At 71.8% G+C, this 115343-nt stretch carries 92 protein-coding genes and 2 pseudogenes (1 of these 94 running past the window's edge); 37 read left to right on the plus strand and 57 right to left on the minus strand.

Going from position 1 to position 115343, the window contains the following annotated elements; genetic code table 11:
• Positions 1 to 231 precede the first annotated feature (231 nt).
• Both ACF088_RS33215 and ACF088_RS33220 read right to left on the minus strand, forming a co-directional pair.
• Positions 232 to 1389: an NAD(P)/FAD-dependent oxidoreductase gene (locus tag ACF088_RS33215; RefSeq protein ID WP_392379594.1), complete on the minus strand. Its 1158-nt coding sequence runs from the start codon at positions 1387 to 1389 to the stop codon at positions 232 to 234.
• Entirely contained in the window at positions 1386 to 1706 is a 321-nt protein-coding gene (locus tag ACF088_RS33220) for a bifunctional 3-phenylpropionate/cinnamic acid dioxygenase ferredoxin subunit (protein WP_392379595.1), read from the minus strand. Before ACF088_RS33220 ends, ACF088_RS33215 begins: the two co-directional genes overlap by 4 nt.
• Positions 1707 to 2071: 365 nt before the next feature.
• Between ACF088_RS33220 and ACF088_RS33225 the strand changes: the two genes are divergently transcribed.
• The 4 genes from ACF088_RS33225 (at position 2072) to ACF088_RS33240 (ending at position 8162) form a co-directional block, all read left to right on the plus strand.
• Entirely contained in the window at positions 2072 to 3157 is a 1086-nt protein-coding gene (locus ACF088_RS33225) for an S-(hydroxymethyl)mycothiol dehydrogenase (RefSeq protein WP_392379596.1), read from the plus strand.
• A 47-nt stretch (positions 3158 to 3204) separates the two neighbouring features.
• Positions 3205 to 5742 (plus strand): FAD-dependent oxidoreductase, encoded by a 2538-nt coding sequence (locus tag ACF088_RS33230; RefSeq protein WP_392379597.1) that lies wholly within the window; start codon positions 3205 to 3207, stop codon positions 5740 to 5742.
• A gap of 61 nt (positions 5743 to 5803) precedes the next feature.
• Positions 5804 to 6964, plus strand: coding sequence for an N-methyl-L-tryptophan oxidase (gene solA / locus ACF088_RS33235; protein ID WP_392379598.1), 1161 nt, complete (start codon positions 5804 to 5806; stop codon positions 6962 to 6964).
• 10 nt (positions 6965 to 6974) lie between these two features.
• Positions 6975 to 8162 (plus strand): aromatic ring-hydroxylating dioxygenase subunit alpha, encoded by a 1188-nt coding sequence (locus ACF088_RS33240; protein ID WP_392379599.1) that lies wholly within the window; start codon positions 6975 to 6977, stop codon positions 8160 to 8162.
• 127 nt (positions 8163 to 8289) lie between these two features.
• Here the strand turns inward: ACF088_RS33240 and ACF088_RS33245 are convergent, their stop codons facing one another.
• Both ACF088_RS33245 and ACF088_RS33250 read right to left on the minus strand, forming a co-directional pair.
• Positions 8290 to 9273 (minus strand): sterol desaturase family protein, encoded by a 984-nt coding sequence (locus ACF088_RS33245; RefSeq protein WP_392379600.1) that lies wholly within the window; start codon positions 9271 to 9273, stop codon positions 8290 to 8292.
• A gap of 232 nt (positions 9274 to 9505) precedes the next feature.
• On the minus strand, positions 9506 to 10024 hold the full coding sequence (locus ACF088_RS33250) for a MarR family winged helix-turn-helix transcriptional regulator (RefSeq protein WP_392379601.1): 519 nt from the start codon (positions 10022 to 10024) through the stop codon (positions 9506 to 9508).
• 239 nt (positions 10025 to 10263) lie between these two features.
• Between ACF088_RS33250 and ACF088_RS33255 the strand changes: the two genes are divergently transcribed.
• A complete protein-coding gene (locus tag ACF088_RS33255; RefSeq protein WP_392379602.1) occupies positions 10264 to 11061 on the plus strand; it encodes a FadR/GntR family transcriptional regulator in 798 nt (265 codons plus the stop codon).
• A gap of 117 nt (positions 11062 to 11178) precedes the next feature.
• On the opposite strand, the gene ACF088_RS33260 is transcribed toward ACF088_RS33255, so the two are convergent.
• Complete coding sequence (locus tag ACF088_RS33260) at positions 11179 to 12852, minus strand: L-lactate permease (protein ID WP_392379603.1); 1674 nt, start codon at positions 12850 to 12852, stop codon at positions 11179 to 11181.
• 213 nt (positions 12853 to 13065) lie between these two features.
• On the opposite strand from ACF088_RS33260, the gene ACF088_RS33265 reads away from it, so the two are divergent.
• The 4 genes from ACF088_RS33265 to ACF088_RS33280 all read left to right on the plus strand — a co-directional run bounded on the left by ACF088_RS33265 (position 13066) and on the right by ACF088_RS33280 (position 16839).
• Positions 13066 to 13833, plus strand: a complete 768-nt coding sequence (locus ACF088_RS33265; RefSeq protein ID WP_392379604.1) for a (Fe-S)-binding protein — start codon at positions 13066 to 13068, stop codon at positions 13831 to 13833.
• Entirely contained in the window at positions 13830 to 15413 is a 1584-nt protein-coding gene (locus ACF088_RS33270) for a lactate utilization protein B (RefSeq protein ID WP_392379605.1), read from the plus strand. The genes ACF088_RS33265 and ACF088_RS33270 overlap by 4 nt, the downstream gene beginning before the upstream one ends.
• Positions 15410 to 16048 (plus strand): lactate utilization protein C, encoded by a 639-nt coding sequence (locus ACF088_RS33275; RefSeq protein WP_392379606.1) that lies wholly within the window; start codon positions 15410 to 15412, stop codon positions 16046 to 16048. Before ACF088_RS33270 ends, ACF088_RS33275 begins: the two co-directional genes overlap by 4 nt.
• A gap of 164 nt (positions 16049 to 16212) precedes the next feature.
• Positions 16213 to 16839 carry a GntR family transcriptional regulator gene (locus ACF088_RS33280; protein ID WP_392379607.1) on the plus strand — a complete coding sequence of 209 codons (627 nt, stop codon included), beginning with the start codon at positions 16213 to 16215 and terminating at the stop codon, positions 16837 to 16839.
• 16 nt (positions 16840 to 16855) lie between these two features.
• Here the strand turns inward: ACF088_RS33280 and ACF088_RS33285 are convergent, their stop codons facing one another.
• Together ACF088_RS33285 and ACF088_RS33290 are read right to left on the minus strand one after the other, a co-directional pair.
• On the minus strand, positions 16856 to 17650 hold the full coding sequence (locus tag ACF088_RS33285) for a carbon-nitrogen hydrolase family protein (protein ID WP_392379608.1): 795 nt from the start codon (positions 17648 to 17650) through the stop codon (positions 16856 to 16858).
• 80 nt (positions 17651 to 17730) lie between these two features.
• A complete protein-coding gene (locus ACF088_RS33290) occupies positions 17731 to 19119 on the minus strand; it encodes an MFS transporter (RefSeq protein WP_392379609.1) in 1389 nt (462 codons plus the stop codon).
• A gap of 125 nt (positions 19120 to 19244) precedes the next feature.
• On the opposite strand from ACF088_RS33290, the gene ACF088_RS33295 reads away from it, so the two are divergent.
• Entirely contained in the window at positions 19245 to 19937 is a 693-nt protein-coding gene (locus tag ACF088_RS33295; RefSeq protein WP_392379610.1) for a DUF2848 domain-containing protein, read from the plus strand.
• 209 nt (positions 19938 to 20146) lie between these two features.
• Here ACF088_RS33295 and aspA read toward each other — a convergent pair whose 3' ends face one another.
• The 5 genes from aspA to ACF088_RS33320 all read right to left on the minus strand — a co-directional run bounded on the left by aspA (position 20147) and on the right by ACF088_RS33320 (position 25739).
• Complete coding sequence (gene aspA, locus ACF088_RS33300) at positions 20147 to 21568, minus strand: aspartate ammonia-lyase (protein WP_392379611.1); 1422 nt, start codon at positions 21566 to 21568, stop codon at positions 20147 to 20149.
• Positions 21569 to 21631: 63 nt separating this feature from the next.
• Positions 21632 to 22663: an asparaginase gene (locus ACF088_RS33305; RefSeq protein ID WP_392379612.1), complete on the minus strand. Its 1032-nt coding sequence runs from the start codon at positions 22661 to 22663 to the stop codon at positions 21632 to 21634.
• Between the two features lie 2 nt (positions 22664 to 22665).
• Complete coding sequence (locus ACF088_RS33310) at positions 22666 to 24303, minus strand: amino acid permease (RefSeq protein WP_392379613.1); 1638 nt, start codon at positions 24301 to 24303, stop codon at positions 22666 to 22668.
• Positions 24300 to 25037: a FadR/GntR family transcriptional regulator gene (locus ACF088_RS33315; protein ID WP_392379614.1), complete on the minus strand. Its 738-nt coding sequence runs from the start codon at positions 25035 to 25037 to the stop codon at positions 24300 to 24302. Before ACF088_RS33315 ends, ACF088_RS33310 begins: the two co-directional genes overlap by 4 nt.
• Before the next feature lie 96 nt (positions 25038 to 25133).
• A complete protein-coding gene (locus ACF088_RS33320; RefSeq protein ID WP_392379615.1) occupies positions 25134 to 25739 on the minus strand; it encodes a GNAT family N-acetyltransferase in 606 nt (201 codons plus the stop codon).
• Positions 25740 to 25790: 51 nt separating this feature from the next.
• Here ACF088_RS33320 and ACF088_RS33325 point away from each other — a divergent pair.
• Positions 25791 to 25901: pseudogene (locus ACF088_RS33325) on the plus strand (IS5/IS1182 family transposase); the annotation flags it as partial.
• 21 nt (positions 25902 to 25922) lie between these two features.
• Here ACF088_RS33325 and ACF088_RS33330 read toward each other — a convergent pair.
• Positions 25923 to 26636 carry an SDR family oxidoreductase gene (locus tag ACF088_RS33330; protein WP_392379616.1) on the minus strand — a complete coding sequence of 238 codons (714 nt, stop codon included), beginning with the start codon at positions 26634 to 26636 and terminating at the stop codon, positions 25923 to 25925.
• 71 nt (positions 26637 to 26707) lie between these two features.
• Here ACF088_RS33330 and ACF088_RS33335 point away from each other — a divergent pair, with 71 nt between their 5' ends.
• The gene (locus tag ACF088_RS33335; RefSeq protein ID WP_392379617.1) at positions 26708 to 27523 is read left to right on the plus strand and encodes a helix-turn-helix transcriptional regulator; all 816 of its coding nucleotides are present in this window, start codon (positions 26708 to 26710) and stop codon (positions 27521 to 27523) included.
• Positions 27524 to 27594: 71 nt separating this feature from the next.
• On the opposite strand, the gene ACF088_RS33340 is transcribed toward ACF088_RS33335, so the two are convergent.
• Both ACF088_RS33340 and ACF088_RS33345 read right to left on the minus strand, forming a co-directional pair.
• Complete coding sequence (locus ACF088_RS33340) at positions 27595 to 28287, minus strand: response regulator (protein WP_392379618.1); 693 nt, start codon at positions 28285 to 28287, stop codon at positions 27595 to 27597.
• Positions 28288 to 28418: 131 nt separating this feature from the next.
• Complete coding sequence (locus ACF088_RS33345; protein WP_392379619.1) at positions 28419 to 30095, minus strand: ATP-binding protein; 1677 nt, start codon at positions 30093 to 30095, stop codon at positions 28419 to 28421.
• Between the two features lie 229 nt (positions 30096 to 30324).
• Here ACF088_RS33345 and ACF088_RS33350 point away from each other — a divergent pair, with 229 nt between their 5' ends.
• The 3 genes from ACF088_RS33350 to ACF088_RS33360 all read left to right on the plus strand — a co-directional run bounded on the left by ACF088_RS33350 (position 30325) and on the right by ACF088_RS33360 (position 33099).
• Positions 30325 to 31140: an ABC transporter ATP-binding protein gene (locus ACF088_RS33350; RefSeq protein WP_392379620.1), complete on the plus strand. Its 816-nt coding sequence runs from the start codon at positions 30325 to 30327 to the stop codon at positions 31138 to 31140.
• A complete protein-coding gene (locus tag ACF088_RS33355; RefSeq protein WP_392379621.1) occupies positions 31130 to 32002 on the plus strand; it encodes an ABC transporter permease in 873 nt (290 codons plus the stop codon). Before ACF088_RS33350 ends, ACF088_RS33355 begins: the two co-directional genes overlap by 11 nt.
• Positions 32003 to 32073: 71 nt before the next feature.
• Positions 32074 to 33099 carry an ABC transporter substrate-binding protein gene (locus ACF088_RS33360; RefSeq protein ID WP_392379622.1) on the plus strand — a complete coding sequence of 342 codons (1026 nt, stop codon included), beginning with the start codon at positions 32074 to 32076 and terminating at the stop codon, positions 33097 to 33099.
• An 88-nt stretch (positions 33100 to 33187) separates the two neighbouring features.
• Here the strand turns inward: ACF088_RS33360 and ACF088_RS33365 are convergent, their stop codons facing one another.
• A complete protein-coding gene (locus tag ACF088_RS33365) occupies positions 33188 to 34084 on the minus strand; it encodes a DNA/RNA non-specific endonuclease (protein ID WP_392379623.1) in 897 nt (298 codons plus the stop codon).
• 179 nt (positions 34085 to 34263) lie between these two features.
• Entirely contained in the window at positions 34264 to 34455 is a 192-nt protein-coding gene (locus tag ACF088_RS33370; RefSeq protein WP_350249301.1) for a DUF6381 family protein, read from the minus strand.
• 388 nt (positions 34456 to 34843) lie between these two features.
• Between ACF088_RS33370 and ACF088_RS33375 the strand changes: the two genes are divergently transcribed.
• Positions 34844 to 35872: a hypothetical protein gene (locus tag ACF088_RS33375; protein WP_392379624.1), complete on the plus strand. Its 1029-nt coding sequence runs from the start codon at positions 34844 to 34846 to the stop codon at positions 35870 to 35872.
• Between the two features lie 169 nt (positions 35873 to 36041).
• Here the strand turns inward: ACF088_RS33375 and ACF088_RS33380 are convergent, their stop codons facing one another.
• On the minus strand, positions 36042 to 36539 hold the full coding sequence (locus ACF088_RS33380; RefSeq protein WP_392379625.1) for a DUF6328 family protein: 498 nt from the start codon (positions 36537 to 36539) through the stop codon (positions 36042 to 36044).
• Positions 36517 to 39096: an ATP-dependent Clp protease ATP-binding subunit gene (locus tag ACF088_RS33385; RefSeq protein WP_392379626.1), complete on the minus strand. Its 2580-nt coding sequence runs from the start codon at positions 39094 to 39096 to the stop codon at positions 36517 to 36519. Before ACF088_RS33385 ends, ACF088_RS33380 begins: the two co-directional genes overlap by 23 nt.
• A gap of 318 nt (positions 39097 to 39414) precedes the next feature.
• Here ACF088_RS33385 and ACF088_RS33390 point away from each other — a divergent pair, with 318 nt between their 5' ends.
• On the plus strand, positions 39415 to 40608 hold the full coding sequence (locus ACF088_RS33390; RefSeq protein WP_392379627.1) for a PP2C family protein-serine/threonine phosphatase: 1194 nt from the start codon (positions 39415 to 39417) through the stop codon (positions 40606 to 40608).
• Positions 40609 to 40638: 30 nt separating this feature from the next.
• On the opposite strand, the gene ACF088_RS33395 is transcribed toward ACF088_RS33390, so the two are convergent.
• A complete protein-coding gene (locus ACF088_RS33395; protein WP_392379628.1) occupies positions 40639 to 42873 on the minus strand; it encodes an FUSC family protein in 2235 nt (744 codons plus the stop codon).
• Between the two features lie 275 nt (positions 42874 to 43148).
• On the opposite strand from ACF088_RS33395, the gene ACF088_RS33400 reads away from it, so the two are divergent.
• Positions 43149 to 43754: a PadR family transcriptional regulator gene (locus ACF088_RS33400; RefSeq protein WP_392379629.1), complete on the plus strand. Its 606-nt coding sequence runs from the start codon at positions 43149 to 43151 to the stop codon at positions 43752 to 43754.
• A 28-nt stretch (positions 43755 to 43782) separates the two neighbouring features.
• Here ACF088_RS33400 and ACF088_RS33405 read toward each other — a convergent pair whose 3' ends face one another.
• Both ACF088_RS33405 and ACF088_RS33410 read right to left on the minus strand, forming a co-directional pair.
• Entirely contained in the window at positions 43783 to 44778 is a 996-nt protein-coding gene (locus ACF088_RS33405) for an acyl-CoA dehydrogenase family protein (RefSeq protein WP_392379630.1), read from the minus strand.
• Positions 44778 to 45947 carry an acyl-CoA dehydrogenase family protein gene (locus tag ACF088_RS33410; protein WP_392379631.1) on the minus strand — a complete coding sequence of 390 codons (1170 nt, stop codon included), beginning with the start codon at positions 45945 to 45947 and terminating at the stop codon, positions 44778 to 44780. Before ACF088_RS33410 ends, ACF088_RS33405 begins: the two co-directional genes overlap by 1 nt.
• 226 nt (positions 45948 to 46173) lie before the next feature.
• Between ACF088_RS33410 and ACF088_RS33415 the strand changes: the two genes are divergently transcribed.
• Together ACF088_RS33415 and ACF088_RS33420 are read left to right on the plus strand one after the other, a co-directional pair.
• Positions 46174 to 46956 (plus strand): SDR family oxidoreductase, encoded by a 783-nt coding sequence (locus ACF088_RS33415; protein WP_392379632.1) that lies wholly within the window; start codon positions 46174 to 46176, stop codon positions 46954 to 46956.
• Positions 46957 to 47081: 125 nt separating this feature from the next.
• Positions 47082 to 48239: an acetyl-CoA C-acetyltransferase gene (locus ACF088_RS33420; protein WP_392379633.1), complete on the plus strand. Its 1158-nt coding sequence runs from the start codon at positions 47082 to 47084 to the stop codon at positions 48237 to 48239.
• A 113-nt stretch (positions 48240 to 48352) separates the two neighbouring features.
• On the opposite strand, the gene ACF088_RS33425 is transcribed toward ACF088_RS33420, so the two are convergent.
• From ACF088_RS33425 to ACF088_RS33440, 4 genes are read right to left on the minus strand one after another with little or no spacing between them, the layout of a single operon-like run.
• The gene (locus ACF088_RS33425; RefSeq protein ID WP_392379713.1) at positions 48353 to 49396 is read right to left on the minus strand and encodes an NAD(P)H-dependent flavin oxidoreductase; all 1044 of its coding nucleotides are present in this window, start codon (positions 49394 to 49396) and stop codon (positions 48353 to 48355) included.
• 11 nt (positions 49397 to 49407) lie between these two features.
• The gene (locus tag ACF088_RS33430; protein ID WP_392379634.1) at positions 49408 to 50154 is read right to left on the minus strand and encodes a CoA-transferase subunit beta; all 747 of its coding nucleotides are present in this window, start codon (positions 50152 to 50154) and stop codon (positions 49408 to 49410) included.
• Positions 50151 to 50990 (minus strand): CoA transferase subunit A, encoded by an 840-nt coding sequence (locus tag ACF088_RS33435; RefSeq protein WP_392379635.1) that lies wholly within the window; start codon positions 50988 to 50990, stop codon positions 50151 to 50153. The genes ACF088_RS33430 and ACF088_RS33435 overlap by 4 nt, the downstream gene beginning before the upstream one ends.
• Complete coding sequence (locus tag ACF088_RS33440; protein ID WP_392379636.1) at positions 50987 to 51766, minus strand: enoyl-CoA hydratase family protein; 780 nt, start codon at positions 51764 to 51766, stop codon at positions 50987 to 50989. The genes ACF088_RS33435 and ACF088_RS33440 overlap by 4 nt, the downstream gene beginning before the upstream one ends.
• A gap of 82 nt (positions 51767 to 51848) precedes the next feature.
• On the opposite strand from ACF088_RS33440, the gene ACF088_RS33445 reads away from it, so the two are divergent.
• Positions 51849 to 52688, plus strand: a complete 840-nt coding sequence (locus ACF088_RS33445) for an SDR family oxidoreductase (RefSeq protein WP_392379637.1) — start codon at positions 51849 to 51851, stop codon at positions 52686 to 52688.
• Positions 52689 to 52712: 24 nt separating this feature from the next.
• Positions 52713 to 53630, plus strand: coding sequence for an SDR family oxidoreductase (locus ACF088_RS33450; protein WP_392379638.1), 918 nt, complete (start codon positions 52713 to 52715; stop codon positions 53628 to 53630).
• A 46-nt stretch (positions 53631 to 53676) separates the two neighbouring features.
• On the opposite strand, the gene ACF088_RS33455 is transcribed toward ACF088_RS33450, so the two are convergent.
• Positions 53677 to 55116, minus strand: coding sequence for an MFS transporter (locus tag ACF088_RS33455; RefSeq protein WP_392379639.1), 1440 nt, complete (start codon positions 55114 to 55116; stop codon positions 53677 to 53679).
• Between the two features lie 207 nt (positions 55117 to 55323).
• A complete protein-coding gene (locus ACF088_RS33460) occupies positions 55324 to 56115 on the minus strand; it encodes a uracil-DNA glycosylase (protein WP_392379640.1) in 792 nt (263 codons plus the stop codon).
• A 207-nt stretch (positions 56116 to 56322) separates the two neighbouring features.
• On the opposite strand from ACF088_RS33460, the pseudogene ACF088_RS33465 reads away from it, so the two are divergent.
• From ACF088_RS33465 to ACF088_RS33495, 7 genes and pseudogenes are all read left to right on the plus strand, one after another.
• A pseudogene (locus ACF088_RS33465) lies at positions 56323 to 56873 on the plus strand (amidohydrolase); the annotation flags it as partial.
• A 152-nt stretch (positions 56874 to 57025) separates the two neighbouring features.
• Positions 57026 to 58204: an NAD(P)/FAD-dependent oxidoreductase gene (locus tag ACF088_RS33470; protein ID WP_392379641.1), complete on the plus strand. Its 1179-nt coding sequence runs from the start codon at positions 57026 to 57028 to the stop codon at positions 58202 to 58204.
• A 154-nt stretch (positions 58205 to 58358) separates the two neighbouring features.
• Entirely contained in the window at positions 58359 to 58679 is a 321-nt protein-coding gene (locus ACF088_RS33475) for a (2Fe-2S)-binding protein (RefSeq protein WP_392379642.1), read from the plus strand.
• Positions 58660 to 60054 carry an NAD(P)/FAD-dependent oxidoreductase gene (locus ACF088_RS33480; RefSeq protein ID WP_392379643.1) on the plus strand — a complete coding sequence of 465 codons (1395 nt, stop codon included), beginning with the start codon at positions 58660 to 58662 and terminating at the stop codon, positions 60052 to 60054. Before ACF088_RS33475 ends, ACF088_RS33480 begins: the two co-directional genes overlap by 20 nt.
• Before the next feature lie 74 nt (positions 60055 to 60128).
• Positions 60129 to 61025: a dihydrodipicolinate synthase family protein gene (locus tag ACF088_RS33485; RefSeq protein WP_392379644.1), complete on the plus strand. Its 897-nt coding sequence runs from the start codon at positions 60129 to 60131 to the stop codon at positions 61023 to 61025.
• A gap of 12 nt (positions 61026 to 61037) precedes the next feature.
• Positions 61038 to 62039, plus strand: a complete 1002-nt coding sequence (locus ACF088_RS33490) for a proline racemase family protein (RefSeq protein WP_392379645.1) — start codon at positions 61038 to 61040, stop codon at positions 62037 to 62039.
• 95 nt (positions 62040 to 62134) lie between these two features.
• Positions 62135 to 62851, plus strand: coding sequence for a GntR family transcriptional regulator (locus ACF088_RS33495; protein WP_392379646.1), 717 nt, complete (start codon positions 62135 to 62137; stop codon positions 62849 to 62851).
• A gap of 33 nt (positions 62852 to 62884) precedes the next feature.
• On the opposite strand, the gene ACF088_RS33500 is transcribed toward ACF088_RS33495, so the two are convergent.
• Positions 62885 to 64270, minus strand: coding sequence for an aminopeptidase P family protein (locus tag ACF088_RS33500; RefSeq protein ID WP_392379647.1), 1386 nt, complete (start codon positions 64268 to 64270; stop codon positions 62885 to 62887).
• 138 nt (positions 64271 to 64408) lie between these two features.
• On the opposite strand from ACF088_RS33500, the gene ACF088_RS33505 reads away from it, so the two are divergent.
• Positions 64409 to 66760 carry a collagenase gene (locus tag ACF088_RS33505; RefSeq protein ID WP_392379648.1) on the plus strand — a complete coding sequence of 784 codons (2352 nt, stop codon included), beginning with the start codon at positions 64409 to 64411 and terminating at the stop codon, positions 66758 to 66760.
• Between the two features lie 114 nt (positions 66761 to 66874).
• Here ACF088_RS33505 and ACF088_RS33510 read toward each other — a convergent pair whose 3' ends face one another.
• On the minus strand, positions 66875 to 69277 hold the full coding sequence (locus tag ACF088_RS33510) for a glycoside hydrolase family 65 protein (protein WP_392379714.1): 2403 nt from the start codon (positions 69275 to 69277) through the stop codon (positions 66875 to 66877).
• Positions 69278 to 69318: 41 nt separating this feature from the next.
• Positions 69319 to 70080 (minus strand): HAD family hydrolase, encoded by a 762-nt coding sequence (locus ACF088_RS33515; RefSeq protein WP_392379649.1) that lies wholly within the window; start codon positions 70078 to 70080, stop codon positions 69319 to 69321.
• Positions 70081 to 70364: 284 nt separating this feature from the next.
• Here ACF088_RS33515 and ACF088_RS33520 point away from each other — a divergent pair, with 284 nt between their 5' ends.
• Entirely contained in the window at positions 70365 to 71240 is an 876-nt protein-coding gene (locus ACF088_RS33520; protein ID WP_392379650.1) for a universal stress protein, read from the plus strand.
• 20 nt (positions 71241 to 71260) lie between these two features.
• Here ACF088_RS33520 and ppk2 read toward each other — a convergent pair whose 3' ends face one another.
• The 11 genes from ppk2 to ACF088_RS33575 all read right to left on the minus strand — a co-directional run bounded on the left by ppk2 (position 71261) and on the right by ACF088_RS33575 (position 85204).
• On the minus strand, positions 71261 to 72082 hold the full coding sequence (gene ppk2 / locus ACF088_RS33525; RefSeq protein WP_392379651.1) for a polyphosphate kinase 2: 822 nt from the start codon (positions 72080 to 72082) through the stop codon (positions 71261 to 71263).
• Positions 72083 to 72115: 33 nt separating this feature from the next.
• On the minus strand, positions 72116 to 73462 hold the full coding sequence (locus ACF088_RS33530; protein ID WP_392379652.1) for a nicotinate phosphoribosyltransferase: 1347 nt from the start codon (positions 73460 to 73462) through the stop codon (positions 72116 to 72118).
• A gap of 62 nt (positions 73463 to 73524) precedes the next feature.
• Positions 73525 to 73824 carry a dsRBD fold-containing protein gene (locus ACF088_RS33535; RefSeq protein ID WP_392379653.1) on the minus strand — a complete coding sequence of 100 codons (300 nt, stop codon included), beginning with the start codon at positions 73822 to 73824 and terminating at the stop codon, positions 73525 to 73527.
• 200 nt (positions 73825 to 74024) lie between these two features.
• Positions 74025 to 74903, minus strand: coding sequence for a universal stress protein (locus ACF088_RS33540; protein WP_392379654.1), 879 nt, complete (start codon positions 74901 to 74903; stop codon positions 74025 to 74027).
• A gap of 128 nt (positions 74904 to 75031) precedes the next feature.
• On the minus strand, positions 75032 to 76261 hold the full coding sequence (locus ACF088_RS33545) for a permease (RefSeq protein ID WP_392379655.1): 1230 nt from the start codon (positions 76259 to 76261) through the stop codon (positions 75032 to 75034).
• An 85-nt stretch (positions 76262 to 76346) separates the two neighbouring features.
• On the minus strand, positions 76347 to 77633 hold the full coding sequence (locus ACF088_RS33550) for a sugar ABC transporter permease (RefSeq protein WP_392379656.1): 1287 nt from the start codon (positions 77631 to 77633) through the stop codon (positions 76347 to 76349).
• A complete protein-coding gene (locus ACF088_RS33555; RefSeq protein WP_392379657.1) occupies positions 77630 to 78439 on the minus strand; it encodes an ATP-binding cassette domain-containing protein in 810 nt (269 codons plus the stop codon). The genes ACF088_RS33550 and ACF088_RS33555 overlap by 4 nt, the downstream gene beginning before the upstream one ends.
• An 11-nt stretch (positions 78440 to 78450) precedes the next feature.
• Positions 78451 to 79551, minus strand: a complete 1101-nt coding sequence (locus ACF088_RS33560; RefSeq protein WP_392379658.1) for a sugar ABC transporter substrate-binding protein — start codon at positions 79549 to 79551, stop codon at positions 78451 to 78453.
• A 1-nt stretch (position 79552) separates the two neighbouring features.
• The gene (locus tag ACF088_RS33565; RefSeq protein ID WP_392379715.1) at positions 79553 to 81958 is read right to left on the minus strand and encodes a SpoIIE family protein phosphatase; all 2406 of its coding nucleotides are present in this window, start codon (positions 81956 to 81958) and stop codon (positions 79553 to 79555) included.
• 337 nt (positions 81959 to 82295) lie between these two features.
• Positions 82296 to 83960 (minus strand): FAD-dependent oxidoreductase, encoded by a 1665-nt coding sequence (locus tag ACF088_RS33570; protein WP_392379659.1) that lies wholly within the window; start codon positions 83958 to 83960, stop codon positions 82296 to 82298.
• A gap of 218 nt (positions 83961 to 84178) precedes the next feature.
• Positions 84179 to 85204 carry a zinc-dependent alcohol dehydrogenase family protein gene (locus ACF088_RS33575; RefSeq protein WP_392379660.1) on the minus strand — a complete coding sequence of 342 codons (1026 nt, stop codon included), beginning with the start codon at positions 85202 to 85204 and terminating at the stop codon, positions 84179 to 84181.
• Positions 85205 to 85475: 271 nt separating this feature from the next.
• Between ACF088_RS33575 and ACF088_RS33580 the strand changes: the two genes are divergently transcribed.
• Positions 85476 to 85913, plus strand: coding sequence for a hypothetical protein (locus ACF088_RS33580; protein ID WP_392379661.1), 438 nt, complete (start codon positions 85476 to 85478; stop codon positions 85911 to 85913).
• A 460-nt stretch (positions 85914 to 86373) separates the two neighbouring features.
• Here ACF088_RS33580 and ACF088_RS33585 read toward each other — a convergent pair whose 3' ends face one another.
• Complete coding sequence (locus ACF088_RS33585) at positions 86374 to 87366, minus strand: hypothetical protein (protein WP_392379662.1); 993 nt, start codon at positions 87364 to 87366, stop codon at positions 86374 to 86376.
• 150 nt (positions 87367 to 87516) lie between these two features.
• On the minus strand, positions 87517 to 88977 hold the full coding sequence (locus ACF088_RS33590) for an amino acid permease (protein WP_392379663.1): 1461 nt from the start codon (positions 88975 to 88977) through the stop codon (positions 87517 to 87519).
• Between the two features lie 748 nt (positions 88978 to 89725).
• Between ACF088_RS33590 and ACF088_RS33595 the strand changes: the two genes are divergently transcribed.
• On the plus strand, positions 89726 to 91129 hold the full coding sequence (locus tag ACF088_RS33595; RefSeq protein WP_392379664.1) for an NAD-binding protein: 1404 nt from the start codon (positions 89726 to 89728) through the stop codon (positions 91127 to 91129).
• Between the two features lie 153 nt (positions 91130 to 91282).
• Here ACF088_RS33595 and ACF088_RS33600 read toward each other — a convergent pair whose 3' ends face one another.
• The 3 genes from ACF088_RS33600 to ACF088_RS33610 form a co-directional block, all read right to left on the minus strand.
• Entirely contained in the window at positions 91283 to 93760 is a 2478-nt protein-coding gene (locus tag ACF088_RS33600) for a SpoIIE family protein phosphatase (protein ID WP_392379665.1), read from the minus strand.
• Positions 93761 to 94099: 339 nt separating this feature from the next.
• On the minus strand, positions 94100 to 95731 hold the full coding sequence (locus tag ACF088_RS33605) for a helix-turn-helix domain-containing protein (protein WP_392379666.1): 1632 nt from the start codon (positions 95729 to 95731) through the stop codon (positions 94100 to 94102).
• A gap of 375 nt (positions 95732 to 96106) precedes the next feature.
• Positions 96107 to 97258, minus strand: a complete 1152-nt coding sequence (locus ACF088_RS33610) for an acyltransferase family protein (RefSeq protein ID WP_392379716.1) — start codon at positions 97256 to 97258, stop codon at positions 96107 to 96109.
• A gap of 1000 nt (positions 97259 to 98258) precedes the next feature.
• Between ACF088_RS33610 and ACF088_RS33615 the strand changes: the two genes are divergently transcribed.
• From ACF088_RS33615 to ACF088_RS33625, 3 genes are all read left to right on the plus strand, one after another.
• Entirely contained in the window at positions 98259 to 99092 is an 834-nt protein-coding gene (locus tag ACF088_RS33615; RefSeq protein ID WP_392379667.1) for an undecaprenyl-diphosphate phosphatase, read from the plus strand.
• A gap of 276 nt (positions 99093 to 99368) precedes the next feature.
• Positions 99369 to 100583 carry a PP2C family protein-serine/threonine phosphatase gene (locus tag ACF088_RS33620; protein ID WP_392379668.1) on the plus strand — a complete coding sequence of 405 codons (1215 nt, stop codon included), beginning with the start codon at positions 99369 to 99371 and terminating at the stop codon, positions 100581 to 100583.
• Positions 100584 to 100994: 411 nt separating this feature from the next.
• Positions 100995 to 102371 (plus strand): DUF5685 family protein, encoded by a 1377-nt coding sequence (locus ACF088_RS33625; RefSeq protein ID WP_392379717.1) that lies wholly within the window; start codon positions 100995 to 100997, stop codon positions 102369 to 102371.
• A 515-nt stretch (positions 102372 to 102886) separates the two neighbouring features.
• Here the strand turns inward: ACF088_RS33625 and ACF088_RS33630 are convergent.
• The 5 genes from ACF088_RS33630 to ACF088_RS33650 form a co-directional block, all read right to left on the minus strand.
• Entirely contained in the window at positions 102887 to 103864 is a 978-nt protein-coding gene (locus ACF088_RS33630; RefSeq protein ID WP_392379669.1) for a zinc-binding alcohol dehydrogenase family protein, read from the minus strand.
• Between the two features lie 771 nt (positions 103865 to 104635).
• Positions 104636 to 105895, minus strand: a complete 1260-nt coding sequence (locus ACF088_RS33635) for an MFS transporter (protein WP_392379670.1) — start codon at positions 105893 to 105895, stop codon at positions 104636 to 104638.
• Positions 105892 to 107034 (minus strand): PLP-dependent cysteine synthase family protein, encoded by a 1143-nt coding sequence (locus ACF088_RS33640; protein ID WP_392379671.1) that lies wholly within the window; start codon positions 107032 to 107034, stop codon positions 105892 to 105894. The genes ACF088_RS33635 and ACF088_RS33640 overlap by 4 nt, the downstream gene beginning before the upstream one ends.
• A 1268-nt stretch (positions 107035 to 108302) precedes the next feature.
• Positions 108303 to 108653 (minus strand): antibiotic biosynthesis monooxygenase family protein, encoded by a 351-nt coding sequence (locus ACF088_RS33645; RefSeq protein ID WP_328389203.1) that lies wholly within the window; start codon positions 108651 to 108653, stop codon positions 108303 to 108305.
• A gap of 115 nt (positions 108654 to 108768) precedes the next feature.
• A complete protein-coding gene (locus tag ACF088_RS33650; RefSeq protein ID WP_392379672.1) occupies positions 108769 to 109215 on the minus strand; it encodes an anthrone oxygenase family protein in 447 nt (148 codons plus the stop codon).
• Positions 109216 to 109305: 90 nt separating this feature from the next.
• Between ACF088_RS33650 and ACF088_RS33655 the strand changes: the two genes are divergently transcribed.
• The gene (locus tag ACF088_RS33655) at positions 109306 to 109884 is read left to right on the plus strand and encodes a TetR/AcrR family transcriptional regulator (RefSeq protein ID WP_392379673.1); all 579 of its coding nucleotides are present in this window, start codon (positions 109306 to 109308) and stop codon (positions 109882 to 109884) included.
• Between the two features lie 1025 nt (positions 109885 to 110909).
• Here the strand turns inward: ACF088_RS33655 and ACF088_RS33660 are convergent.
• The 5 genes from ACF088_RS33660 to ACF088_RS33680 all read right to left on the minus strand — a co-directional run.
• Positions 110910 to 111248 carry a membrane dipeptidase gene (locus tag ACF088_RS33660; RefSeq protein ID WP_392379718.1) on the minus strand — a complete coding sequence of 113 codons (339 nt, stop codon included), beginning with the start codon at positions 111246 to 111248 and terminating at the stop codon, positions 110910 to 110912.
• A gap of 81 nt (positions 111249 to 111329) precedes the next feature.
• The gene (locus ACF088_RS33665) at positions 111330 to 112157 is read right to left on the minus strand and encodes a hypothetical protein (protein WP_392379674.1); all 828 of its coding nucleotides are present in this window, start codon (positions 112155 to 112157) and stop codon (positions 111330 to 111332) included.
• Positions 112157 to 113425 carry a VWA domain-containing protein gene (locus ACF088_RS33670; protein ID WP_392379675.1) on the minus strand — a complete coding sequence of 423 codons (1269 nt, stop codon included), beginning with the start codon at positions 113423 to 113425 and terminating at the stop codon, positions 112157 to 112159. Before ACF088_RS33670 ends, ACF088_RS33665 begins: the two co-directional genes overlap by 1 nt.
• A 157-nt stretch (positions 113426 to 113582) precedes the next feature.
• Positions 113583 to 114770, minus strand: coding sequence for a MalY/PatB family protein (locus ACF088_RS33675; RefSeq protein WP_392379676.1), 1188 nt, complete (start codon positions 114768 to 114770; stop codon positions 113583 to 113585).
• Between the two features lie 119 nt (positions 114771 to 114889).
• Positions 114890 to 115343, minus strand: the final stretch of a protein-coding gene (locus ACF088_RS33680) for a SpoIIE family protein phosphatase (protein ID WP_392379677.1). Its footprint extends 1730 nt past the window's final position; 454 of the gene's 2184 nt are visible here — the last part of the coding sequence; its start codon lies beyond the right edge, outside the window — the gene reads right to left on this strand; the stop codon is at positions 114890 to 114892.

Here is a 115343-nt window from a genome sequence, read left to right on the forward strand (position 1 = left end):
GGGACGTAAAGCGAAGCAGTCCCACACCCCTGCCCCGGAGGTCCGTCACCGCACCCACAGCCCCGCGCAGCGGACCCGCCCGCCGCCAGGCGCAATGGCGGGAAAGCCAAGAACGGGCCGAGGCAAAGCGCAGCGGACCGGCCCGCCGCCAGGCGCAATGGCGGGAAAGCCAAAAACGTGCCGAGGCAAAGCGCAGCGGACCGGCGGGACAGCCAAAAACGTGGGCGGAAGTCAGGCGGTGAACGCCAGTTCGCGGCGCAGGCGCATGAAGGGGCGCGGACGGTTGAGGGCGAGCACCGCGGTGGTGCGCCCGTCCCGTTCGTAACAGGCGAGAAAGCTGCGGTCGTCGGGGGAGCCCTCGACGATGCGCGGGGTGTCGGTGGGCAGCCGGCGGCCGGCGAACTGGAGGCGTACGCCGTACTGGTCGGACCAGAAGTACGGCAGGCTGTGGTGGGTGGCGACGGTGCTGCCGGCCAGCAGGTTCTGCGCGGCGACGGCGGCCTGTTCGGTGGCGCTGGTCCAGTGCTCGGCGCGGACGCCGTTCACCCGGGCGACGTCGCCGACCGCCACGACGGCGGGCAGCGGGGTGACACAGCCCGCGTCGCACAGCACACCGTCGTCGAGCGGCAGCGGGGAGTCCGCCAGCCAGTCGGTGCGGGGGCGAACCCCGATGCCGATGACGACCACCTCGGCGGGGAGCAGCCGGCCGTCGCTCAGCTCGACCCCGGTGACGCGGTTCCCGGTGCCGCCGCTGTGCAGCCGGGCGACGCCGGTTCCGGTGAGCAGGGTGACGCCGTGGTCCGCATGGAGGGCGGAGCAGATCTCGGCCATGGCGTGGCCGAGTTGGGGGACGAGGGGGAGCGGGGCGGCCTCGACCACGGTGACGTCATGGCCGAGGGCGGCGCAGGACGAGGCGACCTCGGCGCCGATGAAACCGCCGCCGATCACCACGACCCGGACCGGCGGCGAGGACAGCTCCGCACGGAGCGCCTGGGCGTCGTCGAGGGTGCGCAGGGTGTGGGCTCCGGCAGGTGCCGGGCCGGGCAGGAGGCGCGGGGTGGCGCCGGTGGCGAGGACCACGCCGTCGGTGGTCAGGGACCGGCCGCCGTCGAGCAGCACCGTGCGCCCGCCGGTGTCGAGCCCGGTGGCTCGGGTGCCCAGCAGCCATTCGGCGTCCAGCTCGGCGATCTCCTCGGCGTCGGCCAGGGCCAGTTGCCCCTGGTCGGTGGTGGTTCCGGTGAGGAAGTCCTTGGACAGCGGGGGCCTGTCGTAGGGGCGGTGGCACTCGTCCCCGACGATCACCAGGCGGCCGTCGAACCCCTGGGAACGCAGGGCCCGCGCGGCGTACAGGCCTGCCAGCGAGGCCCCGATGACAGCGACCGACTTCATGCGGCGGTGCCCTCCTCGGCGGCGTGGTGGACGTAGATCATGCCGTCCTGGACGGTCACGGGGTGGGTGCGCACCGCTCGGCGGGCGGGCAGACAGGTCGCCGCTCCGGTGCGCAGGTCGAAGGAGGCGGCGTGCAGCGGGCATTCGACCAGGCAGCCTTCCAGCCAGCCGTCCGACAGCGAGGCGTCCTGGTGGGTGCAGGTGTCGTCGATGGCGTAGAGCTGCCCGTCGGCGTGGAAGACGGCGATCGGCGGTGCGGTGTCGATGCGTACGGACTCGCCTGTCGGCAGGTCGGCGAGAGGGCAGACAGGAATCACAGGACCCCCCTATTACTGTTCGGTATCATCGAGTTTCGCGGTGCGCACGATGAAGCGCTATGCGCAACAGAATCCAGATGCTGGGCAGGCGCGTCAAGCGATACCCGGAATTCCCGGTCCGTCGAGCCCCGAGCCGCGGCCGAGGAGCTGTCGCGGCGGCTGGGGTACGCCTGTTGACCTGGTGACGGGGCGGGAGATGACGGCGGGGCCGGAGCGGGTGATCCGGTCCCGCGGCTGTGTCCAGGGGCGTCATCAGTCCTTTACCAAGAGCCGGGGTGTACCCCTTGACGCTGCCGATCCGTCGTTCCCACTATGTCTCTCATCGCGCAACCAGTCGTGCACTGCGCAACACTGAGGGGTAGGGCATGCCACACGAAGTCCATGCCGTCGTCGCGGCGAAGCAAGGCGCACCGGTCGAGCTGCGGACGATCCTGGTGCCGGATCCCGGCCCGGGCGAAGTGCTCGTCGCGGTGCAGGCCTGCGGGGTCTGCCACACCGATCTGCACTACCGGGACGGTGCGATCAACGACGAGTTCCCCTTCCTGCTGGGCCATGAGGCGGCCGGTGTCGTCGAAGCCGTCGGCCCCGGCGTGAGCGGCCTCGCCCCCGGTGACTACGTCGTCCTCGCCTGGCGGGCGCCCTGCGGCAACTGCCGGTCCTGCCGCCGCGGACGGCCCTGGTACTGCTTCGACTCCGGCAACGCCACCCAGCCCATGACCCTGCGGGGAGGCGCCCCACTCACCCCCGCGCTCGGCATCGGGGCGTTCGCCGAAAAGACCCTGGTGGCCGCCGGCCAGGCGGTCAAGGTCGATCCCAGTGCCCGCCCCGAAGCCGCCGGTCTCATCGGCTGCGGAGTGATGGCCGGGTACGGCGCGGCCGTGCACACCGGCGCGGTGGGCAGCGGGGACACCGTCGCCGTCATCGGCTGCGGCGGGGTGGGCAATGCGGCGATCGCCGGGGCGTCGATCGCGGGGGCCCGCCGGGTCATCGCGGTCGACATCGACGACCGGAAGCTGGACGGCGCGACCCGCTTCGGGGCCACTCACACCGTCAACTCCCGTGGTACGGACCCCATCGAGGCGGTGCGCGGGCTGACCGGCGGCCACGGTGCGGATGTGGTGATCGACGCCGTCGGCCGCCCCGAGACCTACGCCCAGGGCTTCTCCATGCGCGACCTCGCCGGGACCCTGGTCCAGGTCGGCGTCCCCGACCCTGACATGCGTATCGACCTGCCACTGATCGATCTCTTCTCGCGCGGCGGCGCCCTGAAGTCCTCCTGGTACGGCGACTGCCTCCCCAGCCGCGACTTCCCCGTGCTCATCGACCACTACCTCAGCGGACGGCTCGACCTCGACGGATTCGTCACCGAGACGATCGCCCTGGACGAGGTGGAGTCCGCGTTCGACAAGATGCGCGACGGCCGGGTACTGCGCTCCGTCGTGGTCCTGTAACGGCGTCACACCCACCGCAGACCACCCCGACCAGCAGGAGGAGGGTCATGTCCCGCACGCCCGCAAACCGTTCCCGTGTGGTTGTCATCGGTGCCGGCATCGTCGGCTGCTCTCTCGCCGACGAGCTGACCGCCCGCGGCTGGACCGAGGTCACCGTCCTCGAACAGGGCCCGCTGCCGGCCCCCGGCGGCTCCACCTCGCACGCCCCCGGACTGGTCTTCCGGACCGGCCCGTCCAAGACCATGACCGAGTTCGCCGCCTACACCGTCGAGAAGTTCGGCGCCCTGGAGGTGGACGGGTTGCCCTGCTTCCACCCCGTCGGCGGCCTGGAGATCGCCACCACCGAGGCCCGCTGGGCCGATCTGCACCGCAAGGCCGGACTCGCCGCCTCCTGGGGCGTACGCGGTGCACTGCTCTCCCCGCAGCAGTGCAAGCAGCTGTGGCCCCTGCTGGACGAAACCAAGCTGTACGGCGGCTTCCACACCCCCGACGACGGCCTGGCCCGCGCGGTGCTCGCCTGCCGCGCCCAGACCGCCCGCGCCGAGAGCCGCGGCGCCCGCTTCCTGGAGCGGCACACCGTCACCGGCATCGAGCGGGAGGACGGCCGCGTCACCGGCGTCGTCACCGACCGCGGCACCTTCCCCGCCGACCATGTCGTCTCGGCCGCCGGTTTCTGGGGTCCGGTGATCGGCGCGATGGCCGGGGTGGACGTACCGCTGCTGCCGCTGGCCCACCAGTACGCCACCACCGAGCCGCTGCCCGAGCTCGACGGCGTCAACGATCCGCATGGGGGCACCCCCTGCTCGAGCGAAGCCGAGAGCTTGGGGGAGGAGGCGAGCAAGCCGATCCTGCGCTTCCAGGACCGGGACCTCTACTTCCGTGAGCACCACGACCGGCTCGGCATCGGCTCCTACGCCCACCGTCCGATGCCCGTCGACCCCTTCACCGTCCCCGCCTTCGACGACGCTGCCCCAAGCCCTCAGCTGGGTTCGAGCAGGGGGCACCCCCCGGTGATGCCGTCCTCGCTGCCCTTCACCGAGGACGACTTCGCCCCGAGCTGGCAGGACAGCGTCGGACTGCTGCCCGCCCTGGGCGCCTCGCGGGTGGCCGAGGGCTTCAACGGTGTCTTCTCCTTCACCCCCGACGGCATGCCGGTCCTCGGCGAATCGCGTGAACTGCGCGGATTCTGGCTCGCCGAGGCGGTCTGGGTCACCCACTCCGCGGGCGTCGCCAAGGCCGTCGCCGAGTGGATGACGGACGGACGGCCGGGAATCGACATCCATGAGTGCGACCTCTACCGCTTCGAGGACGCCCAGCGCTCGCCCGCCTATGTCGCCGACCGCGGCGCCCAGAGCTTCATCGAGGTCTATGACGTCATCCACCCGTTGCAGCCCATGGAGCAGCCGCGGCCGCTGCGCACCAGCCCCTTCTACCCCCGGCAGCAGGAGCTCGGCGCGTACTTCCTGGAGGCCGGCGGCTGGGAGCGCCCGCACTGGTACGAGGCCAACGCCCCGCTCACCGAGGGGCTCGCCCTCCCCGAGCGCGACGCCTGGTCCGCCCGCTACTGGTCGCCGATCGCCGCCGCCGAGGCCAGGGCCACCCGCGAAAAGGTCGCCCTGTACGACATGACCCCGCTGCGCAGGCTGGAGGTCACCGGGCCCGGCGCCCTCGCCTTCCTCCAGCACATGACCACCAACAACCTCGCGAAGAAGCCGGGCGCGGTCACCTACACCCTGCTCCTGGACGAGACCGGCGGCATCCGCTCCGACCTCACCGTCGCCCGGCTGGCCCCCGACCGCTTCCAGGTCGGCGCCAACAGCGCATCCGACCTCGACTGGCTGCTGCGACACGCCCCCGAGGAGGGGGTCCAGGTCCGGGACATCACCTCCGGCACCTGCTGCATCGGCGTCTGGGGCCCGCTCGCCCGCGACCTGGTCCAGCCGCTCACCCGCGACGACTTCTCCCACCAGGCCTTCGGCTACTTCAAGGCCAAGCAGACCCATCTCGGCCATGTCCCGGTCACCGCGATGCGCCTCAGCTATGTCGGCGAGCTCGGCTGGGAGCTGTACACCACCGCCGACCTGGGACTGCGCCTGTGGGACACGCTCTGGGAGGCCGGCCGGGAGCACGGGGTGATCGCCGCCGGGCGCAGCGCCTTCAACAGCCTCCGGCTGGAGAAGGGTTACCGCTCCTGGGGCCATGACATGACCACCGAGCACGACCCGTACGAGGCCGGTGTCGGCTTCGCCGTCCGCCCCGCCAAGGGTGACTTCCTCGGCCGCGACGCACTGGAGGGCCGCAGCGAGGAGACCGCGGCGCGCAAGCTCAGCTGCCTCACCCTCGACGACCCGGGTGCCGTCGTCCTCGGCAAGGAACCGGTCCATGTCGACGGTGTCCCGGTCGGCTACGTCACCTCCGCCGCCTACGGCTACACCCTCGGCCGGGGCATCGCCTACGCCTGGCTGCCGGCCGCCGCTACGGCCCCCGGCACCGCCGTCCACATCGAGTACTTCGGTGAGAAGATCCCCGCGACCGTCGCGCAAGAGCCCCTCTTCGACCCGCAGATGGAGCGTATCCGCAGGTAGGGCCGGTCCGCGGTCCCCGGTGATCCGCTCCCGCCCCTCCGTACGCAGAAGGAGCAACCGCATGGCTCCCACCTACGACGTCATCGTCCTCGGCCTCGGCGGCATGGGCAGCGCCGCCGCCCACCATCTCGCCGCCCGCGGCGCCCGGGTCCTGGGCCTGGAGAAGTTCGGCCCGGTGCACCACCGCGGCTCCAGCCACGGTGGTTCCCGTATCACCCGGCAGTCCTACTTCGAGGACCCCGCCTACGTACCGCTGCTGCTGCGCTCCTACGAGCTGTACGAGAAGCTGGAGCGGGACACCGGCCGCGAGATCGCCACGCTCTGCGGCGGGGTGATGATCGGCCGCCCCGACAGCCGTACCGTCGCAGGCAGTCTGGAATCCGCCCGCCGGTGGGACCTCCCGCACGAGATGCTCGGCCCCGAGGAGATCCGCCGCCGCTTCCCGACCCTCACCCCGGCCGAGGACGAGGTCGCGCTGTACGAGGCGCGGGCGGGGCTGGTCCGGCCGGAGCACACCGTCGCCGCGCAGATCCAGCTGGCCGGCCAGGACGGTGCCGAGCTGCACTTCGAGGAACCGGTCACCCGCTGGGAGGAGCTGCCCGGCGGTTCCGGGGTCCGCGTCCACACGCCCGACGACACCTACACCGCGGGCCAGTTGGTGATCTGCCCGGGGGCCTGGGCACCCCAGCTGCTGACCGACCTGGGGGTGCCGTTCACCATCGAACGGCAGGTCATGTACTGGTTCGCCCCCGACGGCGGCACCGCGCCCTTCGTCCCCGAGCGGCACCCGATCTACATCTGGGAGGACGACCGGGGCGTCCAGGTCTACGGCTTCCCGTCGATCGACGGCCCCGGCGGCGGCGCCAAGGTCGCGTTCTTCCGCAAGGGCACCGTCTGTACCCCGGAGACCATCGACCGCACGGTGCACGACCACGAGGTACGGGCCATGGCGGACCAGATGCGTCCCCGCATCCCCGCCCTCCCCGGCCGCTTCCTCAAGGCCGCCACCTGCATGTACTCCAACACTCCCGACGAGCACTTCGTGATCACCCGGCACCCCGCCCACCCGGAGACCGTGACCGTCGCCTGCGGATTCTCCGGACACGGCTTCAAGTTCGTCCCCGTGGTCGGCGAGATCGTCGCCGACCTCGCGCTGACCGGGGTCACCGCGCACCCCATCGAGCTGTTCGACCCCCGCCGGCCCGCCGCCGCGGCCGCTTGAGGAGACCGCCATGACGACCACTCACACCGAGTCCGCCCCGGCCACCGCGTCCCCGGCTGCGGCCACCCCGCCCGCGGCCGGTGCCTCCCCGAGCCTGATCGCCACCCTCGCCGGCCACTACTACACCGACCCCGGCATCTTCCGGCAGGAGCAGGAGAAGATCTTCGAGCGGCTGTGGTTCTGCGCGGTCCGCAGCGCCGACCTGGGAAAGCCCGGCGCCTTCCGTACGGTCCGGATCGGCCGGGAGAGCGTGCTGATCACCCGTAACCGCGCCGGGGAGCTGCGCGCCTTCCTCAACATCTGCCGGCACCGCGGCGCGCAGCTGTGCACCGAGGAGTCCGGCGAGGTCCGCCGTAACCTCCAGTGCCCCTACCACGCCTGGACCTACGACCTCGACGGACGCCTGGTGGCCGCCCCCAACCTGCAGAAGATGCCGGACATCGACCGCACCGAACGCTCTCTGGTCCCCGTCCCCCTCCGCGAATGGCTCGGCTACGCCTGGGTGTGCCTGGCCGACGAGCCGCCGTCCTTCGAGGACACCGTGATCGGCGCGGCCGTCGAGCGGCTGGGCGAAGCCGCCTGTCTCGACCGCTACCGCACCGAAGGGCTCGCCCTCGGCAAGCGCCTGACCTATGACGTGCGCGCCAACTGGAAGCTCATCATCGAGAACTTCATGGAGTGCTACCACTGCGGCACCATCCACCCCGAACTCACCGAGGTGCTCCCGGAGTTCGCCGACGGTTTCGCCGCCCAGTACTACGTCGGCCACGGCGCGGCCTTCTCCGAGGAGGCCACCGGATTCACCGTGGACGGCACCGAGGGCTTCGGTCGGCTCCCCGGTATCGAGGACACCCAGGACCGCCGCTACTACGCGATCACCGTCCGGCCGCAGGTGTTCGTCAACCTTGTCCCGGACCATGTCATCGTCCACCGGATGTTCCCGATGGCCCCCGACCGCACCGTCGTCGAATGCGACTGGCTGTATCTGCCCGAGGTCGTCGACTCCGGTGCCGATCTCTCCAAGTCCGTCGAACTCTTCCACCGGGTCAACGCCCAGGACTTCGACGCCTGTGAGCGCACCCAGCCCGCCATGAGCTCCCGCGCCTACCGCGCCGGCGGGGTACTGGTGCCCAGCGAGCACCACATCGGCGCCTTCCACCAGTGGGTCACGGACTGTCTGGAGGAGACGCGCTCCTGAGCTGTTCTGCGGGTCGGCCAGGGGGTGTCTCCCCCTGGCCCACCACGACGCCGAGCCCCCACCTCCGGCCCACCGCAATGAGTCCACCCGGACCCCTTGAGGTCCGGGTGGAGGGGGCGTTCGGAGGTCAGACCGGCACCGCGTCCTTGTCCTCCCGGCCGGTCGGCATGGCTGCACCGCGCTCGTCCCCGGGCCCGGAGGCAGGCGTCGGGACGACGGTTCCGGATGCCGGCGCAGCGGTTCGGCCAGGCCGGACTGCGGCTTCCGCCTCGCGCCATCCCGGCGGGCCGAACAGGTAACCGGCCCTGCCGCGCCAGGTACGGGCCCGGCGGATGTCGCGGACCATCCCGGCGAACTCGTGGTAGTTGGCCTTGAGCGGATTGTGGGTGTTGATGTTCGTGGTCAGCCCGTACCTGACGGTCTCGGCCTCCTCCGCGTAGCTGCCGAACATCCGGTCCCAGACGATGAGTATCCCGCCGTAGTTCTTGTCCAGGTACGGGTTGTTGGCGCCGTGGTGGACGCGGTGGTGCGAGGGGGTGTTGAACACGAACTCGATCGGCCGGGGGAGGCGGTCGACGCGTTCGGTGTGGATCGGGTACTGGAACAACAGCACGATGGAGTGCGCCAAAAAGATCATCCAGGCGGGGATGCCGATCAGCGCCAGCGGGACGTCCACGACCGCGGTGAGGAACGATCCCGGGATCAGCCAGGGCAGGCGCACCGCCGTGGACAGATTGAAGTGCCGGCTGGAGTGGTGGACGCTGTGGCCCGCCCAGAGCAGGCGGATGCGATGGTCCATCCGGTGCTGGGCGTAGTAGGCGAGGTCGGCGAGAACGAGGGCAGCCACCCACACCCGCCAGTCCGAGGAGGAGAGCGTGTGCGGCGCGAACGCCGCGGCGATCACCACGACCGGAAGCTGGATCACGTGGTTGAGCGGCTTGGTGAGTTGCCCGATCGCGTAGATGGACAGGCTGGTGGCGGTGTCGCGGACGGAGACCCCGGCCCGGTCGGCCTTCGGTTCCTTCTCGCGGTGATAGCCGATGAACTCGACGGCCATCAGCAGCAGGAACGCGGGTATCGCGTACAGGCCCAGTCGGAGCGTCTCTTGCACTGAGTCACCTTCCTTGGCTTGGTCGATTCGATCCCGGCCCCCGTCGCACGGGAGGTGCGCCCGAAGATCGATACATGTCAGGAGTGCACCGTCCGTCGTGTGTGACGAGCGGCGGCTGGGCGGAGTCGGTATTTCCGTGGCCCACTGACCCACAGGACCCCGTGGCCCCGTGGCCCTGTGGGTCAGTGGGCCGGGCGGCGAGGGGGCGGTACGGGGCTGCGGCTCCCGGCTGTCACAGGTCGCCGAGGTCCAGGAGCGAGGACCGGGCCCGGACCTCGCGCCAGATATCCCCGGTGCGCCATTCGCCGGACGGCTCGGCGAGCAGCTCCGTCAGGGTTGCCAGTGCCCGGACGGCCTCGCCGCCGAGGTACTCACGGATCTCTTCGTCCACCTCGCGGCGGGCCTCGTGGAACGCCTGCAGGAACGCGATCGCGTCGGAGGTGGGGCGCACGATCTTCTCGCGGCCGTCGCCGGACGACTTCTCCAGCGACAGGAAACCGCGCTCGCACAGGTCGGCCACCAGTTTGCTCGCCCCCTGGCGGCTGATCTGCATCTCGCGGCCGATCCGGGAGACCGTCAGCTCCTCGTTCGCCACGCACAGCCGCAGGATCATGCCGTCAGGCAGGCGTCTGTCGGTGAAGCCGGCCGAGGCCAGCTTCTGCTCGATCCGACGCCGGTAACCGAGCCAGGATCGCAGGAGCTGCGGGCCGAGCGCCGGCGTCCCGCTTCCGTCGGAGAAATGCGCAACCATGGGTGACAACATAGCTGCGCACCCATGGTTGCGCAACCATGGGTGACAATTGCCGAGGGGTCGAACCAGGCCCGAGCCGTCCGCCGTGGTCGGCCGCGCACAGGGCGCCCGGCCAAGCCGGCCCGGGCCGGGCCGGGAGGCCGGGCGGGCGCCCGGAGCTCAGGCCGTATGGTCCGACCACACGCTCTGTGTGACATAGTTTCGGCAAGGGAGCACGGGGCCGAGCCGGGGAGTGGTGGATGTCTGCCGAATGGCGACCTGTGCGGCAGTCGCGCACACATGAGCTCGTGCTCGAACGCATCGAGGAGCGGGTGCTCGCGGGCGAGCTCAAGGCCGGGGACCGGTTGCCGCCCGAGCGCGAGCTGGCACCGGTGCTCGGTGTCAGCCGGTCCGCGCTGCGCGAGGCGCTGCGGGTGCTGGAGACGATCGGGGTGCTGGTCGCGCAGGCGGGCCGTGGGCCGGACGCGGGAGCCCGGATCGTACGGAACCCGGACGACGCGCTGGGCCGGCTGTTGCGCCTGCACTTCGCCCTGGGGAGCTACAGCCTGCAGGACGTGCTGGAGGCCCGGGTGGTGCTGGAGCGTTCCAGCTTCGAGGCGGCCGCGGGGCACGCTCCGGCACCGGACCTCGACGAGGCCGAAGCGCTCGTGGCGCGCATGCAGGAGCCCGAGGTGGGGGTCGACGATTTCAACGACCTGGACACCCGGTTCCACGTCGCCATCGCCCGTAGCTCCGGCAATCAGCTCACCTCCACCCTCACCTCGGCCGTACGGGAGTCGGTGCGTCCGCTGATCCTGCGGGCGCTGGAGACGGCGGAGGACTGGCCGGCCACGGCGGGTGCGCTGAACGCCGAGCACACCGAGCTGCTGCGTCTGGTGCGTGCGGGCCAGGGCGCGAAGGCCGCCGACCTGGTCGAGGCGCATATCCGTGGATTCCACGGGACGTTGGTCGACGAGACGCCCCGGGCCGACCGGGCGGGCGAGGCGGACCGGGCGGGCGAGGCGGACGACGTGGACCAGGCGGCCCGGGAAGGCTGAGACGGCAGGGGCCGCGTCGCAAGACCGCTAGACGGCATCCGCGTCGGACGGGGGAACGGGCGGGCCCGCCCCGCCCCGCCCCTCCCGTTCCCCGCGGGAGCATGCACTCCCGTCCCCCTACGGCAGCATCCACGACAGCACCGGAAGCGATTGCAGGGCGACCAGGACGCACAGGACCGCCAGCATCGCGACGCTGTAGCCGGCGACCTTGTGCAGCAGGATCCGCTCGGTGCCGGGCCGTTCCACCGCGGTCGCCGCAATCGTCAGGTTCTGCGGGCTGATGAGCTTGCCGACGACCCCGCCGGTGGTGTTGGCGGCCACCAGCAGGGTCGGGTCGATGCCCGCGGCCTTTCCCGCGGTCTGCTGGAGCGTGGCGAACAACGCGTTCGACGAGGTGTCCGAGCCGGTGACGGCGGTGCCGAGCCAGCCGAGGACCGGGGAGAGCACGGCGAAGAAGCCGCCGGTGGCGGCGAGCCAGGTGCCGATGGCGAGGGTCTGGCCCGACTGGTTCATCACATAGCTCAGTGCCAGCACGGTGGCGACCGTGGCGATGGCGGTCCGCATGTTCCGCACGGTGCGCCCGGCGCAGGCGAGGCCCGTGCGCGCGGTCATCGGGAAGCGGTCGGAGTCCTTTGCGCGGCTGTAGATCAGCATCACGAGGAGGCCGGAGAGGATGAGCAGGGAGCCGGGATTGGCCAGGACCTCCAGCTTGTAGACCGCGCTGCCCGCGGGGGAGCCGTCGGTGGCCAGGAGATTGCCGTACAGGCCGGGCCAGTTGAGCTGGAGGGTGGCGGCGCCGAGCAGCCGGGGCAGGTCGAGTCCGCCGATGCGGAGCTTGGCGAGGGCGAAGACCGCGATCACCAGGACGTACGGCAGGACGGCGAGGCGGACGCGGCGGCCGGTGAGCGGTGCGGCCTCGACCCGGGAGCGCTGGTCGTCCGGCGTCGTGGGGGACCAGAAGCGCAGCATGACCACGGCGGCGCCGAAACCGGCGAGCGCGGCGACGACATCGGTGAGCTCGTACGCGAAGTGGGCCGAGCACCAGAACTGGGCGAGGGCGAAGACCGATCCGGTGACCAGGGCGATGGGCCACAGCTGCCGCAGCCCGCGCCGCCCGTCGACGAGGAAGAGCAGCAGCAGCGGGACGAAGAGGGCGAGCAGCGGGCTCTGACGGCCGATCACGCCGGCGAGGTCCCCGGCCGGTATGCCGGTGAGGGTGCCCGCGGTGGTGATGGGGATGGCCATGGCGCCGAAGGCGACGGGTGCGGTGTTGGCGACCAGGACGGTCACGGCCGAGGTGAGCCGCGGCAGCCCGAGCGCCATCAGCATGGCGGCGGTGATCGCGACGGGGGCGCCGAACCCGGCGAGGGCTTCGAGGAGTCCGCCGAAGCAGAACGCGATGAGCATGGCCTGGATGCGCAGATCGCCGCGTCCGACGGCGTTGAAGGAGCGGCGCAGATCCTCGAAGCGGTTGCTGGCCACCGTGAGTTCGTAGAACCAGATGGCCGACACGACGATCAGCATCACCGGGAAGAGGCCGAAGGCCAGGCCCTGGGTGGCGGACAGGACACCGAGCTGCAGGGGCATCCCGTAGCCGAGGACCGCGACCAGCAGTGCGGCCAGCAGGGCGCCCAGGGCGGAGTGCAGCGCCGGCCGCCGGGCTGCCATCAGCAGCACGAAGAAGGTCGCCAGGGGAACCAGACCCAGTAGCGCGGTGGCGGTGAGGCTGCCCCCGACGGCGGCCACGTCGGGGGTGTAGACCGCCAGGACGGCGGGTGGTGTGGAGGCCACGGAGTGCTCCTCATCGAGTCATCGAGTTCTGCGCGCCGTCCGGCCGGTCGGAACGTCCCGTTCCCGGCGGGAGCGGCGCGCCCGGTGGCTGAGAATCGGCCCTCAGTAGCCCATTGAAGATGTCGCATGTCAATAAGGTCGGACCAAACTTCGCCCTTACTTTTATCTTCGGTCCGAGATGAGTATGGTCGGACCATAAGTAAGGGAGGCTCCATGCGCATCGCGCTCTTCGCCACCTGCCTGGGAGACACGCTCTTCCCGGAGGCGGTGAAATCCACCGCGGTCCTGCTGGCCCGTCTGGGGCACGACGTGGTGTTCCCGCCGCAGCAGACCTGCTGTGGCCAGATGCACGTCAACACCGGCTATCAGCGGGAGCCGGTGCCGCTGGTGCGGAACTTCGCCGAGCAGTTCGGCGACCCGTCGATCGAGGCGGTGGTGATGCCGTCCGGGTCGTGCGCGGGCTCGGTCCGCCATCAGCACGAGCTCGTCGCCGAACGGTACGGGGACGCCGCGCTGCGCGCCGGGGTCGCCACCGTGAAGACCAAGACGTACGAGCTGTCCGAGTTCCTCGTCGACGTACTCGACGCAACCGACGTCGGCGCGTACTTCCCCCACCGGGTGACCTACCACCCCACCTGCCATTCCCTGCGAATGCTGCGGGTCGGCGAGAAGCCGCTGCGGCTGCTGCGCGCCGTCGACGGCATCGACCTGGTGGAGCTGCCGGAGGCCGAGGCGTGCTGCGGCTTCGGCGGCACCTTCGCGGTCAAGAACGCCGGCACGTCCGCCGCGATGCTGCGGGACAAGATGGACCACATCGCCGGCACCGGCGCCGAGGTGTGCACAGCGGGCGACTCGTCCTGTCTGATGCACATCGGCGGCGGTCTCTCACGCATCAAGTCCGGTACGCGAACACTGCACTTGGCGCAGATCCTCGCTGCCACCCGCTCCGCGCCGTACGCCCTGACGGAGGCCGCCCGATGAGTATGCCGACCGGCCCCTCGACCGGTAACACCTTCCTCGGTATGCCCGCCGTCCCCCCGCGCTCCCCGTACGGGACGGGGCATCTGCGGGGAGAGCGCACCTTCCCCGAGGCCGCCCGCGACGAGCTGGGCAACGAGCAGTTGCGCCGCAACCTGGGCAAGGCCACCCACTCCATCCGCGCCAAGCGCCTGGACGTCACCGGAGAACTGCCCGACTGGGAGCAACTGCGCGACGCCGGCTCGGCGATCAAGACCGACACCATGAACCGGCTGCCCGAGCTGCTGGAGCAGTTGGAACGGAAGGTCACCGAGCACGGCGGCACCGTCCACTGGGCGCGCGACGGCGTCGAGGCCAACGAGATCGTCACCCGGCTGGTCCGGCAGACCGGCAGCGACGAGGTCCTCAAGGTCAAGTCCATGGCCACCCAGGAGACCGGCCTCAACGAGCACCTGGAGAGCCAGGGGATCACCGCCCTGGAAACCGACCTGGCCGAGCTGATCGTGCAGCTCGCCGACGACCGTCCCTCACACATCCTGGTCCCCGCGATCCACCGCAACCGCGACGAGATCCGGGAGATCTTCCTCCGCCGGATCCCCGGCGTCGACCCCGCGCTGGACGCCACCCCCGCCGGACTGGCCGCCGCGGCACGCGCGTATCTGCGGGAGAAGTTCATGACGGCCAAGGTGGCCGTCTCCGGCGCCAACTTCGGCATCGCCGAGACCGGCACCCTGTCGGTGGTCGAGTCCGAGGGCAACGGCCGGATGTGCCTGACCCTGCCCGAGACGCTGATCACCGTCATGGGCATCGAGAAGGTGCTGCCGCGCTTCCAGGACCTGGAAGTCTTCCTCCAACTGCTCCCGCGCTCCTCGACCGGCGAGCGGATGAACCCGTACACCTCGCTGTGGACGGGTGTGACGCCGGGCGACGGCCCGCAGGACTTCCACCTCGTGCTGCTCGACAACGGGCGTACGGCGGCGCTCGCGGACACGATCGGGCGCGAGGCGCTCAACTGCATCCGCTGCTCGGCCTGCCTCAATGTCTGCCCGGTGTACGAGCGGACCGGCGGGCACGCCTACGGATCGACCTACCCCGGCCCGATCGGCGCGGTGCTCACCCCGCAGCTCGCCGGTATGCACGCCGCCAAGGACGACCCCAACAGCTCGCTTCCGTACGCCTCCAGTCTGTGCGGAGCCTGCTTCGACGCCTGCCCGGTGAAGATCGACATACCGTCGCTGCTGGTCGAGCTGCGGCACCAGCACACCGAACAGTCCGGAACGACCGCGGAGAAGCTGGCGATGAAGGCCGCAGCCGCGGTCATGAAGCAGCCGAAGCTGTTCACGGCCGCACAGAAGGCGGCGGGGCTCGGGCGCGTACTGGCGGGGCGGGACGGCACGTTCTCCCGTCTGCCCCCGCCGTTCCAGGGCTGGAGCGACAGCCGTGACACCCCGGCCCCGCCCAAGCAGTCCTTCCGCTCCTGGTTCGCCTCCGCCGACGGCGCGGCCACGATGCGGGCGGCGGCGGAGGACGGCGCACGGCACGGCGCAGGGCACACCGACGACGATCCGCAGGAGGCACAGTGAGCGCGACCGCACGGGAGACGGTTCTCCGACGCGTCCAGGACGCACTGGCCCGCTCCGACCGGCCCGAGGTGACCGTCCCCCGCGCCTACCGCACCGGCCGTGTCCTCCCTGACGGGGAGCGGCTCGCCCTCTTCACGGACCGGCTCGTCGACTACAAGGCGCAGGTACGCACCTGCACGGCGGGCACCACCGCGACGGTGATCGCCGAGGCACTCCGGGCACACGGCGCACGGAGGATCGGGGTTCCTCCGGGGCTCGATCCGGCCTGGCTGGCCGGGTGGGACGGGGAGATCCGCACCGACTCCCCGGACGTTCCGGCGCCCCGGCTCGACGCGCTGGACGGGGTGGTGACGGCCTCCGCCGTCAGCTGCGCCGAGACCGGCACGATCTTCCTGGACGGCGCCGCGGCGGACCAGGGGCGGCGCGCGCTGACCCTCGTCCCCGATCTGCATGTGTGCGTCGTCGACCTGTCGTCGGTGCGGACCGGTGTGCCGGAGGCGGTGGCACGGCTCCTGCCGGAGCACCCGACCACACTGATCAGCGGCCCCTCGGCCACTTCCGACATCGAGCTGGAGCGGGTGGAGGGCGTGCACGGCCCGCGCACCCTGGAGGTGGTGATCCGTACCGACGTATGAGCGCCTCCGGAGTGCCGCACTGCGGTGCGGGACAGCGACCGCGCCCGGGGATGCATGGCGTTCCGTCAGGAACGATGAGCACGGCACGTCGTGGCGGTCGCGCACCATGTAGCCTGCGCATACGTGTTGTATGCAATTTCCACAGGCGCAGGGGAGAGCGGGCGATGCAGTCGGGGCGCGAAAAGGCCTACGCGTATCTCAAGGACAGCGTGCTGACCGACCCGGAGATGCAGGACCGGTTCCTGTCCGAGCAGGAGATCGCGGACCGGATCGGCGTTTCCCGCACCCCGATCCGCGAGGCCCTGCTGCTGCTCGCCGCCGAGGATCTGGTGCGGCTGGTGCCCAAGCGCGGCGCGCATATCGCCCCGCTGTCCGGCCGCGAGATCAGAGATCTGATGGAGATGCGCGGCCTGATCGAGCGCTTCGCCGCGCAGCGTACGACGGACCACGGGACCGCACCCGTCGACGAGATGGCGGTCATCCTGGCCCACCAGGACACCCTGCGGGGCGAGGAGACCACCAAGGAGTTCATCGACGCCGACCACCGCTTTCACGCCACTCTCGTCGCCGCCGTCGGCAACACGTTGATGAGCCGCCAGTACGACGCCCTGCGCAGCCGCCAGATCCGGGCCGGCGTCCTGGCCCTCTACCGCTCCGGCAACCGCCGGGACGAGGTACTCGCCGAGCACCGGCAGATCCTCGACGGCTTGGTGGCCGGGGATGCCGCGGCCGCCTGTGCGGCCATCGACAGCCACATCAAGGCGACCCAGCGCATCCTCCTGGCCGCCTGACCCCGGCGGCCGGGCCCTACAGCTTCCGGTTGTCCAGCACCGCCACGGCCCGCCGCACGCGGGTGGCCTCCTCGGGGTCCACCTCTGCGACCAGCAGGTCGGCCGTGCCGCCCAGCTGAGCGCGGACGGTCCCGTCGGGGCCGATCAGCGCGCTGTGCCCGACGCCGTTCGGCGCTTCGGCGGGGGCCTCCGGATCGGCCTGCGGATCCGGGGCGGCCTGGTCGACGGCGGCGAGCCAGAGCGTCGCGTCCAGGGCGCGCGCCCGCACCAGCAGATCCCACTGCGCGCGCTTGCCCGGTCCTGCCGCCCAGGAAGCGGGCAGCAGCGAAAGCGTCGCCCCCGCGTCCGCATGCGCCTGGAACAGCTCCGGGAATCGCAGGTCGTAACACGTCGCCAGGCCCACCCGGACGCCGTCGACATCGATGGTCACCACCCGGTTGCCCGGGGCGACCGTGTCGGACTCCCGGAAGCCGAACGCGTCATACAGATGGATCTTGTCGTAGGACTCCTCGACCTCGGGTCCGGTGGCCAGCAGGGTGTTGGCCACCCGCCCGTCGGGTGCGGGGGTGAACATGCCCGCCACCACCGTCACCCCCGTCTCCCGGGCAACCGCGCGTACCCCCTCGGCCCACGGCCCGTCCAGCGGCTCGGCCACCGCCGCCAGCGGCGCCCCGAACCGCACCATGGCCGCCTCGGGCAGGACCACCAACCGGGCCTCCTCGCGCGCCGCGCGACGGACCTGGTCCTGGACGTCGACGAGGTTCTCCTTCGGATCGGTCGATGCCGTCATCTGGCACAGCGCGATGCGCATACAGATCTCTCTTCTCTCGTGCCGTCGGTGTCTTCGGAACTCTGCGGAACTCTTCGCAGCCCGGTGCCGGGCGGACCACCTCAGCGGCCGGGTGCCTCCCGGACCATCCTCCCCGGCGCGTGGCCGGCGCCCTTCGCCGGGCGGGCGTACTCCTCGTCCTCATCGTGCGCCGGATCCCGCCCCAGCAGCACGCCCACGATGGTGACCACGGCGGTTCCGGCCAGATACAGCGCCAGCGGCAGCCAACTGCCGAAGGAGCCCAGCAGCGCGGTGAACAGCAGCGGAGCGACGGCCCCGCCGACCACCCCGGCCAGCGTGTACGCCAGCGACGACCCGGTGTAGCGCAGCCGAGGGGTGAACTGCTCGGCGACGAACGCGGCCTGCGGCCCGTACAGCAGCGAGTGGATCGCCAGCGCCACCACGACGCCCAGCACCAGCAGTCCCCAGGAACCGCTGTCCGCCATCGGGAAGAACACAAACGGCCACACCGCTGCGGCCACCGCGCCACAGAGATACATCCGGCGCCGGTTCCAGCGGTCCGACAGCGCCCCGGCCAGCGGGATCAGCACGATCTGCAGCGCCGAGCCGATCAGTACGGCCGCCAGCGCCTTTCCGCGGGGCAGGCCCAGCTGCTCGGTGGCGTAGGTGAGGACGAAGACGGTGAACATCGCATAGAGCACGTCCGGCGCGACCCGGCTGAGGATCGCGGCCACCAGGGCCCGCGGCTGGGTCGTGAACACCTCGCGGACCGGCGCCTCGGGCCGGTCGCCGCTCGCCTCCATGGCCCGGAAGACCGGGGTCTCCTCCAGGCGCACCCGGATCCACAGCCCGAAGACCACCAGGACGCCGGAGAGCAGGAAGGCGATCCGCCAGCCCCAGGCCAGGAACTGCTGCTCGGTCAGGAGCGAGCCGAGGGCTGCCAGAACGCCGTTGGCCATCAGATTGCCCGCGGGCGGGCCGATCTGTGCCGCCGAGGCCCAGAATCCGCGCCTGCGGGCATCCCCGTACTCGCTGGTCAGCGGCACGGCGCCGCCCCACTCGCCGCCGACGCCGACGCCCTGGGCGAAGCGCAGCAGCACCAGCGCGGCCGGCGCGGCCGGGCCGATGGTGGCCTGGGTGGGCAGCAGTCCGATCAGCAGTGTCGCGGTACCGATCAGTACCAGCGTCGCCACCAGCACCTTCTTGCGCCCGATGACATCCCCGAGCCGGCCGAAGAGGAACCCGCCGAGCGGCCGTGAGACATAGCCGACGGCATAGGTGGAGAACGCCAGCAGGGTGCCGGTCAGCGGGTCGGCCGACGGGAAGAAGAGCTGGCCGAAGACCAGCGCCGAGGCGGCCGAGTAGACCGCGAAGTCGTACCACTCCAGCGAGGTGCCGGTGAGGCTGGCGACAAAGGCGCGCACCAGCGCGCCACGGTCGGGACGGGGCGCCTTGCGGAACTGCGCCCCGGGGTGTTCTGCGTTGTCCATGGGTCAGGGCCACCTCGGAGTCGGTTGCTGCACTCCAGGGCATACTTGCTGTATACAAGGCGTATGCGCAACCCTTCCGGGGGGCGAATTTACTTCCCCGCAACCCACTGTGACCTGGAGGAACCATGGCCGCTCTGACCTTCGAGCTCCCTGACGGCACGCAGCGCAGGGTCGAGGTGTCGAGGCTGCTCAACGCCGGATACGCCGGCCGCAGCCAAGCCGATGTGGCCGCCCATGTCGCGGAACTGGCCGAACTCGGCGTGCCCGCGCCGTCCACCGTCCCCGCCCTCTACCCGGTCGCGCCCTACCTGGGCCAGCAGACCGCCGAGGTCCCGGTGCAGCACGCCCGCACCTCGGGCGAGGCGGAGTGGGCCCTCGTCGTGGACGAGACCGGAGATCTGCTGCTCACCGCGGCCTGCGACCACACCGACCGCGCACTGGAGGCACACGGCGTGGCCTGGAGCAAGAACGCCGGACCCGATGTGCTCGCCCGGACGGCATGGCGCCTGGCCGAGGTCGCCGACCGCCTCGACACCCTGACCCTGCGTGCGTGGGTGACCCCCGTCGGCGGTGGCGAGGAGGTTCTCCTCCAGGACGGAACGGCGGGCGAGCTGCTGACTCCCGGCTACTGGACCGAGGTTCTGCGCGAGCGCGGCGACCTGCGGCCCGGCACGGTCCTGATATCGGGAACCCTCCCGATGCGTGCGGGCGTCGACCAGTTCGCGGCCCGCTGGCGCGTCGAACTCGCCGACCCGGCCACCGGGAACGTCATCACCCTCGCCTACGACGTCGTCCCGATGCCGGAGCCGATCGGCTGACCCGCGGCCGTGCACCGGAGTTGCTGGGCCGACCTGCCGACCTGCCGACCTGCCGACCCGCCGGCGCGCACCGGAGCCGATCGGCTGACCCGCCGCCGCGTACCGCAGCCGCCCAAGACGGCGGGCCGGGCAGGCGCCCTCCCGGTGGGGGTGCCTGCCCGGCCCGTACGTTGAGCGGATCCCGCGGCTGCCGCTTGTCCGGTGAGGGCTCAGACGCCGGCCGCCTCCCTGCCCGTGCCGGCGATTTCCTCCGGGCGCAGCAGAGCGGCGAGCCGGTCGGCCGGCAGCAGCCCCTGCTCCAGGACGAGTTCGGCGACGCCGCGCCCGGTGGCGAGGGCCTCCTTGGCGATCGCGGTGGCCGCGGTGTAGCCGATGTGCGGGTTGAGGGCGGTGACCAGCCCGATGGAGTTCTCCACGCTTGCGCGCAGCGTCTCGGTGTTGGCGGTGATGCCCGTGACGCAGCGCTCGGCGAGGGTGCGGCAGGCGGCCCCCAGGTGGGTGATGCTCTCCGAGAGGGAGTGCAGGATCACCGGCTCGAAGGCATTGAGCTGGAGCTGGCCCGCCTCGGCGGCCATGGTGATGGTGACGTCGTTGCCGATGACCTCGAAGGCGACCTGGTTGACGACCTCGGGGATCACGGGGTTGACCTTGCCGGGCATGATGCTCGAACCGGCCTGTACCGGCGGCAGATTGATCTCCGCCAGGCCCGCCCGCGGTCCCGAGGAGAGCAGCCGCAGATCGTTGCAGCTCTTGGAGAGCTTGACGGCGACGCGCTTGAGGACACCCGACAGATGGACGAACGCCCCGCAGTCCTGGGTGGCCTCGACGAGGTTGGCGGCGGTGACCAGGGGCAGGCCGGTGAGGGCGGCCAGGTGTTCGCGGGCCGCTTCGGCGTAGCCCTTGGGGGCGTTGAGGCCGGTGCCGATGGCCGTGGCGCCGAGGTTGATCTCGTGGACGAGCAGGACGGCCTCCGCCAGCCGGCTCTGGTCCTCCTCCAGCATCACCGCGTACGCCGAGAACTCCTGGCCCAGGGTCATCGGGACCGCGTCCTGGAGCTGGGTGCGCCCCATCTTGAGGATGTCGCGGAACTCCTCGGCCTTGGCCGCGAAGGCCTCGCGGAGCACGGTCATCGCATCGAGCAGTTCCCGCACGGCGATGATCGTGGCGACATTGACGGCCGTCGGGTAGACGTCGTTCGTCGACTGGCTGAGGTTGACGTGCTCGTTGGGGTGCAGACGGCCGTAGTCGCCCTTGTCGTGGCCCAGGATCTCCAGCGCCCGGTTGGCGATCACCTCGTTGGCGTTCATGTTCGTCGAGGTGCCGGCACCGCCCTGGATGACATCGACGATGAACTGGTCGTGCAGCTGCCCGTCGGTCCGGATCTCCCGGCAGGCGGCGGCGATCGCGTCGGCCCGCTCGGGGTCGAGCAGTCCGAGATCCTCGTTGGCGCGGGCCGCGGCCTCCTTGACGGCGGCGAGCGCATTGATCAGGTGCGGGTAGGTGGCGATCGGCGTACCGGTGATGGGGAAGTTCTCCGTGGCGCGCAGGGTGTGCACGCCCCAGTACGCGTCGGCGGGTATCTCGCGGTCGCCGAGCAGATCGTGTTCGCGGCGGTGGCCGGCGGCAGTCATGGTGCAGGTGGTCCTTTGTGAGGTGGGGGAGGGGAGGGGCCCGGCGGAGGAAATGGCGCAGCGTCAGGCGCCGTGTGAGGTCAGCGCCTCCGTCGCCCGCAGCGTGCCGACCGGTGCGCCACCGCCGATGACGGGTGTGGTGGCGAAGGGGGCGAGAACGCCGGGGTCGATTCCGCAGTGCGCCAGGGCCGCGGCCGTCACCGGCATCCGGGCGCGGTCGGCGCCGTCGGCTATTTTCACGCCGACCGCCCGCCCGTCCGGCAGCGCCGCGATCTGGACCCCCTCGAAGCCGTCCTTGGCGAGCAGACCGGGCACCGCCCGCACCAGGCGGGCAACGTCCCGGCCGCTGCCGGAGACCATCGTCGGGTGCTCGCGCATGGCGTGGGCGACCCTGCCCTCGTCGGTGCCGGGGGCGGCCGTTGCCAGCCGGGCGGCGGCCCGGGTCAGACCGTGCAGGGACACGGAGAACAGCGGGGCGCCGCAGCCGTCGACGGTGACGTGGGCGATGCCCTGGCCGGTGAGGTCCGCCACGGTCGCGGCGAGCTCCTGCTGCAACGGATGCCCCGGGTCGAGGTAGTCGTCCAGCCGCCAGCCCCGGGTGCGGGCGGTCAGCAGCATGGCCGCGTGCTTGCCCGAGCAGTTCTGGGCGAGGCGGGTGGGCCCGAGGCCGCGGCGGATCCACTCGTCCCGTACGGCGGGGTCGTACGGCAGATCGGGGACATTGCGCAGCTGGTCCTCGGCCAGTCCGGCGACGGCGAGGAGGCGCCGGGCGGTGGCCAGATGCCGTTCCTCGCCGGAGTGACTGGCCGCGACCAGAGCCAGCGCCTCGTCGTCGAGCGGCGGCAGGCCCGCGCGCAGCAGGCCGACCGCTTGGACCGGCTTGAGCGCCGAGCGCGGATAGAACGCGGCCTCGATGTCGCCCGCCTGGAATGCCACGCTTCCGTCGGCCGCCAGCACCACGACCGAGCCGTGGTGGACGCCCTCGACGAGCCCTGCGCGCACCACATGGGCGACGGGCACATGGGCCGGTTCGCGGACCGCGGGCGGTTCGCCCGGAGCGCGGTGCGGCGGCAGGGTCGTGCTGCTCTGACTCATGATCAGTTCTCGGTGCTTTCCGTGCTGTTGGTGCCGCTGTCGGCGCTGTCGGCGCTGTCGGCGCTGGTGGTGCCGTGGCTGTCTTCGGTGTGCGGGGTGGGTGCCGGGCTGCCGGGGCCGGCCGCGAAGCCGGGGCCGCCGGTGGCCGCCGGTCCGCCGCTCTCGCCCGCCGCCGCGTCCCGGAGGGCGCCGACCCGGCCCCGTACCAGGAACCAGCCGCCGACCAGCAAGGCCACGATCACGGGCAGGGCCAGCACCGTGGTACGGCCGGCTCCGCCGTCGGCCCACATCAGCACCAGGACGAAGGCCAGGAAGGCCAGCGTCACGCTCTCGGTCCAGGGCGAGCCGGGGAGGCGGTAGCCGGGGCGGACGAGCAGCCCGGCCCGGGCCTTCCGCCAGAAGAGCAGATGACAGAGCATGATCATGGCCCAGGTGCTGAGGATGCCGATCGCCGCGAAGTTCAGCACGATCTCGAACGCCTCGCTCGGCACGACGTAGTTGAGGCCCACGCCCAGGACGCAGATCCCCGAGGTGAGCAGAATGCCGCCGTAGGGGACCTGGCTGCGGCTCATCACCCCGGTGAAGCGGGGCGCGGAGCCGGACATCGCCATCGAGCGCAGAATGCGCCCGGTGGAGTAGAGGCCGGAGTTGAGGCTGGACATCGCGGCGGTGAGCACGACGAGGTTCATCACGCCGCCCGCGGCCGGTATCCCGACACGGGACAGCACGGTGACGAAGGGGCTCTCGGCGGCCGAGTACGAGTTCCAGGGCAGCAGCATCGCCAGCAGCACCACCGAGCCGACGTAGAACAGTGCCACCCGCCACATGATGGAGTTGATCGCCTTCGGCATGACCTTCGCCGGCTCCGCGGTCTCGCCCGCCGTCACACCGACCAGCTCGACCGACGCATAGGCGAACACCACACCCTGGATGACCAGCAGCATCGCCAGGGTCCCGGTCGGAAAGAGCCCGCCGTGGTCGGCGATCATCGAGGGGCCGGGGGTGTGGCCGCCGACCGGATGCCGGGTGACGAGCAGGAAGATGCCGATCAGCATGAAGACGACCAGCGCACCGACCTTGACGATCGAGAACCAGAATTCCAGCTCGCCGAATATCTTCACGGAGATGAGGTTCACGGTCAGCACGACCGCGAGCGCGATCAGCGCGATCACCCACTGCGGGACCTCGGAGAACATGCCCCAGTAGTGCGTGTAGGTCGCCACCGCCGTGATGTCGGCGATTCCGGTGGTCGCCCAGTTCAGGAAGTACATCCAGCCTGCGACGAACGCCCCCTTCTCACCGAGGAATTCGCGGGCGTACGACACGAACGCACCCGAGGACGGCCGGTGCAGCACCAGCTCACCCAGCGCGCGCACCACCAGGAAGGCGAACAGACCGCAGACCGCGTATGCCACCGCCAGCGACGGCCCGGCCCCGGCGAGCCGGCCGCCCGCACCGAGAAAGAGCCCGGTGCCGATGGCCCCGCCGATCGCGATCATGTTGATGTGCCGGGACGTGAGGGACTTCTGGTACCCGGCGTCACCGGCGTCCACATGCCCGCCCGACGGGCGCTGCGCGCCGTCCTGCCCCGCTGCCTGTCGTTGCTGCCGTTCCGCCTGCCGGAGGGATTGCTCGCTCACGCGTGATCCTCGTCTTCCGTGGAGGGGGTCGCACGGTGTGGTGGCCGCACGATGGTGGTCAGCGTCGTCTCGACGCGTGCGAGGTGGTGCGCCATGGCTTCCACCGCGTCGTGCTCACTGCTGTCGACAAGCGCTTCGACGATCGCCCGGTGCTCGCGGTTCGACTGCTCGCGCCGCCCGCCGAGCTCATTGAGGAAGGCCGACTGGCGGGCCAGCGCATCGCGGATCTCCTCGATGACCCGGCGGAAGACCGGATTGCGGGCCGCCTGGGCGACGGCGAGATGGAAGAGGGAGTCCATCGCCACCCATGCGGTGGTGTCGGTCTCCTGCTCCATCCGCTCCAGCAGACGGTTCAGCTGATCGAGATCCTCCGGCGTACGGCGCAGCGCCGCGTAACCGGCCACCGGAATCTCGACGTGCCGGCGCACTTCGAGGAGGTCGCTGGCCGCGTAGTCGCCGAAGGTGGGGTCCGCCACCGCACCGTCGGAGACGACGAAGGTGCCCTTGCCGGTACGTGAGACGGTCAGCCCCATGGTCTGGAGGGCACGCAGCGCCTCCCGGAGCACGGGTCTGCTCACTTCCAGCCGACGGCAGAGCTCCGCCTCCGAGGGGAGCTTGTCCCCGACCGCGTAGTCACCCCGCTCGATGGCGTCGCGCAGATGGTGCAGGACCGCTTCCATTGCGCTGATCCGGCGGGGCGGCTCGCCAGCTGTCTGGCTGTCTGACAGGTTCACCCCCGGATCGTCGGACCCGGCCGGGGGAGCTGTCAAGGGGTGGGGCCCGGAGGATTCCCCCGGGGGAGGCCCCCGCGCCTCCTCGTGACGAAGCGGCTACGGCCGGTGCGGCGCTTGCTGCCCCGGCCGCCCGTTGCCGCGGAAGTCCAGCATGTAGAAGACCTTGTCGTAGCGGCGTCCGCCCATGGCGACGAAGTCGGGGAGGCGGCCGTATTCGCGAAAGCCGAGCGACCGGTAGAGGCCCAGCGCCCTGGCGTTGTCGGCCCGCGCGTCCAGCGTGAGGACCTCGATCCCGGCCTCCCGGGCGTCCCCGACCAGCGCGGCGGTCAGCGACCGGCCCACACCCCGGCCGTGCGCCCCGGACGCCACCGCGAGCTTCTCCAGGTCCGCGTGCTGCCGATGGGTCGGACGGGCATAGCGCAGCCAGTACCCCAGCCCGACCAGCCGGCGGCCGGAGTACGCCGCACGCAGCGCCCCGTCCCCGGCCCGTGCGGCGTGCAGCACCCGGCCGACGAGTTCCGCCACCTCGTCCGCCGGGGGCGGGTCGGTCCAGCCGAGCGGGGCGCCGCCGCGGACCAGGTCCGCCAGGACCCGGTGCGCCGCCGCGGCGAAGCCCGCCGCCAGCTCCGGATCGGCGGACAGCCGTATCGCGTCGAAGAGGTCGGGCTCGGGGCTTGTCCCGTCGGGCATCGGAGCATTCATGATCGGCAGCCTAAGCGGCCGCGCAGGTAGGCAGTTTCGGGGTTCGCCTGAGGGGCCAACGCCCCGGTACAGGCCACGCAGCGCCGGCACGTCGAGGGCGCCCATGCGTGGCAGAACGCCTTCCAGCGCCTCGCTCGCTGCTACGAAGGCCGCGCGACCGTCCCCGACGTCGCCCATGGCCGATCACCAGGGCACGGGCGTTCCGTTCCAGGAGAAGAAGCCACCGGTGGGGCCGTCATCCGGCAGCAGGGCCAGGCGGAGGGCGCCCTGCGCGGCCTCGGCCGGGTCGCCTCCGGCAGCGGCGGCCCGGGGGTTGAGATCGGTGGCCCGCAGGCCGGGGGCGAGCGCGTTGACCTTGAAGCCGTCTTCGGCCAGCGTCTGGGCGTAGAGGACGGTGAGGGCGTTGAGGGCGGCCTTGGACGACCGGTAGGCGGCGCCGCCGCTTCCCGGAGTGAACTGGGGGTTGGGGGTGGTGCTCCAGGTCAGCGACGCGGTGCCACTGGAGATGTTGACGATGCGCGGGCGCGGGGACCGGCGCAGGGTGGGCAGGAAGGCATGGGTCACCGCCACCACCCCGAACACGTTGGTTTCGTACGTGCGCCGGTACTCCTCGACGCCGGTGTCGGCCGGCGGGGCGAGTGACGGTGCGATGCCGGCGTTGTTGACCAGCACGTCCAGGCGGTCCACCTGAGCCGCGGCCTGTGCGATGCCGCCGGGATCTGTCACGTCGAGGACCAGCAGGCGGGCCCCGGCGCCGATCTCCTCGACGGCCCGCTGTCCGCGCCCGGGGTCGCGGGAGCCCACGTACACGGTGAGGCCCTCGGCGGCGAGCAGCCGGGCGATATGCTGGCCGATGCCCTTGTCGGCCCCGGTGACCAGAGCTGTGCGTTCGTTCATGGCAACCACCCTTCCCCGGTCGTGGGTGCCCTGCCAGGGACAGCTTGTACCAGGCAGTGGGAGGAGACGGCATGGCGCGGCAGGAGCTGGCCCACTACCTGCGGGATCGCCGGGCTGCCCGGCGTCCGCACGAGTTCGGCCTGGCGGCGACGGGCACCGCCCGCCGCACACCGGGTCTGCGCCGCGAAGAGGTGGCGGAGCTCGCGCACATGTCGGTCGACTACTACACGCGGCTGGAGCAGGCCCGGGGGCCGCGGCCATCGGCCCGGATCCTGGACGCGCTGTCCCGCGCACTGCGGCTCACGCCGGCCGAGCGCAGCCACCTGTTCCGCCTGGCGGGTTCGAGTGCGCCGCCCGGCATCAGCGCCGTGCGGCGGGTGCGCCCGCACGTGGCCCGGATGCTGGAGCGGCTGCCGGAGACCGGTGCCCTCGTCGCTGACGCGGCGTACGACGTCATCGCCTGGAACCCCCTGGCCCGGGCACTGCTCCGCGCCGACCTCGGAGGCGGGACGACGAACCTGGCCCGACGCCGCTTCCTGGGCCGGGAGCGGATGGGCGAGCGCTCCGGCGCCGAGGAATTCGGGCACATCGTGGTGGCGCGGCTGCGCCGGGCCGCGGACCGCTACCCGCATGACCCGCAACTGGCCGCCCTGCTGGCCGAACTGCATGCCGGCAGTGCGGAGTTCCGGCAGATCTGGCAGGCGCGTCCGGTCCACGCCCCCGGGCACCGCACCAAGACCGTGGACCATCCGGAGGCCGGTGCGCTGCGGTTGAACTGCGATGTCCTGCTCGTGCCCGAGGATGACCAGGAGGTCGTCCTGATAACGGCCGACCCCGGATCACCTGCCGCACGGACCCTGCGCGGGCTGGCCGGGCAGACGACCTGAAACGAAGGAGGCGCACCGGTCTCTCCAGCGGTCGCAGAGCGTCGCACCTACACGTTCGGACACGGCTCCGGTCAGTGGGTCCGTGCCCACTGGTAGCGGTGTTCGGGGCGTCCGGTGTCGCCGTATTTCAGGGTGAGGGTGATGTGGCCGCTGCGTTCGAGGTGTTTGAGGTAGCGCTGGGCCGTGGAGCGGCTGACGCCGGCGCGTTCGGCGACCTCGTGGGCGGACAGCGCATGCCCGGCCGCCTCCAGGACCCGGCGGATCAGGTCGACGGTCGCCGCCGAGTGGCCTTTGGGGAGTTCGGTGTGCGGGGAGTCGGTGGTCCGGAAGGCGCCGAAGATCCGGTCCACCTGCTCCTGACCCGCCTCGCCGCGTCCCCCCACCCCCTCCACGGTGCGGCGCAGCGTCGCATAGCCCTCCAGCTTGGCGCGCAGCCCGGAGAAGCCGAACGGCTTGACGAGGTATTGCAGCGCACCACAGCGCATCGCGTCCTGGACCGTGGCGACATCGCGGGCCGCCGTCACCATGATCACGTCGGTGCGGTGGCCGAGCTGCCGCAGTCGGCGCATCAGCGCCAGGCCGGTTTCGTCGGGCAGATAGTGGTCGAGCAGTACCAGGTCGGCAGGGGTGCGCTCCAGAGCGGCCAGTGCCTGTGCGGCGGTGTGGGCACGGCCGGTGACCCGGAAGCCGGATACCTGGGACACATACGCGGCATTGATCTCGGCGACGTGGAAGTCATCGTCCACGACCAGGACGTCGATCATTGTGATGCTCCGCTCGGCAGGGGTCTTCGCTCCGGTGGCCCCGCTCCATCGCGGCGCGCCGGCCGTCGTGGCACTCCGGTCACCGTGGTTCTCCCTTCACCGTGGACTCCCTTCGCCGTGACTCTTCCGCTTCACCGAGGTTCTCCCGCGGCGGTGAGCCGGCGTCCGGGCGCGTCGTCGTGCCGCGCGAGCGCCTCGGGGAGGACGACGGTGAAGACCGCACCGCCGCCCGCGCGGGCGGTCACCCGGGCCATCCCGCCGTAGCGCTCGGCGAGCCGGCGCACCAGCGCCAGGCCGATGCCCCGGCCGCGATGGAAGGCCACCGGGCTCGCGGACGACCGGGCTCCGGGGGCGGGCGGGGCGGCCTTGGTGGACCAGCCCTCGGCGAAGATCCGCTCCCGGAGCTCGGGCGGCACCCCCGGTCCCGTGTCCGAGACCCGCAGCACGGCGGTGGTGTGCTCGGCCCGCAGCTCGACCTCGACGAACGGCTCGTCGCGGCGGCGCTCCCCGGTGGCGTCCAGCGCATTGTCGATGAGATTGCCCAGCACGGTCACCAGGTCGCGCGGGTCGACCACCGCATCGGGCAGCAGGGTCGCGGGGGACACCCGCAGCGACACCCCGCGTTCGGCAGCGACGGCGGCCTTGCCGACGAGCAGTGCGGACAGCAGCGGATCGGGCACCCGCTCCGCGATCTGTTCCGCGGTGGCCCGCTGCGCACTGGCCACTTCGCTGACGAACTCCACCGCCTTTTCGTGCCGGCCCAGCTCCAGCAGCCCGCGCAGGGTGTGCAGTTGATTGGCGTGCTCGTGGTCCTGGGCCCGCAAGGCGTCCAGCAGCCCCTGGGTGCCGTCCAGTTCGCGGCCGAGCAGCTCCAGCTCGGTGCGGTCCCGCAGGGTCACCACCGCCCCGCCGTCCTGGGTCGGCATCCGGTTGGCGACCAGCACCCGTCCGCCGCTGACGGCCAGTAGATCCGTGCCGTCCACCCGCCCGGCCAGCACATCCGTCGTCCGTCCCGGGGGCAGCACCTCGTCCAGCGCCCGGCCTGCGGCCCGCGTGTCCAGGCCCAGCAGCCGTGCGGCCTCGTCGTTGACCAGCCGGATGCGGCCGCGCCGGTCGAAGGCGACGACCCCCTCGCGGATGCCGTGCAGCATCGCCTCCCGCTCGTCGAGCAGCGCGGAGATATCGGCGAACGCCACACCGTGGGTACGGCGCCGCAGCCTCCGGGAGAGCGCGACCGCGGCCAGCACCCCGACGGCCAGCGCCGCACCCGCGTATCGCAGCAGCCCGGGGATGGTGCCGAACAGCCGCCCCCGGACACTGTCGTAGGCGATACCGACCGACACCGCACCGACGATCCGGCCGCGGCCGTCGCGCAGCGGCACCTTGGCGCGGGCCGACCGCCCCAGCGTCCCGGTGTCGATCTGCCGCACCTGCCGCCCGGCGAGGGTCCGGCTCGGGTCGGTGGAGACATGCCGGCCGATCTCGTCGGTGTGGGTGTGCGACCAGCGCACTCCGCGGGTGTCCATCACGACGACGTACAGCGCTCCCGTCGCGGTCCGGATCCGCTCCGCTTCGGCCTGCACCGGCCCGTGCACCGCCGGTCCGGTGCTGACCAGCTCCCGGGCGAGGTCCGGGTCGGCGGCGGCGGTCTGGGCGATGGACAGCGCCCGGCGCATCGCCTGGTCGTCCAGCTCGGAGCTGAGCGGGGCGAGGAACAGACCGGTGGCGAGCACCATGACGCCGGTGGTCAGGGTGACTTGCGCGGTCAGCACCTGCGCAAAGACCCGTCGGGGCCAGCGGATCCGCATGGGGTCTCCCTTGTCTCCGGCCCTCCGCACTCTTGCGGAACCCGAATCTTCCTTTTTCATCTCGCAATGCCCGCACCGTAAGCCGTGCGTGAGTGCCCGCACACCCCCTGGTGACGACTTAGCCGTTCTAGCGTGAGCAAAATGAGCACAACAGGGTTTGCGCGCAGAAAGGTGGCTTGCGCCCACAAGGCTGCCGCTGTGGCCCGGATCACTCCTAGCCTCCCGATCCATGAACAGCCACACGAGCCCCGCTATCGAACTGCGGGGTACGAGCAAGGCATTCCGGACTCCCTCGGGGGCGCTGCACACGGCCGTCCGGGATCTGGATCTGGTCGTCGAACGCGGTGAGTTCGTCGCGGTCGTCGGCCCCACCGGGTGCGGTAAGTCCACCACCCTGACCCTGGTCAGCGGCCTGGAGGAGCCCACGGAAGGTGACGTACTGGTCGCCGGTGAGCCGGTCCGCGGCATCGGGGACAAGATCGGGTTCGTCTTCCAGCAGGACGCGGTCTTCCCCTGGCGCACCGTGCTGTCGAATGTGATGGCCGGACCCCGGTTCCGCGGAGTACCGAAGGCCGAGGCCAGGCACCGGGCACGGGAATGGCTGGCCCGGGTCGGGCTGGCCGCCTTCGAGGACCGCTATCCGCACCAGCTCTCCGGCGGGCAGCGCAAACGTGTCGCCCTCGCCGCGACCTTCGTCAACGACCCCGAACTCCTGCTCATGGACGAGCCGTTCTCCGCCCTCGATGTGCAGACCCGGGCGCTGATGTCGGACGAACTGCTGGAGCTGTGGTCGGGGACCGGCGCCTCCGTCGTCTTCGTCACCCACGATCTGGAGGAATCCATCGCCCTCGCCGACAAGGTGGTGGTCATGACCGCGGGCCCGGCCACCGTCAAGGAGGTCTTCGAGATCGATCTGCCGCGCCCCCGCAAGGTCGAGTCGGTCCGGCTGGAGCCGCGGTTCATCGAGATCTACCGGGAGATCTGGTCCTCGCTCGGCGAAGAGGTCCGCATCACCCGCGAGAGGGGTGCCGCGGATGTCGCCTGAGACCGCGCTTCCGGTCACCTCCCCGGCCGGAGCGGGCCGTACGGACCGCTCGCAGGCCAGGGCCCGGGCCGCGCGCCACCACAAGCTCCTGGTCCACGGCACCCGGGTGTTGCTGCTGGTCGCGCTGATCGGACTGTGGGAGTGGCTGGCCCGCGCTGCCGTCATCGACCCGTTCAACTTCTCGATGCCCTCCAGGATCTGGGACCAGATGAGCCAGTGGGCGCTGCACGGCACCCCGCAGGGCTCGCTGTGGGAACAGATCTGGTACACGCTCTACGAAGCGCTCCTCGGCTGGGTGATCGGCGTCATCGGGGGTGTGGTGCTGGGGATCGCGCTCGGCCGGGTCCGCTTCCTGGCCGATGTGCTCGGCCCGTACATCAAGGTGCTCAACGCACTCCCACGCATCGTGCTGGCCCCCATCTTCCTCATCTGGTTCGGTCTGGGACCGGCCTCCAAGGTCGCCTCCGCCGTCGTCCTCGTCTTCTTCCCGGTCTTCTTCAACGCCTTCCAGGGCGCTCGGGAGGTCGACCGCAACCTGGTCGCCAACTCCCGGATCCTGGGCGCGAGCAACCGCCAGGTCACCCTGCAGGTGGTGATCCCCTCCGCCACCTCGTGGATCTTCACCAGCCTGCATGTCAGCTTCGGCTTCGCGCTGATCGGTGCGATCGTCGGCGAGTACATCGGGGCGACCAAGGGGCTCGGCCTGCTGGTCTCGGCGTCCCAGGGCACCTTCAACGCGGCGGGCGTGTACGCCGCGATGGTGATCCTCGCCGTCGTCGCCCTGCTCGCCGAGGGGCTGCTGGCCTTCCTCGAAAGGCGGCTCTTCCGCTGGAAGCCGGGCGACGCCGGCGACGGCCGCTGATCCCGTCTCGCAGGCCCCTTTGCTCTTCCCTCTTTCGCCTTCCACCCCTTCCATCTCACAAGGACGTGACCATGCCCACCGCACGGAAGATCTCGGCCGCCGTGGCCGCCGCCGCCCTCGCCCTGACCACCCTCACCGCCTGCGGCGGCTCCTCGGCCGCCGGCTCCGACGACGAGAACGGCAAGATCAAGATCATGGTGGGCGGCCTCGACAAGGTCATCTATCTGCCCGCGAGACTCACCCAGCAGCTCGGCTACTTCGAGGACGAAGGCGTCCACGTCACACTGCTGACCGAACCGGCCGGTGTGCAGGCCACCACCTCGCTGGTCTCCGGCGACGTACAGGGCGTCGTCGGCTTCTACGACCACACCCTCGATCTGCAGGTCAAGGGCAAGCAGGTGGAATCGGTGGTCCAGCTCGCGCACGCCCCCGGCGAGGTGGAAGTCGTCTCCGGCAAGGCGGCCGGCGACCTCACCTCGGCCAAGGACTTCCAGGGCAAGAAGCTCGGTGTCACCGGCCTCGGCTCCTCCACCGACTTCCTGACCAAGTACCTCGCGGTGAAGAACGGGGTGCAGACCAACGAGTTCACCCCGGTGGCGGTCGGTGCCGGCCAGACCTTCATCTCGGCCCTGCAACAGGGCTCGATCCAGGGCGGGATGACGACGGACCCCACGGTCGCGCAGATCCTGGACAAGAAGCTCGGCAAGGTTCTCATCGACATGCGCACCCCCGAGGGTTCGAAGAAGGCGCTCGGCGGCCCCTACCCCTCGTCCAGCCTCTACATGAACACCGACTGGGTGAACAGCCACAAGGAGACCGTGCAGAAGCTGGCCCGCGCCTTCGTGAAGACCCTCAGGTGGATGTCCACGCACACCCCCGAACAGATCGCCGCGAAGATGCCGTCCGATTACGCCCAGGGCGGCAAGGAACTGTACGCCCGGTCGATCAAGGACACCCTGCCGATGTTCACCAAGGACGGGGTGATGCCGGCCGACGGCCCCGCCACCGTCGAACGCGTCCTCAAGGCCTTCAACCCCAACCTCAAGAACGCCACGGTGGACCTGAAGAAGACCTACACCACGGAATTCGTCAAATAGGCGGGGGCCGTCCCGCCCACGGATTGCCGCGAAGGAAAGGAAGGGAAGCCCCCAGGGCGCGCGGCGCGCGGCGCGCGGCTCCGGCCCCTCAGCGGCGCTGCAGCACGATGTCGTCGTGCGAGGCGAGCCGCTTCCAGCGGTCCTCCGGGGCGCGTACGACGGGCATCAGATCGGCGGCAGGAAGCGGGCCCAGGTTCAGCGCGGTGAGCTCGACGACATCCGTCACCGGCACCTGGAAGGTCCGGAAGGCGCCGAGGGGCGGCGGCGCCCCGGGCGTCGCGCCGGCCAGGGCCCGCTCGGCGTCCCAGACCAGATCCGGGCTCTGGTCGAGGACGTACGCCGTCGCCGCCAGCGAGCCGTCCCGGAGGAACGCCGCCACTTTCCAGAAGCGCAGCGGTACTTGGACGCCCCGGTACGGCGGGTCCGAGTCGTGCAGTACGGGCCCGGTGAGGACGGCCAGCTTGCGGCCGGATCGGGCGGCGTGGTCGAGCAGATGGTTCTCCAGCCCCTGCCAGACCTGTCGGCTCCGATTGCACACATCCGCCTGCGGGGCGGCGTTCGTGTAGTGAAAGGTGTCCGCGTCCGCCTGGTAGGCCTCCGCGGCCTCGCCCCACACGGGATCGAGCCGGCGCACCAGCTGCCCCTTGTCCAGGGAGTTGTTCCGGTACACCTCTTCGCCGGTCTGCCGGTCCCTGGCCAGCCGCGGATCGAACTGCCAGCCGCTCTCGCGCGGCACCTGCTCCCGCAGCCGCTCACCGTCGATACAGACCGCGGTGGCAGCCGCCATCCGCCGGTCCGGTCGCAGCACCACGGTGAAGTGGGTGTAGGGCAGCACCACCGTCTCCACGGCGGGGCTGCTGGGCATCGGCAGCGGTACCGACACCCCGAGGAAGTGCTCGTCATAGCCCGCACGGCCGGTCATGGACTGCCCGGACACCGTCCCGGCAGCGGCCCCGGCGGCCCGTGGGGACCTGGAGGGAATCATGCGGTCACCGCTTCCCGGTGGCACGGACCACTGATCGGCGCCCGCCGCGAAGCCACTCGAACAGCCGGGCGCATCGGCGCACCGCCCCGCCCGCAGGACGGCGCGCCCGCGGGACAGTGCGACCTTACGCAGAACAGTGCGACCTTACGCAGAACAGCGCTGCCTCGGACGTCGATGTCCTACTCGGCGGGGTAGATGTCCCCGCTGGCCATACCGCTTTCCTGCTCACTCTGGGACAGGAGCCTGCGGGCCTTCTCCTTGAGTCGCTTTTGCTCCTCCGGGTCGCCGGTGCGTTCCGCGGCCGCCTGCAATTCCTGGGCCTTGTCGCGCATCTGCTGGATGCGTCCGTGTGATTCTCCTGTTGCGCTCATGATCTGTCCTTGACCGGTGTGAGGGAGAGCTGCACCTACCAGCGAATCAGGCTCGGCGGGCCTTGGCACGTCGAAAGGTCACGTCTCGTGGTGGGGCGTATCCGGCCGTGGTCACCGGAGGGAAACGGGCGCTTCCGGTACGCGACCGCCGGGCGCGGCACGCCCGGGCATACCGGCGTGTCTCCACCGGATGGCCTTCCTGAATGGCGGGGGCACACCGAAGGGACGTTGGCTGAAGCACAGCACTCTCAACGTCCGCCGAGTGTCAGCGCTTCTGGTGTTTGACGCTCCCCTCGTTCAGTGGAGTCCCTCCATGACATCCGAACCAGCACTTTGTGGGGGCGACGCCGAACTGTCATCGACAGGACTCGGCGAGCACTTTCCGCCCATGCCCCCTGAGCACAACTCGTCCCACACCCTTCTGTGGGAGGCAGTCACCCATCGGCCCTTGGAGGAAGTCGCCGCCCTGGTGGAACTGCTCAAGCGCAGCGGCGACGTTCCCAACCCCGGCGATGAAGCCCTGCGGATGGCGGTGGTTTCCCGGCCGGTGAGCGAGGTCGCCGCGCTCTTCGACATGCTGCGGGCCACCCCGCACACTGCGGAGTCGAGCCAGGAAGCGCTGCGCGCGGTGGCCGTCGACCGATCCGTCGAGGAGGTGGCGCAGCTGATCGAGCTGTTCGACCGTACGAAGAGCGGCAACGCCGGTCTCCACGGCATGGCCGATCCCTTCCCGCCCGGCCCCGGTGACCTCGGTGGCCACGGCGGCCACGGCGGACACGGCGGACACGGCGGACACGGTGAACCCGAACCCACCGCGTCCATGCACGTGCTCGACCCCGATGTCCGCCCCCTGGACCGCAACGGGCAGCCGCTGTCCACCGCACAGCGTGAGTCCGCGATGGGCCGGCCGCCCCAGCACGCCCCCTGGTCCCGGCAGCCCGCCGACCCCATGCGGCAGGGCGGCCCGGCGTGGGCCTCGCCGGCCGAGGCGGCTCCGCAGCCCGGCTACGCGGTCCCCGGCGTGCTGCGGTCCGTACTGCGCTGGCCCGCGGCCGCGGCCCTGGCGCTGTGCGGTCTGAGCCATCTGCCGGTGCACTCGTCGCACCTCCAGGGTGCCCAGGCGGCCGCCGGGCTCTCGATGGCCATCGCCGTCGTGTACCTGCTGCTGGCCGGCTGGCTGGCGATGCGCGACACCGCCCTGGTCTGGACGGTGAGCGCCGCCGCGGCCATGATCATCATCGCCCTGCATGCGCTGTCCCGGGCCGGTGTCCTGTCTCCCCTGGGCAGTGGCCTGGGAGAGGCGGGCATGTGGCCCGAGCTGATGGCCGTGGGGCTGGCAGTCGTCAGCGCCGGACTCGCGGGCGCGGCGCTGCTCTACCGCCCGCGCCGGGTAGGCCCGGCCGCCGCGCGCGCCTGACGGGCGACGGCGCAACGGCCGCCAAGGGCGCGGGCGCTTCGGGTGGCGGCGGACCGGCGGTTCCCCGGGCGCCGGACTGCCCGGGGCGGGCGCCTTCCCTCCTTCGCCGCAGCCGGCCGGCGGGTGCCCCGTTGCGGGTGCCATGTCCGGTCCGTGGACCGCTACCGGTTCAGTCCTTGGACGAATAGCGGTGCAGGAGCCAGCCGGGCAGCGCGAACCAGCAGACCACGAACCAGGCGACCAGCCCGGTGACGAGCCAGGGGACGGCGGAGTTGTGCAGGGCGATGCGCAGGATCAGCAGCAGCGCGGAAGTGACCGTCCCCAGCAGCAGGACGATGCCCAGCAGGGCCAGGCGTGAGGCCCACAGGACCGTCTCCGGCTTCAGCCGGTGCCCGGTGACCAGCCGGTGAAAGGTCACCGTACCGATCAGCGCGCCGGTCGTGGCCGCCCCCAGCAGGACCGTCACCACGTAGATGACCTTGTCGGTCGGCCCGAGCGTGGCGAAGCGCGGGGTGAAGACGACGGTGAGCAGGAAAGCGAAGAGGATCTGCACACCGGTCTGGATGACCCGCACCTCCTGAAGGAGTTCGTTCCACCGCCGGTCGGCCCGCTCTTCCGGCGACTCATGGCGCCCCTGGGAGGTGTCACGCGGGCCCAGCGCCGCCACCCGGACCTCCCTGCTGCTGCTCGTCGGTGCGGAACACCAGCTCGCTGTCCTTCACCTCCACGCGCACGGCGCCGCCCTCCGACAGCGCGCCGTCCAGCAACAGCCGCGAGAGCGCATTGTCGACCTCGCGCTGGATGGTGCGCCGCAGTGGCCTGGCGCCGTATTCGGGCTGGTGGCCGCGGTGGGTGAGCCAGTCCACGGCACCGGGTGTGAACTCGACGGAGATGTCCTGGGCACGCAGCCTGCGGGTGGTTCCGTCGAGCAGCAGCCCGGTGATCTCACGCAGCTGGTCGTCGGTGAGCCGGCGGAAGACGATGATCTCGTCGAGCCGGTTGAGGAATTCCGGGCGGAAGTGTTCGCGCAGGGATCCCAGCGCCCGTTCCCGCGCGCCGTCGCCCGCCTCCGCCCCCGTGGCGTCCGGGCCGAAGCCGAGCACTCCGCGACCGCCGCTGAGCGCCTCGGAGCCGAGGTTGCTCGTCATCACGATGACCGTGTTCTTGAAGTCGACCCGTCGGCCCTGGGAGTCGGTCAGATGCCCGTCGTCGAGGACCTGCAGCAGGATGTTGAAGACATCGGGGTGCGCCTTTTCGACCTCGTCGAGCAGCAGCAGCGCGTACGGGTGGTGGCGCACCGCCTCGGTCAGCTGGCCCGCGTCCTCGTGGCCGACGTATCCCGGGGGAGCACCGACCAGCCGGCTGACCGTGTGCCGCTCCTGGTACTCGCTCATGTCCAGGCGCACCATCCGCTCCTCGCTGCCGAACAGCGCCTCGGCGAGCGCGCGGGCCAGTTCGGTCTTGCCCACGCCCGTCGGACCGAGGAAGAGAAAGCTGCCGATCGGGCGGTCGGGGTCGGCGAGACCGGCCCGGGACCGCAGGATCGCCTCGGAGACGGCCGTGACCGCGTCGTCCTGGCCGATCACCCGGGTGTGCAGCCGTTCCTCCAGGCCGAGCAGCAGTTCCTTCTCCTCCTGGGTCAGACTGCTCACGGGCACTCCGGTCTGCCGCGACACGATCTCGGCGATGTCCTCGGCGGTGACCTGCACGATCCGGCGGTCGGTCGGCGGCTCGCCCCGGCCGGCCTCGATCCGTGCGGTGAGGGCGGCGACCCGGTCACGCAGCTCGGTGGCCCGTTCGTACTGCTCCGCGGCGACCGCCTGGTCCTTGTCCCGCACCAACTGCTCCCGCTCGCGTTCCAGATCGCGGACGTCGGTGGCCTTCGCACCCGAGCGGAGCCGGACCCGGGCGCCCGCCTGGTCGAGCAGGTCGATCGCCTTGTCGGGCAGGAAGCGGTGGGCGATATAGCGGTCCGAGAGCTCGACCGCCGCGAGCAGTGCCTCGTTCGTGTAGCGGACCTGGTGATGCGCCTCGTAGCGGTCCTGCAGCCCGCGCAGGATCTCCACCGTGTCGGCGACATCCGGCTCGGGCACGAGGATGGGCTGGAAGCGGCGGGCGAGGGCGGCGTCCTTCTCGATGTTCCGCCGGTACTCCTCCAGCGTGGTGGCGCCGATGACATGCATTTCGCCGCGGGCCAGGGCGGGCTTGAGCATATTGCTCGCTTCCAGGGAACCGCCGTCCCCGCTGCCCCCGCCGGCGCCGACGACCGTGTGCAGCTCGTCGATGAAGACGATCAGCGAGTCGGGGTGCGTGCGGACCTCCTCGATGATGGCGTTCATCCGCTCCTCGAAGTCACCGCGGTAGCGGGTGCCGGCGAGCACGGACGTCAGATCCAGTGCGACGACGCGCCGGTCCGACAGGTTCTCGGGGACGTCGCCGTCGGCGAGACGCTGGGCCAGGCCCTCGACGATCGCTGTCTTTCCCACCCCCGCGTCGCCGACCAGGACCGGGTTGTTCTTCCCTCGGCGGGAGAGCACCTCGATGGTCTGCTCGATCTGCTCCTCGCGGCCGATGACCGGGTCGATCCGGCCCGCCCGGGCCAGGTCGGTCAGATCGCGGCTGTACTTGTCCAGGGTCGGTGTGTCGTGCTTCGGCGGGGTGCCGTGCTCGGGGCCCGCGTGCGTGGCCCCGTGGCCGCTCTGCGGGGCGGCCTGCGGATCGAAGTGGGCGAGGTTCAGAATGCGCCCCGCCGCCGAGTCCATGTTGGCCGCCAGCGCGTCCAGGACATGTTCCGGGCCGATGTACGAGGCGCCGTTGTCCCGCGCCAGATCGTGCGCGCCCAGCAGAGCCCGCTTGACCGCAGGGGTCACGGCGACGCTGGACTGCTTCGGCCCGGAACCCGCGCTGCTGTCGATCTCGGCCGCCAGCGCGTCGGGGTCCGTCCCCGCCTGTTGCAGCAGGCTGCGGGTCGGTTCGGCGGCGAGGGCGGCCCGCAGGAGGTGCTCGGTGCCGAGTTCCGGACTGCCGTGCTCGGCGGCGTAAGCGGCGGCGGAGGTCACCAGATCCCGGGCGGGACCGCTCATCATGCGCGCGATGTCCGCCTGCCGCGGCGCGGGCTGCCCCGGCTCACCGCTCGTGGACGGCGCGGCACCGAAGAAGCGCGCGAGGAAGTCACCGAACGAGTCCGGGCCGTAGCCCTCCGGACCCATGAATCCATTGCCCATGCGTGTCCGTTCCGCTGCCACGGCGGTACCGCGACATGCTGCCTTGTCGGGTTCCTTGTGCTGTTGCTGCGTGCTCTTGCCCGGCCGTTGCCCGGGGGCGGCGACGCCGCACGTCACACACGGCTCCACTGCTTCAGGATCAGGGCCCGCAACTCCATCCGCACCCGGGCGGACCGGAGCCGGCCACCCGCGTCCGGCGCCGCTTCGCGCGCGAGCGCCGCCGTTGGGCTGTATGGCGCTTCCGGATGGCGCAGGCCCCCGGAACACACTTGGCTCGCAGTGCTCATGACGATGCACGGTGCTCGGAGGGACGCGCGGATGGCCGTGGAGAGTGGTCCGGCCGGTGACGGTGAGCACCTGCTGCAGGAGTTCCTGACCGCCGTCTCCACCGCGCCCACCTCCCACTTCCTCGCCCTGGTCGACCGCTACGCCGTCCGGATCGGTCTGCGCCGGGTGACCGTCTGCCTCGTGGACCTCCAGCAGCGGCAGCTGACGCCCCTCGCCGGCGGGGAACCGCTCCTGGTGGACGAGTCGCCGGCCGGTTGGACCTATCGCACGCTGTCGCTCCGCGTCGAGGAGAGCCCCGCCGGCCCCCTCATCGCCTGGCTGCCGCTGGTCAACGGCGCGGACCGGCTGGGCGTGGTGGGGGTGCACGTCGACGCGCTGGACGGCGCCCTGCTGCGCCGCTGCCGCACCCTGGTGGCGGTCCTGTCCATGGCGATCACCTCCCAGCGCGGCGTCAGCGACCAATGGGTACGCACGATGCGCACGGACACCATGACGCTGCCCGCCGAGCTGGTGCGCTCCCTGCTGCCCCCGCGCACCGTCGGCAGCGCACGGGCGGTGTCCACCGGCGTCCTGGAACCGGCCTACGGACTGGGCGGCGACGCCTTCGACCATGCGCTGACCGAGTCGACGCTGCATGCGGTGATCCTCGACGCGATGGGGCACAACCTCGCCTCGGGGCTGACCACGTCGATCGCGATGGCCGGCTGCCGCAGCGCGCGCCGGATGGGCGCCGCCCTGCCGGAACTCGTCAAGACCGTGGACGCGGTGCTCGCCGAGTGGCTGCCCGAGCAGTACTGCACCGGCATCGCCGCCCGGCTGGATCTCACCAGCGGGGTGCTGACCTGGTGCAACTGCGGCCATCCGCCGCCCCTGCTGATCCGCGACCACCAGGTCCACAAGGCGCTGGAACGCCCGAGCGAACCTCCGATGGGCATGCCCGCCACGCTCACCGACGCCCCGCGCACGGTCCACCGGGAGGCCCTGGAGCCGGGGGACCGGGTGCTGCTGTACACCGATGGTGTGACCGAGGCCCGCACGGCCGGTGGCGGCCGCTTCGGTCTGGCGGGATTCACCGACTCGATCATCCGGGCCACCGCGGTCGGCGAGCTCGCCCCGGAAGCGCTCCGTCAGCTGATCCACGTCATTCTGGCGAGCCGGCACGGCAGGCTGAGCGACGACGCCACGATCCTGCTCCTGGAGTGGCAGCCGCGCGGTACGCGGTGAGCCGGTGTCCGCCGGTCCGGTGGCGGGGCGTCACCTCTCGTGGTGGATCCGGTCCAGATCGGCGGTGAGCGCATCGAGCCAGATCACCGAGTCGAGGAGCAGCGCGGCCGAGAGCGCGCGGGCCTCCCGGTCCGGGCAGTGACGCGGGACGGCCGGAGTCACCGCCAGCAGCGCGCGGATGTCGAGCGGACGGGCGTCCTCCCTGGGCACGACCCCGTCCGAGTGGAGATGCCGGGCGAGGGACCGGTAGTCGGCTGCCGTCCGGTCGGCCGCGCGGCGCAGCCAGGCGCTGACCTCCTGCGAGGCGATCCGTCCCGGCCGGCCGGGCAGCAGCCGTTCGCCGCGCCGTGCGTCCGCCCCGGCAACCAGCACCGAGGGCCAGTCCGGCTGCCCGGCACTCTCGTCCCGCAGCTCGCAGTGGTACTGGGCAAGGCTCTCCTGCGCGAGGACGAGGGCCCGGTTGATATCGAGGCAGTCCGCGCTGCCGGAGTGGTCGACGACCCGCGCGGTGGTGTGCCCGATGGCGTCGGCGATGGCCGAGCACAGCCCTGCCATGCTGCGGCGCACCTCGCGGCCCGCGCCCCGTGGCCAGGCCACCAGCCCGCAGGCCAGTCCGATGAGGCTGCCGACCAGCACATCCACCAGCCGGACCGGGGCCAGCTGCCAGGTGACGGGGGAGACCTGTGCGAACAGCGTGGCCACGACCAGCGTGAACCCGCCCTGCGCCCAGGCCAGCCCGCGCAGCGGTCCCGCGATGAACGCCACCAGCATCACCACGGGCAGCACGACCGCGTACACCGTGTCCCGGTCGTGGACCAGTGCCAGCAGCCCGCCGGCCAGCACCGCGCCGACCAGCGTGCCGGCCAGCGCCTGGCGGACCGCGGACCAGGTCTCCAGGCTGGTGGTACGGGTGAGGGTGAGCGTCGCCAGCAGCACCCAGAAGCCGTGCTGCAGATCGAGGAGTCCGGCGACGGCCCGCGCGGCGGCCAGGCCGAGCGCGAACCGGCAGGCGTTCTGGAAGATCACCGAGCGCGGGGTGAGGTGCGTGGTCAGCCGTTGCCACCACAGCTCGTGCATGCGCGCCTGCGCATAGGAGAAGGTGTGCCCCCCGGCAGGGCTCCGTTCGACGGACCGGTCGCCCAGCAGCAGCCGGGTGGCCAGGGCGAGGACGACGGCGCAGTCGGCGGCCTGCACCACCTGGGACCGGCGGCGCAGATAGACCAGCCGGTCGTCGGCGCTGAGCCGCTCCAGTGCGTCCACGGCCCGGTGGGCCCGCACCGGGGCCAGCTCGCTCTGCAGGACGGCGGCGGACGGCCCCTCACCGGGCCGCAGCCGCTTGCCCCGCCGCAGCGCCTCGGCCGCCGCGCGGGCGGCATCGCTGATGCCCTGGAGCAGCACCACCGTCTCCGGGTGGTAGGCGTCGTGCGGCCCTGCCGAGGTGTGCAGGTCCGCCAGCCGGGCCAGCAGGGTACGGACCGCCTCGGTCGCATGCGCCAGGGCCTTGTGGGCGAGGCTGGGGGAGGCGGGCAGATCGGCCGGCGGCACACGGGACGGACGCAGGGCGTCACCGGTCCGGTGCGCCTGGGCGAGCGCCTGCACGGGAAGCGGGCCGCCGTGATGGTCGGCCAGGCGCGCGGCGGCGTCGGCGGCATCGGCCACCAGCCGGCGAAACGGCGGGGTGTCCGGTTCGGGCAGCAGAAAGCGCTGGGCCAGCGCGAGCAGGACCGCGCCCATGAGGAAGCCGGACAGCCGCTGGCCGAGAGCGTCCGGGGCGTAGGGCGGGAAACACGGCAGGATGTAGAGCAGCTGCATCCCGGGGGCGGCCCCGGCGATCCGCGGCCCGGTGGTGCCCGCGTACGCCACCAGGAACCCGATGACGAGCATGCCGAGGACGGCAGCCCACGTCTGTACGGCGAGCAGCGTGCCCAGCGTGACGAGTGCCAGCCCGGCGGGGACGGCCGTGAGCACGGTCGTGGCGCGCTGGCGCCCGGACCCCGGGATCCGGGCGAGCATGCCGAGCGACACCACGGTGAACGTGGCGTAGACGGACATCACGGTCAGACCGAGCGCGTAGCGGCAGAGGTAGAAGGCCGCGCACGAGGCCACCGTCACCCGGAGCGCGTTGCCGACCACGGAGCGGTGTCCGCGCAGGCCGTGCCGTTCGTGCTCCAGCAGATAGCGCAGTCTGCGCCGCACCATCCCGGCGGGCCCGCCGGGATACGGCCGCGGCCCGGACCGCGGGGAAGCTCCCTGTAGCCGGCTCACCTTTCCACTATTGGCCAGCGGCTCGCGGTCCGCACCGCGCAGCCGGCCGCATCGCGCACGGTCCGCCGCCGGCCGCGCGCCGAGGCGGCCCGGTGAGCCCGGGGAAGGCCTCGCGCTACTCGTCGGACCGGACGGGCGGACGCCGGGCCCACCGGGTGCCCCCGAGGAAGGCCTCTCGCGGGGAGCACACGGGTGCCAGGAATGCGGGTGCGGGGGAGGGGAGTTGACGATGTCCCGGTCGGGCGGGCGCGGACGCGGACCGTACACTGCGGGACGTGACGGACAAGAAGGCGGGTGCCGTGAGCGCCGGCGATGCGGAGCGACCTGCGCTGCCGGCCACCGGCTGGGCGGTGCTGGGCCTGCTCTCCTTCGGTGAGGAGCTGTCCGGCTACGACCTGAAGAAACGGTCGGACCGGTCGCTGCACTTCTTCTACTGGAGCCCGTCCTTCAGCCAGATCTACGGCGAGCTGAAGCGTCTGGAGAAGGCCGGTTACGCCAGCTCCCGGATGGTCGCCCAGGAGACCGGAAACCGCGACAAGCGGGTCTATGTGATCACCGACGAGGGGATGACGGCGGTCCGCCACTGGGTGCGCGAGGCGCCGGTGGAACCTCCGGTCCTCAAGCACGGGGTGATGCTGCGGCTGTGGCTCGGCCATCTGCTGGAGGGTGACCGGATGCGTGAAGTGCTGGGCCACCACCGGGAGTACGCGGAGACGATGCGCCGGCGCGCCGAGGCGGACGTGGCGGGTACCCGCGCCGAAGAGGCCTGGGCCTACCCCTCACTCGTCCTGAAGTGGTCACAGCGGTACTACACCGCGGAGCGGGATCTCGCCGACGCCATGCTGGCCGACCTGGACGAGAGGGATCGCCGGCTCCCGTAGGGACACCTTCGCGGCTCGGCCCGCCGCGTCAGGCGGCCAGGACGCGCGCGCGGCACTCGGCCGGGGTTCCCCACGCGTCCCGCAGCGGGCGGGCCTTGCGGATCCACAGCGAGAGGTCCAGTTCCGCGGTGTAGCCGACGGCGCCGTGCAACTGGAGTGCCGTACGCGCCGCGGCATGGGCGGCCTCACCCGCCGCGACCTTCGCCGCCGCCACCTCCCGGCCGGCCGACGGGGCCCCCGCCGCCACCGCCAAAGCCGCCGCGTACACCAGCGGCTGTGCGAATTCCAGCCCGATCAGGGTGTCCGCCAGCCGGTGCTTGACCGCCTGGAACGAGCCGATGGGCCGTTGGAACTGGGTGCGCTGTCCGGCGTAGGACACCGTCGCCGCCAGCAGGGCCCGGCCGAGGCCGAGGGACTGCGCGGCGGTGGCGAGCCGCGCGACCTCGACGGCATGTGCGGCGGCCGCGGTCACCGCGGGGCCCTTCGCCAGGACGCCGCCGCCGAGCGGGCGGGACAGCCGCCGGGCGGGATCGAGGGAGGCCTGCACGGGTCCGTGGGCGTCCGCACGGCGCACCGTGTCGCCCTCCACGACGAGGACGGCATCGGCGGCATCCGCGTCCACGGCGTACGGGCTCCCGGCGTACGGGCCCCCGGCGCACAGGCTCACGACGGCATCGCCCGCGGCGATCCGCGGCAGCAAGTCCTCCGCCGCGGCACCCTCGCCGAGGCGCTCCAGGAACGCGGCCGCCGCGACCGTCTCCGCCAGCGGCCCCGGCACGGCGTGCCGCCCCAACTCCACGAAGGACAGCGCCAGTTCGACCGGGAGCGGTCCCATCCCGCCGTGCCGCTCGGCCACGGCGAGCCCGAACACGCCCGCCGCCGCGATCCGCGCCCACAGCTCACGGCCCGGCTGCTGCTCCCCGGCCGCCCAGGCCCGCGCCACGGCCGGGGTGCCACACGTCCCCAGCAGGCAGTCCAGCGTACGGGTGAACTCCCGCTGCTCACCGGTCGCAAGGAAGCGCATCAGCGGCGTCCCTTCGGCAGGCCGAGCAGCCGCTCGGCGATGATGTCGCGCTGGATCTCGTTGGTGCCGGCATAGATCGGCCCGGCGAGGGAGAAGGTGTACCCCTCGGCCCAACTCCCGTGTGCGGGGGCCTCGTCGGCGTCATCGGCGAGCATGCCGTACGGGCCGAGCAGGTCCAGAGCGGTCTCGTGCAGGGCGATGTCGAGCTCGGACCAGAAGACCTTGTTCAGGCTCGATTCGGCGCCGATCGACCCGCCGGCGGCGAGCCGGGCGGCGTGGGCGTAGGTGAACAGCTGATACGCCCTGGCGCCGATCAGTGCGTCGGCCACCCGCTCGCCGAGCGCCGGACCGGCCGTCCCGTGGGCCTCGCGCCACAGTGCGGCCAGCCGTTCGGCGGCCGCGGTGAAGCGGCCCGGGCTGCGGAGCGTCAGGCCGCGTTCGTTGCCGGCGGTGCTCATGGCGACCTGCCATCCCCGGCCCGGCTCGCCGATGACGTCCGCATCCGGCACGAAGACCTCGTCGAGGAAGAGTTCGGCGAAGGCCGGCTTGCCGTCCAGGCGGCCGAGGGGGCGCACCGTCACGCCCGGCGCGTCCAGCGGGAACATCAGATAGCTGAGCCCCTGGTGCGGCCGGGCGGCGCCCGGGTCGCTGCGGAACAGCCCGAAGGCGCGGTCGGCGAAGGCGGCCCGGGACGACCAGGTCTTCTGCCCGTTCAGCAGCCAGCCGCCGTCGGTCCGTACGGCGGTCGAGCGCAGCGACGCCAGATCCGACCCCGACTCCGGCTCCGACCAGGCCTGCGCCCAGATGACCTCGCCGCGCGCCATGGGGCCAAGGATGCGGGCCCGTTGCTCGTCGGTGCCGTGCTCGAAGAGGGTGGGGGCGAGGAGACTGATGCCGTTCTGGCCGACCCGGCCGGGGGCGCCCGCGGCGTAGTACTCCTCCTCGAAGAGCAGCCACTGCAGGAGCGAAGCGCCCCTGCCGCCGTACTCCTGAGGCCAGGAGACCACCGACCAACGGTCCGCGGCGAGCCTGCGCTCCCATTCCCGGTGGGCGGCGAACCCCTCCGCGGTCTCCAGCGACGGCAGCGGAACGGCGGGCACGTGTGCGGTGAGCCAGGCGCGGGCCTCGGCTCGGAACGCCTCTTCCGCGGCGGTGATGCCGAGGTCCATCAGACCCCCGCCTCCCGGGTGACGGCCGCACGCGGCTCCGGCGGGGCGCCGCTCGGGAGTGCGTCGTGGTGGGCAGCGGGCATCCGCCCTCCTTCCCTGACAAGCGCTTCCCTAACAAGTGTTTGGTAGATTAACGTACCGGTAGGAGCGTCGTCGAGGCCCCCGCCACCGCCGGGAGCCTTGGCCCCGTAATCCGCAGCAGGCTGCGGGAAGAGGAGGCTCACGGATGACAGCGCCGCCCTATGTGCCGGGCCACCAGCTGCTCGACGGCCGGACCGCCGTCATCACCGCGGCCGCCGGGGCCGGCATCGGAGGGGCCACCGCCCGCAGGTTCCTGGAGGAAGGCGCCCGGGTGGTCCTCGGTGACGCCCACGGACGCCGGCTCCAGGCCACCGCCGAGGCGCTCGCCGAGGAGTTCGGCGCCGGCCGGGTGGCGTCCCTGCCCTGCGATGTCACCGATGAGGAGCAGGTCAACGCCCTGCTGGACACCGCCGAGGAGCGCCATGGGCGCCTCGACATCGTGGTCAACAACGCCGGGCTCGGCGGCACCGCCGACCTCGTCGAGATGACCGACACCCAGTGGGGCACGGTCCTCGACGTGACCCTGAACGGCACCTTCCGCTGCACCCGGGCCGCCCTGCGCCGGATGCAGACCGCCGGCAGCGGCGGCGTGATCGTCAACAATGCCTCGGTCGTCGGCTGGCGTGCCCAGCGCGGCCAGGCCCACTACGCCGCGGCCAAGGCCGGGGTGATGGCGCTGACCCGGTGCGCCGCCATGGAGGCGGCCGAGTACGGCGTACGTGTCAACGCGGTCTCGCCCAGCCTCGCGATGCATCCGCACCTGGCGAAGGTGACCACGCCCGAGCTGCTGGCGGAGCTCACCGAGCGGGAGGCGTTCGGCCGCTGGGCCGAACCCTGGGAGGTCGCCAATGTCATCGTCTTCCTGGCCGGCGACTACGCCTCGTACATGACCGGGGAAACGGTGTCCGTCAGCTCCCAGCATGCGTGAGGCGCGGTGGGCCGGGCGCCGGGCGACCCCGGGGGGAGGGCCCACCGGTACCCGTCGGCGGTGGCGGCCGGCACCGCCTTGCGGAACCGGCCGCCGCCTCCGCAGAATCTGACCAAGGAGACCCCATGCCCGAGGCCTATATCGTCGACGCGGTCCGTACCCCGGTGGGCAAGAAGGGCGGCGGTCTGTCGGCCGTCCACCCCGCCGACCTGGGCGCCCATGTGCTGACGGCGCTGATGGCGCGCAGCGGCGCCGATCCGGCCGCCGTCGAGGACGTCGTCTTCGGCTGCCTGGACACCGTGGGCCCCCAGGCCGGGGACATCGCCCGGACGTGCTGGCTGGCCGCAGGACTGCCCGAGGAGGTGCCCGGCGTCACCGTGGACCGCCAGTGCGGCTCGTCGCAGCAGGCCGTGCACTTCGCGGCGCAGGGCGTGCTCTCCGGCACCCAGGACCTGGTGGTCGCGGGCGGTGTGCAGAACATGTCGCAGATCCCGATCGCCTTCGCCAGCCGGCAGGCCGCCGCCCCGCTGGGCCTGACCGACGGCCCGTTCGCCGGCTCCGAGGGCTGGCGGGCCCGCTACGGCGAGGCGCCCGTCAACCAGTTCCACGGCGCCGAACTCATCGCCGACAAGTGGCAGATTTCCCGTGCGGACATGGAGGCGTTCGCGCTCCGCTCCCACCGCCGGGCCGTCCGCGCCCTCGACGAGGGCCGCTTCGACCGGGAGATCGTCGCCTACGGGGACCTCACCGCCGACGAAGGCCCGCGCCGCCATACCTCGCTGGAGAGGATGGCCGCGCTGGCGCCGGTCGTCGAGGGCGGCCGGCTGACCGCGGCGGTCTCCTCGCAGGTCTCCGACGGGGCGGCCGCCATGCTTCTGGCCTCCGAGCGGGCGGTGGCCGAGCACGGCCTCACCCCGCGCGCCCGCATCCACCATCTGTCGGTGCGCGGTGAGGACCCGGTCCGGATGCTGTCCGCACCGATCCCGGCGACGGCGTATGCGCTGAAGAAGACCGGGATGTCCCTCGGCGACATCGACCTGGTGGAGATCAACGAGGCGTTCGCACCCGTGGTGCTGGCCTGGCTCAAGGAGACCGGCGCCGACCCGGAGCGGGTCAATGTCAATGGCGGCGCCATCGCGCTGGGGCATCCGCTCGGCGCGACCGGCGTCCGGCTGATGACGACCCTGCTGCACGAACTGGAGCGCACCGGCGGCCGGTTCGGCCTGCAGACCATGTGCGAGGGCGGCGGTCAGGCCAACGTCACGATCATCGAACGCCTCTGACGCCTGGTCCGGCGCGCCCCGTACCGCCCGCTGTACGTACGACGGACCTGCCGCACACCGCCGTGGCCCGGCCCGGGGGAAACCGCCCCCCCGGCGGGGCCACGGCGTCCCGCTCAGCGCGGCAGCGCGCCCAGCGCCGCCCGCGCCTCGGCCATGATCCGGTCGACGAGCTCCGCGCAGGACGGGAGATCCTCGATCACGCCGGCGACCTGCCCGGACGCCATCACCCCGAGATCGGTACGGCCCTCGACCATCGATGCTTTCAGCAGCATCGGGGTGTTCGCGGCCAGCAGGACCTGGCTCCAGGAGAGGTCTTTGCCGTGCTTCATCGCCAGGCCGTCACGGACCAGCTGCGCCCAGCTCAGGCCGGACAGCTTCCTGAACGACGCGGCCCGCCTCACGGCTCCGAGCAGCGCGGTGCTGCGCCCGGACCGCTCCAGCGCCTCGACCAGCTCACTGCGCAGCATCCGGTGGGGCAGACCGTCCACCTTCGTGGTGACGGTGATGTCCAGGACGCCCGCCGCCAGATAGCGGTCCTGTACGGCCCGCGGCACGGTGCTGTCCGACGTCAGCAGGAAGCGGGTGCCCATGGCGATACCGGCCGCGCCGTAGGAGAGCGCCGCGACCAGGCCCCGGCCGTCGAAGAAACCGCCCGCGGCGATCACCGGGATACCGACCGCGTCCACGACCTGCGGCAGCAGCACGCTCGTGGCGACCTTCCCGGTGTGGCCGCCGCCCTCCCCGCCCTGGACGACGACCGCGTCCGCGCCCCAGGCGGCCACCTTCTCGGCATGGCGGCGGGCGCCCACGGACGGGATGACGACGACCCCCGCATCCTTCAGCCGGGCGATCAGCTCACGGGAGGGCGCCAGCGCGAACGAGGCGACCCGTACGCCCTCCTCCACGATGAGGCGCACCCGCTCGCCCGCGTCCGCCGCGTCCGCGCGGAGGTTGACCCCGAAGGGCGCGTCCGTACGGGACGCCACCTCGCGGATCGCGGCACGCAGCTGCTCGACGGTCATGGTGGCCGAGGCGAGAATCCCGAGGGCGCCCGCCTCGGCCGCGGCCGAGACCAGCCGGGGCCCCGCCACCCACCCCATGCCGGTCTGTACGAGGGGGTGGCGCACCCCGACGAGCTTGGTCAGCGGCGTCTCCATCCTGACGTCCGTCATACCGCCGGCACCTCGCGCTCGCGCCGCCCCTCCGGGTCGAGGACCGTACGGATCAGCCGCAGTTCCGTGGCGGTGGGCTCCCGGGTGCAGGGCACCTCGTCGGGCAGCGCGAGCGGGAACCCGGTGGCTTCCTGGACCTCCTCGACCGTCACGCCGGGATGCACACAGGCCAGCCGCATCGCGCGGTCCGCGCTCTCGAAGTCGAAGACCCCGAGGTCGGAGACGATGCGCGGAATGCGGTGGTAGCGGGTCGCGGACGGCCCGGCGGCGGCCGCGCTGTCGTATCCGACCCCGCAGATCATGTCGACCTTCTCGACGAAGACCCGCGTCGAGTGTTTCGGCACCCAGTAACTGACCGGATTGTTGAGGGTGTTGACCGGGGCGCCACGGACCCCGAGGAGCTGGCGGGCGGGCTGCTGCCACTCGCCGATGCAGGAGATGTTCTGGTTGCCGAAGCGGTCGAGCTGGCTCGCGCCCATCATCACATGGCGCCGGCCGCCGGTGACCATGGTGAGGTGCCGGCGGTAGGGCAGCCAGCCCTCGGCCGAGCCGTCCGGGCCGACGAGCATGGCCTCGCCGTCGGTGAGGAGCAGATCGGGGGAGAAGGTGCGCTGGGCGAGCCGGGCGCCGATCGACGGGATCAGGCCCATCGGGCTGGCGAGCACCTCGCCGTTGTCCCGCCAGGCATCGGCGCAGGCGATGGCGCAGTACTCGGCGCGGGTCGTCGTGGGGGTAGCGCTCACTGCTGCTCCTCGTGCCAGGATTCGACCGCGGACCAATACGCCTTCTCGTCCCCGGACAGGAACCGCTCGGCGAACTGGGCCCAGGGCGTGGTGGCGTACAGCTTCTGGAAGGGCTCGTCACGTCCGTAGTCGGGGACGCAGGAGGTGAAGTGCGCGCCGTTCGGGGCCTCGACGACTCCGGTGACCGCATGCCGGCTGACCAGCAGGGTCTGCGGGGCGGCCGTGGCGAAGTCGTCCACGAGCCGCTCGCAGGAGACGTACGCACGGTCCGCTGCCTCGCAGAACAGATCGTCGAAGTACGGGTCGGGGCCCAGGTACTGGCCGTTTCCGAGCCGGTCGGCACGGTTCAGATGGACCAGCGCCGCGTCCATGCGCAGGGCCGGCACCGCGACGAACGTCTCACCGTCCTCGTAGGGTGACGTGACGGTCTTCAGGCCGGGGTTGACGCGCATCACATCCGAGCCGAGGCCGGACCGTACGGGCAGGAACGGCAGCCGGTTGGCGGCGGCGTGCAGGCCCCACATGAACATCGCCTCGTCGATCTCCCGCAGTTCGAACGCGCCGCGCTGACGGGCCGCGCGGAAGTGCGGTTCGAGGGGAATCGAGTCGAGGGTCGCGAACGCGGCGATCAGTGTGCGGATCCTGCCCGCGGCGGCGAGCAGGCCGACATCGGGGCCGCCGTAGGAGACCACGGTCAGATCGGTGATGTCGGAGCGGAGCAGCGCCCGCACCAGCGCCATCGGCTTGCGGCGCGAACCCCAGCCGCCGATGCCGAGGGTCATCCCGCTGCGCAGCCGGGAGACGACGTCCTCGGGCGTCATGGTCTTGTCGGTCACGGTCGGCCTTCCTTCGTCGGGGTGGTGCCCGGCGCACCGAAGGTGTCGCGGACGCGGTCGGCGACTCCGCTGAGGTTCGCCTCGAAGGTGAAGCCCTGCTCGAAGCGGTAGCTGCGCCCTACGTCGACGGGGTCGATGCCGTTGAGGGCGGCCTTGGCCAGACGGAGGAGAAAGCCGTCCTTCCGGGCGATCTCCCGCGCCAAGTCCCTGGCCGCGCGCGGAAGTTCCGCGCGCGGGACGACCTGCCAGACGGAGCCGTGCGCCTGCAGTTCGGCCGCGGTGGCGGTCCGTGAGGTGTAGTAGAGCGCGCGCATGAGGTGCTGCGGTACCAGCCGGGCCAGATGGGTGGCCGCGCCGAGCGCGCCGCGGTCCAGCTCCGGGAGCCCGAAGGTGGCGTCGTCGCTGGCCACGATCGCATCCGCGTTCCCGACGAGGCCGATGCCACCGCCCAGGCAGAAGCCGTGCACCGCCGCCACGACGGGTACCTCGCACTCATAGACCGCCGAAAACGCCTCGGCACAGCCGCGGTTGGCGCCGAGCAGGGCCCCGTGCCCGCCGGATGCGGTGTCCCGTTGCATCTCCTTGATGTCGACCCCCGCATTGAAGCCGCGGCCCTGCGCGGTGAGGACGACGCAGCGGATGCCGGGGTCGCGGCCGGCCGCGCGCACGGCCTCGGCGAGGCGGTACCAGCCCTGCACGGGAAGGGCGTTGACCGGCGGGTAGTCGACGGTGACGACGGCGACGCCCTGGTCAGGCTTGGAGGTGGAGACACCCATGAGCAGATCAGCTACCTTTCCACCAAGCGTTTGTTAGGTAGCGAAGTTAGCAGCGGATGGTGCGCTGCGGGAGGGGTGCTCCTTGAGCCTGGCTCTCGATCTGTCCGGGCGGCTGGCCGTCGTCACCGGCGGCACCCGCGGCGTCGGCGCAGGTATCGCCCGCGCCTTCCTGCAGGCCGGTGCGGAGGTCGTCATCTGCGCGCGCCGGCCACCGGACGCCCCCGTCACGGCGGCCGGCCGCACTGCGCACTTCCGTCCCCTGGACCTGCGCGACCAGGCCGCCGTCCGTGCCTTCTTCGCCCGGCTCGCGGACGATTACGGCCGGTTGGACTGCCTGGTCAACAACGCCGGAGGCACGCCGTACCGGCTGCTGGGGGAAGCCGATGCCGAGCGGCACGCCCGGGTCGTCGCACTCAACCTCCTTGCGCCGCTGACCGCCTCGCTCGCCGCCTACGAGGTGCTGCGAAGCGGGCCGGCCGGCGGTGCGGTCCTCATGATCGGCAGCGTCAGCGGCACCCGCCCCTCGCCCGGCACCGCCGCCTACGGCGCGGCCAAGGCGGGCCTGGATCACCTCGCCCGCTCCATGGCCGTCGAATGGGCCCCCGACGTACGGGTCAACACCCTCGTCCTCGGCATGGTGCGCACCGAACTCTCCGCCCTGCACTACGGCGACGAGGCGGGCGTCGCGGCCGTCGGCGCCACCGTCCCGCTCGGCCGGCTCGCCGAGCCCGCCGAGATCGGCGACGCCTGTGTGTTCCTCGCCTCCGACCGGGCCGCCTATCTGACCGGGGCGAGCCTGTTCGTCCACGGCGGCGGAGAGCGCCCCGCCTTCCTCGACGCCGCGACCGTCAACCACCCCACCGCGCCCGACGCCGCCACCGCCGACCACCCCACCCCACCCGACGCCCCGAAGGACGACTGACATGACCGGCAAAGGAGTACGGACATGACCGGCACCGGAATCTGCACAGGACGCGTGGCCGCCGTCACCGGGGCGGGCCGTGGGCTCGGCCGGGCCCACGCGCTGGCCCTCGCCGCCGAAGGCGCCCAGGTCGTGGTGAACGACCTCGGGGTGGCTCCCGACGGGGCCGGCGCCTCGGCCGGACCGGCCCAGCAGGTCGCCGACGAGATCCGGGCCCGCGGCGGCCGGGCCGTCGCCCACACCGGCGACATCACCACCACCGACGGCGCCGCCTCGCTCGTCACCACCGCCCTGGAGGCCTTCGGCCGCCTCGACACCCTCGTCAACAACGCCGGATTCCTGCGCGACCGGATGCTGGTCAACCTCGGTGAGGACGACTGGGACGCCGTCATCCGCGTCCACCTCAAGGGCCACTTCCTGCCCCTGCGGCACGCCGCGGCGCACTGGCGGGCCGAGGCCAAGGCCGGCCGCACGCCCGACGCCCGGATCGTCAACACCAGTTCGGGTGCCGGGCTGCTCGGCAGCGTGGGCCAGGGCAACTACTCCGCCGCCAAGGCCGGCATCATCGGCCTCACCCTCGTCGCCGCCGCCGAACTCGCCCGCTACGGCGTGCAGATCAACGCCCTCGCACCGGCCGCCCGTACCCGTATGACCGAGCAGGCCTTCGCCGCGACGATGGCGGCGCCCGCCGAGGGGGAGTTCGACGCGATGGCCCCGGAGAACGTCTCCCCGCTGGTGGTCTGGCTGTCTTCCGCCGACAGCGCCGGGGTCACCGGCCGGGTCTTCGAGGCCGAGGCGGGCCGGATCACCGTGATGGAGGGCTGGCGCCCCGGCCCCACCGCGGACCGCAAGAGCCGCTGGACACCGGCCGAGGCGGGCGTGGCCGCGCGCGAGCTGCTGGCCGCCGCCGAGGACCCACGGCCCGTGTACGGCGCGCGGTGACGCATGACGCGGTGGCGCGCACCCCTCGGATCTGCACCGGGTCCTGTCAGCCGGGAACCGTTGAACCGACTCGGGCCCGCAGCCGTGGCGCACTGACCGCGAGCAGACCGAAGGCGCCGAGGAAGGCCAGTACGGACGTACCGCGCAGGACGGTTTCGATGGCGGGTCCGTCGGCGGACGCGGTCGACGGGGAGCCGCTGACGAGCTCCAGCACCGTCGCCGCGACGGTCACGCTCACCGCCCCGAACAGCACCAGCGACGTCAGCACCAGTCCCGATGCCGCTCCCGTCCGCTCCGCGGGGACATGCGCCTGCGTGGCCACATTCGTCAGCGCCCACCCCAGCCCGATGCCCACCCCGCAGACCACGAAGACCACCGCGTACCAGCCCAGGGGCTGCACCCAGGTCAGCACCAGCAGCCCGGCACCGCTCGTCAGCATGCCGCAGGCCATCAGCCGCTCGGCACGCCAGCGCAGCGCCAGCTGCCCGGCCCGGTAGCTGGCGGCTCCGACCCCGCAGGAGAGCGCCAGAAAGATCACCCCGGCGTGAAACGGCGACAGTCCCCGGGCCTGCTGCAGATAGAGCGCGGAGAACACCGCGATCAGGCAATAGACCACATTCGAGAGTGAACCCGCCAGGGTGATCACATCGAACTTCACATTGCGGAACAGCGAGAGATCGATCAACGGCTCCGGCGTCCGCCGCTCCACCGCGACGAACAGCACGAGGGAGGCGATCCCGACGGCGACGGTGGCCAGGGTGGGCGCGGAGCCCCACCCCCAGCCCTGGCCCTGGTCGACTGCCAGCATCAGGCAGGCCAGACCGACGGCGACGGTCGCCGCACCGGGAAGGTCGAGATGCCGGGTCGCCTGTTCGTCGCGGCTCTCGGGAACAAAGCGCAGCACCAGCAGCGCGGCGGCCAGGCACACCGGCACATTGAGCAGGAACACCGCACGCCAGCTGACGTGTTCGGCGAAGACGCCTCCCACGAAGGGCCCCAGCGCGGTGCCGACGGAACTGAACGCCAGCACGGTGCTGACCGCCCGCCCCTGCCGGTCGTCGCGGAAGTAACTGGTCACCACCGCCACGGAAACGGGGAAGATCAAGGCTGCTCCGGTGCCCTGTACCACCCGCGCGGCAATGAGCCAGGGGGCGTTCTGTGCGGCGCTGCACACCACGGACAGGGCGGCGAACACGATCAGCCCGATCACGATGACCCGTCGCCGCCCGTGCAGATCGGCGGCCCGGCCGCCCACGATCATCAAAGCGCCGACGGCCACCATGTAGCCGCTGACCAGCCACTGCAGATCGGTGGACGAGGTCCCGAAATCCCTGGCGATGACCGGAAGCATCAGATCGAGCGCGAACCAGTCCATCTGCACGATGAGCATGGACAGCGCGGCAGCGACGATCACTGCCCGGTCCCGGTGCGAGAAGGAGCCGCCCGAAGCGGTTCTCTCCAGCTGGTCCGCAACGCGATGGCGCACGAGCACTCCTCGGCCGTAATCCCGTAACCCACCGGTCTGCGCAGCCGTCTTGCCTCTCAGGATAGAAGTCGGCGTCCGGGGCCGCATGGCGGCGTATCCGTGGTCCCGAATCCGCCGCACGGGGCGGGTCCCTCGTCCCCCGCGGTCCCGGATGCGCCGCACGGGGTTCCACGGCCATGCCCCCGGATGTCACTCCCGTCGCCTTCGTCAGCCTCCCGGACGCTCCAGACCCGCGAGTCCGGCGCCGTGGGCGAGCAGTTCGACGAGCATGTCGAAAGTGAGCCGGCCGGTGAACGTATTGCGCTGGCTGGGGTGGTAGCTGCCGAGTACCTGGAGTTCCCGCCGCCGCCCGGTGGCGGGCAGGGCCAGCTGTACGCCGTGACCGAACGCGGGGCGGGGCCGGGGGAGCGGCCACCCGGCGTCGCCCAGTACGGGCAGCAGCGCCTGCCAGCCGAAGGCACCGAGCACCACGACCGCACGCAGGCCGGGGCTGAGGAGTTCGAGCTCCGCCGACAGCCACGGCCGGCAGGTACGCCGCTCGGCGGGCGTGGGTCGGTTGTCCGGCGGAGCGCAGTGGACCGGCGCGGTGACCCGCACTCCGTACAGCTCCAGCCCGTCGCCCCGGTGCGTCGCGGTGGGCCGGGAAGCGAGACCGACCGCATGGAGGGCGGCGAACAGGAAGTCACCGGAGGCGTCCCCGGTGAACATCCGGCCGGTGCGATTGCCGCCGTGCGCGGCAGGAGCGAGCCCTACGACGGCCAGCGCCGCATCGGACGGCCCGAACCCCGGGACGGGACGCGCCCAGTACTCCTGGTCCCGGAACGCCGCCCGCGGATGCGCCGCGACCTCCTCGCGCCACTCCACCAGCCGGGGACAGGCGCGGCAGCGGACCAGCTGGGCGTCGAGCTCCGCGAGCTCGCCGCAGCGCCCGGCGTGATGGACGGGGAAGGCCGCCTGGTCCCTGCCCGGCGGTGACCCCGCGGCCCCGGTTTCGTTCATCCCTCCACGCTAGTGCCGCGTCGGGCAACGTACGCGCTGTGGTGACGCCCCGCTCGGTTGCCGTCGGGGGCGGGCGGCAACAACCTCCCCGGACCACACAACCGGAGCCTGTCCGACAGGTCGTCCGTCCGATCTGCTCCGACAGCGGTCCCCATGATGGGGCTGTCCCCGCCTGCATGCGGTGGCCCGCCGGATAGGCAACGTCGGCTGCATTGCGGGCCGTTCCCCGTTGGCCGGTTCGCCGTGACCCCGGGCTTCGGGATGCCGGGCCAGGACAAGGCGGAGGTGACCGTCTCCGGGCCGCACGCGCCCGATGCCGCGCGACGGCTGGCCGGCGAGATCGGCGCGCCCGCCACGGTGGCACTGCCGCAGACCTCTGCGGACCTTGAGCGAATGGTCGCCTACGCCCAGACGCCCAGACGCCCAGACGCCCAGACGCCCAGACGCCCAGACGCCCCACAGGCCGCTGGCCCGGTTCGTGGCCCTGAGGGCCCGAGCGGAGGAAGCCAAGGTGAGTGTGTCCTACCGCTGCTGGCCTCAGGAGCGGCTCCGGGAGGTACGCGATGCCCGCGTGCTCGCCCGCCACCTGCGGCACACCCTCGGCCGAGACGCGGTGACCGAGCTCCATACCGCCTTTCCGCCCTTCAGCGGCGAGGACTTCGCCCTCTACCTGGACCGCCGCCCCGGACGAGCGCGCGATCGGCATCGGCGTACGGGCCATGGCGGGCTGGATCGCGGAGCGGACCCGGAGCCGGTGATCGCCGCTGCCGGGCACCGGCCTTACCCGTCCTCCGGCGCCCCGGGGCCGTCAGGGCCCGCACGGAAGCCGAGCTCCGGTCCGCCAAGTCCCCTTTTCGGCGCCTGTGTTGTGTGACATATTACTGACGTGCCCACGAGACACAGACAGTCTTTGGATGCTCCGGATGTGGTCATCGTCGGGGCCGGAGTGGTCGGCGCCGCCTGTGCCTACTACGCTGGCCGGTCCGGCCTCGCCGTCGCCGTCGTCGACCGCGGACCCGTCGCGGGCGGCACCACCGGCGCCGGTGAGGGGAATCTGCTCGTCTCCGACAAGGAACCGGGCCCGGAACTCGACCTCGCGCTGCTCTCCCTCCGGCTGTGGCGCGAACTCGCCGCCGAGCTCCCGCCGGAGATCGAGTACGAGACGAAGGGCGGGTTGGTCGTCGCCTCCGACGAGCCCGGCATGGCGGCGCTGCGCGCCTTCCGCGCGGCGCAGGGCAGGGCGGGCGTGCGGAGCGACTGCCTCGCCGCCGACCGGCTGCGGGACGCCGAACCGCATCTGGCGCCCGGTCTCGCCGGAGGTGTCCTCTACCCGCAGGACGCCCAGGTCCAGCCCGCCCTGGCCGCCGCCCATCTGCTGCGTGCCTCCGGAGCGCGGCTGCACCTGGGCGCGGAGGTCACGGCCGTCCTGCGGGGGCCCGGCGGGACGGTACGGGGTGTCCGTACCCCGCGGGGCGACATCCTGGCCCCCGCGGTGGTGAACGCCACCGGCACCTGGGCCGGCCGGCTGGCCTCGCTCGCGGGGGTGCGGGTCCCCGTCCTGCCCCGCCGGGGATGTGTGCTGGTCACCGAGCCGCTGCCGCGTGTCGTACGCCGCAAGGTCTATGCCGCGGACTATGTCGCCGATGTGGCCAGCGGATCGGCCGCGTTGCAGACCTCCGCCGTCGTCGAGGGCACCCCGGCGGGACCGGTCCTGATCGGCGCCAGCCGGGAACGGATCGGCTTCGACCGGACGCTCTCGGTCGGGGTGCTGCGCCGGCTCGCCGCCCAGGCTGCGGCCCTGTTCCCCGTATTGGCGGGTGTCCGGGTGATGCGTACCTATCAGGGGTTCCGCCCCTACCTCCCGGACCACCTCCCGGCGATCGGCCCCGACCCACGCCTGCCGGGCCTGCTGCACGCCTGCGGCCACGAGGGCGCGGGTATCGGACTCGCCCCCGCCACCGGCCGGCTGATCGCCGTCGCGCTGACCGGGGCGCCCGGTCCGCTGGATGCGCGGCCGTTCCGCCCGGACCGGTTCGCGGAAGGAGCGGGGGAGGAAGGAGCGGGGGAGGAAGGGGAGGGGGAGGAATGAACGAGGCCGAGCCGGAGAGGGCAGGGGCGGACGGCGCCGAGGTGGCGGAGAGCGGGCCGGCCGGCTCCGCGGGACCCCAACGGTCAACTTTCCCTGCTGTCGATCCTGTTCGTGCCTTCGCCGGCTGCACACCACCACCGAGAGGAGCCCGGGGATGACCCGTCGCCGCACGCCCGCCGATGTCGTACGGGCCGCGCCGGGACCGGCGTTCGAGATCCGTCTCGACGGGCGGCCGCTGCCCGCGCTGCCCGGTCAGAGCATCGCCGCCGCACTCTGGGCGGCCGGGGTGCTCTCCTGGCGGACCACCCGACGCGACGGGCGGCCGCGCGGGGCCTTCTGCGGGATCGGCTCCTGCTTCGACTGCCTGGCCACCGTCAACGGCCGACCCAATCAACGGGCGTGCCTGGTGCCCGCCCGGCCCGGGGACACGATCACCACCCAGGAGGGACACGGGCGTGCCGATCTCACCGTCTGACACCCACGACCTCGTGGTCATCGGCGCGGGGCCGGCCGGGCTCGCCGCCGCGGTCACCGCCGCCGGTTTCGGGCTGCGGGTGGCACTCGTCGACGCCGCCGCCCGGCCCGGCGGACAGTTCTACCGGCAGCCGGCTCCAGGACTGGGCGCCGCCCGCCCCCAGGCCCTGCATCACTCCTGGCGCGCGTTCGCGCGGCGCACCGCACGGCTGGACGCACAGCTCGCCGCAGGCCGGGTGCGTCACTTCGCGGCACACCATGTCTGGGCCGTCACCCGGGACGCGGCCCACTGGACCGTGCACGCGGTCACCGGGCCGGACGGCGCGCAGGGCCGGGCCGAGGTGGCCGCGCACACGGTGCTCCTCGCCACCGGCGCCCAGGAACGTCAATTTCCCTTCCCCGGCTGGACCTTGCCAGGAGTCGTGGGGGCGGGCGGCGCGCAGGCCATGCTCAAGGCGGGGCTGGTGCTGCCGGGGCGGCGGGTCGTGGTCGCCGGCAGCGGTCCGCTGCTGCTCGCCGTCGCCGGATCGCTCGCCGCGGCCGGCGCCACCGTGCCGGTGGTCGCCGAGGCGAGCGGCTACGCCGGATATGCCCGTGCCCCGCGCACGCTGGCCGCCAACCCCCGCAAGCTCGTCGAAGGGGCCGGGCACGCGGCGAGCCTGCTCCGCCACGGCGTACGCATCCGGTCCCGCAGCGCGGTCACCGCCGTGCACGGTACCGACCGGGTCGAGGCCGTCACCCTGACCCGGCTCGACCGGGAATGGCGGCCGGTGCCCGGGAGCGGACTGCGCATCCCCTGCGACGCGCTCGCCGTCGGCCACGGGCTCGTACCGCAACTGGAGCTGGCCACTGCACTGGGCTGCGCCACCCGTCGTACTCCGGACGGTACCTGGGCACTGGTGCTCGACGACCAGCAGCGGACCACGGTCGACGGCATCTGGGCGGCCGGGGAGGCCGGGGGCGTGGGTGGCGCGGAACTCGCTTTAGTGGAGGGTGAGTTGGCGGGGCACAGTATCGCGCACCGGGCTGCTCGCGGCGCGCTGAGGCGCCGCCGGGACCGGCTGCGGCGGTTCGCCCGGACCATGGCCGCCGCCCATGCGCCGTGCCCCGGCTGGACGGGCTGGCTCCGCGAGGACACCGAGGTCTGCCGCTGTGAGGAGGTCACGGCCGGCCGGATCCAGGAAGCCGTGTCCGGCCTCGGTGCCCGCGACACCCGCACCGTCAAACTGCTCACCCGGGCCGGAATGGGCTGGTGCCAGGGGCGGATGTGCGGCCCCGCGGTGGCCCGCCTCGCGGGGCAGGCCGGGCCCGCGGCCGACCGCAGACCCCTCGCCTGTCCCGTCGTCCTGGGGGAACTCGCCGGGGAGCAGGGCTAGTTCGATTCCGGGCGACCTTGGCAAGCCTCCAGGACGCTCAGTAAAATGTCACACCTCATAGAAGGAGACTTCGTATGGTCACGCGCACCCGTCCCTGGCACGGCATCATGGTTGCCACCACCCTCCCCTTCCGTGACGACCTCTCCGTCGACCACGACGCCTACGCCGACCAGGTGGCCCGGCTGCTCGCCGCCGGCTGCGACGGTGTCGTCCCCAACGGCTCCCTCGGCGAGTACCAGACGCTCACCGACGACGAGCGCGCCTGTGTCGTCCGTACCGCCGTGGAGGCTGCCGGTGACGGCGACCGGGTGATGCCCGGTGTCTCCGCCTACGGCAGTGCCGCATCGCGCCGGTGGGCCGAGCAGGCCGCCGAGGCGGGCGCCGGTTCCGTCCTGCTGCTGCCGCCCAACGGCTACCGTGCCGAACCGGCCGCGGTCCGTGCCCACTTCGCCGAGGTCGCCGGGGCGGGCCTGCCCGTCGTCGCCTACAACAACCCCTTCGACACCAAGGTCGACCTCACCCCCGGCCTCCTCGCCGAGCTGTACGGCGACGGCAGCATCGTCGCCGTCAAGGAATTCAGCGGCGATGTCCGCCGGGCCTACGAGATCGCCGAAGTCGCCCCGGAACTGGACCTGTTGATCGGCGCCGACGACGTCCTGCTCGAACTCGCCCTCGCCGGAGCCGTCGGCTGGATCGCGGGCTTCCCGAACGCACTGCCCGAGGCGTGCGGCACCCTCTACCGGTCCGCCCTCGCCGGTGACCTCGACACCGCGCGGCCGCTCTACCGGGCCTTGCATCCGCTGTTGCGCTGGGACTCCCGGCCCGAGTTCGTGCAGGCGATCAAGCTCGCGATGGACCTCGCCGGACACCGCGGCGGCCCGACCCGCCCGCCCCGCTCCCCGCTCACCGCCGAGCACTCGGCCGCGCTCCGCGCCGCCACCGGCAAGCTCCTCGCCGACGGCCACCACTGAGAGGGGCCCGCCATGCGCACCCGCCATGTCTTCCACGCCGTCGACTCCCACACCGAGGGCATGCCCACCCGCGTCATCACCGGCGGCGTCGGCACCGTGCCCGGCGCCACCATGGCCGAGCGCCGGCTGCACTTCGCCGAGCACCGCGATGCCCTCCGTACGCTCCTGATGTACGAGCCGCGCGGCCACGCCGCCATGAGCGGTGCGATCCTCCAGCCGCCGACCCGGCCCGATGCCGACTACGGCGTCCTGTTCATCGAGGTTTCCGGCTACCTCCCGATGTGCGGACACGGGACGATCGGCGTGGCCACCGTCCTCGTCGAGACCGGCATGGTGGAGGTCCGAGAACCCGTGACCAGGGTCCGGCTCGACACCCCCGCCGGACTGGTCACCGCGGAGGTGCAGGTGCGGGACGGGGCGGCCACGGCCGTCACCCTCACCAATGTGCCCGCCTTCTGCGCCGGACTGGACCGCAAAATCGCCGTCCCCGGCTACGGCGCGCTCAGCTATGACCTCGCCTACGGCGGCAACTTCTACGCGATCCTGCCGCTGGACAGCGTCGGCCTGCCCTTCGACCGGGCCCGCAAGGACGACATCCTCGCCGCCGGACTCGCCCTCATGGAGGCCGTGAACGCCACCGACCGCCCGGTCCATCCCGAGGACGAGCGGATCGGCGGCCTCAAGCACGTCTACTTCGCCGCGCCGGGGTCGGACGCCTCCCGCTCCCGGCATGCGATGGCCATCCACCCCGGATGGTTCGACCGCTCACCGTGCGGTACGGGCACCTCCGCACGGATGGCGCAGCTGCATGCGCGCGGCGAACTCCCCCTCCACCAGGACTTCGTCAACGAGTCGTTCATCGGAACGGAGTTCACCGGCCGTCTCGTCTCCACCACCACGGCCGGCCCGCTCCCGGCCGTCGTCCCCACCGTCACCGGCCGGGCCTGGGTGACCGGCACCGCGCAGTACTTCCTCGACCCGTCCGACCCGTTCCCCGCGGGGTTCGTGCTGTGAGGCACGGCCCGTGAGGCCGACGGCCGTCCGCCACCAGGGAGTTTGCGCAACGTGACATTGTACGCTGGCACTCCGCGCCAACTCGGAGGACCACGATGGGTGAACTCAAGCACCGCAGCCTGATCACCGCGCAGGAGCGGCTCCGCGATCAGGTCGCCCATCAACTGCGTGCGGCCCTGATCGCGGGGGAGCTCCGCCCGGGGTCGGTCTACTCGGCCCCGGGTCTCGCCGCGGACTTCGGCGTCTCCGCCACCCCGGTGCGCGAGGCGATGCTCGACCTCGCCCGTGAGGGGCTGGTCGAACCGGTCCGCAACAAGGGCTTCCGGATCACCGAGGTGAGCGAGCGCGACCTCGACCAGTACACCGAGATCCGTGCCCTGATCGAGGTCCCGGTCGTCGGCCAGGTCACCCGCACGGCCGGCCGTGCCCAGTTGGAGGCCCTTCGGCCGGCCGCCCTGGAGATCGTCGCCGCCGCCCGCGCGCACGATCTCATCGGCTACCTGGAGGCCGACCGTCGCTTCCACCTCGAACTGCTCGGCCTCAGCGGCAATGACCGCCTGGTCGAGACGGTCGGGGAGCTGCGCAAGCGCTCCCGTCTCTACGGCCTCACCCGCCTCGATGAGCGCAACCAACTGCTGCCCTCCGCCGAGGAGCACGGGGAACTGCTCGATGTGATGCTGACGGGCGACGCCGAGGCGGCCGAGGCCTGTATGGCCCGCCACCTCGGTCATGTCCGCTCGCTGTGGGCCCAGGGCCGCGAGGAACCGCTGGTCCCGCGACCGCAGCAGCCGCAGGCCGTCCGCCGGGGCTGACCGGGCGGACGGGGTGGAACCCGCTCAGCCCGGTCAGCCCCGGCCGGTGAGAAGTCCGTCCATCCACTCCTCCACCCCGTCGGCGGTGCGCGGCAGCGCCGACGACATCAGCCGGGCGCCGTCCGAGGTGATCACCAGATCGTCCTCGATCCGGACCCCGATACCGCGCAGTTCCCGTGGCAGGGTCTCGTCGTCGGGCTGGAGATAGAGCCCGGGTTCGACCGTCAGGACCTGCCCCTCCGTCAGGACGCCGTCCAGATACTGCTCCGCGCGGGCCCGGGCGCAGTCGTGCACATCGAGCCCGAGCATATGGCCCGAACTGCACAGCGTGTAGCGCCGGTACAGGCCGCTGTCGGCGGCGAGCGCCTCCTGTGCCGGGATGCGCAGGACGCCCCAGTCGGCCAGCCCCTCGGCCAGGACGCTCGTACAGGCCCGGTGGAAGTCGCGGAAGCTCGCCCCCGGCTTGAGGGCGGCGATGCCCGCGTCCTGTGCGGCGAGCACCAGCTCGTACACCCGGCGCTGGACGGGGGAGAAGCGCCCGGACAGCGGCAGGGTGCGGGTGAGGTCGGCGGTGTACAGCGCGTCGGTCTCCACGCCCGCGTCCAGCAGCAGCAACTGATGCGGGTCGAGCGGCCCGTCGTTGCGGGTCCAGTGGAGCACACAGGCATGGGCGCCGGCGGCGGCGATGGTCTCGTACCCGGTGCCGTTGCCCTCGGCGCGGGCGCGCCGCTGGAAGACCCCTTCGATCCAGCGTTCGCCGCGCGGGTGGCGCAGCGCGGTGGGGAGGGACCGTACGACATCCTCGAAGCCGGTGGTGGTGTGAGCGACGGCCTCCTGCAGCCGAGCCACCTCCCAGTCGTCCTTCACCAGCCGCAACTCGCCGAGTGCGGAGGCGAGTTCGGCGTCATGGGCGGCGTCCCGTCCGGGCCGGTGGGATGGCAGGTCGTCCAGGTGCGCACAGCGGAGGCCGGTGAGGCGCTCGGCCTCGGCCAGATCGGGGCGGCGGCCCACCCAGAACTCGCCGTAGCGGCGGTCCCGGTAGAACGCGCCGCCGTCGTCCCGCGGCGACCGCGGCCGCAGATACAGCACCGCCTCGCCGTCCGGTTCCACCACCAGGACATGCCCCGGCTGGTCCTCGCCCGTCAGCCCGGTCAGCCAGGCGTAGGCGCTGTGCGGGCGGAAGCGGTGATCGCAGTCGTGGGAGCGGACCTTCAACTCGCCGGCCGGGACGGTCAGCCGCTCGCCGGGGAAGCGTGCGGCGAGCCGGGCCCGGCGGCCGGCGAACCGTGCGAAGCCCGGGACGCGGGAGCCGTCGGGGGGTGGGGTGGTGGCCCACTGGCCGGTCATAAAGGCGGCGAGGGCGTCCGACACCGGCAAGTCATGGCTGCCGGTGTGGAGTTGGGGGGCGCGCGAAGTCAAGGTACACCTCCGGTAAAGAGAGTTACCTGAAGCCTTGTCAGTGCAATTTCACATTACTATGTTATGGGTCACACCTCGTGGAGTGAAGGCCACCGCCTCCATCCCCACACAACCCCCCACCCCCTCCCGGAGGTTCAGGTGCCCCCTTCGCGTCTGCCGCACAGAATCCTGCTGGCCGCGACCCTCGCCACCACCCTCGCCACCACCCTCGCCCTGCCGGCCGTCCAGGCCGCCCAGGCGGCACCCCGCACGTCGGCCACCTCGCAGCGGGACCGGGCGGCGCAGCCCGGACACCGGCCCGCCGCCCCCGCCTCCAACCCCTTCGACCATGCCCAACGCCTGGCCAGAGCCCCGAAGTCCGACGTCGCCCCGTCGCCGGCACCCCGCTCCCTCGTAGAGAGAGGCCGCATACCGGGTCCCCAGACCAAGCCCGCGGGCCCGCCGCAGGGCCCGAGACCCGAGGTGGCCCCCTGCACCCTCGACGGCGTCACCGGCCTGAACCCCGAACAGTTCGCGGACTTCCTCGCCGACCCGGCCGTCGCGGCCGACGACTGCCTGCGCACCCTCGTCTGGACCTGGGACCCCCGGCTCATCCCCGTCATGTCCGACGCCCATGTCCAGGCGGTGGCCCGTCGCATCACCGGCCTCGCCGCCGCCCATGACGGCAAGAACACCAGCCATCTGTACGAGATGTTCACGTACTTGCACGCGGTGGCCTACCAGGACTTCTCGCACGACGAGATCGACACCACCGACGCCCCCACCGTCGACGCCGTACGCCGCGCCGTCGAGGCCTTCGGTACCGCGGCCCGCACCTTCGATGTCACCCGGGCCAACGCCGACACCCTGCGCGAAGCCCTGTACGCCGCCAGCGCCCCGGGCTTGCGGCAGCATCAACTCGACCTGATCCGGCGGGTCCTGGCCACCCTGGACGCGGCCCACCCCGCCACCCACCAGGACCCGGCCTGGGGAAACGCCGCCCTCGCCGCCCTTTCCGTCAACTATCTGGGCGTCTACCCCGGCAACAAGGACACCGCCTTCCAGTACGCGGTCGCCGCCGACCCCGGCTACCGCGCCGTCTTCAAGGCGTTCGCCGGATACACCCACCTCAAGGGGACACCCAACGCCTGGGCCGTACGCGATGCGCTGGGGGAGTACGGCCGCTTCGGCCAGATCGGCTCCCTCAAGCCGGCCATCGTCACCGACCTCGGCGCCCTCCTCCCCACCACCGTGCGCAACTTCGGCGACGGCAGCGAACCCTGGGCCAAGGTCGCCGGCTGGCTCATCTTCTTCGACGCCTGCAAGCCGTACGCGGTGTGCAAGGAGGACATCGAAAAGCGGATCTTCCCGCGCACCTACACCTACGACAACGGCACCCTCAAGGTCCGCACCGCCCTCGACCGCGCCGTCGTCGACCAGCTCTACTACGCGTCCAAGCAGGTCAGGGCCCAGTTCCACCGGGTGCTCGGGACCACTGAACCGCTGACGGGCGACCCCAACACCACGCTCACCATCGTCCTGTACGCCTCCCGCGCCGACTACGAGGTCTACCACCCGCTGCTCACCGGCATGGACACCAACAACGGCGGCGTCTACATCGAGCAGGGCGCGACCTTCTACACCTACCAGCGTCGCGTCCCGCAGGACTCCAGCCTCACCCTCGAAGAGCTCTTCCGGCACGAGTACGTCCACTACCTCAACGGCCGCTTCGCCGTCCCCGGCTTCTTCGGCGAGGGCCCCTGGTACGAGGGCGACCGCACCACCGCCATGGACGAGGGCAGCGCCGAGTTCTTCGACGGCTCGACCCGTGACAACGGCATCGCCGTCCGCCGGTCACTCGTCCGCGACATCATCGCGGACACCGCAGGCGGCAAACCCCGTATGAGCATCAACGCGTTCCTGCACGCGACCTACGACCACGACGCCTTCCGCTTCTACTCCTACGCCGGGACGTTCTTCGAGTTCCTGTGGCGCGACCACCCCGCGAAACTCCAGGAGATGTACCGGTACCTGCGGGCGGACGACCCGGCCGCCTTCGACTCCTGGCGCAACCGCATGGGGTCCGACCCGGGGCTGCAGCAGCAGTACGACGCCTTCCTCGACGCGCAGATCGCCATCGTCGACGACCTCTTCGTGCCGGACACGACGTTCACGCCCAACGGATCCCTGAGGTTCGCCACCCCCGCCGAGGTGCAGAGCGCCTTCGCCGCCGCCACCGCCAACACGCCCGTCTGCAAGGACGACGGTGACCCGGGCATCGGCCGGTTCTCCTGCACCGGCCGGATCACCGCCAATCTCGCCAACTCCGGCGATCCCGGCCAGGTCTTCAAGGACATGGCCGAAACCGTCGACTACTTCATCCTCGACCGCACCAAGCCCGCCGCGAACAACTTCACCGACATGAACTGCTCCTTCGGCCCCACCGAGATCTGGTCCTCGGGCCGGGCCGGCAGCGCGGACTTCCGCTGCGAGGGCCCGTTGCGGCGGTGAGAGCGGCGCCGTCCTCGGCGGTGGCACGGCCCGTCGTGCGACTGGCGGGCCGTGACCGGGAGACGGGCCGTGTCCGCCAGACGGGCCGTGTCCGGCAGGGCCCTTCGGCTCCCGTCAGTCGCCGGGCAGATCGAGCCGGCGGGACGTACCGGGCGCCAGCGAGAACGAGCGGTCGCGCAGCCTGACCCGCACCGCCGCGTTCTCGGACGCCGGTACCGCGATCCGTACCTGCTCGGCGCGGATGCGCAGATCGATGTCCCAGTGGCGCCGGAAGCGGATGCGGACCCCGAACTTCGAAAGCTCCGGCAGCGGCGCCGGATCGAGCCACAGCGCCTGGTCGCGGGTCTCCAGGCCGGTCATACCGCGCTGGACGAAATCCAGGGTGCCGGCCATCGCGCCCAGATGGATGCCCTCCGCGGTGGTGCCGCCCTGGACGTCCGCCACATCCCCGGCCAGTGCCTCCTCGCAGTACGTCCAGGCGTCGGGACGGTGGACGCGGGCCAGGACCCAGGCGTGCACCAGGGCGCTGAGGGTGGAGCCGTGGCTGGTGCGGTGCAGGTAGTAGTCGACGGTGGCGTGCCAGATGTCGTCGTCCAGGGGACGGCCGAGCCGGCGGAACACCGAGGCGAGCTCCGACGGCGAGAAGAGATAGCCGAGCATCAGCACATCGGCCTGTTTGGAGGCCTGGTAGCGGTTGACCGTGTCGCCCTCCGCCTCCAGGATCCGGTCCAGCCGGCGGATGTCACCGTAGTGCTGCCGGTACCCGTGCCAGTCCAGCTCGGCGAGGTCCCCGTAGCCGGCGAACTGGCTGATCACCCCGTGGTGGTAGGGCACATGGAGCCGGTGTGTGATGTCCTCCCAGCGCTCGGGCTCCTCCGGGCCGAGCTGGAGACGTTCGCACAGCTGCCGGTGATGGGCCTCGGGGAGCGTGCGGCAGAGATCGAGGGCACGCATCAGTACCCAGGCCGCCGTGACATTGGTGTAGGCGTTGTCGTCCACTCCCGGCTCCGCGGCGCCCGGATAGCCGTCGTGGTACTCGTCGGGACCGACGACCCCACGGATGCGGTACCGGCCCAGGGCGGCGTCCCAGACCGCGGACGCGGCCCAGAAGCGGGCGATCTGCAGCAGCATCTCCGCGCCCCTGGTGTGCAGGAACTCCGTGTCGCCGCTGGCCTGCCCGTACTGCCACACGTTGTAGGCGATCGCCGACCCGACGTGGTGCTGGAGCCGGGAATAGTCGGGCAGCCAGCGCCCCGAGCGCGGGTTGAGATGGAGCTGCTGGGTCTCCTCACGGCCGTCGCCGGCACTCTGCCACGGGTACATCGCGCCGGTGCGGCCGGCTTCCCGCGCCGCATGGCAGGCGGCGGGCAGCCGCCGGTAGCGGTAGTCGAGCAGCGCGCGGGAGACCTGCGGCAGGTGCAGATTCAAGAACGGCAGCACGAACAGCTCGTCCCAGAAGACATGTCCGCGGTACGCCTCGCCGTGCAGGCCCCTCGCCGGCACCCCGGCATCCAGTTCGGCGGTGTGCGGCGAGAGGGTCTGCAGGAGGTGGAAGAGGTGCAGCCGCAGGATCCCGCCCGCCTCTCCGGGAACCTCCAGCTTGGCCTGCTGCCACAGGTTCTCCCAGGCGCGGCGGTGCGACGCCCGCAACTGCCGGAAGTGCGGGGCCAGGGCCACACAGTCCACGGCCGCATGCCGCGGGCTCTCGATCGCCGGGTCGCGGGAGGTGAACAGTGCCACGGTCTTCTCGACGACCGCGGGGGAGTCGGCGGGGAGGGGCAGGACCAGGGTGTGGAACGCCCCCAGTGCGCTGAGCTGCGGCATGGGCGCCCCGCCCCGGCCGGAGGAGGCGCGGGTCCGCGCGGCCAGCGCGATACGGATGTCCGAGTCGAGGGTGCGGCAGCTCAGCCACACCGTGTCCGGCCGCTCGCTCCCGGTCTCCCACCCCGTCAGATGCTGGTCCGCCAGCTCGCGGTAGCGCGCGACGCCGGCATTGCGCACCGCACCGTCGATCCCGGACTCCACCTCCACGGTGCCCGCCCACCCATGGGCCCTGAAGCAGGTGCGCAGCGCGGCCAGATGGGGTTCGCCCATGTGCACCAGGCGGCACTGTTCCACGGTCAGCCGCCGGCCGGCCTCGTCCTCGTAGACCGACCAGCGGGTCAGCGTGCCGTGCCGCAGGTCCAGGGTCTGCCGGTGCTCCGTCAGCTGCGGGTGGTCGGGGGAGAGCCAGGGGCCGGGAGCCGCGTCGGCGGGGCAGATCCGGTAGCGCAGCGGGAGCCAGTTGGGCAGGTTGACCATGTCCTCGTTCTCGACCGGGCGCCCTGCTACGAGGGAGGTGAGCCGGTTGTAGCAGCCGGCGGCGTAGGTGCCGGGGTAGTGCGCGGGTCCGGCCGGCACCTCGGACGCCGCGCCGCGGGTGGCGAAGTAGCCGTTGCCGAGGGCACAGAGCGTTTCGCGCAGCCGTTCCGCCTCCGGGTCGTACCCCTCGTACGACCAGGCCCAGGGGCGCGTCATCCGCCCTCCCCGGCCGTCGTACGACCAGGTCCAGGGGACCGTCATCCCTCCTCCCCGGCCGTCAGCAGCTCGCCGGGGTCGGCCACGACCACATCGGCGCCACGGCGGCGCAGGGCGGTGGCACTGTACGGTCCTGCCGTCCGGTCCACGCCCACCACCAGGCCGAATCCGCCGCGGCGGCCGGCCTCGACACCGGCGAGAGCGTCCTCCACCACGGCGGTGTCCGCGGCCGGGACACCGAGCCGCCGGGCCGCTTCCACGAAGAGCGCGGGGTCGGGTTTGCCGGGAAGTTGCAGCCGACGCGCCTCGTTGCCGTCCACCACGGCCTGGAAGAGCCCGAGCACGCCGGCCGCGGACAGCAGCTCGGTGGCATGGCGGGACGCCGAGACGGCGGCGCACGGTACCCCCAGGTCCCGCAGCACCCGCAGCAGGCGCACGGTGCCGGGCCAGGTGGCGACGGCCTCGGTCCGCAGGCGCGCGGTGAACAGTTCGTCCTTGCGGGCCGCGACGGCGCCGACGGTGTCCGTGCCCGGTGCGTCGTCCGGTGTGCCGAGCGGCAGATCGAGGCCCCGTGCGCGCAGGAATGCGGCCGCCCCGTCCTGCCGGGACCGGCCGTCGACATAGTGCAGATAGTCGTCCACCGGGTCGAAGGGGCGTTGCCCGCCCGCGGCCGCCAGACACGCGTCGAAGGCGCCCTTCCAGGCTGCGGCGTGCAGCCGCGCGGAGTCCGTGATGACCCCGTCGGTGTCGAAGACCACGGCCTGCAGGGAGTGCAGACAAGCGGCCAGCGAGGCGCCGCTCATGGTGACGGTTCCGTTCGTCGGTGTGTCCCTTCCATGGCACCACGACTGCGGGCCATGGGCGCGCCGCACACCGTCACCCCCGGCCCGGTGCGGCCCGGTGCACCACCCTGCCCCCCCTGCCCCCCCTGCCCCCCTGCCCCCCCCTGCCCCCCTGCCCCCCTGCCCCCCTGCCCCCCCTGCCCCCCTGCCCCCCTGCCTCGCCTGCGTCCCCTGCGCGCACCGGATCACGGTGCGACGGTGGCAGTAGGCCCCTTCGCCGAGGTGAGCGAAAGGAAGTGGGGGCGATGGAGCATCCGCTGACCGTCGGAACCGATGGATCGGATGCCGCGTTCCGGTCGCTGGACTGGGCGGTGGACGAGGCGGCACGCCACACCCTCCCGCTGCGGATCGTCCATGCCTCCCGGTGGGAGCGCTACGAGGGCACCTCGTCGGCGCCGGGCCCGGAACGCCCCGTCGAGCAGGTGCTCGCGGAGAACGTCGTGGCGTCCGCCGCCGCACACGCCCGCCACCGTCACGCGGACGTCAGCGTCTCGGCGGAGGTGCTGGCCGATGACGCGATCACCGTCCTGCTGAACGAGGGCCTCCATGCATCGGCGCTGGTCCTGGGATCGCGGGGACGCGGGGAGATCACCGGCCTGCTGCTCGGGTCGGTCAGCCTGACGGTTGCCGCCCGCGCCCGGTGCCCGGTGATCGTGGTACGCGGTGACCCGGCCGGACTCGCGGGCACGCACGGGCGCATCCTCCTCGGCGTCGCCGACCCGGCCGGTGAAATGGCGGCCGTCCGCTTCGCCTTCCGCGAGGCCGAGGCCCGTGGTTGCACGCTGGAGGCGGTCTGCGCCTGGCGCCGCCCCGCACACGCGACGGCCGACGCCCCGCCGCTCCCCGCAGATGCCCACGGCTACCACGAGCAGCAGGCCTCGTCGCTGCTGGACGATGCCCTGGCCGAGGCGTCCCGCGCGCATCCGGCGGTGCGGGTGGAGCGCGCCGTGGTCGAGGGACCGGCGCACAAGATCCTGGTGCACCGCGCCGCCGCAGCCGATCTGCTGGTGGTCGGAGCGCAGCGCCGCCAGGGACACTTCGGGCTGCAGCCCGGCCGGGTGGCGCACACTGCTCTCTCCCACGCCGCCTGCCCCGTGGCGGTCGTGCCACAGCCTGCCTGAGCCGGTACCGCGGCTCGCTGCTACTTCTGCAGCCCGGCCGCATGATCGGGGACGTAGGTCTGCAGATCCCGGGGCGGCCGCTGGTAGCCGGTGGCCGACGGCCGCGGCGGCAGGGTCAGCTCGGGCGGGGTGACGGCGCGGTAGGGCACCGTCGACAGCAGGTGGGCGATCATGTTCAGCCGGGCCCGGCGTTTGTCGTCGCTCTCGACGACGTACCACGGCGACTCCGCGATGTCCGTGTGGACGAACATCTCGTCCTTGGCCCGTGAGTACTCCTCCCAGCGGGTCAGCGACTCCAGATCCATGGGGGAGAGCTTCCAGCGCCGGGTGGGGTCCTGCAGCCGGCGGCGGAACCGCTGCTCCTGCATCTCGTCGCTCACCGAGAACCAGTATTTGCGCAGCAGGACCCCGTCCTCCACCAGCATCCGCTCGAAGACCGGGCACTGCCGCAGAAACCGCTGGTATTCGGCCGGTGTGCAAAAGCCCATGACCCGTTCGACACCGGCCCGGTTGTACCAACTACGGTCGAACAGCACCATCTCGCCCGCCGCGGGCAGGTGCTCCGCATAGCGTTGGAAGTACCACTGGGTGCGCTCCCGCTCGGTGGGCCGGGGCAGCGCCACGATCCGGGCCACCCGGGGGTTGAGGTACTGGGTGACCCGCTTGATGGTGCTTCCCTTGCCGGCCGCGTCCCGCCCCTCGAAGACCACGACGAGCCGGGCACCCTCGGTGCGCACCCACTCCTGGAGCTTCACCAGCTCCGTCTGCAGCCGGTACAGCTCCGGCTCGTACAGCGACCGCGACAACTTCCCGGCGCCGCTGCCGCCCTGCTTGTCCGCCATACGACGACGGTACGGAGAAAAGCCCCCGGCGGCTCAGGCGTGCGAGCCGAACGGGGCCAGGGCCTCGCGCTCGATCCGCCGCCGGACCTGCTCGGTCAGGGCGGAGAGCCGCTTCGAGACCTTCGCCCGAACGGCCTGCGGCGACCGGATGTACCGGGCGGTCGCGGGCAGCTCGGCGGTATCCGCCGCGACCCGCCGCCGGGCGTCCTCCGGACGGCCGCGCGGTGCGCTGCGCACGCCCCCGCGCATCAGCGTCTCCAGCAGCGGCGTACTGCCCGGGGGGACCGGCTCCTCGGCCAGACCGATCACATCGTGGCACCCGGGCCGACGGAAGACCTGTTTGCGGCCCGGTGCCGTCGCCTTCGCCGCCGACAGCTTCATCATGGGGCGGCCGTCGTAGGCGACGAGCTTGTACGCCGAATCCAGCGTGGGGGCGTCGGCGCTCACCCCGACCCGGGTGCCCACGGCGTAGACGTCGATCGGCGCTCCGGCCCGTGCCAGATCGTGCACGGCGAATTCGTCCAGCCCGCCGCTGGCGACGATGCGGACCTGGGGAAGTCCCGCGTTGTCCAGGATCGCGCGGGCACGGAAGGCCAGTTCTGCCAGGTCACCGCTGTCCAGCCGGACGGCCGACCCGTCTCCGTTCCCCAGCGCGTTGAGCACCCTGGCCGCTGCCGCGACGCCGGATTCGGTGGCGTAGGTGTCCACCAGAAAAGTCACCGGTCCGGGATGGCGGAGCGCAAACGCGGTGAACGCCGCCTCCTCGTCCCCGAACGCCTCGATGTACGAGTGCGCCATCGTGCCCACCGCCGTCAGATCCTCGGCGTGGGCGGCCGCCACATTGCTGGTGCCGGTGAATCCGGTCATGGCACCCAGCCGGGCGACCTGGCAGGCGGCGGCGGTTCCCTGGGTGCGCCGCAGCGAGAAATCCACGACGGAGCGTCCCCGTGCGGCGAGCACGCATCTGACGCACTTGGACGCGATGGTCGTCTGATGGGTGAGGTGATTGAGCACATACGACTCCACGAACTGCGCCTGCGGCAGCGGAGCGGTGATCTCCAGCAACGGTTCACCCGCCAGGACGACCCGGCCCTCCGGCACGGCCCGGACCTCGCCGGTGAAGCGCATCCCCAACAGCGGAGCGAGCTCCCTCGCCGGCCGATGCAGCACCTCGGCGAACACCTCTACGTCGTCGCGTCCGACAGCGAAGTCCGAGAGAAAGTCGAGGACCGTCTCGGCCCCGGCGGCGATCAGGAACCCCCGGTCCGGCGGCAGGGCCCGTACGAAGCAGCTGAAGGTCGCAGGCTCCGTCATGCCCTCGTGGAGGTATGAGAGGGCCATGGTCACTTCGTACAGGTCGGTGAGCGTCGCATCCGACATGGCCGGCTCCTTCCAGGGAGCGCCGTGGCACCGGCCGGCCGGGGACGGCGCCCGCACCGGACTCACGCCATCGCGCTCGTCCAGCCGTACGCGGCGCGGTGGTCGTGCCGGGGCGGCGCGGCACCGACCCCTTCGAGATCAAGATCCGCCACCCGCTGCAGTTGCCCCGCGAGGTCCTTCATCGCACGCCCGGCCGCGATCTCGTCCCCGATCTCGGGTACGTCCCTGTCCTCGGGGCTGCAGTGGGCCGTGCCGTGCCCGGTGAGGGTGGTGGTTCCGGTCCGGAGCACCACACGTGCCTTGGTCGTTCCGTCCTCCTCGAAGAGGTGGAGACGGACGGGCCACTCGACTGTCGTTGCCATGGCTTACCTCTGCCTTCTACCGGGGGCTGCCACCTGCTACCGGGGCTGCCACCTCGGGCCGCTGGCGGAGCCGTCATGCCTCGGCAGTCGGTCCCGCCGGTATGGCCTCCCACCGCCATCATCCGCCTTCTGCCACGGGGCGTCACGGCGCCGGCCGCCGGCCGTCTCAGACCGTGGACGCGACGCCCGCCGTCGCGTGGTCACCCGTGCGGCACCACTGCCACCGGACACGGAGCGTGGTGGACGGCCGCCTGGACGACATGGCCGATACGCGGTGTCGGCAACCGGCGCCGGTGCCGCCGGCCGACGATGAGCAGCCGGGTGTCAGCGGCGCTGTGCAACAGGGCCGGCGCCGGGCTCTCCATCACCACCCGCTCGTTCACCTGCAGGTCCGGGTACTTCTCCCGCCACGGATGCAGCGCCGCGGCCAGCTCCTGCCGCGCGTCGTGCGCCGCCTCCTCGGCGGCGACCGGTTCCACGCCGCCGCCCCGGTTGTACGCATACGAGGGCAGGTGCCGGCCGTGCACGGCACGCAGGGCGGCCCCCCGGCGGGCGGCGCTGTCGAAGGCGAAGGCGAGCAGTGCCTCGCACGGCCCGTGCAGGCTCAGCCCCACCACCACCTCTCCGTCCTGTCCGGCCGCCGCGATGCCCGGCCGGGCACGTACCAGCACCGTGGGGCAGTCGGTGTGCGCCACCAGCTTCAGACCGAGCTCGCCGAGGGCGAAGCGGGACACCGGGCCCAGGTCCCGTGAGCCGAGGACCAGCAGATCCGACTCTCCCGCGGCTTTCTGCAGGGCGTCCAGGGGGTCTTCGGGCACCAGGACCGGGTCCACCGGAAGGTCCGGGAACCGGGTGCGCACCGCGGTGACGGCTTCCTCCATCATCCGGTGCGGCCAGTAGTTCTGGTCCCCTTCCTCCAGTTCCTCCAGGGGATGGGGCACCGGCTCGGGCGCGAGCAGCACCCAGGCATGCAGCAGCCGCAGGCGCGCATGGCGCAGCCGTGCTTCGTGTGCCGCCCACAGGATCGCGGACAGGGACTCGGGCGTACCGTCCACACCGGCGGTGATGACATCGTTCATGGCCTCGCTCCGTTCCTGGCGCGCTCGGCACATTCGCGCCCACACCTCCAGGGTGCTCGACCTCGCCCGCTCCGGCACGGGCCACTCGGCCCCGTTCGGCCCCCGCTCGGACCCGTCATCGTCACCGGTCAGCGCGGGCCCTGCCCGGTGCTGCCCTGCCCGGTGCCGTCGTGCCCCGCGCCGTCGTGCCCGGCGCTGCCGTGCGCGGGGTCGGCCCGGGGACCGTCAGACGGTGTGCCACCCATCACGCGCAGCATGGCCCGGCCCCCGGTGCGCAGGAAACGGTGGACCAGCGCGGCGGCGAGGAGGAGGAAGGCGAGGTTGAGCCAGGTGGTGTAGTTCCAGGAGACCCCGGACATCGGGATCGTCGCATCGGCCTGGCGGGGGATCAGCCCCAGTCCGCCGAAGACGCCTTCGACCACATAGCCCGCGACGACGACCGACGCGTAGAACGTGACCAGCAGGAACAGCGCCATCCTGGTCCCGTAGTACTTCCGGTAGATGTGCAGGATCGGCAGGATCAGCAGGTCGGCGAAGATGAAGGCGACCACCCCGCCGAAGCTGATCCCGCCCTTCCACAGCACCACCGCCAGCGGCACGTTGCCGATGGAGCAGACGAACGAGGCGAGCGCCACCAGCGGTCCGATCAGCGGCCCCCACACCTTCGCGGCCAGCGGGTGTCCGTCGAAGAAGAAGGCGCGCCAGAAGCTGTCGGGGACCCAGGCGGCGATGGCCCCGGCGATCAGCAGGCCGATGACCAGATCCTTGATGATCGCGGCCCATTCCATGACGAAGACGTGCGAGGTCGAGGTGTAGCCCTCGGCGGAGAACAGTCGACGCGCGAAGGACCCCTCGCGGTGTACGGACATGTCCATGGCAGCATGTCCCTCCATGGAGCCGGCCAGCCCCCGTTCGGCCTGCTCACGAGCGCGCCGCAGCAGCTTGTCGTGCAGAAAGAGGCGGAACAGCACGGCCAGCACGACGATCATGACCGGTCCGCCGACGAACTCGGCGACCGTGAACTGCCACCCCATCAACAGGGCCAGGATGACGCCGAGTTCGACCACCAGGTTCGTGGAGGCGATCTCGAACGCCATGGCGGCCGTGAAGTGCGCGCCCTTGCGGAACAGCGACCGGGCCAGCGCGACCGCGGCGTACGAGCAGGAGGAGGACGCCGCACCCAGCGCGGCGGCCAGCGTCAGGGTGCGGGGACGGTCGTCGCCGAGCAGGCCGACCACGGTGGATTTGCGCACCACGGCCTGGACGACCGCGGACAGCGCAAAGCCCAGGATCAGCGCCCAGGTGATCTCCCAGGTCATGGATCCGGCGATGGACAGTGCGTGCAGGATCGGGTGCATCGGCTGAGGTGTTCCTTGGCGCACCGCGGCGCAAACGCCGCTCGCCCGGCGGCGGGTCGGGCCCGCAGACCGGCCCGCGGGCGCGTCAGACCCGCCCGTGCGCCTTCTGCGCCCGCCTCGACAGCGAGTCGATGACGACGGCGATCAGCAGCACACCGCCCGTGATCATGAACTGCACGGCCGTCCGGATGCCCATGAGGGCCACCCCGGAGGCGATCGACTGGATGACCAGGACACCGAGCAGGGCGGACCAGGTCCGGCCCCGTCCACCGAACAGGCTGGTGCCGCCGATGACCGCGGCGGCGATGGCGTCCATCAGCAGCAGGCCCGCCCCTGACGTCTGACTGGCCGAGGTGACGCGCGAGGCCAGGAACAGACCGCCGATCGCGGCCATCGTGCCGGACACCATGAAGACGGAGATACGGACCAGGTCCACATTGAGACCGGTGCGGCGGGCGGCCTCGACGCTGCCGCCGAGGGCGAAGATCATGCGTCCGTAGCGTGTGCGGCGCAGCACGCAGTCGAGGCCGACCAGCACGACGAGGAAGATCAGCAGGGCCAGCGGAAGCCCCAGGAACTGATTGAGGACCAGGGCCGCGGCCAGGGAGATCACCGCCAGCACTCCGGTGCGCAGGAGGATCTCGCTCAGCGGCCGGGCGGGCACCCCGGCGGCCCTGCGCCGCCGCACGTCACGGTACGAAACAAGGAAGTAGCCGGCGGTGCCGAGCACCGCCAGGCCGTACGCGGCGGCCACATTGTTGAAGTAATAGCTGGTCAGCATCGCGAGCAGGCCCTTGTCGTCGATGTTGATCGTGCCGTTGGAGCCCAGGATGTAGAGCATCAGGCCGTTCCAGCCCAGCAGGCCCGCAAGGGTGACCACGAACGCCGGTACCCCGACCTTGGCGAAGAAGAACCCCTGAACGGCTCCGATCACCGTGCCGCCGAGCACCGCGACCAGCAACGCGAGCCCCTCCGGCACGCCGTGGTTCACGGTCAGCACCGCGAAGGCGGCCGCCGCGAGGCCGCTCACCGACCCCACCGAGAGGTCGATCTCGCCGAGCAGCAGAACGAAGACCACACCGACCGCGATCATGCCGGTGCCGACGATGTCCACGGTCAGATTGGAGAGATTGCGCGGCGAGAGGAAGTTCTCGTTGAGGCTCTCGAAGATGATCCACACCACGATCAGGCCGAGAGCCACCGGGACCGAGCCGAGCTCGCCGCTGTGGAACCTCCGCCGGAGCATGTCGAGGGGGTTCTGCGCCCCGAAATCGGGCACGAGACGGCGCCGGTCGGCAGTGGTCACCGCCCCGCCGGCGGTGCCCTGCCCGCCGGACGGTCTCTGCTTCCGCAGTGCCCAGGTCCTGCTCACGGCTGCACCTCCCAGCCCGGTGTCCTGCGGCGTGTCACGGCGTTGTCCGTGGCCCCGGTGATCGAGGAGATGATCTGTTCGTGGGACGTGGTCGTCACATCGAAGAAGCCGTTGTTCCGGCCGAGCCGCAGTACGGCGACCCAGTCCGCGACCGCCTTGATGTCCCCCATGTTGTGGCTGATCAGGAGCACCCCGAGCCCGCGTTCGCGGAGCTGGTCGACGAGGTCGAGGACCTGGGCGGTCTGTTCGATGCCCAGGGCCGCGGTGGGTTCGTCGAGGAGCACGAGCCGGGGCTCGCCGAGCAGCGAGCGGGAGATCGCGACGGTCTGGCGCTGGCCGCCGGAGAGCGAGGCGACCGGGAGTCGTACGTCGGGCATCCGGATGGCCAGCATGTCGAGCAGGCCCAGGGTGAGGCGCTCCATCTCCACTTCGTCGAGCACCCCGGCCCGGTGGATCTCGCGGCCGAGGAAGAGATTGCCGACCACGTCGAGGTTGTCGCACAGCGCGAGGTCCTGGTAGACGGTGGCGATTCCCAGGTCCTGGGCCTCGTGGGGGCGGGTGATCTGGGCGGGCCGACCGTCCCACTCGATCACGCCCTCATCGGCGGGGTCGACGCCGGCGACCACCTTGATCAGGGTGGACTTGCCGGCGCCGTTGTCGCCCACGAGCGCGACGACCTGACCGGCGCGTACCTCCAGTTCGACATCCGCCAGTGCCTGGACGGCGCCGTACCGTTTGGAGATTCCGCGCAGCGCCAACAGGGGCGGCGCCGGTGTCGGTCGCCGGAGGGCCGGTCCGGGCTCCATGGGTACCTGCCTTACCTGGTGAGTCCTGCCTTCTGGCAGGCGGACTCGAACTTGGGGGTGCAGATCTGCTCGATCGTGTACATGCCGTCCTTGACCACGGTGTCCTCGATGCGGTGCACGGTCACCGAGACCGGGGTGAGCAGCACCGCCGGGATGCCATGGGTGGTGGGGCTGTTGACCGAGTGCGTCGTGATGTCGTCGAGCTTCTTGCCGCGGCCCAGCGCGACGGCCATGGCGGCGGCGGTGCCGGCCTCGGGTGCGAAGGGCTTGTAGACGGTCATGTACTGATCGCCGGTGACGATCCGCTGGATGGCGGCGAGTTCGGCGTCCTGGCCGGTGACGGGTGGCAACGGAGAGATCTTCGCGGCCTCCAGGGCGGAGATGATCCCGGCCGCCAGCCCGTCATTGGCGGAGTAGACGCCGTCGATGTGCCCGGCGCCGAGGGCCGAGATGGCGGCGGACATATTGCTGTTGGCGTTCTCCGGTCGCCACCCCGCGGTCTCGTAGCTCTTGCCGATCTTCACCTTGCCCCGGAGTACGTCGAGCGCGCCCTGCTTGAACCAGGCGGAGTTGGGGTCCGTCGAATCGCCGTTCATCATGACGATCTGGGCACCGCGCGCCTTGTTGCCGAGCGCCGCGAGAAGTGCCTCGCCCTGCAGCTCGCCGACTCTCCTGCCGTTGAAGGAGACATACGCCGAGACCGGTCCCTCCACGAGGCGGTCGTAGGCGACGACCGGGATTCCCGCCGCCCGCGCGCTCTCGACCGGCGAGCGCAGCGACTTGGAATCGACGGCGTCCAGGATCAGCACCCGGACCCGCTTGGTGATCATTGCGTCCATCTGCTGCTGCTGGGTGGCCACGTCGTGCTCCGCGCTGACGACCTCCACCGTGCATTCGGGGCAGAGCTGATGGATCTTCTTCTCGATCAGCGGCTTGTCGAAGTGGTAGAGCCGCGAGGTGTTGTCCGGGAGCAGCACACCGATCTTCAGGGCGCCGCCGGAGGCGGGCCCGCTCGGTTCGTGCACCCCGCCGGCCTTGCCGCAGGCGGCCGGTCCGGCCAGCAGGCACAGCCCGGCCAGGACGGCGGCAGCTCCCCGCAGACGAGCACGCACCTCAGGGCACCTCCTCCCCCTCCCGCCGGCCAGCCGTGCCGGCCGGTGCCCCCTCGGTGCCGAGCTGCTCGTCCGGCTGCAGGGTGATCTCGCTCCACACCTGCTTGCCGCCGCTCAGCGGCACCGAACCCCAGGACGCCGACATCGCCTCGACCAGCAGCAGCCCGCGGCCGCCGGTCGACTCCCAGTCCACGGTCGTCGGCTTGACGGGTGCGCGAGGCGAGGCGTCGTTCACCGCGATCCGCAGCCGGTCCGCGGCCAGGGTCAGATCCAGCCGCACCTCCCCCTGCGTATGGGCAATGGCGTTGGTGACCAGCTCGGACACCACCAGCAGGGCCACGTCCAACTCCTCGCTCACCTGCCAGGAGCGCAGCGTGCGGGCGGTGAAGCGACGGGCATGCATGACCGCGTCGGGGAGCCGCCACACCGTCCAGTGGACCCGGGTCGGGCGGACGCGCATCCCGTCGTAGCGCAGTACCAGCACCGCCACATCGTCGTCGCGCCGCTTCGTCTCGCCGAGCAGTTGGTCGGCCAGCTGCCCGGCATCGGCCGGGTCGGCCGTGGCGAGCAGCTCTCGCACCCGGCGGATGCCGTCGTCCAGGTGGAGCGTGGCCGATTCGGCCAGCCCGTCCGTGAGCAGTACGAGCACGGTGCCGGGGGTCAGGCCCACCTCGGTCAGCGGGAACTCACCCTCGGCGGCCACCCCCAGCGGGGGACCGCCCTCGACCGACAGTTCCTCGGTGGTGCCGTCGGGGAACCGCAGCAACGGCGGCAGATGTCCGGCCCGGACGAACCAGGCGATGCCCTCCTCCATGTCGAGGTCGACATAGCAGCAGGTCGCGAAGAGATCGGTCTCCATGCCGAGGAGCAGCCGGTTGGCATGGGAGACCACCACATCGGGCGGGTGCCCCTCGACCGCGTAGGCGCGGATGGCGGTGCGCATCTGGCCCATGATCGTGGCGGCGCCGGCGCTGTGGCCCTCCACATCGCCGATGACGAGCGCGATACGGCCGTCGGACAGCGGGATGACGTCGTACCAGTCGCCGCCCACTTCGAGGCCCATCGTGGCGGGCAGATAGCGGGCGACGGCCACCCCGCCGGGCAGCGACGGCAGCTTGCGGGGCAGCAGACTGCGCTGGAGCATCGTGGCGAGCTCATGCCCGGCGTCCAGCGCATGAGCGCGGACGAGGGCCTGGCCCACCAGACCCGCGGTGGCGGTCAGCAGTGACCGTTCCTCCGGCCCGAACGGGTGCTCCTCGTCCCATCCGACCAGACACACTCCGACGATCCGGCCCCCGGCCGGCAGCGGCAGGACGGCGAGACCGCCGAGCCCGATTCCCGCCAGGTCGGGTTCGAGAGCGGCTCCCGGAGGCCACAGGGCCACATGGCCGCCCCGTATCACGCCCTCCAGCGAGGGCATCGAGTGGCACGACGCATCGGGCCACTCGGACCGCCACTCGGACCGCCACACCGCGGGCCAGGCGTGGGGCTCCGGCGGGTCCAGCACGGACACCACGAACCGGTCGGCCTCCAGCTCGGCCACCGCCACCCGGTCGGCCCCCAGCGGCATCCGCAGGGCGGCGACCACCACCCGGCCGACGTCGCGGATGGTGGTGGCGCCGGCCAGCGCGGCGGACAGCCGCTGCACGATGGAGACCTCGTCCGCACTGGGTCGCAGATAGGAGGCGTCGGCGACCACGCCCAGCATGCGCTCCGGGGCACCGGCGGCGTCGACCAGCACCCGGCAGCGCAGACTCAGCCAGCGGAGCTCGCCGTTGGGCCGGCGGATCCGGATCGACAGCTGCTGGGCGGGGGAGGGCAGCCCGCCCGGCTCCACCATCGACATCAGCGCGGGAACGTCGTCCGGCGCGGTGCACTCCAGCAGCGTCTCCACCCGCCGGTCGAAGTGCTCCGGAGCGATCCCGAACAGCTCCAGTACCTGGCCGTCCGCGTCGATCCGCCCGGTGCTCAGCGTCAGCGTGAAGGCGCCGCCCCGGAGGGTGTCCAGCCCCGGTCCCAGCAGCGACCGCCGCTCCGTCCGGGCCATCACCCGGGCCGCGACGGCCTCCAGCCCCGCGGACACCTGGTCGGCATGCAGTTCCAGCAGATGGCGGCGGTCGGCGTCGAAGGCGTCCGGGGCCTTGTCCATGACCACCAGGCACCCGAGCCGTTTGGCATCCCCGCCCAGCGGCAGTACGCCCAGCGAAACATCGGACGGCAGTGCTCCGGCGCCGTCCCAGGGTTCTGCACCGGGGCCGCCCGGCGGAGCGGTGACGCCGTACTGCGCGAGCTCCGCAGGGCTCAGCCACAGGGAAAGGCCGGTGCGGAAGGACGCGGCGACCGGGGAGTTGCCGGACAGCGGGAAGCTCGCCGCCAGCCCGTAGGGGGCACCGGTACCGCCGACCATCTCGGCCAGCTGAAGCTCGCCGCTCCCTTCGGCGGGCACATAGACGGCGGTCAGCTCGGCCCCGCTAGCCCCGAGGACCCGTGCGGTCACTTCCTGTACCGCCTCCGTATGCCGGAAGCCGTCGTCGTAAGCCCCGGTCGCCGTATCCGCCCTCCGGGGCCGGAGCGTCCACCCCGCCACCGCTTCACCGGATATGTCGTCATTCACGGCCTCCTCTCCATGGTGCGGCACGCAGGGAGGGGGCAGCTAGTCGGCGAGGGGACCACGCTGGGTGACCAGCGCCTTCCTTCACGGCAGCGGAACGAACGGACCGCCCCCGAGAGCCGTCGGGGGCGGATCAGTGCATGAACGGCTGGATGGACTGGGCGTGCCGGAACACATTGCGCGGGTCCCAGTGGGCCTTGACCGCCTGCAGACGTTCGTAATTGTCGCCGTAATACAGACGGTGCGACGGCTGGCCGGAGCGGTTCCAGTCGGGGTCGTCGAGGTCGGTGTCGGGGTAGTTGATGTAGCACCCGTCGGTCACCGGCGCCTGCTGCCCGTCGGCCGGGGTGCCGGCCGGCGACAGCACCGGCACCCCGCCGGTGTCCTTGTAGACATCGCGGTAGAACTCGCGGATCCAGCGCAGATGCGGTGCCGCGATCGAAGGATCGGCATCGGCGTCGTGATGGTCGGCCACCCCGTCGTCGTTGGAGTCCTTTTTCCAGCTCCAGTACGTCTGATACTGCAGCTTCAGCACGGAACTGCGTTGGTACACCGCGGTGTCACCGCTGTCGGGGAGGTTCATCGCGCCGCCGTAGGAATCGACCTGGAGCAGCGCCTGGGGATTGTCGTAGCCCGTGCGCGACAGATGCGTGAAGAGGGCGTTGAGCTGCGGTTCGGTGAAGCCGCGCGTCATGTACGCCGACTTGTACTTGCCGCACTGGTTGTCGCCGGAGCCGTTGAGCGTCTGGGTGGCGGTGAGCCACGGCAACCGGGTCGGCACCTCCAGATTTCCCATGGGCCCGTGCTCGCCCATCCGTCGGTCCAGCGGGGTGGGTTCGATGCCCAGGTCCTGGGTGAGCCACCCGAGAAAGGCGTTCAGCCGTTCCACGCTGTCCGGCCTGGTGGCGTCGAGCTGAGTGATCAGACCGATCTTGCCGTTGGCGCGGTGGTTCAGCTTGAGCAGGGTGAACATGTCGCTGTAGTCGCGGCGGAGGGCTACCGGGAGCTGCGGTGTGTTCTCGTACTCGAAGAACAGCCCGTAGTTCCGCACCAGCGACTTGAAGCGGTCCGGGTGGTCCTTGAGGTCCTCCCACGGCCAGGCCACGGCATGCAGCAGGACCTCGGACGGGGGCTCGGGCAGCCCCTTGAACCAATACCTGGTGACCACACCGAAGTTCCCGCCGCCCCCGCCGGTATGGGCCCACCACAGGTCCCGCAGCTCCTGCTCGGGCGCATCACGGCGTGCGATCACCACCTCCGCATGCTGCCCGTCGCGGACGACGACGACCTCCACCGCATAGAGATAGTCCACGGTCAGACCGTGTTGACGGGACAGCAGCCCGTACCCGCCGCCGGACACATGGCCGCCGGCGGCGACCGAGTAGCAGGAGCCGCCGGGCAGCGCCACACCGAAGGGTGCGTAGAGGTGGGTGGCGACATGCCAGTTGTTCGCCCCGGACTCCACGCAGTACGCGCCCATCTCCTGGTCCAGGTAGGCCCGGTCCATCTGAGCGAGGTCGAGGATCACCCCTACGTCGTCGCCGCAGACGAAGTTCTCGTAGCAGTGACCGCCCGACCGGACCGTGATCCGCCGATCGAGATCCTCATCGGAACGGTGGCCGGCCAGATACTTGTTGAGCGCGCCGACGACCTCACTCGTCGAGCTGACCACCGACACATAGTCAGGTGTCGCGATGAAACGCTGGTTGAACCCTCTGCGAAGTGCTTCGTAGCGGGCATCCCCCTGGCCCACTTCGGTCCCGTATGCGGTTCCGGCCGTGATCTGGTGCACGGTCATCTGGTCTCCCCTCACCGAACTGATGGCGCGATGCATTCAATTGACTACTATCCGTGACCAATGCTAACGCTGCGAGTACCCGAAAGACGTCAGCCGCTGCACCGGGGTTGACTCGCCTGCTCCTTGCTCCCCGCTCCCCGCTCCCTACTCCCGGCTCACCGCGTGCCGGCTTGGACGGCCGGGGGCCGCCGGTCGGCCGGTCAGTCGTCGTCAGGGCGTCAGGGCGTCAGCACGGCGGCACCCTGCACCCGGTCGGCGGCCAGGTCCGTGAGTGCCTGCGGGGCACGGCTCAGCGGGTAGGGGCTGACGGTGACCCGGATGCCGATCCTCGCCGCGGTCGCCAGGAACTCGCGGCCGTCCTGCCGGGTGTTGGCGGTCACGCTGCGCAGATTCCGCTCGTTGAAGAGATGCCGCTGATAGTTGAGTGGAGGGATGTCGGTGAGATGGATGCCGGCCACGGCGAGCGTGCCCGAACGGTCGAGCGCCGCCAGCGCCACCGGCACCAGATCGCCGACCGGCGCGAAGAGGATCGCCGAGTCCAGGGGTTCGGGAGGGCGGTCGTAGGCGTCGCCGGCTGAGGAGGCGCCCAGATCGAGGGCGAGTTCACGGGCCCGCGCGGACCGGGTCAGCACATGGACGGTCGCGCCTTCGGCCAGGGCGACCTGCGCGGCCAGATGCGCCGAGGCGCCGAAACCGTAGATGCCGAGCCTGCCGCCGGAGGGCAGTGCGCTGCGGCGCAGCGCGCGATACCCGATGATCCCGGCGCACAGCAGTGGTGCCAGCAGTGTGGCGTCCTCCCCGTCCGGGAGCGGATAGGCGAAGTCCGCGGGGACGAGAGCGGCATCGGCGAAACCGCCATCCGCGTCCCAGCCGGTGTACCGGGAGGCCGAACAGAGATTCTCGTGGCCCGCGCGGCAGTACCGGCAGACTCCGCAGGTGCTGCGCAGCCAGGCACCGCCGGCCCGGTCACCGGCGTGGAACGCCGTCACCGCCTCGCCGGTGGCGACCACCCGGCCGACGATCTCATGGCCAGGGATGGTCGACGGGCGGTGCGGAGGCAGGTCGCCCTCCGCCAGATGCAGATCCGTACGGCACACACCGCAGGCCTCCACGCTGAGCAGCAGGTCCCCCGGGCCCGGCCCGGGGGCCGGACGCCGGACGGCGGACAGCGGCCCGGAGGCCATCGGGCCGGGGCGCCGGACGGCCCAGCCGGACACCCTGTCCGGGCCTGCAACGGGGGCCATGTCCCCAGCATGGCGCCCACCGGAGAGGCGGACAAACGGTGCGTCGCCGCGGCCCGCGGCCCGCCGATGTCCCGGAGTCCGCGCCGTGCGGCGTCACCGGGGCGGGTCCGGAACCGACCGGAACGGGCCGCTCGCTCGAAGGGCGGGTGTGCGAGGTCCGCATGTGCGATGACATAGCCGGATCGAGTGGTTTTGTGGCCTCTTGCGGCGTATCGCGAGTGTCCCTTCCTCTTCCAGGGGATCCCCTCCTCGAAGAAGGGTGGGAGTTCGCATGCGCGACACCGTCGGCACCGGCCGCTCCGCGGCAACCGGCGGCTGGCGCGTGCTGGTATTCGTCGCGCTGCTGGCGCTCCTGCACGCCCCACTCACCACCGGCTGCTCCCATGGACCGGCCCCCGATGCCCACGGCTGCCCTCCGCACGCCGACGCCCCCGCAGTGCCGGGCCCGGCCGTCCGGACCTGCGTCATGGCGGGGCCGCTGCCGGCGTCCACCGGCGGCGGAAAGCATCCGGGCAGTGGCGTCCGCCGTTTGTGCGACGCGACGGCCTGCCATCTGCGCCATCAGGTCCCCACCGGGGGCGGCGGCAAGTCGTTCGGGGACTCTCCCGTCGCGCAGACCCTCACCGCGTCGAAGGACGCCTCCTCCGGGGCCGCCGTCACGGCCGCTGCCCCCGCATCGCCACCTCGCGCGGCCATCCTGCGCTGCTGAGCCGGCCCGGCCGCATCACCCACCCCACCCCGTCGCGGGGACATGGGGCGATCGCGGTCTGCCGTCATCAGTTCTCGGCACTTCCACCGCAGGAGATTTGGCATGCCCCTCGATGTCTATGCCGCTCTTGGCGCGCTCGTCCGCGCCGAGGCCCGACGCACCAAGCCGGTACCCGCGCCCACCCCCGCCGATCATGCCGCGACGCAGCAGCCGGGTACCCCGGCGCCCCCGCCGGCCCGGCCGCCGGCCGCCGTCACCGCGGCCCCGTCCCCGGACCGGAAGGGCCTGCTCCTCAGGATGGTTCGCCGGCTGACGACGCTCTTCGGCCGGGGCCGGTCCGCTGGGTCAGGAGCGACCGGATCAGGAGCGACCGGATCAGGAGTAACCGGTCAGGAGTGACCGGATCAGGGGTGGAAGGGCCGCACCCGGCGCGCGATCCGGAAGCCGGCGGTCCCGAGCGTCACCGGCGCCAGGACGGGGCGCGCCCCGCGGAACCGCCGTCGGGGTCACCGCTCGCGTAGCGGCCGTGGAAGTGCGAGTACCGCTCCAGCGGGTCGCCGTCCATGCTCCACGGCCAGATGGTCGCCACCCCTCCGGTGGCGCGCAGCGTGGTCCCGGCCTCGGCCGTCCGGCCGGCTTTGATCAGGGCGTAGGCCAGCAGGTTGAGGTCGGCCAGGGCCGTCGCGTGCCGGAGGAACCCCGGGCCCGGCCAGTAATGCGCGGCCTGGTCGAGCGCCCGGGCGGCATCGGGGCGCCGCCAGATCTCTCCCGCGCCCAGAGCCGACATACCGCCCTCGGCGACCGCTCGCTGGTGGCTGAGGACGAGCGCGGTGAGTTCCAGACCGGCGGCGGGGGCATCGGGCGGCATCAGGGAGCGGACACCGTCGAGCAGGTCCAGCACCAGGGCGCTGGAGCCGCATTCGTCCGGCGAGAGATAGCCCAGGGCCTGCAGATGCGCCTCGCGGTTCCAGGGATCGCGGGCCTTGATCTCGCGCCAGATCGCCGCCAGCTCCGTGGAGGGGCGTCGCTCCACGCGGAGAGTGGCCAACTGCAGCGTCCACGGGGTGGGGTCGGCGGGGAGGAGTTCGGCGGCGAGCCGGCAGGTCTCGCGGGTGGCGTGCAGGTCGACGGAGGAGTCCTGCTGCCGGGCATGGAGCAGGTCCGACCAGGCGTGGAGCAGCAGTGCGCCATGGTCGTTCGGGCTGTGCTGGCGCCAGATGCCGGGCAGCGACCGCCCCGCCGACCCGGCGAGCACCCCCAGGCGGTGGGCCTTGCGGTCCCAGTCCTCGCCGGCGTCGTTGATCGCATCCGCCATCAGCGCCATGACGGCGGTGTCCAGCGAACCGCGGGACCAGCAGGTCTCGACGCGCCGCCGGACCTTCCCCAGGGTCACATCGTCGAGCTCGGGGACGAGGCGGGGAAGGCTGCCTTTGCGGCGTCTGAACGCGGGCATGTTTTTCGGCGGCCTTCCGGTCGTGGGCTCGTAGGCGGAGAGAAAGGTCCCAGCAGGCTAGTGGCACCGCTGTGCCGTACGGGCGGCGGGTGCGGGGCACACCGCCGACCGTACGGCACGGCGTCCGGTGGCCGTCCGGCCACCCTTCGGCTAGGAGGTGACGGCTGCCTTCTCGGCGGCACGGCTGCCGAGCCGGTCGCGGACCAGGGAAACCCCGACCACCAGCACGGCGAGGAGCACCGACAGCAGCACCTGGATCCGGCCGCCGCCCTCGCTGTCGTCGGTGAGCATGTAGACCAGCACGAACGAGATCATCGCGATCGTCGCCCAGGTCAGGTACGGGAACAGCCACATCCGGACGACCAGCTTGTCGGGGTTCTCGCGGAGGATGATCCCGCGCATCCGCAGCTGCGAGAAGCAGATGACCAGCCAGACGAAGAGCGCGACCGCGCCCGAGGAGTTCAGCAGGAACTGGAAGACGGTGGTCGGCCACAGGTAGTTGAAGCCGACCGCGATGAAACCGAAGAGGACCGAGGCGAGGATCGCGGCCTGCGGGACGCCGCGGGAGTTCGTCCGGGCGAAGGCCTTCGGGGCGTCGCCGCGCTGGCCGAGCGAGAAGGCCATCCGGGAGGCGGTGTAGAGGCCGGAGTTGAGGCAGGAGAGCACGGCGGTCAGCACGATGACGTTCATGATCTGGCCGGCGTGCGGGATGCCGATCGAGTCGAGGGCCGCGACGTAGGAGCCCATCTTGGCGATCGACGGGTCGTTCCACGGCAGCAGGGAGACGACCACGAGGATCGAGCCGAGGTAGAAGATGCCGACGCGCCAGATCACGCTCTTGGTGGCCTTGGTGACCGCGCGCTGCGGGTCCTCGGATTCACCGGCGGCGAGGGTGACGATCTCGCTGCCCATGAAGGAGAAGACGACCATCAGGACGCCGGTGAGGATCGCGCTGGGCCCGTGCGGAAGGAATCCGCCGTGGGAGGTGAGGTTGTCGAAGCCGGTCGCCGCGTTGGCGGAGCCGGGCAGTACGCCGAATATCGCCAGGCCGCCGACGACGATGAAGGCCGCGATGGCGACGACCTTGATGCCGGCGAACCAGAACTCGAACTCACCGAACGAGGCGACCGAGGCGAGGTTGGTGGCGGTGAGGACGACCATCACGATCAGCGCCCAGGCCCACTGCGGGACGGCCGGGACCCAGCTGGTGAGGATGGCCGCGCCGGCGGTCGCCTCCACGGCGAGCACCACGACCCAGAAGAACCAGTAAAGCCAGCCGATGGAGAAGCCGGCCCAGCGGCCGAGCGCCCGGTCCGCGTAGGCGGAGAAGGAGCCGGAGGTCGGGTTGGCGGCCGCCATCTCGCCGAGCATCCGCATCACGAACACGACCAGCGCGCCGACCAGGGCGTACGACAGCAGGATGCCGGGGCCGGCGGCCGCGATGCCGGAGGCGGAGCCCACGAAGAGACCGGCACCGATGACCCCACCCACGGCGATCATGGACAGATGGCGGTTCTTGAGGCCCGACTGCAGACCTGACTGCTGCGGAGCCTGCCCGTGCCCCGGGGGAGCGGGCGGAGCGGCCACGGGGTTGGGGGGAGATGTAGTCATCTTCGACATCCATTGAGGGTTGGAGGGGTCGTGCACGTGGTGACTGCGGGGATCGCCTCGGTGGGGCCGGACGCACGACAGGGCCGGCTGCCGGCAGGCGGCGATCATGGCCCTGACGTAGTGCGAAGGCGCGACGAGCGGGCCGTGGCCTTCGGATGCCCTGCGCGGGTGGGGGAGCGCTGATCGCGCCTCCGCGCTGTGGCCGCCCTCCTTGTGGGAGGTGAGCGGCATCACGTCCGGATTGGGATTTGCGTAAGCGTATGTGGCGGTGCGCGGCGGCGTATTTGTGAGAGAGGACAAATTCCTCTGCGAGAGCTGTACGTCAGGCCAATGAAGATTGGCGGAAAAAGGGCTCGTGCTCCGGGGTCATGCATGGTGAGTGGCCTTCGCCGGCCGCTCTCCTTGCCCCTGGCGGCAGCCGCCGCGACAACCGCTGGTGCGGGCGGACAACGCCCTCGGTGAACCCTTGGCCGGCGGGACAGATGCCTCGGGCCGCGGGCGCCCTAGCGTGAGTTCGGCCCTTCCGACGGCCGACGAGCAAGGGGACTCCATGGCCACCCTTCCCTCCGCCCGACAGACCCGTACCGCCCCGCCGCACGCTTCGCCCGCCACACCATCAGTGGGCGGCGACGGCAGCGGGTCGGGGGACGTAACACCAGGTGAACCACGCGGTGACGCTCCGGCGGGGGAGCCGCCGGAGCAGGTGGCGGGACCGGAGCGTCCGAGGGCCGAGGCCGAGGAGCCCGGGGTGAATCCGGCCACCGGCCCGGCGAACCAGGCCGCCGGGACCGTGGTGATCGGGTCGACGACGCTGGCGCGCCGGGTCTGCGCCTCCCTGGGGGAGAGCGGACACCCGGTCGACCATCTCGCCGCACCGGACGATCAGGACCTTCGCCGGGCGCTCGCCGCACGGCCGGCCGGGGTGGCCGTCCTCGTCGGCGACGATCTGTCCGCACTGCGCTATGCGCTCGCGGTACGCCACGTCTGCGAGACCGTCCGGATCGTCGTCACCGTCTTCGACCGCACCGTGGCGCAGCAGCTCCGGTTGCTGCTGCGCCACTGTGTGCCCGTCTCGCCCGCCGACCTCCTGGCGCCGACGCTGGCCGGACTGTGTGTGGACCCCGATGCCCTGGCGGTATGGGACGACGGGCACGGCGCGGTGGCGGTCCGGCGGCCCGGAGAACACCCGGTGGAGACGGCGTGGCGGGCGAGCCCGGGCGCCCGGCGGCGTGCGCTGCTCGGGCGGCTGAGGGGACAGTTGCAGCCTCATGACGCGGACGCCCGCCTGCTGCTCATCGGGCTGCTGGGGATCGTCGCCGTACTGGCCGCGGACTGGATGTGGCTGGTCGGCGTGTTCCACCAGCCGGTCAGCACCGCCTTCCTGGAAGCCGCCCGGGTCGTCGCCGGGGTGGGACCTGCCGCGCCGCACCCCGGCCATCCCGGGTACGAGGTGGTGTCCGCCGTGGCGATGCTGGTGACGGTGGGGTTCACCGCGCTGCTGACCGCGGGCATCGTCGACCGGCTGCTCGGCCCCCGGCTGGTCGGGGTCCTGGGGCCGCGGGTGCTGCCCCGGGCCGGTCACGTCATCGTGGTGGGGCTGGGGCAGGTGGGGCTGCGGCTGTGCCAGACGCTGCGTCAGCTGGGGGTGCCCGTCATCGGTGTCGAGCGCGAGCCCACCGCCCCGAATCTGCGCCTCGCACGGTCGATGGGGATACCCGTGGTGCTGGCGCACGGCGAGGACCGTGCGGTGCTGGCGCGGCTCGGACTGGCGCGGGCACGGGCGCTCGCCGCGGTCGGCTCCCACGAGCTGGACAACATCGCCGTCGCGGTCGCCGCCCACGGTGTGGCACCGGACATCCGGGTGGTGCTGCGGGCCGGTGAGGACGAGGCGATCGCGGAGACCCGCTCGCTGCTGCCCCTCGGGCTGACCCGCGATATCACCAGGACCAGCGCGGCCTTTGTGGCCGCCCATCTCACGGCCTGGCCGACCGGCGCCCCGCCCCGACGCGTCGTGGCCGATGCCGACTGCGACTATGTCGACCTGCCGGGACGCGGTCTCGTCGGCCGGCCCGTCGCGGCCGGGGACGACTGCGGACATGTGTCCGGCGAGGGCGAACGAGTCCCTGCCGGCAGCGTGCCCGGGCCGGGCTGAAGCGCGGCACCCCGGCCGCGCCCGGCCCGCTCACGCTCCTGAGACGCCCGGCCCGCTCACGCGCTCCTGAGACGCCGGGTCCGGCCGTGCCGCTGAGGCGCCCCGCGCGGCCCCACCCCCGAGGCGCCCCGCCCGGTCTCCGGCGATCCGGGCTCAGTCCTCCTCGACGGGGGAGCCGGCCTCGGACGGCATGCTCTGCTCGGTCCAGATGATCTTGCCGGTCGGTGTGTAGCGGGTGCCCCAGCGCCGGGTGACCTGCGCGACGATGAACAGCCCGCGCCCGCCCTCGTCGGTGGTCCGGGCATGGCGCAGACGCGGCGAGGTGCTGCTGGCGTCGGAGACCTCGCAGATCAGGGCGTCCTGCCGGATCAGGCGCAGCGTGATCGGTCCGGTGCCGTGGCGGATGGCGTTGGTGACCAGTTCGCTGACGATCAGCTCCGTGGTGAACAGCAGATCGTCCATGCCCCACTCGGACAGCTGCCGGCCGGCGAGAGCACGGGCGCTGCCGACCACGGCCGGGTCGGTGGGCAGGTCCCAGGAGGCGACCTGGTGCGCGTCCAGGGCGTGGGTCCGGGCGAGCAGCAGTGCGGCGTCATCGGACGGCGGTCCGGTCATCAGCGCCTTGACCACGTGTCCGCCGATGTCCTTCAGCGTCTGCCCGGGCACCGCGAGGGCGTTGCTCAGCCGGGACAGCCCGACGCCGATGTCCCGGTCGCAGGTCTCGATCAGTCCGTTGGTGTAGAGCGCGATCAGACTGCCCTCGGCCAGCTCCAGTTCGACGGACTCGAAGGGCAGCGTCCCGAGGCCGAGCGGTGGTCCGGCGGGCAGGTCGGGGCAGTCCACGGCGCCGTCAGGGCCGACGATCAACGGCGGCAGATGGCTGGCGCGGGCCAAGCTGCACCGCCGGCTGACCGGGTCGTACACGGCGTACAGGCAGGTGGCCCCCATGAACGTCGAGGCCACGCTCGGGTTCCCGGCGTCCGCCGCCGGGTCGGCGCCTTGCGTCTTCACCAGGCCGATGACCAGGTCGTCCAGCCGGGCCAGCAGTTCATCGGGCGGCAGATCCAGGTTGGCCAGGGTGCGTACGGCGGTACGCAGCCGGCCCATCGTGGCCGCGGCGTTGATGCCGTGTCCGACCACATCGCCCACGACCAGGGCGACCCGCGCCCCGGACAGCGGAATCACATCGAACCAGTCGCCGCCCACTCCGCTCGGCGCGTCCGCGGGGAAGTACCACGACGCCACCTCCAGGGCGGATCCGCCGGTCAGCTCGTGCGGCAGCAGGTTCTGCTGCATCACCCGGGCCGCGGCGCGCTCGCGGGTGAAGCGGCGCGCGTTGTCGACACACACCGCCGCCCGGGCCACCAGCTCCTCGGCGAGCCGGACGTCGTCCGCCACGAAGGGACCCAGACGGCGGGAGCGGAAAAACGTCGCCGCGCCCAGGGTGATGCCCCGGGCCTTGACCGGCGCCACCATCACCGAGCGGAATCCGAAGGCGCGGATCACGGCGGCCCGGACCGGGTCCTCGGTGACCCAGGAGCTGGTGGCGAAGTCCAGTACCGGCTCCACGAGGGACTCGCCCTTGAGCAGACAGCGGGCGATGGGCGACGAGGGGGAGCGCTGGACGGCTTCCCCCACGGTCAGCCCGGCCTCCGGGCAGCCCTCGTGCACCGACTGCTGACCGGAGCGGCGCATGGTGGGGGTGCTGTCGACCGGCCCGGGAACCGGCTCGGCGCCCCGCAGGACCGAGTCCAGCAGGTCGACGGCGACGAAGTCGGCGAGCGCCGGCACGGCGACATCGGCCAGTTCCTGTGCGGTCCGGGTGACATCCAGCGTGCTGCCGATCCGCACACTGGCGTCGTTCAGCAGCGCCAGGCGTTCCTGCGCCCGCCAGCGTTCGGTGACGTCGATGACCATGTACCACAGGCCGATGCGCCGGCCCTGGGGATCCTCCAGCCCGAAGAACGACGCCGAGTAGGCGCGCTCCTGGCTGGGGTCCGCGTACGTGGGGCTGCGGAATTCATAGTCCATCACCGGTGCCCCGGTCTTCAGGACCCGTCGCATCCGCTCCTCGAACGCCTCGGCCTCCAGCTTCGGCAACACCTCCGCCACCCGTTTTCCCAGCCGCCGGTCGAGCGGGATCAGGCGCTCCAGTACCTCGTTCACCCAGACGTACCGCAGACCGGTGTCCAGCACCGCCATGCCGACGGGCGCATGCGCGAGGAACGGTTCGAGCATCAGCTGGTTCACCCCGCCGCCCGGCATCCGCCACTCCTCCAGGGCGAGGACGGACCACCGTTCGTGGCCGGTGCGGTCGAGAAGGGGCGTGACCTGCACCGCCAGCTGCAGATCCCGGCCGTCCCGGTGACGGGCGGCCACCGATCCGCCCCAGCCGTCCCCCGAACGGCACCACCGGGCCACGGCGGCCACCCGCGCCTCGTCGCCGGGTATCGCCAGCAGCTCCGCCGCGGGACGGTGCAGGATCTCCTCGGCGGGATAGCCGAGCAGCCGCTCCGCCGCCCGGGTCCACGCGACGACCCGCCCCTGTCCGTCCAGTTCGGCGGTGGCCGCCTTCGCCATGTCCCATGCGCGGCCCGACCCGCCCGGCGCGGCATTCTCCGAGGTCATCATCGCCAGCCCGTCAGCTCAATGGAGCAATATCGCCCAGTTTAGGAGAATCGTGCACTCGTGGCGGTCCGTGCGATCCGAGTGACGGGTGGGGCGCTGACGTCGCCGGGGAGCCGGGGAGCCGGGGAGCCGAGGAGCCGAGGAGGAGGGGAGGAGGGGACCCGGGGAGCAGCGAGCGGACGCAGCGGGTCCGGGCGGGGTGGACGGGCCGGCCGCGGCTCGGGCGTCGTGCGCGGGCGTCGTGCGCGGGCATCGTGATTGGGCGTCGTGCGCGGGCATCGCGCTCGCATGTGGTGCTCGGCCGCTGTGCTCAGGCGTCGTACCCGGCCGTCGGGCTCGCGCTCAGGGAACGGACGGCAGCCGCAGCTGGAGCATCGCCAGCAGTCGCTGATCCGGACGGCTGAGGTCGAGGCCGGTCAGCTCCTCGGCACGGCGGATCCGGTAGCGCAGCGTGTTGGGGTGCACATGCAGCTCGGTGGCGGCGGCCCGAACGTCGCCGAAGGCGTTCAGGTAGGCGAGGACCGACTCGGCCAACTGCCCCTGGCTCCGGGTGTCGTGAGCGACCAGGGCGGTCAGCCGGGGGTCGCGCATCTCCGGGTGGGCCGAGAGCAGCGTCAGCACCTCACTGACCAGTACCTCGGCCTGGATGTCCGGCAGCGCGGCGACCGTGGTGGCGACGCCTGCGCTCACCATCGCATCGAGGATCCGGTCCGCCTCCCGCCGTGATTCGGGAATCTCCCCGAGCCCCGGCACGATGCAGCCGATGGAACCGCGCAACGACATGCCCAGATGCCGGCGCGCGGCCTCGGTGATCGCCTGCCCCCAGCCGCGCAGCGTGCCGGTGTCGATGCTGCGCGGCAGCTGTGGCAGCAGCACATATATCCGCGCATCGACCTGGGTGACCAGGGCGCTGCGGTGCCGGGCGGCCGTGTGCACCGAGATCAGGTTGCTGACCTCGGAGCGGGTCAGCTCCGGCGGGGTGGCCCCGGCGGTCCCGTACGAGAAGCCCAGGACGGCGGCCGGGCGGGCCGCGTCCAGCGCCAGGTGGCTCGCCAGCGGCTGGGGCCCGGTGCTGCCCTCCAGCAGTCCGGCCGCGAGTGTCCGGGTCAGGGCCAGATCCGCGGAGAGCTCCCGGCGGCGGCGTACGAGGTGGAGCGCGGCGACCCGGGCCGCACCCAGCAGGGCCTGGTCCGAGTGCTCGGTCAGCGGCGCCGAGCCCTCCTGTACCCAGATGGTGCCCAGCTGCCGCTCCCCGGAGCGGATGGCCACCGCGAGCCGCCGGCGGATCCCCAGCTCGGGATGGCTGTCGATACAGATCACCTCGTCGGAGGCGCGCAGCCGCTGGAACACCCCCCACTTCCGCAGCCGCGCCAGATACGCCTCCGGGCCCTGCCAGCCCAGGATGGACAGCCGCCGCAGGTCGTCGACCTCGTCGGAGTCGGTGGAGCGGGAGTAGGCGAGCACGCGGTTGGCGGTGTCCTCGATGCTCACGATGCCGCCGGTGAGGACGGCGGTGGTCTGGGCGAGCGAGAAGAGGTCGCCTTCCTCGGGCCCCTCGCCGGGGCGTCCCTGCGGCACACTCTCCAAAGCCGCGCGGGCCAGTGCGTCCACCTGCTCCCAGCGCGCCTCACTGCGGACGGACAGCAGCGCGATACCTGCCTCGACGGCGGTCGCGCTGAGGGCCGCGGCCTGTCCGGGAGTGTCGAGCTTGACCGCTACGGCGGCGGCGCCGTCGCGCCCGCCGGCCCGCAGTGCGGGGAACGCGGCGCGTCCGCGGGCGCCTATGGCGAGCACCAGCTCGCCGGGGTGCATGATCGGCGGGTCCTCGGGGTCCAGCAGCGCGACGCTGCGGATTTCGACGTCCAGCCCGGCGGGGGCGGCCTGCAGCTCCACCAGGGGCTCGCCCAGCGACATCAGCAGTTGGCGCAGGCTGATGCCGGTCGGTGGTGGCGATACCGCCGCGGCTGGTTCCATGGCCGGCGCCTCTGCTGGATCCGGGTGGCCTGGGCTCATGGGGCTGCTGGCCATCTTGCAGGCACTTCCGATCACGTCACATCAAGCATTCGGCCGGCCCCGAGGTGAGCCACCACCGCACGTATGAGCTACGCCAACAGTACTGATGCTATCCGCCGGGGCCACCGGAGCCGGGAGGAAGGCGCGGCAGCCGGAGCCCCGGCCACGGCAGCCGGAGTCCCGGCCACCGCTGCCGGAGCCCCGGCCACCGTCCCCGGTCCCCGGCCGGTCCCCGGCCCCCGCCCCCGGCCACCGCCACTGCGGGTCTGCCGGGGCGGCCTGAGGCGAATCGGGAGGGAGCGCCCACTGCTCTTCAGCCCCGCCCCTCATCCCTCGTCATGTCGTACGGCCCCGCGGGGCACCGAGCGGGGGCTCCTTCCTGAAGGCCCACTTCATCTTCGGCTCCATGGCGAAGCGCAGGGCGCGTTGGACCGGTGGGGTGCACAGCAGCGTCACGATCGCCCCGGCGAGGAGCGTGACGGCGATGGCGCCCCACGGGGTGTGGATCCAGCCGGCGTCGTACCAGTCCCACCAGCGGGAGGCCTTGGCCAGGAAACCGTGCAGCAGATAGCCGTAGAGCGTGCCGGCGCCCAGTACGGTGCACCACATCCGGCGGCCGGGCACCCAGGCCAGGAAGCAGGCCGTGAGGGCCAATGAGCAGCCGAACATGGCCAGTTGCATCAGGACGCCGCACCACCACGGCACACCCAGATGCTGTGCGCTGTCGGTGTGGTAGAACCATGCGTCGTTCATGCGCGGCACGGCCCAGTAGGCGAAGGCCAGCGCGGCGACGAGGACGGGCACCGCGGCCATCCGCGCCGCCCGGCAGCGCACGAGTGGGAAGTGCTCCGGTTTCAGGCACATGCCCAGGACGAAGAACGGCAGGAATTGCAGGACCCGCTGCAGGTCCAGGCCACTGCCGAGATCCGGGGAGACCGAGGCCGACAGGGCGATCGCCAGGGCCAGGGGCACCGGCCACCGGACGATTCGCCACAGCGGGGCGGTGAGCCGCCAGAGGAACAGGGCGACCAGGAACCAGGTGAGGAACCACGGGTCCGTCAGATCGACCGAGAAGCTCGGCACGTCGCCGGCCCAGTACCGGAACACCGCGTAGGCCGTCTGGAAGACGATGTACGGGACGGCGACGCCGGTGACCAGTCGCTGCAGCCGGTCGCGCCGCATATCGAAACTACGGGAGAAGTACCCGGATATGACGGTGAATGCGGGCATGTGGAACGCGTAGACGAAGATATAGAGCGCGGCCGCGCTCCGGCTGCCGGCGTAGAGCGGCTCCCAGGCGTGGCCCAGTGCCACCAGCACGATCGCCAGGTACTTGGCGTTGTCGAAGAACGCGTCGCGGTTCTTTGCCGGGGGCGGCGGCGCCGACTCGCCCGGGACGCCGGTAGGGGAGCGGGTGGGAGAGTGGGCGGGAGAGCGGGTGGGGACGGCGGCCCGCCCGGCGGAGGCAGGCTGATCGGCGTCCTGCAGGGCGGAGGCAGCGGTGGAGGAGTGGGGGAGAGGGGTCACGACACGGCCTCCCAGCGGTCGGTCGGCCGCCGGGCCCTTCTTGCCGTGGTGGTGGGGGCGATCACTGTGACGATCGTGGCAAGCGGCATCCTGGCTCCTCGTGTGTGCTGGTGCGGGACGGGTGGAGGACCCTACCGGTGTGGGGTGGCGCTCCTGGTGTGAGCCGGCGGGAGTCGGTGGCCCACAATGCTGCGGGGACGTTCGCCTCCCGGTGTGCCCGTGGACCGGGGGCACCCTCGCGGGCCGGACGTGCGCCCGTGGATCGGGAGGCGTGCCCGCGGGTCGACGGTGTGCCTGCGCCTCGGCCATGGGACGGTTCCCCCCTCCTGGTCGTCTACAGTGTTGTAGACCATCTGTGGCACTCTAGACACCGGGGCGCGCGGGACGCATCCCGACCCATCACGGGAGGGGCTGACGACATGGCGCGGTGCCCGGGTGCCCGCCGTTCTGTACGTCGCCGGTCATGGGCACCGTTCATCCGTACCGAATCCCGGCGGCCATCCGCCACCCGGGCCCGCCGCCGTGGCCGTTGCCTTTCTGTCCCGTTCGCACCGGTCCCATTTGCACCGGCCCCGTTCGCACCGGTCCCGTTTGCACCGGCCCCGTTCGCACCGGCCCTGTTTGCACCGGTCCCGTTCGCCGGCCGCACGCACCGCCCCGCCCACCTGCCGGGCCGCTGCCGCGACGGCCCGCCGAGCCCTCGCTTCGGCCCGACGGCGCGCCCACCAGTACAGTCGCCTCACCGACCGGTGCGCCGCGGCATACGTGTGTCCCGGTGACGCCGGAGGCACCCCCCCCGGGCCCGCCCCGGCCGAACCGAGAGCATCGACGAGGGTGCCGAGGTCCCTCGTCCCCGCCGCGCGCCCGGCCGCAGGACCCGACGCCCACCGCACCACGGCGCACCCGCGCCGCACGCCCCCCATCTTCAGACACGCCCACCCCATCCCCAGAAATGGAACCCATGAGCGCGATCAGCATCGGCCAAGCCGTCGTCCTCGGAGCCGTCGAGGGGGTGACGGAATTCCTTCCGGTCTCCTCCACCGGCCACCTCAAGATCGCCGAAGGTCTGATGGGCATCCCCGTCAACGACAAGACCGTCGTCGCCTTCTCCGCGGTCATTCAGGTCGGCGCGATCGCCGCGGCGCTCGTCTACTTCTTCAAGGACATCGTGCGCATCGTGGGTGCGTGGTTCCGCGGGCTGCGCAATCGTGAGGAGCGCTACCACCACGACTACAAGTTCGCCTGGTGGGTGATCTACGCCACCATCCCGATCGTCGTCGTCGGCCTGGCGGCCAAGCCTCTGATCGAAGGCCCGCTCGCCTCCCTGTGGGTGGTGGCCGGATCGCTGATCATCGGCAGCGGAGTGATGTGGGCGGCGGACCAGATGGGCCGCCACAAGCGCGGTGAGGACGACACCTCGCTCAAGGACGCCATGTGGGTCGGCTGCTCCCAGATCCTCGCCCTCCTCTTCCCGGGCTTCTCCCGCTCCGGCGCGACGATGTCCACCGCCCTCATCCTCGACCTGGAGCGCGTCGCGGCCACCCGCCTCTCCTTCTTCCTCGGCATCCCGGCCCTCACCGGAGCCGGTATCTACGAGCTGAAGGACGCCATCGGCACCGGCGCCGCCGTCGCGCCACTGGCCATCGGCACCGTCGTCTCCTTCGCCGTCGCCTATGCCTCGATCTCCTGGCTGCTGAAGTTCGTGGCCAAGCACTCCTTCAACTCCTTTGTGATCTACCGGATCCTCGTCGGCGCGCTCCTCTTCGGCCTGCTGGGCATGGGCGTCCTTTCCTGACGACCGCCGCTGGTCCACCGCCGCTGGTCCACCGCCGCGGTTCCCGGTGGGGCGCCGCCCGCCTCCCGCCGGGACCCGCGGGCCGCGGCAGGGCGGAGCACCCGGGGCGGGTCCCGCACCGCGGCCCGGCGCCCGACGGGCCGTGGCCGCGGCCTCGGCCGCACGGAGGACCGGCACCGCGGCCGCGGCGGGCCGTGCGGCCGCCCGCCGCACGAGGACGGCCCGGACCAGAACCGGGACGCCGGCTCCGCGTACCTGACGGCCCGCCTGCGCACGGTGGAGGAAGCCGTCGAACGCATCGGTACCACCCTGGACGAGCAGACCACCTGCGCCGAGCTGTCCCGGTTCCTGTGCCGGCACCTGTGCGACGCCGCCGCGGTGGACCTGCTCGACGAAGAGGGCACCGGGGTACGGTCACACTCCCCGGCAGCGCTGCGACGCGTGGCGACGGCAGGGCTGGTCACGGTGCTGGAAGCACGGTTCCCGGACGAAGACCCGGGGCGGCCTGACGGCGGGTCACTCTCGATGCGGGCGCTGGCCGAGGGGCATCCCGTCACCGCGGCGGCAACCCTGCCCGGCGGCCGCTCGGCCGGGGCGCTGTCGGTGCCGCTCCGCGCGGACGGCCGCCGCTACGGCGCACTGCTGGCCCTGCGCGCAGGCGGCAGTTTCACCGCGGACGAGACCGACACGGTGCACTTCCTGGCACGTCTCACAGCCGGCCGGCTCGCGCACGCCCGCCGGTATGCCGCGGTGCAGCGCACGGCGATGGACCTGCAGCGGGCGCTCCTCGCGGAGCCGGGCAAGCCGCACCCCAACCTGGAGCTCGCCACCCGCTATCTGCCCTCCGGCAGCAGCGCGCTGGTCGGCGGCGACTGGTTCGAGACGGTACGGCTCCACTACGGACGCACCCTGCTCGTCATGGGCGATGTCATGGGACACGGACTCGATGCGGCGGTCGATATGAACGCCTACCGCTCCCACCTGCGCTATGTCGCCTCGACCGATCTGCCGCCCCATCGTGTACTGCGTCAGCTCGACACCGCCGTGGCCGGGGACGAGGCCCGCCGTCCGGCGACCTGTCTGCTGGCCCGGGTCGATCCGGCGCGCGGAATCGCCGCGTTCGCCAGCGCAGGCCACCTGCCTCCGGCGGTGTTCAGCCGCGAGGGCGTGGCCGGCCTCGTCCAGGTGCCCGTCGGCCCGCCCCTGGGCACCGGGGCCGGGGGCTACGAACTCGTCACCCGCACCCTCACGTCCGAGGAGACGCTGCTGATGTTCACCGACGGTCTCGTCGAGCGGCGCGGCGAAGACATCGACGTCTCGCTGTCCCGGCTGGCCCGGGTACGGCTGCCCGCCGGAGTGGGGGTGACACAGGTGCTCGACGAGGTCCTGCTCCGCCTCGACGGGCTGCATGCCGAGGACGATGTAGCCGTCCTCGCCGCACGGCTGCGCCACCACCCCGGGACGGGCCCGGCCGCGCCCGTGGCGGTCTGACGCCGGCGCACCTGTATCGGCGCACCTGTACCGGCGCACCTGTACCGGCGCATCCGAAAAGCCGGTTGAACGCTCCCGGGATGCAGTCCGTACAAAGGGGTGTGCCGCGGGATTTTCCCCGATTCCCGGCCCGGCCCGGCCTTCCTGTGGACCTGGGCCCGCGGCCGCTCCGCCGGTGTTTCCCCTGACACCGCGGAGCGGCCGCCTTCACCGCCGCGCGGGCCGGCCCGGCCCGGATCGGCTCGACGACCGCGCCGCCGCCCCCTCGACGTGACGGGACATCAGGTTCCGCCCGGCCTCCACATGGGGTGTGTGTCCAGGTCAACGGCACACTCGGTACGATTCCTGCCGCTGCCGGCCCGCGCCGACCGAGGCCGGCCCATGCCGATGTCTTACGGGGGTTTCTTCCACATGTTCGGAATCGTCAGGCCCTGCACCCATCGCCTGTCGCAAGGACTCAAGGCGGAGTGGATGGCCCATCTGTGCGGCCTCTGTCTCGCGCTGCGCGGCGACCACGGGCAGTTCGCCCGGGTCGTCACGAACTACGACGGGCTGATCGTCTCCGTGCTGACGGATGCTCAGTCCGGCCCCGCGCAGAGCCGCCGCCGTACCGCGGGGCCCTGCCCGCTGCGGGGTATGCGTACCGCATCGGTGGCGAAGGGGGAGGGCGCGCGCCTCGCGGCATCGGTCTCCCTCGTGCTCGCCTCGGCGAAGATACGCGACCATGTCGCCGACGGGAACGGGGCGTTGCGCCGCCGGCCGGTGGCCGCCGCCGCGCGCAAGGTCGCCGCGGGATGGGACCGGGCCGGGGCGCGCACCGGCGCCAGCCTCGGCTTCGACACCGCCGTACTCGTCGACGCGGTCGACCGGCAGCTGGGGATCGAGGAACTGGCCGGGCCCGGCACACCGCTGACGTTCATCACCGAACCGACCGAGACGGCGACCGCCGCGGCCTTCGCCCACACCGCGGTGCTCGCGGGCCGGCCGGGCAACGCCGCGCCGCTGGCCGAGGCCGGCCGGTTCTTCGGGCGGCTGGCCCATCTCCTCGACGCCGTGGAGGACCGTACGGCGGACGCCGCCGAGGGCGCCTGGAACCCGCTCGCCGCCACGGGCGCCACCCTCGCGCAGGCCCGCCGGCTGTGTGACGACGCGCTGCACGGCATCCGTCTGGCACTGCGCGATGTGGAGTTCACCGACTCCGCCCTGGTGCATGTGCTGCTGGTCCACGAACTGCGCCGCTCGGTGGACCGCGCTTTCGGCACGGCCGCCTGCTCCCACCAGGGGCATGGAGCGTCGGGGCCGTACGACGGCCAGGACGGGAACCCGTACCGGAACGGCGGGCCCTCCCCGTACGGACAGCCTCCGCAGGGCGGGCAGCCTCCCCAATACGGACAGCCTCCCCAGTACGGCCAGGCACCGGCCGGCGGTCCGTACGCCCACGGGCAGCAGTACCTGAACAGTCCTCAGAACCCCTACAACGGCGGTCCGGTGGGCCCCGGCGGCCCGAGCGGCGGCCACGGCGGTCATGGTGGCGGCTCCGGCGGTGGCGAGGGCGGGATGCCGCACTTCCCGCAGCAGCCGAAGAAGCCCCGCGGCTTCCTCGCAGGCTGTGCGGTCGCCATCGGACTGTGCTGCACCTGCAAGCTCTGCTGTGCGGAGGAGTACGAGGGACCGTGGTCGCGCAAGAAGCGCGAGGGGTGCTGTCAGAACTGCGATTGCTGCGACGGTTGCAGTTGCTGTGAGTGTTGTGAGTGCTGTGAATGTTGCAGCTGCGGCGGCGGCTGCTGATCGCCGACGGTCCGGACGTCCGCCGGGTGGGTCGGGAAGCTCAAGGACGACTTCACCGGCCGTTGCCGGCTCGGGAGAAGGGAAAGGACTCGGCCGCTGAGTGACTTGACGCACGGCCTCAACGCCCTCAACGGACGCCCCCGAACAACCGATACCGCGCGCCCCTGCTCGGTACGCGGTTCGGGGAGAGCTGTTACTGGAACACGCACGCCCGCGGCAAGGACGCGTCCGGACTGCTTCGCGAAGCTCCGGAACTTCGCCGGCCAGGGACGGCCGGAACCGGGCTTTGCTCGGCGACTTCACCGTGAACATCCTCAACCGCTCCGACGACGAGGCCCGCTACCAGTCGCTACATCTCCACTCCGAGTCACAGCGACGCGTACGACGTGTACTTCGACGACACCGGCGGCGCCCCCGTCCTGGGCGCCGCCGCGTTCCCGCGTACGCTCCGCGCGCGGAGCAGGATGGTGAGCCGTACGCCCGGCCCACCAGGCCCGCGTGGTACAGCCGAGCCCTTACGGCATCGCGAGCACCAACTTGCCCGTGCTGCGGCCGCTTTCGATGCGGCGGTGGGCCTGGGCCGCGTCGCGCAGCGCCAGCACCTCGCCGACCTCCACGCGCATCCCGCCGTCCAGTACGGCGTCGACGGCGCGCCGCAGCACCGGCGCCACGGCCTCGGGACGCGCACCGCTCAGCGCACCGAGGTTGAAGCCGAGCACGCCCTTGCCGCTGAACCACAGCTCATTCGCGTCGAAGTGGACGGCGTCGGCACCGGAGGCGTTGCCCATGGCGACCAGGCGCCCGCCCTGCGCCAGAGCGTCGAAGCTCGCCCGGCGGGCCGCGCCGCCGACCGGGTCGATGGCCACGTCGAACCCGCGGCCATCCGTCAACTCCTCGACCGAGCCAGCCAGTTCGTCGCGCAGTACGATCTTGTCGTAGCCGAAGGCGGCGGCCTTCTCCAGCTTCTCCGGCGAGCCCACGGTGCCCACCACCTGGCCGGCGCCCAGCAGCTTGGCCACCTGCCCGAGCTGGCTGCCCACACCGCCGGCCGCGGCGTGCACGAGCACCCGCTCGCCCTTGCGCAGCCGCGCCACCTCGCCGAGCACCAGCCACGCCGTGGTGCTGTTGGACGGCACGGCGGCCATCAGGGCGAGGTTCGAGTCGTCCGGTAGTGGGGCGACGAGCTGCGCGTCGGTGACGGCCACCTCGCCGTAGCCGCCGCCGGTGGTCATGGTCAGCGCCGTCACCGGCTGCCCGACCCGCAGGTCCGTGACGCCGTCACCGAGCGCGCGGACGCGTCCGGCGGCCTCGATGCCTGGTACGTACGGCAGCGGAACGTCCACCGCGCCCTGGCGAAAGAGGATCTCGGCGTAGTTGACGCCGGCGTGGGTCACGTCGATGGCGACCTGACCGGGCCCCGGCGTCGGGGCCTCGACCTCGGCGTACTCCAGTACTTCGGCATCACCGAAGCGGGGGATCGTCACAGCGCGCACAGAATGTCACTCCTCATCAGATGAAACAGGGAGGGGAAAGAGGGGAGGGGAAAGAGGGGGAGAGGGGCAAGAGGCTGGCCGGGATGGCGGCGACTCAGCCGGTGATCGCACGCTCGGGTTGGTCCGCCCCCTCGCCTTCGTCGGCCGCCGCGGGTGCCGGATGCGTCGCCGGTACCGCCGACGCGGCAGGGCGCGGACAGCGGTACGTCCGTACCAGCAGGCGAGAAGGGGAAGAAGTGCCCGCCCCGCCACGAGGCGTTGGCGGTGGGCGGATTGGGTGATGGTCGCCCAATCCGCCAGGGCGTCCGCGGGTACGAGCGGATCGTCGCGGCCGGTGACAGCCGTCCACGGCACTCCGAGTCGCGCGCCGTGCACCAGCGTCAGCGCCTGCGGGAATTTCGGGGACATGGACCACACCTGCATGCCTCTGGGGGAGTGACCCTATGATCTCCCCAGTTGGGGTGGCAAATATGCAGGTCAGCTGGGTTGGCGGTGCCTCTTTCGGTATGTGCGGGTTCGGCAGGGGGAAGGGAAGCCCGTTCCGGCAGGACTGATGCCGACTCTCCTGACGTGGCGTCAGGTTTGAGACCTGGATGTCCGGAGCCCCATCCGGCCGTGCAGCGCAGCGCCCTCTGGTGGCGAATGGCCCCCGCGAACAAGGCTTGCGGGGGCACGGGGATCGCTATCAGACCGTCCGGATCACAGTCGCCTGCCCGATTCGGTGGCCGGTCTCGTCGAACCGCTGTTGCGCAGGAGTGCCTGGGCGTGTGCTCAGGCGGTAACGACGGCTGCTGGTTGCCTCGGGGTCAGGTGTCCGCTCCGGGCCAGTGCCGCGACGGAAGCGGCGCAGGTGAGTCCGGTGGCGCTGAGTGCGGACCAGGTCAGCCAGGCGATGTGGTGATGCTGGGCGAAGCCCCACAGTGCTCCGGTGGCGAGGTTTCCCAAGGTGATGCCCAGCCCGGAGACGGTGTGGTACAGCCCATAGTGGGTGGCGATCAGGCGGCCGCCGGAGAGTGCGACGACCGTGTCCATCTCGAACGGGTAGACCACCGCGCTGCCCGCGGCGAGGAGCACGACCGCTGTCACCAAGGAGACGAGGGCCATCGCTCTCGCTCCGGGCTGGGCGACTGCGAGAGGCACGAAGGCCAGCCCCATGGCCACCAGCCCACGGAAGAGGGCTTCGTGCGGACTCCAGCGGCGCTTCGCCCAGCCGGTCAGGCGTAGTTGCCCGGCGACGGCGACGACTGCGGAGACGACGAACAGCCCACTGGTGACCTTGGTCCCGTTGGCTCCCAGGGCCTCGTCGGCGGCGAGGGGGAGGGCCAGATAGACCTGGAAGGTCAGTACGTAGGACCCGATCATCGCGATCGAGAAGAGGAGAAAGGGGCGGTTGGACACGACGGTGCGCCATTGGGCCAGCACTCCTGTCGCCGCGTCACCCTTGTTCGCGGAGTCGCCGCGCCGGGCCGGCAGAGTGCGCCACTGCAGCAGAGTGAGCACGGCGAAGATGGCAGCGGCTGCCGCACACACCGCGCGGAAGTCGGCGGCCAGGAGGGCGAGGCCGACGAGCGGGCCGAGGAGCATGCCTCCTTGGTAGTAGACGTTGAAGGTCGCGAAGGCGTCCACGCGCCGGTCGCCCGCTTCGGCTGCCAGGTAGGCCCTCACGGCCGGGTTGAACAAGGCTCCGGCGAACCCGGTGGCCGCCGACGCGGCAACGAGGGCCGGGAGGTTATCGACCCAGCCGAGGATTCCGAAGCCGACCGTACGCAGTAGGCAGCCGGCCATGATCGGCGCCTTGTAGCCGTACCGGTCGGCGATGGTGCCGCCGATGAGGAACATGCCCTGCTGGGAGAAGTTCCGGACGCCCAGGACGAGCCCGACGGCCCATGCGGCCAGGCCGAGGTCTCCGGACAGGTGGGCGGCGAGGTAGGGCATGAGCATGTAGAAGGCGAGGTTGATGGCGAACTGGTTGGCCATCAACAGCCGTGCAGCGATCGGGAACGAACGGGTCTGCCGCCAAAGAGACTTCATCGGGATACCCCCGCCAGCCGCTGCTGCCCGCGCGTCGCGCCGAGCGGATCGACGACGGTGGTGCACCGCGTCCAGCGGGTGACAGTCATCTCGCCTGGGTGGGCAATTTCTCGCGGTCCGGCTGCGGGCTGGTGGCCGAGGAGCCCGTGCCGGCGACAGTACGTGTCGTCGAAGACCGTGCCGACGTAGCGCTGCAGCCCGTCGGGAAAGATGGCGACGATGCGCGATTCGGCCGGCATCCGGCCGGCCAGCCACCGGGCGACCAGAGCGACCGCGCCGACGCTCCAGCCGCCGGTGGCGTACCGGCACCGCGCGAGCGCACGGGCTGCCCACACCGACTCGGGGGCGGCGACCCAGTGCACCTCGTCGAAGAGGTCGTACGCGACATTGCCTGGATAGATGCTGCTCCCGAGGCCGCGCATCAGTCGTGTCCCGGCGGGCTGTCCGAAGATGGTGGATCCGGTGGTATCGACTCCTGCGATGTGGAGGCCGGGGAAGTAGCCGCGAAGCACTGCACCGATGCCGGCGGAGTGGCCCCCGGTACCGACACTCACGACCAAGGCGTCGATACGGCCGAGCTGCGCCACGAGTTCATGGGCGAGCGGCCGGTACGCCGCCACGTTGTCCGGGTTGTGGTACTGGTCCGGGCACCAGGCACCCGGATGCACGGCGAGCAGCTCCTCGACCCGCTGACGGCGGGCTTGCTGCCAGCCGCCGACGGGGTGCGGGGTGTCGACGATCTGGACGTCGGCCCCGTACGCGGTGAGCAGCCCCGACATCAGCGGTTCCATCCCGGGGTCTGTGACGACGGTGACCGGGTGGCCGTAGGTGACCCCGGCGAGGGCGAGCCCGAGGCCGAGGGTGCCGGAGGTGGACTCGATGATCGGGGCGCCGGGGAGCAAATCGCCCCTCTGGCGGGCGGATTGGACCATGTACAGCGCGGTCCGGTCCTTGATCCCACCAGGGTTGTGGCCCTCCAGCTTGGCCCAGAAGCCGCTCCCGCCTGCGGTGAACGGCTCTCCGACCCACAGTACGGGCGTGTCGCCGACGAGACCGGCAGGCGTGTGCATGGGGCGTTTGGCTTCCGCGAGCAGCTGGGCCGGCGCGGCGGGGACGCTGGGTACTGCGAAGTGGTTCATGGCGTGCTTCTCCCTCGGCCGGTGCGGTCGTGCGGCGCCGGCCGGTCATGTGCGGGTGGAAGGAGGCAGAACTGACCGTGAGCCGGCAGGCGGCAGAGCTCCAGAAGGAGGCTCGCTCGCGCGGCTCAGGAACCGATCAGTTCTGCCACACGCCAAGCAGGGCTCGCTTGTGGCCATGTGCTGCACCGACGGAGTCGTTGCCGACAGGCGGCCCCACCGCGGCCAGGTCGCCGGCGAACATGGCGGCGTCGAAGGGCCGAGGGGTTACGGCCGGCTGCTCGGGGGCCCCGATGCTCCGGGGGGCTTGGACGGAGGGCTCGTCAGCTCCGGAGCACTCGGCTGATCCGTGCCCGCCGTGACGTGGCGATTCAGTGGCAGCGCCATCAGCGACGGCCTTCTTTTGCGAGCAGGTGGAGGAAGTTGCCAGGAAGGCATCGATACGGCCCGTTCCCGCTGGGGCCGGCCCGTGCGCGCATCCGAGCACATGGATCAGGGTTGCCAGAACCACGCAAAGAGCCGCCCTGCTCCACATCGCTGGGCGGTCGCTGCGGCACACTGCCAGAACCCTCACAAACACGAATCGTAATCAAGCGAACACATAAAGTGCTTGTGAAGAACGTGCGCCCCGCGCCCGGTCAAGTGGCTCCCACGTGGGGAACCCGCAGGAAAATCAAGGGCGGTATGGAGTTGGCGGCAGATGGCAGTGCGCACAACTCCGAGCGCGTCGATCGCCACATCGGGTGAAGGGAAGGCAGGGACGGCTTCCTCGCCGCGACCGTCCGGGTCCTCCTGGACGGTCAGGAGAACCCGGGCGGCACCGTGTCGCTGGTTCAGTCAGTGTGACAAGGGCCAGGCCCGGTGCAGTCGGCTTCGCGGCCGTCGCCTTCCGTATGGCCATCGTGATCGGTGTGGTCATGGCCGGTGTGGTCGTGGAGACCGGAACCACTGCAGACCGTGGACGCCTTCGTGGAGTGCTTGCCCTTATGGCATGGGGTTGTGTTCCCCGCGTGGGGCCGGCCGGGGTGCGCTTCCTCGCAGTCCTGGTGTGTCGTCATCGTGCTGCTCCTTCGTCATCCGGCGGATGGGCCGGTGGGCAGGATGTGGTTGACCGGGACGCCCGGTGGTGACCGTTCGCGGGGCATGGCCGGTCAGCTGCGTTCCCGGATGTCGGGCGTGCGCGAGGTGTCGCAGGAGATCCGGAGCTGGATCGCCGCCCGCAGGGCTGAGCACGAGGACATCGCCCCCGTGACGCGGCTACCGCTGCCGTGTCACACGTCGATCTGCTCGAAGATGTGCGGGTACGACACGATGTCGTCGGGGAACTCGGCCGCCATGCGCTGGAACTCCGGGCTGCCGAACGCCGTGGCGAGCGCCTCGGTCGACTCCCAGACCGCGACGTTCATCAGAAGCTGACTGTCCGCCGTTCCCTTGTGCATCTGCAGGGAGACGAATCCCGGCTGAGCCTTCATGAACTCGGCCTGCCTGCGAAAGAGGGCCAGGAACCATTCAGTCCTCTCCTTCGGGACGAAGAAGGTGTTGGCCAGGACGATGGGCCCGGTCTTCTCCTTGAACTGCGCGAACATCGGCGTGTGCGGGTCGAGACTCTGCAGCTTGGCCATTTTCGGTACTTCCTCTCGCTGTCGGTCCGTTGCTGGGGCCCGCGTCCTGGGCATACCAGCGGGGTTCGAGGGTGTTGGTGTCGCGGCTGACGACCGGGCGGGTGAGCCTGCGGGCTCAGGTGAGGGCGGCGACCAGCAGGGTGAAGGCGGCGATGATGACGGCGACGCGGACGTAGTGGAAGCGGTCCCAGCGCTTCAGCTGCTGCTTCCAGTCGGCGGGCCGGTTGTCAGGGGTCCAGGTCTTGCCCCGGTTGTTGATCGGGACGAGCAGCAGGATCGACATGATCACGCTGAGGATCAGCAGCGAGGCGGCGGTGATGACGAGGCCGGTGCCGTGGTGGTGCCATCCGGCGATGGTCCAGATCGCGACGAGGGCGAGCGAGGTGACGTACCAGACCGGCATCACGGCGCCGAGCATCCGGCCCCCGTGGGCGCGGCCGAGTTGGCCACTGTCGTCGGGGAGTGCGTTGAGGATCGGGTTGATGACGAAGGCGACGGAGAGCTCCACCCCCACCATCACGCCGACGACCACGGTGGTGAAGACCTGAAGTGCGTTGAGCATGACGACCCTCTCGGCATCTAGTGTTGCTAGCTGATGTGGCAACGCTAGCGCTACTGCCGCTTGCTTGTCTAGCGGTGCTAGGATCGAATCATGTCGGTACAGGAACGCAAGGAGCGTGAACGGGCGGCCCGCGAACGCCTCATCTTGGCGACGGCCCGCGAACTCGCCGAGCAGCAGGGCTGGGACGCGGTCACCACCCGCCGGCTCGCCGAGCGCATCGAATACAGCCAGCCCGTCCTCTACAGCCACTTTCGCGGCAAGCGGGAGATCATCGGCGCCGTCGCCCTCCAGGGCGCCGCCGAGATGGCCGCGGCGGTGCGTGCCGCGGCCACCAGCGCGAACGGCCCGCGCGAGCGGGTCGCCGCCCTCGCCCGCGCCTACCTCGACTTCGCGGAACGCAACCCGGCGGTCTACGAGGCCATGTTCCAGCTCGACGGCGGCCTGGCGTTCGCGGACGAGGACACCCCGGAACCTCTCAAGGACGCCTTCGCCGCGTTGCTGGAGAGCCTGGGCGAGGTCGCGGGGGACGGCATCCACCCGGGGCTGTTCACCGAGGTGTTCTGGGCGTCCCTGCATGGGCTGGCGACCCTGATCCGGGCGGGACGTCTGCCGCCGGAGGACACCGAGCCGAGGGTGGAGCTGCTGGTGGACCGGCTCGCCATGGTCTGACACACCATCCCGGCGGGCACGCAGCCGGGGCCCTCGGGCCCCGCCGCTGCCTGCCTGCGGCATCGCTGTTGGTCACTCGCGCCCACACGGCGCAGCCGCAGATCGCCGGGCCCCGTACCCCACACGGGCACCCGCCCCGGAAGCTGCGATGCTCATTGATCACGACCCGATACGCGTCCTGGTGGCGACGTCCATCGGAAGGGGCCAGAGAAAGCCGCTATGGCACGCGTTCGTGAGGAGATGAGAGCCCTTTCTGGCCGGACCGTACTGCAGGTGGTGAACCGGGTCGGCATGCACGCGCGGCCGGAGCCAACTGAGAAGGATCCGTTCAGCGCCGACCCGGTGTCGACGTCGTGCTGAGGTCGGCCACGTCGTCCAGGGCAGGGCATAGGGGGCGTGGCGGCGTAGTGGGGTAGGCGATGGGCGGGGCATGGACCGGGCTTGGGTCGGGCTTGGGTCGGGCTCGGGGTGAGGTGAACCGCTCTCCGCGGCCCTGTCGGGGGAGTGGACGGTGGCTGCGCTCAGCCGTTTTCACTCTTGGTCGGCACGGCTTTGGCGGTCGTCGGCCACCATCTCGCGTCGGAGGAGCCGGTGCGGTGGGTGCGCGCGATCGCCGGAGCGTTGACGGTGCTCCTCATGGCTGCCGCTGCAGCACGCTCAGCCCGGCGTGGGTGGCAGGTGATCGCGGCCACCGGCGGCGCGCAGGTTGCTATGCATGCGGCATTGTCCGCTGATGTGTCGGTAGGTAACGAGCCCGCTGGAGCGCACAGTATGTCGGAAGCTGGTTACGCGGCACACCACAGCGGATGGGCGATGACGGCGGCGCACTGTGTGGCCGCACTCGCGATGCCGGCAGTGCCATGTACGGGCCGAGTGAACTCCGAACAACTGCGGTAACGCCCCGATCGACCGCGTGTCGCCGTGCTGTTTTCCTGGCCCCTCGGAGCACGCGATACCGGTGATGGCCACGGGAGGCAGGGATCCGGTGGGGCGGAGGGCCGGAATGTGCGAGGTCGCGGATCGGGTTACTGCCATACGAGCGCGGCGACGCGGCGGAAGTTGCCTCCCAGGATCGCGGTGACGGCATCGTGGGGGTATCCCCGGGCCAGAAGCGCGTCTTCGACGGTCAGCAGGTCTTCGGGGGGCATGAACTTGATTGGCCCCCAGCGTGTGTAGGAGTCGGGGAACAACTCCGGGCTCTGCGTGAGCATCGCGTTGAAGTCCTCGTGGTCGAACGGGTAGTCGGTCGACACTCCGACGTGTTCCGGGCCGACAAGGTCGACGGCGTAATCGATATGCCGTACCAGCGCGTCGATACCGGCGTCGTTGGGGCCGAGGAAGATCCCGACACCGGTGATGCCGATGACCCCGCCGGTGGCGGCGCAAACTCAATCTTCCGAGGTGAGGGGCGGCCACGGCCCGCGCCATGGCCGCCCCCGGGCCGGTCAGGCGCCCGGTGGCACCCGGGACGGGCGGCCGGAGCCCCCGGTGAAACGGTAGCCGGCGATGCCGGACAGCGCCGCGAGCAGTCCGCCCGCCGCGGTCCAGAGCCAGCGGTCGGACCACCCGCCGGACGACCAGCCGCCGTCCGGCTCGCCCAGGGCGGCGGGCTTCCCGGGCGCGGTGCTCTCCTGGGGCTCGGGTGTGGCGGTGGAGGCGCCGGGCACCAGGGGAGCGGCCAGCGTGCCGTCCACGTCGTGGGCGCCGCCCCTCTCGGCGAGGGCGGCGTCGACCTCGGCGTGTACCGGCAGACCGAGGTCGTCCTTGGGCAGGTCGACCACCGTCAGGCGTATGTAGTAGCTGCCCGGCAGCGGATCGTTCGCCCACGGTTCCGCCCAGGCGCGGACCGTGCGCAGGGTGCAGGACAGCTCGACGGAACCCGCATCCCGGGCCGCTGCCCTGGTCTGGGCGCCGTACTGGCACGCCTGGCGGCGGCGCAGCCCGTCATAGACATCGAGCTGCCAGGTGGCCGTGCCGTGCCGGGCGCTCTGCGGGAGGGTGACCTTGGCCTTGACGGTGGCGCGCTGCCCCGCGTCCACGGGCAGCACCCAGTAGAGGTAATCGCCGGTGGACGCATCGGCCGTGGCCCGCTGGTCCGGCGTGATGGCGGTCGCCGTACGGAACGAGGTACCGGCCTCGGTCGGGGCCGGCGCCTCCGCATCCGTGCCGGCGCTCGGGCTGGGGGACGGGCTGTCGGCGAAGGCCGTTCCCGCCGTGCCGAAGAGGGCGGCGCCCGCCAGCACAGCGGTCGTCAGGGTACGTAGGGTGCGCATCAGTTGGTCCTCCAGACGGTCACGCGCCAACGGGAGATCCAGCCCCACACCAGGCCGGCGATCAGCCCGGTGAGCGCCAGCGAGACCAGCAGCCACCAGCCGTGTCCGAGGCCGAAGAAGGCCGCGTCGGAGGCGTCGTCGGGCCCGTCCACCAGGTCGACGGTCAGCTCGACGGGCAGGCCCGGGTCGGTCTTGACCGAGGCGGGCGCCGAGAAGGAGTTGCTGACCTGCAGACAGACGGTCTCCGCCGCGGATTCGTCGTCATCCGAGGAGGCGGGCGCCTTCGGGTAGCGCAGCCCGGAGGAGATCACATCCGTACGGCCGTCACCGGCCTCCGCGCCACGGACGATCTCTCTGCCGTGCACCGTCGAGGCCCGCAGCAGGACCCCGTAGTCGTTGTTGACCGCACGGTCGGCGGCGATGCTCACCGAGGCCCGCAGTTCCTGGCCGGGCCGGACGTCCATCCGGTACCAGCGGTGCTCGGTGAACTTCTCGCGGTCGGTGTAGAGACCGGGCTTGAGCTTCGGGGCGTCGGTGCACTGCCGGGTCCCCTCGGTCGCCACCGGAGTGACCACCGGACGGGCGGCGCGGTCCACCAACTGGTGTACGCGGTCCCGGAGTTCCTTGGTGTGCTGTACCGAGGTGTAGGTTCCGCCGGTAGCCTCGGCGATGCAGCTCAGCTGGTTGCGGGTCTTGGCGTCCGGCAGCAGCCCGAGGGTGTCGACGGTGAGATGGATGCCCTTGGCGGCGATGTCCCGCGCCACCTGGCAGGGGTCGAGCGGGGCGCAGGTGTCCTCGCCGTCCGTGATGAGGACGATCCGGCGGGAGGCGTCGCCGCCCTTGAGGTCGTCGGCCGCGCCCAGCAGAGCCGGTCCGATCGGCGTCCAGCCGGTGGGGCTGAGCGTGGCCACCGCGGTCTTCGCCTCGGTCCGGTTCAGCGGCCCGACCGGGTAGAGCTGCCGGGTGTCCTTGCAGCCGACCTTCCGGTCCTCGCCGCGGTAGTTGGCGCCGAGGGTGCGTATACCGAGCTGGACCTCATCGGGCACGGCGTCCAGTACCTCGTTGAACGCCTGCTTCGCCGCGGCCATCCGGCTCTGGCCGTCGATGTCACGTGCCCGCATCGAGCCGCTGACATCGAGCGTCAACTCGACTTTGGGGGAAGGCTTGGCGTCCGGTTCGTCGGCGCCGGCAGGTGTGGGGGCGAGCGCGAGGGTCATCGCGGCCAGCAGGCCGCACACCCCGGCCGCCAGCCGTTTTCTTGTGATCATCGCCGGATCGTATGGAGAAACTCCCCGCATTCCAAAAACGGCCCCTCAAGTGCGGTGCGGGGAAGGGGCGGTGGGCGCGGTGACCGGACGCGCGGACCGGCGTCCGCTCTCCGTAGGGCGCGGGGGAGGGTGTACGGAGCGCTGCCCGGTGCCGCGGTCAGGCCAGTGCGACCGCCATCCGCCGAACGGCCTCGGTCAGCAGCTCGGGCGAGGTCGCCAGGTTGAGCCGGACGTGCCCGGCACCGCCGGTGCCGAAGCCGGCACCGGGGCTGAGAGCGACCCTGCCGCGGGCGAGAAAGACCGCGGCGGGATCGTCACCGAGGCCGAGCGGGCGGCAGTCGAGCCAGGCGAGATACGTCCCGTCGGCGGGGTGGTAGCGGACCGCGGGGAGCCGCTCGGCCAGCAGGCCGTCGAGCAGCCGGCGGTTGTCGTCGAGGCCGCGGAGCACCGCGTCGAGCCAGTCGCCGCCGTCCCGCAGGGCGGCGGTGTGGGTGATGATGCCGAGGTGGCTGGGGCCGTGGCCGACCTCTTCCGGGATGCGGGCCAGATCGTCGGCAGCGGCGGGTCCGGCGAGGGCGAGCGCGGCCTTGAGACCGGCCAGGTTCCACGCCTTGGACGCCGACATCAGCGACAGTCCCGCCTCCGCCCCCGGCACGCTCAGGTAGGGCACGAACCCGGCGTCATGGGCCACCACCGGGGCGTGGATCTCGTCGGCGACGACCCGTACGCCGTACCTGTCCGCGAGCGCCGCGACCGCGGACAGCTCGTCGGCGTCGTGCACGGTGCCGGTGGGATTGTGCGGGCTGCACAGCAGGTACGCGGCGCGGCCCCGGTCCGCGACGGCGCGCCGGAACGCCTCCTCCAGCGCGGCGAAATCGATTCGCAGGTCCGCCCCCAGCGGCGCTTCCACCACGCGCCGGTCCATATGCGTCACGAACTGGTAGAAGGGCGGATAGACGGGGCAGTTGACGATCACCGGGTCTCCCGGCCCGGTGATCAGCTTGAGCACCTCGACGATGCCCAGCATCACATCGGGCACGATCGCCGTACGTTCCACCACGAGCCCGTCCCAGCCCCATCGCCTCCGCGCGAACCCGGCCAGCGCCCGGGCGTACGCCGTGCCCGCCGGGTAACCGGTGTCGCCGAGCGCCACCGCATCCGTGATCGCCGCGACGACCGGTTCGGCAAGCGGCACATCCATCTCCGCCACCCACAACGGCAGCACATCGTCCGGGTAGGTACGCCACTTCATGCTCGTACGCCGCCGCAGTTCGTCGAGGGAGAGCCGGCGCAGCGGATCGGGGTCGTCGGGGCCGTCGGGGGCGGTACGCGGCACGGGATCCATGGAGCCAAAATAGGCACGGTGCGCGGCGAAGGGCAGAGGGAAAGCGGCCTCGTCATCGGCCGGGGCCGGGGACGGGGGCGCCGGGCTCCGGTCCGCGCCCGGCCGGTCCGCGCCGCGCGTCAGGTGGCGGTGAGCACCAGAGCGGCCTGGTCATCGGGGGTGGACTGACCCGCGAAGGCGGTCACCGCGGCATGGACGGCCTCGATGAGACCGGCGGCGCCGGATGTCGCGGCGGGGAGGGCGCGAAGGGCATCGGCCAGCCGGTGTTCGTCGAAGAACTCGCCGGTGGCGGAGCGGGCCTCGGTGATGCCGTCGGTGACCAGCACCAGGCTGTCGCCCGGCGAGAGGTCGAGCCGGCAGGAGGCACCGTCGAATTCCGGGCTGATCCCCAGGAGCAGGCCCGACTGGACGAGGTGCTCCACCGTGCCGTCGGTGCGGCGCACGAGCGGCGGCACATGACCGGCCCGGATCAGCTCCAGTGCGAGGTGGGACGGGGGGTGCCGCAGTTCGCCGTAGACGAGGGAGACGAAGTGGTCCTCGTCGAGCGCGTTCCCGGTCAGTGCGTCGTTGATG

The sequence above is a fragment of the Streptomyces sp. NPDC015125 genome, assembly GCF_043080045.1.
Classification (GTDB): domain Bacteria; phylum Actinomycetota; class Actinomycetes; order Streptomycetales; family Streptomycetaceae; genus Streptomyces.

Coding starts and splice junctions, on each gene's coding strand:
- ACF088_RS33305 (WP_392379612.1), bottom strand. CDS start 22,663: ATGAGTCAGAGCAGCACGACCCTGCCGCCGCACCGCGCTCCGGGCGAA.
- ACF088_RS33365 (WP_392379623.1), bottom strand. CDS start 34,084: ATGATTCCCTCCAGGTCCCCACGGGCCGCCGGGGCCGCTGCCGGGACG.
- ACF088_RS33485 (WP_392379644.1), top strand. CDS start 60,129: ATGGTCACGCGCACCCGTCCCTGGCACGGCATCATGGTTGCCACCACC.
- ACF088_RS33420 (WP_392379633.1), top strand. CDS start 47,082: ATGCCCGAGGCCTATATCGTCGACGCGGTCCGTACCCCGGTGGGCAAG.
- ACF088_RS33375 (WP_392379624.1), top strand. CDS start 34,844: ATGCCCCCTGAGCACAACTCGTCCCACACCCTTCTGTGGGAGGCAGTC.
- ACF088_RS33330 (WP_392379616.1), bottom strand. CDS start 26,636: ATGAACGAACGCACAGCTCTGGTCACCGGGGCCGACAAGGGCATCGGC.
- ACF088_RS33575 (WP_392379660.1), bottom strand. CDS start 85,204: ATGGCCCCCGTTGCAGGCCCGGACAGGGTGTCCGGCTGGGCCGTCCGG.
- ACF088_RS33265 (WP_392379604.1), top strand. CDS start 13,066: ATGCGCATCGCGCTCTTCGCCACCTGCCTGGGAGACACGCTCTTCCCG.
- ACF088_RS33545 (WP_392379655.1), bottom strand. CDS start 76,261: ATGCACCCGATCCTGCACGCACTGTCCATCGCCGGATCCATGACCTGG.
- ACF088_RS33520 (WP_392379650.1), top strand. CDS start 70,365: ATGGAGCATCCGCTGACCGTCGGAACCGATGGATCGGATGCCGCGTTC.
- ACF088_RS33250 (WP_392379601.1), bottom strand. CDS start 10,024: ATGGTTGCGCATTTCTCCGACGGAAGCGGGACGCCGGCGCTCGGCCCG.
- ACF088_RS33490 (WP_392379645.1), top strand. CDS start 61,038: ATGCGCACCCGCCATGTCTTCCACGCCGTCGACTCCCACACCGAGGGC.
- ACF088_RS33225 (WP_392379596.1), top strand. CDS start 2,072: ATGCCACACGAAGTCCATGCCGTCGTCGCGGCGAAGCAAGGCGCACCG.
- ACF088_RS33495 (WP_392379646.1), top strand. CDS start 62,135: ATGGGTGAACTCAAGCACCGCAGCCTGATCACCGCGCAGGAGCGGCTC.
- ACF088_RS33540 (WP_392379654.1), bottom strand. CDS start 74,903: ATGAACGATGTCATCACCGCCGGTGTGGACGGTACGCCCGAGTCCCTG.
- ACF088_RS33350 (WP_392379620.1), top strand. CDS start 30,325: ATGAACAGCCACACGAGCCCCGCTATCGAACTGCGGGGTACGAGCAAG.
- ACF088_RS33640 (WP_392379671.1), bottom strand. CDS start 107,034: ATGAACCACTTCGCAGTACCCAGCGTCCCCGCCGCGCCGGCCCAGCTG.
- ACF088_RS33650 (WP_392379672.1), bottom strand. CDS start 109,215: ATGCTCAACGCACTTCAGGTCTTCACCACCGTGGTCGTCGGCGTGATG.
- ACF088_RS33605 (WP_392379666.1), bottom strand. CDS start 95,731: ATGGAACCAGCCGCGGCGGTATCGCCACCACCGACCGGCATCAGCCTG.
- ACF088_RS33665 (WP_392379674.1), bottom strand. CDS start 112,157: ATGCGCACCCTACGTACCCTGACGACCGCTGTGCTGGCGGGCGCCGCC.
- ACF088_RS33415 (WP_392379632.1), top strand. CDS start 46,174: ATGACAGCGCCGCCCTATGTGCCGGGCCACCAGCTGCTCGACGGCCGG.
- ACF088_RS33450 (WP_392379638.1), top strand. CDS start 52,713: ATGACCGGCACCGGAATCTGCACAGGACGCGTGGCCGCCGTCACCGGG.
- ACF088_RS33565 (WP_392379715.1), bottom strand. CDS start 81,958: ATGGTCGGCGGTACCGGTGCCCCCTACGGGCTGGCGGCGAGCTTCCCG.
- ACF088_RS33615 (WP_392379667.1), top strand. CDS start 98,259: ATGAGCGCGATCAGCATCGGCCAAGCCGTCGTCCTCGGAGCCGTCGAG.
- ACF088_RS33530 (WP_392379652.1), bottom strand. CDS start 73,462: ATGTCGGATGCGACGCTCACCGACCTGTACGAAGTGACCATGGCCCTC.
- ACF088_RS33440 (WP_392379636.1), bottom strand. CDS start 51,766: ATGGGTGTCTCCACCTCCAAGCCTGACCAGGGCGTCGCCGTCGTCACC.
- ACF088_RS33635 (WP_392379670.1), bottom strand. CDS start 105,895: ATGAAGTCTCTTTGGCGGCAGACCCGTTCGTTCCCGATCGCTGCACGG.
- ACF088_RS33460 (WP_392379640.1), bottom strand. CDS start 56,115: ATGAACGAAACCGGGGCCGCGGGGTCACCGCCGGGCAGGGACCAGGCG.
- ACF088_RS33390 (WP_392379627.1), top strand. CDS start 39,415: ATGGCCGTGGAGAGTGGTCCGGCCGGTGACGGTGAGCACCTGCTGCAG.
- ACF088_RS33585 (WP_392379662.1), bottom strand. CDS start 87,366: ATGCCCGCGTTCAGACGCCGCAAAGGCAGCCTTCCCCGCCTCGTCCCC.
- ACF088_RS33215 (WP_392379594.1), bottom strand. CDS start 1,389: ATGAAGTCGGTCGCTGTCATCGGGGCCTCGCTGGCAGGCCTGTACGCC.
- ACF088_RS33270 (WP_392379605.1), top strand. CDS start 13,830: ATGAGTATGCCGACCGGCCCCTCGACCGGTAACACCTTCCTCGGTATG.
- ACF088_RS33385 (WP_392379626.1), bottom strand. CDS start 39,096: ATGGGCAATGGATTCATGGGTCCGGAGGGCTACGGCCCGGACTCGTTC.
- ACF088_RS33600 (WP_392379665.1), bottom strand. CDS start 93,760: ATGATGACCTCGGAGAATGCCGCGCCGGGCGGGTCGGGCCGCGCATGG.
- ACF088_RS33475 (WP_392379642.1), top strand. CDS start 58,359: ATGACCCGTCGCCGCACGCCCGCCGATGTCGTACGGGCCGCGCCGGGA.
- ACF088_RS33555 (WP_392379657.1), bottom strand. CDS start 78,439: ATGGAGCCCGGACCGGCCCTCCGGCGACCGACACCGGCGCCGCCCCTG.
- ACF088_RS33295 (WP_392379610.1), top strand. CDS start 19,245: ATGGCCGCTCTGACCTTCGAGCTCCCTGACGGCACGCAGCGCAGGGTC.
- ACF088_RS33410 (WP_392379631.1), bottom strand. CDS start 45,947: ATGGACCTCGGCATCACCGCCGCGGAAGAGGCGTTCCGAGCCGAGGCC.
- ACF088_RS33290 (WP_392379609.1), bottom strand. CDS start 19,119: ATGGACAACGCAGAACACCCCGGGGCGCAGTTCCGCAAGGCGCCCCGT.
- ACF088_RS33425 (WP_392379713.1), bottom strand. CDS start 49,396: ATGGAGACGCCGCTGACCAAGCTCGTCGGGGTGCGCCACCCCCTCGTA.
- ACF088_RS33570 (WP_392379659.1), bottom strand. CDS start 83,960: ATGACCGTGCACCAGATCACGGCCGGAACCGCATACGGGACCGAAGTG.
- ACF088_RS33335 (WP_392379617.1), top strand. CDS start 26,708: ATGGCGCGGCAGGAGCTGGCCCACTACCTGCGGGATCGCCGGGCTGCC.
- aspA (WP_392379611.1), bottom strand. CDS start 21,568: ATGACTGCCGCCGGCCACCGCCGCGAACACGATCTGCTCGGCGACCGC.
- ACF088_RS33340 (WP_392379618.1), bottom strand. CDS start 28,287: ATGATCGACGTCCTGGTCGTGGACGATGACTTCCACGTCGCCGAGATC.
- ACF088_RS33515 (WP_392379649.1), bottom strand. CDS start 70,080: ATGAGCGGCGCCTCGCTGGCCGCTTGTCTGCACTCCCTGCAGGCCGTG.
- ACF088_RS33360 (WP_392379622.1), top strand. CDS start 32,074: ATGCCCACCGCACGGAAGATCTCGGCCGCCGTGGCCGCCGCCGCCCTC.
- ACF088_RS33670 (WP_392379675.1), bottom strand. CDS start 113,425: ATGATCACAAGAAAACGGCTGGCGGCCGGGGTGTGCGGCCTGCTGGCC.
- ACF088_RS33355 (WP_392379621.1), top strand. CDS start 31,130: ATGTCGCCTGAGACCGCGCTTCCGGTCACCTCCCCGGCCGGAGCGGGC.
- ACF088_RS33240 (WP_392379599.1), top strand. CDS start 6,975: ATGACGACCACTCACACCGAGTCCGCCCCGGCCACCGCGTCCCCGGCT.
- solA (WP_392379598.1), top strand. CDS start 5,804: ATGGCTCCCACCTACGACGTCATCGTCCTCGGCCTCGGCGGCATGGGC.
- ACF088_RS33280 (WP_392379607.1), top strand. CDS start 16,213: ATGCAGTCGGGGCGCGAAAAGGCCTACGCGTATCTCAAGGACAGCGTG.
- ACF088_RS33510 (WP_392379714.1), bottom strand. CDS start 69,277: ATGACGCGCCCCTGGGCCTGGTCGTACGAGGGGTACGACCCGGAGGCG.
- ACF088_RS33590 (WP_392379663.1), bottom strand. CDS start 88,977: ATGACTACATCTCCCCCCAACCCCGTGGCCGCTCCGCCCGCTCCCCCG.
- ACF088_RS33370 (WP_350249301.1), bottom strand. CDS start 34,455: ATGAGCGCAACAGGAGAATCACACGGACGCATCCAGCAGATGCGCGAC.
- ACF088_RS33535 (WP_392379653.1), bottom strand. CDS start 73,824: ATGGCAACGACAGTCGAGTGGCCCGTCCGTCTCCACCTCTTCGAGGAG.
- ppk2 (WP_392379651.1), bottom strand. CDS start 72,082: ATGGCGGACAAGCAGGGCGGCAGCGGCGCCGGGAAGTTGTCGCGGTCG.
- ACF088_RS33345 (WP_392379619.1), bottom strand. CDS start 30,095: ATGCGGATCCGCTGGCCCCGACGGGTCTTTGCGCAGGTGCTGACCGCG.
- ACF088_RS33655 (WP_392379673.1), top strand. CDS start 109,306: ATGTCGGTACAGGAACGCAAGGAGCGTGAACGGGCGGCCCGCGAACGC.
- ACF088_RS33675 (WP_392379676.1), bottom strand. CDS start 114,770: ATGGATCCCGTGCCGCGTACCGCCCCCGACGGCCCCGACGACCCCGAT.
- ACF088_RS33645 (WP_328389203.1), bottom strand. CDS start 108,653: ATGGCCAAGCTGCAGAGTCTCGACCCGCACACGCCGATGTTCGCGCAG.
- ACF088_RS33625 (WP_392379717.1), top strand. CDS start 100,995: ATGTTCGGAATCGTCAGGCCCTGCACCCATCGCCTGTCGCAAGGACTC.
- ACF088_RS33255 (WP_392379602.1), top strand. CDS start 10,264: ATGTCTGCCGAATGGCGACCTGTGCGGCAGTCGCGCACACATGAGCTC.
- ACF088_RS33320 (WP_392379615.1), bottom strand. CDS start 25,739: ATGAATGCTCCGATGCCCGACGGGACAAGCCCCGAGCCCGACCTCTTC.
- ACF088_RS33230 (WP_392379597.1), top strand. CDS start 3,205: ATGTCCCGCACGCCCGCAAACCGTTCCCGTGTGGTTGTCATCGGTGCC.
- ACF088_RS33405 (WP_392379630.1), bottom strand. CDS start 44,778: ATGCGCTTCCTTGCGACCGGTGAGCAGCGGGAGTTCACCCGTACGCTG.
- ACF088_RS33580 (WP_392379661.1), top strand. CDS start 85,476: ATGCGCGACACCGTCGGCACCGGCCGCTCCGCGGCAACCGGCGGCTGG.
- ACF088_RS33285 (WP_392379608.1), bottom strand. CDS start 17,650: ATGCGCATCGCGCTGTGCCAGATGACGGCATCGACCGATCCGAAGGAG.